Origin of the sequence: Diaphorobacter caeni (assembly GCF_015354245.1) — a bacterium.
GTDB lineage: Bacteria > Pseudomonadota > Gammaproteobacteria > Burkholderiales > Burkholderiaceae_C > Diaphorobacter_A > Diaphorobacter_A caeni.
This window is the reverse complement of sequence record NZ_JADKYZ010000004.1, coordinates 341343-455901: the sequence shown is the minus strand read 5'-3', so window position 1 is coordinate 455901 and position 114559 is coordinate 341343. Positions and strand designations below refer to the sequence as shown.

96 protein-coding genes and 1 pseudogene (2 of these 97 only partly in view) are annotated in these 114559 nt (G+C 63.7%); 50 read left to right on the top strand and 47 right to left on the bottom strand.

The window, feature by feature from the left end:
* The 3 genes from fahA to gstA form a co-directional block, all read right to left on the bottom strand.
* Positions 1 to 786, bottom strand: the 5' portion of a protein-coding gene (fahA, locus tag ISG32_RS12860; protein WP_323745931.1) for a fumarylacetoacetase. It extends 564 nt beyond the left edge of the window; the window shows 786 of its 1350 coding nt (coding positions 1-786); its start codon is at positions 784 to 786; its stop codon lies off the left edge, out of view.
* Positions 783 to 1538: an SDR family NAD(P)-dependent oxidoreductase gene (locus ISG32_RS12855; protein ID WP_194771395.1), complete on the bottom strand. Its 756-nt coding sequence runs from the start codon at positions 1536 to 1538 to the stop codon at positions 783 to 785. Before ISG32_RS12855 ends, fahA begins: the two co-directional genes overlap by 4 nt.
* A gap of 197 nt (positions 1539 to 1735) precedes the next feature.
* Positions 1736 to 2341 (bottom strand): glutathione transferase GstA, encoded by a 606-nt coding sequence (gene gstA, locus ISG32_RS12850; protein ID WP_194771394.1) that lies wholly within the window; start codon positions 2339 to 2341, stop codon positions 1736 to 1738.
* Between the two features lie 396 nt (positions 2342 to 2737).
* Between gstA and mnmG the strand changes: the two genes are divergently transcribed.
* The 7 genes from mnmG (at position 2738) to ISG32_RS12815 (ending at position 9520) form a co-directional block, all read left to right on the top strand.
* On the top strand, positions 2738 to 4711 hold the full coding sequence (gene mnmG / locus ISG32_RS12845; protein WP_194771393.1) for a tRNA uridine-5-carboxymethylaminomethyl(34) synthesis enzyme MnmG: 1974 nt from the start codon (positions 2738 to 2740) through the stop codon (positions 4709 to 4711).
* Positions 4708 to 5364: a 16S rRNA (guanine(527)-N(7))-methyltransferase RsmG gene (gene rsmG / locus ISG32_RS12840; protein WP_194771392.1), complete on the top strand. Its 657-nt coding sequence runs from the start codon at positions 4708 to 4710 to the stop codon at positions 5362 to 5364. Before mnmG ends, rsmG begins: the two co-directional genes overlap by 4 nt.
* Positions 5365 to 5402: 38 nt before the next feature.
* Positions 5403 to 6017: a LysE family transporter gene (locus ISG32_RS12835; RefSeq protein WP_194771391.1), complete on the top strand. Its 615-nt coding sequence runs from the start codon at positions 5403 to 5405 to the stop codon at positions 6015 to 6017.
* 24 nt (positions 6018 to 6041) lie between these two features.
* The gene (locus tag ISG32_RS12830; RefSeq protein WP_194771390.1) at positions 6042 to 6812 is read left to right on the top strand and encodes a ParA family protein; all 771 of its coding nucleotides are present in this window, start codon (positions 6042 to 6044) and stop codon (positions 6810 to 6812) included.
* Between the two features lie 17 nt (positions 6813 to 6829).
* Positions 6830 to 7384, top strand: coding sequence for an RBBP9/YdeN family alpha/beta hydrolase (locus ISG32_RS12825; RefSeq protein WP_194771389.1), 555 nt, complete (start codon positions 6830 to 6832; stop codon positions 7382 to 7384).
* A gap of 5 nt (positions 7385 to 7389) precedes the next feature.
* Positions 7390 to 8340, top strand: a complete 951-nt coding sequence (locus ISG32_RS12820; protein ID WP_194771388.1) for a ParB/RepB/Spo0J family partition protein — start codon at positions 7390 to 7392, stop codon at positions 8338 to 8340.
* A gap of 142 nt (positions 8341 to 8482) precedes the next feature.
* Complete coding sequence (locus tag ISG32_RS12815; RefSeq protein ID WP_194771387.1) at positions 8483 to 9520, top strand: peptidoglycan-binding domain-containing protein; 1038 nt, start codon at positions 8483 to 8485, stop codon at positions 9518 to 9520.
* 401 nt (positions 9521 to 9921) lie between these two features.
* On the opposite strand, the gene ISG32_RS12810 is transcribed toward ISG32_RS12815, so the two are convergent.
* A complete protein-coding gene (locus ISG32_RS12810; RefSeq protein ID WP_194771386.1) occupies positions 9922 to 10560 on the bottom strand; it encodes a flavin reductase family protein in 639 nt (212 codons plus the stop codon).
* A gap of 78 nt (positions 10561 to 10638) precedes the next feature.
* Complete coding sequence (locus ISG32_RS12805; RefSeq protein ID WP_194771385.1) at positions 10639 to 11295, bottom strand: TetR/AcrR family transcriptional regulator; 657 nt, start codon at positions 11293 to 11295, stop codon at positions 10639 to 10641.
* A gap of 191 nt (positions 11296 to 11486) precedes the next feature.
* Here ISG32_RS12805 and ISG32_RS12800 point away from each other — a divergent pair, with 191 nt between their 5' ends.
* The 4 genes from ISG32_RS12800 to ISG32_RS12785 all read left to right on the top strand — a co-directional run bounded on the left by ISG32_RS12800 (position 11487) and on the right by ISG32_RS12785 (position 13340).
* Positions 11487 to 11840: a DUF1428 domain-containing protein gene (locus ISG32_RS12800; RefSeq protein ID WP_194771384.1), complete on the top strand. Its 354-nt coding sequence runs from the start codon at positions 11487 to 11489 to the stop codon at positions 11838 to 11840.
* Positions 11841 to 11934: 94 nt separating this feature from the next.
* Positions 11935 to 12369, top strand: coding sequence for a VOC family protein (locus ISG32_RS12795; protein WP_194771383.1), 435 nt, complete (start codon positions 11935 to 11937; stop codon positions 12367 to 12369).
* A gap of 11 nt (positions 12370 to 12380) precedes the next feature.
* The gene (locus tag ISG32_RS12790; protein WP_194771382.1) at positions 12381 to 12773 is read left to right on the top strand and encodes a VOC family protein; all 393 of its coding nucleotides are present in this window, start codon (positions 12381 to 12383) and stop codon (positions 12771 to 12773) included.
* Between the two features lie 63 nt (positions 12774 to 12836).
* Positions 12837 to 13340 carry an SRPBCC family protein gene (locus tag ISG32_RS12785; protein WP_194771381.1) on the top strand — a complete coding sequence of 168 codons (504 nt, stop codon included), beginning with the start codon at positions 12837 to 12839 and terminating at the stop codon, positions 13338 to 13340.
* A gap of 18 nt (positions 13341 to 13358) precedes the next feature.
* Here the strand turns inward: ISG32_RS12785 and ISG32_RS12780 are convergent, their stop codons facing one another.
* The gene (locus ISG32_RS12780) at positions 13359 to 14258 is read right to left on the bottom strand and encodes an AraC family transcriptional regulator (RefSeq protein WP_194771380.1); all 900 of its coding nucleotides are present in this window, start codon (positions 14256 to 14258) and stop codon (positions 13359 to 13361) included.
* A 66-nt stretch (positions 14259 to 14324) separates the two neighbouring features.
* Between ISG32_RS12780 and ISG32_RS12775 the strand changes: the two genes are divergently transcribed.
* Positions 14325 to 15596 (top strand): MFS transporter, encoded by a 1272-nt coding sequence (locus ISG32_RS12775; RefSeq protein ID WP_194771379.1) that lies wholly within the window; start codon positions 14325 to 14327, stop codon positions 15594 to 15596.
* Between the two features lie 84 nt (positions 15597 to 15680).
* Here the strand turns inward: ISG32_RS12775 and ISG32_RS12770 are convergent, their stop codons facing one another.
* Positions 15681 to 16109, bottom strand: coding sequence for a pyrimidine dimer DNA glycosylase/endonuclease V (locus tag ISG32_RS12770; protein ID WP_194771378.1), 429 nt, complete (start codon positions 16107 to 16109; stop codon positions 15681 to 15683).
* Positions 16110 to 16281: 172 nt separating this feature from the next.
* Between ISG32_RS12770 and ISG32_RS12765 the strand changes: the two genes are divergently transcribed.
* The 10 genes from ISG32_RS12765 (at position 16282) to ISG32_RS12720 (ending at position 27643) form a co-directional block, all read left to right on the top strand.
* On the top strand, positions 16282 to 17283 hold the full coding sequence (locus ISG32_RS12765; RefSeq protein ID WP_194771377.1) for an ABC transporter substrate-binding protein: 1002 nt from the start codon (positions 16282 to 16284) through the stop codon (positions 17281 to 17283).
* Complete coding sequence (locus ISG32_RS12760; RefSeq protein ID WP_194771376.1) at positions 17280 to 18983, top strand: amidohydrolase; 1704 nt, start codon at positions 17280 to 17282, stop codon at positions 18981 to 18983. Before ISG32_RS12765 ends, ISG32_RS12760 begins: the two co-directional genes overlap by 4 nt.
* Positions 18980 to 20194 (top strand): acyl-CoA dehydrogenase family protein, encoded by a 1215-nt coding sequence (locus tag ISG32_RS12755; RefSeq protein ID WP_194771375.1) that lies wholly within the window; start codon positions 18980 to 18982, stop codon positions 20192 to 20194. Before ISG32_RS12760 ends, ISG32_RS12755 begins: the two co-directional genes overlap by 4 nt.
* A gap of 86 nt (positions 20195 to 20280) precedes the next feature.
* Positions 20281 to 21423 carry an acyl-CoA dehydrogenase family protein gene (locus tag ISG32_RS12750; RefSeq protein ID WP_194771515.1) on the top strand — a complete coding sequence of 381 codons (1143 nt, stop codon included), beginning with the start codon at positions 20281 to 20283 and terminating at the stop codon, positions 21421 to 21423.
* Between the two features lie 51 nt (positions 21424 to 21474).
* Positions 21475 to 22482 (top strand): ABC transporter substrate-binding protein, encoded by a 1008-nt coding sequence (locus tag ISG32_RS12745; RefSeq protein WP_194771374.1) that lies wholly within the window; start codon positions 21475 to 21477, stop codon positions 22480 to 22482.
* A gap of 5 nt (positions 22483 to 22487) precedes the next feature.
* On the top strand, positions 22488 to 23273 hold the full coding sequence (locus ISG32_RS12740) for an ABC transporter ATP-binding protein (protein WP_194771373.1): 786 nt from the start codon (positions 22488 to 22490) through the stop codon (positions 23271 to 23273).
* On the top strand, positions 23270 to 24187 hold the full coding sequence (locus tag ISG32_RS12735) for an ABC transporter permease (RefSeq protein ID WP_194771372.1): 918 nt from the start codon (positions 23270 to 23272) through the stop codon (positions 24185 to 24187). Before ISG32_RS12740 ends, ISG32_RS12735 begins: the two co-directional genes overlap by 4 nt.
* Before the next feature lie 81 nt (positions 24188 to 24268).
* Positions 24269 to 25540, top strand: a complete 1272-nt coding sequence (locus ISG32_RS12730) for a M20/M25/M40 family metallo-hydrolase (protein ID WP_194771371.1) — start codon at positions 24269 to 24271, stop codon at positions 25538 to 25540.
* Positions 25541 to 25663: 123 nt separating this feature from the next.
* The gene (locus ISG32_RS12725; RefSeq protein ID WP_194771370.1) at positions 25664 to 26668 is read left to right on the top strand and encodes a Bug family tripartite tricarboxylate transporter substrate binding protein; all 1005 of its coding nucleotides are present in this window, start codon (positions 25664 to 25666) and stop codon (positions 26666 to 26668) included.
* 105 nt (positions 26669 to 26773) lie between these two features.
* Positions 26774 to 27643, top strand: coding sequence for a DUF6882 domain-containing protein (locus ISG32_RS12720; RefSeq protein WP_194771369.1), 870 nt, complete (start codon positions 26774 to 26776; stop codon positions 27641 to 27643).
* Positions 27644 to 27743: 100 nt separating this feature from the next.
* On the opposite strand, the gene ISG32_RS12715 is transcribed toward ISG32_RS12720, so the two are convergent.
* Positions 27744 to 29168 carry an FAD-binding oxidoreductase gene (locus ISG32_RS12715; RefSeq protein WP_194771368.1) on the bottom strand — a complete coding sequence of 475 codons (1425 nt, stop codon included), beginning with the start codon at positions 29166 to 29168 and terminating at the stop codon, positions 27744 to 27746.
* A gap of 231 nt (positions 29169 to 29399) precedes the next feature.
* Positions 29400 to 29642, bottom strand: coding sequence for a hypothetical protein (locus tag ISG32_RS12710; RefSeq protein ID WP_194771527.1), 243 nt, complete (start codon positions 29640 to 29642; stop codon positions 29400 to 29402).
* Between the two features lie 215 nt (positions 29643 to 29857).
* On the opposite strand from ISG32_RS12710, the gene ISG32_RS12705 reads away from it, so the two are divergent.
* Together ISG32_RS12705 and ISG32_RS12700 are read left to right on the top strand one after the other, a co-directional pair.
* The gene (locus ISG32_RS12705) at positions 29858 to 30430 is read left to right on the top strand and encodes a cob(I)yrinic acid a,c-diamide adenosyltransferase (RefSeq protein ID WP_194771367.1); all 573 of its coding nucleotides are present in this window, start codon (positions 29858 to 29860) and stop codon (positions 30428 to 30430) included.
* 37 nt (positions 30431 to 30467) lie between these two features.
* The gene (locus tag ISG32_RS12700; protein ID WP_194771366.1) at positions 30468 to 31385 is read left to right on the top strand and encodes a LysR substrate-binding domain-containing protein; all 918 of its coding nucleotides are present in this window, start codon (positions 30468 to 30470) and stop codon (positions 31383 to 31385) included.
* A gap of 17 nt (positions 31386 to 31402) precedes the next feature.
* Here the strand turns inward: ISG32_RS12700 and ISG32_RS12695 are convergent, their stop codons facing one another.
* Positions 31403 to 32656, bottom strand: coding sequence for a D-amino acid dehydrogenase (locus tag ISG32_RS12695; protein ID WP_194771365.1), 1254 nt, complete (start codon positions 32654 to 32656; stop codon positions 31403 to 31405).
* Positions 32657 to 32931: 275 nt separating this feature from the next.
* Between ISG32_RS12695 and ISG32_RS12690 the strand changes: the two genes are divergently transcribed.
* From ISG32_RS12690 to ISG32_RS12675, 4 genes are all read left to right on the top strand, one after another.
* Positions 32932 to 33813: a transporter substrate-binding domain-containing protein gene (locus ISG32_RS12690; RefSeq protein ID WP_194771364.1), complete on the top strand. Its 882-nt coding sequence runs from the start codon at positions 32932 to 32934 to the stop codon at positions 33811 to 33813.
* Between the two features lie 36 nt (positions 33814 to 33849).
* Positions 33850 to 34593 carry an aspartate/glutamate racemase family protein gene (locus tag ISG32_RS12685; protein WP_194771363.1) on the top strand — a complete coding sequence of 248 codons (744 nt, stop codon included), beginning with the start codon at positions 33850 to 33852 and terminating at the stop codon, positions 34591 to 34593.
* Positions 34594 to 35113: 520 nt separating this feature from the next.
* Positions 35114 to 39196 (top strand): IPTL-CTERM sorting domain-containing protein, encoded by a 4083-nt coding sequence (locus ISG32_RS12680; RefSeq protein ID WP_194771362.1) that lies wholly within the window; start codon positions 35114 to 35116, stop codon positions 39194 to 39196.
* A 1063-nt stretch (positions 39197 to 40259) separates the two neighbouring features.
* Positions 40260 to 41651 (top strand): aminotransferase class I/II-fold pyridoxal phosphate-dependent enzyme, encoded by a 1392-nt coding sequence (locus ISG32_RS12675; protein ID WP_194771361.1) that lies wholly within the window; start codon positions 40260 to 40262, stop codon positions 41649 to 41651.
* 13 nt (positions 41652 to 41664) lie between these two features.
* Here the strand turns inward: ISG32_RS12675 and ISG32_RS12670 are convergent, their stop codons facing one another.
* A complete protein-coding gene (locus tag ISG32_RS12670; protein WP_194771360.1) occupies positions 41665 to 42294 on the bottom strand; it encodes a 3'-5' exonuclease in 630 nt (209 codons plus the stop codon).
* Positions 42295 to 42346: 52 nt separating this feature from the next.
* Positions 42347 to 44593 (bottom strand): ATP-dependent DNA helicase DinG, encoded by a 2247-nt coding sequence (gene dinG / locus ISG32_RS12665; protein ID WP_194771359.1) that lies wholly within the window; start codon positions 44591 to 44593, stop codon positions 42347 to 42349.
* 418 nt (positions 44594 to 45011) lie between these two features.
* Here dinG and ISG32_RS12660 point away from each other — a divergent pair, with 418 nt between their 5' ends.
* Both ISG32_RS12660 and ISG32_RS12655 read left to right on the top strand, forming a co-directional pair.
* Positions 45012 to 46643 carry an ABC-F family ATP-binding cassette domain-containing protein gene (locus ISG32_RS12660; RefSeq protein ID WP_194771358.1) on the top strand — a complete coding sequence of 544 codons (1632 nt, stop codon included), beginning with the start codon at positions 45012 to 45014 and terminating at the stop codon, positions 46641 to 46643.
* 287 nt (positions 46644 to 46930) lie between these two features.
* Entirely contained in the window at positions 46931 to 47443 is a 513-nt protein-coding gene (locus tag ISG32_RS12655; protein ID WP_194771357.1) for a cupin domain-containing protein, read from the top strand.
* Between the two features lie 167 nt (positions 47444 to 47610).
* Here the strand turns inward: ISG32_RS12655 and ISG32_RS12650 are convergent, their stop codons facing one another.
* The 8 genes from ISG32_RS12650 to ISG32_RS12615 form a co-directional block, all read right to left on the bottom strand.
* Positions 47611 to 49608 carry a 3'-5' exonuclease gene (locus ISG32_RS12650; protein ID WP_194771356.1) on the bottom strand — a complete coding sequence of 666 codons (1998 nt, stop codon included), beginning with the start codon at positions 49606 to 49608 and terminating at the stop codon, positions 47611 to 47613.
* Positions 49609 to 49693: 85 nt separating this feature from the next.
* Positions 49694 to 49915: a hypothetical protein gene (locus ISG32_RS12645; protein WP_194771526.1), complete on the bottom strand. Its 222-nt coding sequence runs from the start codon at positions 49913 to 49915 to the stop codon at positions 49694 to 49696.
* Between the two features lie 3 nt (positions 49916 to 49918).
* Complete coding sequence (locus ISG32_RS12640) at positions 49919 to 51070, bottom strand: PepSY-associated TM helix domain-containing protein (RefSeq protein WP_194771355.1); 1152 nt, start codon at positions 51068 to 51070, stop codon at positions 49919 to 49921.
* 21 nt (positions 51071 to 51091) lie between these two features.
* Complete coding sequence (locus tag ISG32_RS12635) at positions 51092 to 53527, bottom strand: TonB-dependent siderophore receptor (protein WP_194771354.1); 2436 nt, start codon at positions 53525 to 53527, stop codon at positions 51092 to 51094.
* A gap of 103 nt (positions 53528 to 53630) precedes the next feature.
* Positions 53631 to 54593: a FecR domain-containing protein gene (locus tag ISG32_RS12630; protein ID WP_194771353.1), complete on the bottom strand. Its 963-nt coding sequence runs from the start codon at positions 54591 to 54593 to the stop codon at positions 53631 to 53633.
* Positions 54590 to 55096, bottom strand: a complete 507-nt coding sequence (locus ISG32_RS12625) for a sigma-70 family RNA polymerase sigma factor (protein ID WP_323745929.1) — start codon at positions 55094 to 55096, stop codon at positions 54590 to 54592. Before ISG32_RS12625 ends, ISG32_RS12630 begins: the two co-directional genes overlap by 4 nt.
* A 151-nt stretch (positions 55097 to 55247) precedes the next feature.
* The gene (locus ISG32_RS12620) at positions 55248 to 56630 is read right to left on the bottom strand and encodes a homoserine dehydrogenase (protein WP_194771352.1); all 1383 of its coding nucleotides are present in this window, start codon (positions 56628 to 56630) and stop codon (positions 55248 to 55250) included.
* A 412-nt stretch (positions 56631 to 57042) separates the two neighbouring features.
* Entirely contained in the window at positions 57043 to 57483 is a 441-nt protein-coding gene (locus ISG32_RS12615) for an OsmC family peroxiredoxin (protein WP_194771351.1), read from the bottom strand.
* A gap of 215 nt (positions 57484 to 57698) precedes the next feature.
* Between ISG32_RS12615 and ISG32_RS12610 the strand changes: the two genes are divergently transcribed.
* From ISG32_RS12610 to ISG32_RS12590, 5 genes are all read left to right on the top strand, one after another.
* A complete protein-coding gene (locus tag ISG32_RS12610; RefSeq protein WP_407645052.1) occupies positions 57699 to 58898 on the top strand; it encodes an efflux RND transporter periplasmic adaptor subunit in 1200 nt (399 codons plus the stop codon).
* A gap of 192 nt (positions 58899 to 59090) precedes the next feature.
* Positions 59091 to 62204: an efflux RND transporter permease subunit gene (locus ISG32_RS12605; RefSeq protein WP_194771350.1), complete on the top strand. Its 3114-nt coding sequence runs from the start codon at positions 59091 to 59093 to the stop codon at positions 62202 to 62204.
* Positions 62197 to 63492: a TolC family protein gene (locus ISG32_RS12600; protein ID WP_228529775.1), complete on the top strand. Its 1296-nt coding sequence runs from the start codon at positions 62197 to 62199 to the stop codon at positions 63490 to 63492. Before ISG32_RS12605 ends, ISG32_RS12600 begins: the two co-directional genes overlap by 8 nt.
* Positions 63493 to 63765: 273 nt before the next feature.
* Complete coding sequence (locus tag ISG32_RS12595; protein ID WP_194771348.1) at positions 63766 to 64470, top strand: response regulator transcription factor; 705 nt, start codon at positions 63766 to 63768, stop codon at positions 64468 to 64470.
* Between the two features lie 22 nt (positions 64471 to 64492).
* Positions 64493 to 65899, top strand: a complete 1407-nt coding sequence (locus ISG32_RS12590; protein WP_194771347.1) for a HAMP domain-containing sensor histidine kinase — start codon at positions 64493 to 64495, stop codon at positions 65897 to 65899.
* 119 nt (positions 65900 to 66018) lie between these two features.
* On the opposite strand, the gene yddG is transcribed toward ISG32_RS12590, so the two are convergent.
* From yddG to rtcR, 9 genes are all read right to left on the bottom strand, one after another.
* On the bottom strand, positions 66019 to 66918 hold the full coding sequence (yddG, locus tag ISG32_RS12585; protein ID WP_194771346.1) for an aromatic amino acid DMT transporter YddG: 900 nt from the start codon (positions 66916 to 66918) through the stop codon (positions 66019 to 66021).
* A 20-nt stretch (positions 66919 to 66938) separates the two neighbouring features.
* Positions 66939 to 67343 (bottom strand): YkgJ family cysteine cluster protein, encoded by a 405-nt coding sequence (locus ISG32_RS12580; RefSeq protein ID WP_194771345.1) that lies wholly within the window; start codon positions 67341 to 67343, stop codon positions 66939 to 66941.
* Between the two features lie 116 nt (positions 67344 to 67459).
* A complete protein-coding gene (locus tag ISG32_RS12575) occupies positions 67460 to 67891 on the bottom strand; it encodes a type IV pilin protein (RefSeq protein ID WP_228529774.1) in 432 nt (143 codons plus the stop codon).
* A 99-nt stretch (positions 67892 to 67990) separates the two neighbouring features.
* Complete coding sequence (locus ISG32_RS12570) at positions 67991 to 73027, bottom strand: pilus assembly protein (RefSeq protein ID WP_228529773.1); 5037 nt, start codon at positions 73025 to 73027, stop codon at positions 67991 to 67993.
* Positions 73028 to 73051: 24 nt separating this feature from the next.
* Positions 73052 to 73696, bottom strand: a complete 645-nt coding sequence (locus ISG32_RS12560; RefSeq protein ID WP_194771344.1) for a pilus assembly PilX family protein — start codon at positions 73694 to 73696, stop codon at positions 73052 to 73054.
* A complete protein-coding gene (locus ISG32_RS12555; RefSeq protein ID WP_194771343.1) occupies positions 73693 to 74535 on the bottom strand; it encodes a prepilin-type N-terminal cleavage/methylation domain-containing protein in 843 nt (280 codons plus the stop codon). The genes ISG32_RS12560 and ISG32_RS12555 overlap by 4 nt, the downstream gene beginning before the upstream one ends.
* 7 nt (positions 74536 to 74542) lie before the next feature.
* Positions 74543 to 75082: a type IV pilus modification protein PilV gene (pilV, locus tag ISG32_RS12550; protein ID WP_194771342.1), complete on the bottom strand. Its 540-nt coding sequence runs from the start codon at positions 75080 to 75082 to the stop codon at positions 74543 to 74545.
* Positions 75083 to 75103: 21 nt separating this feature from the next.
* Positions 75104 to 75589, bottom strand: a complete 486-nt coding sequence (locus ISG32_RS12545) for a GspH/FimT family pseudopilin (protein WP_194771341.1) — start codon at positions 75587 to 75589, stop codon at positions 75104 to 75106.
* 1009 nt (positions 75590 to 76598) lie between these two features.
* A complete protein-coding gene (gene rtcR, locus ISG32_RS12540; protein WP_194771340.1) occupies positions 76599 to 78215 on the bottom strand; it encodes an RNA repair transcriptional activator RtcR in 1617 nt (538 codons plus the stop codon).
* Between the two features lie 249 nt (positions 78216 to 78464).
* Here rtcR and ISG32_RS12535 point away from each other — a divergent pair, with 249 nt between their 5' ends.
* The 6 genes from ISG32_RS12535 (at position 78465) to rtcA (ending at position 85770) form a co-directional block, all read left to right on the top strand.
* Positions 78465 to 80042, top strand: a complete 1578-nt coding sequence (locus ISG32_RS12535) for a vWA domain-containing protein (RefSeq protein ID WP_194771339.1) — start codon at positions 78465 to 78467, stop codon at positions 80040 to 80042.
* Positions 80043 to 81131: 1089 nt separating this feature from the next.
* Positions 81132 to 82364, top strand: a complete 1233-nt coding sequence (locus ISG32_RS12530; protein ID WP_194771338.1) for an RtcB family protein — start codon at positions 81132 to 81134, stop codon at positions 82362 to 82364.
* 57 nt (positions 82365 to 82421) lie between these two features.
* Positions 82422 to 83291 carry a nucleotidyltransferase domain-containing protein gene (locus ISG32_RS12525; RefSeq protein WP_194771337.1) on the top strand — a complete coding sequence of 290 codons (870 nt, stop codon included), beginning with the start codon at positions 82422 to 82424 and terminating at the stop codon, positions 83289 to 83291.
* Positions 83288 to 83767 carry a hypothetical protein gene (locus ISG32_RS12520; RefSeq protein ID WP_194771336.1) on the top strand — a complete coding sequence of 160 codons (480 nt, stop codon included), beginning with the start codon at positions 83288 to 83290 and terminating at the stop codon, positions 83765 to 83767. Before ISG32_RS12525 ends, ISG32_RS12520 begins: the two co-directional genes overlap by 4 nt.
* 8 nt (positions 83768 to 83775) lie before the next feature.
* Positions 83776 to 84666, top strand: coding sequence for a zinc-ribbon domain containing protein (locus ISG32_RS12515; protein WP_194771335.1), 891 nt, complete (start codon positions 83776 to 83778; stop codon positions 84664 to 84666).
* 39 nt (positions 84667 to 84705) lie between these two features.
* A complete protein-coding gene (gene rtcA / locus ISG32_RS12510; RefSeq protein ID WP_194771334.1) occupies positions 84706 to 85770 on the top strand; it encodes an RNA 3'-terminal phosphate cyclase in 1065 nt (354 codons plus the stop codon).
* A 38-nt stretch (positions 85771 to 85808) separates the two neighbouring features.
* Here rtcA and ISG32_RS12505 read toward each other — a convergent pair whose 3' ends face one another.
* The 6 genes from ISG32_RS12505 to ISG32_RS12480 form a co-directional block, all read right to left on the bottom strand.
* On the bottom strand, positions 85809 to 87419 hold the full coding sequence (locus ISG32_RS12505; protein WP_194771333.1) for an acetolactate synthase large subunit: 1611 nt from the start codon (positions 87417 to 87419) through the stop codon (positions 85809 to 85811).
* Between the two features lie 111 nt (positions 87420 to 87530).
* Entirely contained in the window at positions 87531 to 88493 is a 963-nt protein-coding gene (locus tag ISG32_RS12500) for a Bug family tripartite tricarboxylate transporter substrate binding protein (protein ID WP_194771332.1), read from the bottom strand.
* 127 nt (positions 88494 to 88620) lie between these two features.
* The gene (locus ISG32_RS12495) at positions 88621 to 89172 is read right to left on the bottom strand and encodes a cysteine dioxygenase family protein (protein ID WP_194771331.1); all 552 of its coding nucleotides are present in this window, start codon (positions 89170 to 89172) and stop codon (positions 88621 to 88623) included.
* A gap of 68 nt (positions 89173 to 89240) precedes the next feature.
* The gene (locus ISG32_RS12490) at positions 89241 to 89993 is read right to left on the bottom strand and encodes an enoyl-CoA hydratase/isomerase family protein (protein WP_194771330.1); all 753 of its coding nucleotides are present in this window, start codon (positions 89991 to 89993) and stop codon (positions 89241 to 89243) included.
* Between the two features lie 48 nt (positions 89994 to 90041).
* Positions 90042 to 92171, bottom strand: coding sequence for an acetate--CoA ligase family protein (locus ISG32_RS12485; RefSeq protein ID WP_194771329.1), 2130 nt, complete (start codon positions 92169 to 92171; stop codon positions 90042 to 90044).
* Positions 92172 to 92236: 65 nt separating this feature from the next.
* The gene (locus tag ISG32_RS12480; RefSeq protein WP_194771328.1) at positions 92237 to 93250 is read right to left on the bottom strand and encodes a Bug family tripartite tricarboxylate transporter substrate binding protein; all 1014 of its coding nucleotides are present in this window, start codon (positions 93248 to 93250) and stop codon (positions 92237 to 92239) included.
* Between the two features lie 494 nt (positions 93251 to 93744).
* Here ISG32_RS12480 and ISG32_RS12475 point away from each other — a divergent pair, with 494 nt between their 5' ends.
* Both ISG32_RS12475 and ISG32_RS12470 read left to right on the top strand, forming a co-directional pair.
* Complete coding sequence (locus ISG32_RS12475) at positions 93745 to 94932, top strand: CaiB/BaiF CoA transferase family protein (protein WP_228529772.1); 1188 nt, start codon at positions 93745 to 93747, stop codon at positions 94930 to 94932.
* A complete protein-coding gene (locus tag ISG32_RS12470) occupies positions 94929 to 95675 on the top strand; it encodes an enoyl-CoA hydratase/isomerase family protein (protein WP_194771327.1) in 747 nt (248 codons plus the stop codon). The genes ISG32_RS12475 and ISG32_RS12470 overlap by 4 nt, the downstream gene beginning before the upstream one ends.
* A 56-nt stretch (positions 95676 to 95731) precedes the next feature.
* Here ISG32_RS12470 and ISG32_RS12465 read toward each other — a convergent pair whose 3' ends face one another.
* The 6 genes and pseudogenes from ISG32_RS12465 to ureE form a co-directional block, all read right to left on the bottom strand.
* Entirely contained in the window at positions 95732 to 96175 is a 444-nt protein-coding gene (locus ISG32_RS12465) for a hypothetical protein (RefSeq protein WP_194771326.1), read from the bottom strand.
* A gap of 49 nt (positions 96176 to 96224) precedes the next feature.
* On the bottom strand, positions 96225 to 96977 hold the full coding sequence (locus ISG32_RS12460; protein WP_194771325.1) for an IclR family transcriptional regulator: 753 nt from the start codon (positions 96975 to 96977) through the stop codon (positions 96225 to 96227).
* A 110-nt stretch (positions 96978 to 97087) separates the two neighbouring features.
* Positions 97088 to 97762 carry an urease accessory protein UreG gene (gene ureG, locus ISG32_RS12455; protein WP_194771324.1) on the bottom strand — a complete coding sequence of 225 codons (675 nt, stop codon included), beginning with the start codon at positions 97760 to 97762 and terminating at the stop codon, positions 97088 to 97090.
* Positions 97759 to 98151 (bottom strand): antibiotic biosynthesis monooxygenase family protein, encoded by a 393-nt coding sequence (locus ISG32_RS12450; protein ID WP_194771323.1) that lies wholly within the window; start codon positions 98149 to 98151, stop codon positions 97759 to 97761. Before ISG32_RS12450 ends, ureG begins: the two co-directional genes overlap by 4 nt.
* A 37-nt stretch (positions 98152 to 98188) precedes the next feature.
* Positions 98189 to 98893: an urease accessory protein UreF gene (locus ISG32_RS12445; protein WP_194771322.1), complete on the bottom strand. Its 705-nt coding sequence runs from the start codon at positions 98891 to 98893 to the stop codon at positions 98189 to 98191.
* A 24-nt stretch (positions 98894 to 98917) separates the two neighbouring features.
* Positions 98918 to 99457 (bottom strand): annotated as a pseudogene (ureE, locus tag ISG32_RS12440) (urease accessory protein UreE); the annotation flags it as partial.
* A gap of 106 nt (positions 99458 to 99563) precedes the next feature.
* On the opposite strand from ureE, the gene ISG32_RS12435 reads away from it, so the two are divergent.
* Positions 99564 to 100085, top strand: a complete 522-nt coding sequence (locus tag ISG32_RS12435) for a gamma-glutamylcyclotransferase family protein (RefSeq protein WP_228529771.1) — start codon at positions 99564 to 99566, stop codon at positions 100083 to 100085.
* Here the strand turns inward: ISG32_RS12435 and ureC are convergent.
* The 4 genes from ureC to ISG32_RS12415 all read right to left on the bottom strand — a co-directional run bounded on the left by ureC (position 100048) and on the right by ISG32_RS12415 (position 103291).
* Positions 100048 to 101766, bottom strand: coding sequence for an urease subunit alpha (gene ureC, locus ISG32_RS12430; RefSeq protein ID WP_194771320.1), 1719 nt, complete (start codon positions 101764 to 101766; stop codon positions 100048 to 100050). The genes ISG32_RS12435 and ureC overlap by 38 nt on opposite strands.
* Before the next feature lie 223 nt (positions 101767 to 101989).
* A complete protein-coding gene (locus ISG32_RS12425; RefSeq protein ID WP_194771319.1) occupies positions 101990 to 102295 on the bottom strand; it encodes an urease subunit beta in 306 nt (101 codons plus the stop codon).
* Positions 102296 to 102328: 33 nt separating this feature from the next.
* Positions 102329 to 102955 carry a HupE/UreJ family protein gene (locus ISG32_RS12420; RefSeq protein WP_194771318.1) on the bottom strand — a complete coding sequence of 209 codons (627 nt, stop codon included), beginning with the start codon at positions 102953 to 102955 and terminating at the stop codon, positions 102329 to 102331.
* Between the two features lie 33 nt (positions 102956 to 102988).
* Positions 102989 to 103291, bottom strand: coding sequence for an urease subunit gamma (locus ISG32_RS12415; protein ID WP_194771317.1), 303 nt, complete (start codon positions 103289 to 103291; stop codon positions 102989 to 102991).
* A 366-nt stretch (positions 103292 to 103657) separates the two neighbouring features.
* Between ISG32_RS12415 and urtA the strand changes: the two genes are divergently transcribed.
* The 6 genes from urtA to ISG32_RS12385 all read left to right on the top strand — a co-directional run bounded on the left by urtA (position 103658) and on the right by ISG32_RS12385 (position 110575).
* A complete protein-coding gene (gene urtA, locus ISG32_RS12410; RefSeq protein ID WP_194771508.1) occupies positions 103658 to 104929 on the top strand; it encodes an urea ABC transporter substrate-binding protein in 1272 nt (423 codons plus the stop codon).
* A 255-nt stretch (positions 104930 to 105184) separates the two neighbouring features.
* Entirely contained in the window at positions 105185 to 106747 is a 1563-nt protein-coding gene (gene urtB, locus ISG32_RS12405; protein ID WP_194771507.1) for an urea ABC transporter permease subunit UrtB, read from the top strand.
* Between the two features lie 4 nt (positions 106748 to 106751).
* Positions 106752 to 107957, top strand: coding sequence for an urea ABC transporter permease subunit UrtC (gene urtC, locus ISG32_RS12400; RefSeq protein WP_194771316.1), 1206 nt, complete (start codon positions 106752 to 106754; stop codon positions 107955 to 107957).
* Positions 107954 to 108832 (top strand): urea ABC transporter ATP-binding protein UrtD, encoded by an 879-nt coding sequence (gene urtD, locus ISG32_RS12395; RefSeq protein ID WP_194771315.1) that lies wholly within the window; start codon positions 107954 to 107956, stop codon positions 108830 to 108832. The genes urtC and urtD overlap by 4 nt, the downstream gene beginning before the upstream one ends.
* A gap of 6 nt (positions 108833 to 108838) precedes the next feature.
* Positions 108839 to 109531, top strand: a complete 693-nt coding sequence (gene urtE, locus ISG32_RS12390) for an urea ABC transporter ATP-binding subunit UrtE (protein ID WP_194771314.1) — start codon at positions 108839 to 108841, stop codon at positions 109529 to 109531.
* Positions 109532 to 109744: 213 nt separating this feature from the next.
* Positions 109745 to 110575: an urease accessory protein UreD gene (locus ISG32_RS12385; RefSeq protein WP_194771313.1), complete on the top strand. Its 831-nt coding sequence runs from the start codon at positions 109745 to 109747 to the stop codon at positions 110573 to 110575.
* A gap of 410 nt (positions 110576 to 110985) precedes the next feature.
* On the opposite strand, the gene ISG32_RS12380 is transcribed toward ISG32_RS12385, so the two are convergent.
* Positions 110986 to 112878 (bottom strand): ATP-binding protein, encoded by a 1893-nt coding sequence (locus ISG32_RS12380; protein ID WP_194771312.1) that lies wholly within the window; start codon positions 112876 to 112878, stop codon positions 110986 to 110988.
* 201 nt (positions 112879 to 113079) lie between these two features.
* On the bottom strand, positions 113080 to 114559 hold the 3' portion of the coding sequence (gene gyrB / locus ISG32_RS12375; protein WP_194771311.1) for a DNA topoisomerase (ATP-hydrolyzing) subunit B. Its footprint extends 1133 nt past the window's final position; 1480 of the gene's 2613 nt are visible here — the last part of the coding sequence; its start codon lies beyond the right edge, outside the window — the gene reads right to left on this strand; the stop codon is at positions 113080 to 113082.

Genomic DNA, 114559 nt, shown 5'->3' with positions numbered 1-114559 from the left:
GCCGAGCGGCTGGTATTCCCAGGACTGCACGTCACGCGCGGACCAGTCGTTGAGCAGCGAGAAGCCGAAGATGTGGTTCCATGCGTTGGCCACATCGACCGGTTCTCCGTCCTTCGACGGCGTGCCGATGTACATGCCCAGTTCGACCTCGTAGTCGAGCCGCTTCGCGGGGGCGAATACCGGCGCGGCCTGGTCCGCCGCCTTGAGCTGTCCCCAGGGGCGCTGCACCCGGTCGCCGCTCACACGGATGCTGTTCGCGCGGCCGTTGTAGGCCACGGGCACGTACTTGTAGTTGGGCAGCAGCGGGGCGTCCGGGCGGAACAGCCGACCGGCGTTCGTCGCGTGGTGCACCGACGCGAAGAAGTCGGTGTAGCCGGCGATTTTCACCGGCAGCAGCAGCTCGGCGCGGCTCATCGGAATCAGCGCGGCCGTGAGCACGGCACGGTGCTCCTCGTTGCCTGCGCAAAGCAGGCGGGACAGCGCGGCGCGCAGGGCCGAGGCGGCTTGGTTGCCGAGTGCCATCAGCGCGTTCAGGTGCGGTTCGGTGCAGGCGTCGGCGGCCTTGCGCGCGTCGCCCGTGAAGAGCTGCAGGCAGGCGCCGATGTCCAGAATCTGGTCTCCGATGCCCACGCCACAGCGTGCGGCCTCTTGCGAGCCCTGCGGGCGGAAGGCGGCGAAGGGCAGGTTCTGGATCGGGAAGTCGCATCCGGCGACGTTGGCGCTGTCCACCCAGCTGCGCAGTTGCGGATCGTGGGTCGCGTTCAGGTTGATGGGGGTGTTCTTCACAGGACATGCCCTCCGTCGATCACGATGCGGGTGCCCGTGGAGGTGCGCAGCAGCGCCGCGCAGGCCACCACGGAATCCGCCACGTCTTCGGGCGTCACCACGCGGCCCAGGGGCGTCTTGGCTGCCTTTTTCTCGATTTCCTCGCGGCTGCGTCCGGCGACGAAGTCGGTGTCCACCGAGGCCGGGGAAACGCACAGAAAGCGTACCGGGCCGAATGCGCGGGCCAGCGACTGGGTCAGCGTGTCGAGCGCCGCTTTGGCCGCGCAATAGGCCATGTTGCTGCCGTTGCCGGTGAAGGCGGAGACGGACGAGACGCTGACCACGACCGCGTCGCTGCCGCTCGTCTTGAGCAGCGGCATCAGCGCATGGACGATGGCGTAGGTGCCGCCGACGTTGGACAGTAGGATCTCGTTGAACAGGGCGGGGGTGAGCGTGTCCAGATCGCCGTGGGCGATACGCTGCGTGTATCCGGCGGAGTTCACCAGAATGTCGAGACGGCCAAAGCGCTGCGTCAGCCACTCGGCCGCTGCGGCGTGCGTGGCGGTGTCGTCGAGCGAGATTTGCAGCGTGTAGTGCTCGCCTTCCAGCGAGGCACGCAGCGCCTCGGCGCGCTCCTTGCCGGAGTGGTAGCCGATCACCACGGTTGCGCCCTCGCGTGCCAGAGCGCGCACGGTGGCCGCGCCGATGCCATTGCTGCCGCCGGTGACGAAGGCGATTTTGCCGGACAGGCGTGATGTCAGAGTTGAATTCATGTTCGGTAAAAAGGCCTGTCCGATGCTCGGAGACCCTTGATTGAGAAATGAATTTGATTGTTTGGGATGCGCGGGCTGGAGTCTGGCGGGTGTTCAATAAATGAACACGAGACGATGTGGCGTCCATTCAGGCAAAGAAAAACGGCGTTCCTGCCAGGGCAGGAAACGCCGTTGTGGGGTGCCGGAGATCGGCGTATTTACTTGATCAGGCCTTCAGCCTTCATTGCTTCCACCACGGCGGGGCGGGCGCCCACGCGTGCACGGTAGGCACCGAGATGGGCGAAGCCGGAGATGTCCACGCCCGTGAGCGATGCCCAGTTGGTCACGGTGAACAGATAGGCGTCGGCCACGGTGAACTGGTCTCCCATGAGGTACTGCTTGCCGGCGAGTTCGTCTTCCACATACTTCAGGCGTTGGACGATTCGTTCGCGGGACGCGTTCTTGACTTCGTCGGAGTTGGGGCCGAACAGCGGGCTGAAGTTCTTGTGCAGCTCGGTGCCGATGAAGGTCAGCCATTCCTGGAGCTTGTAGCGCTCCCACGTGCCGTTGGCGGGAGCCAGCTTCTTCTCGGGAGCCTGATCGGCCAGATACTGGACTATGGCGGGGCCTTCGTGCAGGCGCTTGCCGTCGTCGAGTTCGAGCAGCGGCACATAGCCCAGCGGGTTGATCGTGTAGAAGTCCGTGCCGTCCTGCAGCTTGTGGGACTTGGTGCTGGCGAGCACCGGGGTGTACTTCAGGCCGAGTTCCTGCAGCACGATGTGCGGGGACAGGGAGCAGGCGCCGGGGGAGTAGTAGAGCTTCATGAAAGGGACCTTTTCTTTGTCAGTCAGGGGGAATGAAACGTCAACGGATGAACATGCTATACCGACTTGAACGGGCCTGCTTGAATGTGCGTTCTCTATCGCGCGGAGATGATTTGCTTAAAATTTAAGCAGGTCAAAAGAGGAAGATGTGGGCTGTTTCACGTGGAACATGCCGGCATTCCACGAAGTCCTCGGGGCGGATGGCTTGGTGCGTGGGACAGAAATGCCCGGTCGTGGGAAAATCACGGGTTTCCCGACCCTTGATGGGGCGGTCTTCCAGTTTCACGGATCGACAGGGCCATGAGTTGTCCCGTCTGTCCTGCCACCCGGCTGCGCGCGGTCGGGTGGGAACGAGTCGTTGTTGGCGGGCGAGCGCGTCCCCCGGAGTTGCACTCCATGTTGTATCCCCAGAATTTTGATGTCATCGTAGTTGGCGGCGGTCACGCCGGAACCGAGGCAGCCCTTGCCGCCGCGCGCATGGGCTGCAAAACCTTGCTGCTCTCGCACAACATCGAGACGCTTGGCCAGATGAGCTGCAACCCCAGCATCGGCGGAATCGGCAAGGGTCACCTCGTGAAGGAGGTTGACGCCATGGGCGGTGCGATGGCATTGGCCACCGACCGGGGCGGCATCCAGTTCCGCATCCTCAACAGTTCCAAGGGGCCGGCGGTGCGTGCGACGCGTGCGCAGGCCGACCGCATCCTGTACAAGGCGGCCATCCGCGAGATGCTGGAGAACCAGCCGAATCTCTGGCTGTTCCAGCAGGCGGTCGATGACCTGATGGTGGAGGGCGACCGCGTGGTCGGTGCCGTCACTCAGGTGGGCATCCGCTTTCGCAGCCGCACCGTGGTGCTGACAGCAGGAACATTCCTCGACGGCAAGATTCACGTGGGGCTGAACAATTACGCTGCGGGCCGTGCTGGCGATCCTCCGGCGGTGTCGCTGTCCGCGCGCCTCAAGGAGTTGAAGCTGCCGCAGGGCCGCCTCAAGACCGGGACGCCACCGCGCATCGACGGCCGCAGCATCGATTTTTCCAAATGTGGTGAGCAGCCCGGCGACGGCATGCCCGGCGGCGTGAACGAGGGCACTGTCCCGGTTTTCAGCTTCATGGGCAATGCGGCGATGCATCCCAGGCAGGTGCCTTGCTGGGTCACGCACACCAATGCGCGTACCCACGAGATCATCCGCTCGGGCTTCGACCGCAGCCCCATGTTCACCGGCAAGATCGAGGGCGTGGGCCCGCGTTACTGCCCAAGCGTGGAAGACAAGATCAACCGCTTCGCGGACAAGGAAAGCCACCAGATCTTTCTGGAGCCCGAGGGGCTGACCACGCACGAGTACTACCCGAACGGCATCTCGACGAGCCTGCCCTTTGATGTTCAGTACGACCTGGTCCGCAGCATGGTCGGTCTGGAGAATGCGCATATCCTGCGTCCCGGGTATGCCATCGAGTACGACTACTTCGATCCACGCTCGCTCAAGAGCAGCTTCGAAACCCGCCAGATCAATGGCCTGTTCTTCGCCGGCCAGATCAACGGAACCACCGGCTACGAGGAGGCGGCGGCCCAAGGGATGTTCGCGGGTATCAACGCGGCGCTGCAATGTCGCGAACAAGAAGCATGGGTGCCGCGCCGCGACGAGGCCTATCTGGGGGTGCTCGTGGACGACCTGATCACCAAGGGCGTGAACGAGCCTTATCGCATGTTCACCAGCCGGGCGGAGTTCCGCTTGCAGCTGCGCGAGGACAACGCGGACATGCGACTGACTGAGGTTGCACGCAACATGGGGTTGATCGACGATACCCGCTGGGATGCCTTCAGCCGCAAGCGCGATGCTGTTTCACGTGAAACAGAACGCCTGAAAGCCACTTGGGTGAATCCGCGCAGTCTCCCCGCATCCGAATCCGAGCGTGTACTGGGCAAGGCCATTGACCATGAGTACAACCTGTTCGATCTGCTGCGTCGCCCGAATGTGGGCTACGGCGAGCTCACGAACATGGATGGCGGCAAGTTCGTGAACCCCGATGTTTCACGTGAAACGTTGGGCGAACTCAGCGACTCCGTCATCGAGCAGGTGGAGATCGCGGCCAAATACTCGGGTTATATCGACCGCCAGAAGGATGAGGTCGAACGTGCCGCGCATTTTGAAAAGCTGCGTCTGCCCGATGAGTTGGATTACATGCAGGTGGCGGCACTGTCATTTGAAGTGCGTCAGACGCTGCAGAAGCATCGGCCTGAAACACTGGGTCAGGCGTCCCGCATGTCGGGGGTGACACCGGCGGCGATCTCGCTGCTGATGGTGCATCTGAAGAAGGGCGGGTTCAAGGACTTCATCAATCTCTCCGGGCAACCTGTGGAAACTGCGGCATGAGCGAAGCAATGTTGAATCAGCTGCGAGAGGGTGCGCAGACGCTGGGCCTGAAATTGAGTGAACAGCAGTTCTCGCAGTTGATGGAGTTTCTGTCCGTGCTGCAGAAGTGGAACAAGGTCTACAACCTGACTTCCGTCCGTGATCCGCAGGAAATGCTCACGCACCATCTGCTGGACAGTCTTGCTGCGGTTTTGCCGCTGCAGAAGCATCTCGCGAACCTGCCTCAGGGTCAGCGCGAAAAGCTGCTCGACGTCGGTTCGGGCGGCGGCTTGCCGGGCGTGGTGTTCGCCATCTGCTGCCCACAGCTGGACGTGAGTTGCGTGGATACGGTGGCCAAAAAAGCGGCCTTCATCAGTCAGGCAGCGGCCACGCTCAAGCTGTCCAATCTGCACGGCATCCATGCGCGGGTCGAAACGCTGACTGACAAATACGACGTCGTGAGCTGCCGGGCGTTCGCCTCGCTGGTCGATTTCACGACCTGGTCGCGTGCCACGCTGGCTGACCATGCCATCTGGTTTGCGATGAAGGGCAAGCATCCTCATGACGAAATCGCCGCGCTGAGTGACGATGTGACCGTGTTTCACGTGGAACAACTGCAGGTCCCCGCGCTTGATGCAGATCGTTGCATCGTCTGGATGAGGCCCGTGCCTTAAACTAGCGTCATCAACTTCTTCCCGCACCAGGTCATCCCATGTTTGGAATTGCTGACTACGGCGCGTTCGTCGCCGCGATCATCCTGTTTCTGTGCATTCCCGGTCCCGGGAATCTTGCGCTGATCACCTCGACCAGCAAGGGCGGCGTGCGCGGCGGTTTCGCGTCCACCTTCGGCGTGATCTGCGCCGACCAGGTGCTGATGTGGGCCGCAGTCGGTGGCGTTGCGGGTCTGATGGCGGCGTATCCGGCGGCATTCCATGCAGTGCAGTGGCTGGGTGCGGCATATCTGGCATGGATGGGCTGGCGCATGCTGCGTGCCAAGCCGGGCGATGCGCCGGTGATCAACATCCAGCCGCGCCACTACTTCAAGCAAGGCGCCATCATCACCTTGCTCAATCCCAAGGCCATCGTGTTCTACATGGCGTTCTTTCCGCTGTTCGTGAACCCCAAGACGCATCAGGGTCTGACCACCTTCACCGCCATGGCCGCGACGGTCGCCACCCTGACGCTGATCTATGCCACGATCATGATCGTTCTGACTCATTTTCTGGCGGAGCGCATGCGCGCCAATCCGCGCATCGTCGCCTTGCTCGAAAAGACGGCGGGGATTTTTCTCATTGGCTTCGGCGTCAAGCTGGCCATTTCCAAATAACACCGAACACCTCGAAAAGATCGCATGGCCAAGATTTTCTGCATTGCCAATCAGAAGGGTGGAGTTGGCAAAACCACCACCACCGTGAACCTTGCTGCGGGCCTGGCCAAGATCGGTCAGCGCGTACTGCTGGTGGACCTCGATCCCCAGGGCAATGCGACCATGGGGTCTGGTGTGGACAAGCGCGCGCTGGAGCTCAGCGTCTATGACGTGCTGCTCGAATCCGCATCGATCAAGGAAGCGGCCGTGAAGGCGGAGCAGTGCGGCTATCACGTGCTGGGTGCCAACCGCGAACTGGCCGGTGCCGAGGTGGAACTGGTGACGTTGGCCCAGCGTGAGAAGCGCCTGAAGGCGGCGCTCGCGGCGGTCGACAAGGATTACGACTTCGTGCTGATCGACTGCCCGCCGAGCCTCTCGATGCTCACGCTGAACGGCCTGTGCAGCGCCAACGGCGTGGTCGTGCCCATGCAGTGCGAGTACTTCGCGCTCGAAGGGCTGACCGATCTGGTGAACACCATCAAGCAGGTGCACGCCAATCTGAATCCCGACCTGCAGGTCATCGGTCTGCTGCGCGTGATGTACGACCCGCGCATCACGCTGCAAAGTCAGGTCAGCGAACAGCTCAAGGACCACTTCGGCGACAAGGTGTTCGACACCGTCATCCCACGCAACGTGCGGCTCGCCGAGGCCCCCAGCTATGGCCTGCCTGGCGTGGTGTTCGATGCGAGCGCCAAGGGCAGCATCGCCTTCGTTGAGTTCGCGAAGGAAATGGTCAAGCGCATCAAGAAGATGTGAGCCGGGCCGCAGCACTCATGAACGCAAGCAATGTGTTGATCCTGCCGGGCTGGCAGGGCTCGGGGGGGGAGCACTGGCAAAGCCGCTGGGAGCGTCTGCACGGCTACCGGCGCGTGGAGCAGCACGACTGGATGCATCCGCTGCGTGGCGATTGGAGCGCGCGGCTGGAGGAGACGGTGGTCGATGCCGACGGCCCGCTCGTGCTTGTCGCGCACAGCCTCGGCTGCATCCTGACGGCCTGGTGGGCCGCGCATTCGCGCAATGTGGCCAAGGTGCAGGCGGCTTTGCTGGTCGCGCCCGGCGATGTGGAGCGCCCCGAACTCGCCGGTCCGCTGCATGGCTGGCGGCCGATCTCGCTGCGTGCGCTGCCGTTCCCGAGCATCCTCGTGGGCAGTCGGAACGATCCGTATTGCAGCCTCGAGCGCGCAGCCGCGCTGGCCGAGGCCTGGGGCTCGCGCCTTGTGGACGCGGGCGCCTGTGGACATATCAACGCCGCATCGGGTCTGGGCGACTGGGCCGAGGGGCATGCGCTGCTGGATTCGCTGGTGCAGAACAAGACAAAGAAGGACTGAACGACATGGTCACGAAGAAACCCAAGGGCCTCGGCCGCGGACTCGAAGCATTGCTGGGCCCCAAGGTGGCGGACAAGACGCCGGTGGCGGCGGTCTCGATCAAGGACACCGGTCCGGTGCCGGAGCAGGGCGTAGGCAAGCTCGCGCTCACCGAGATGGTGGCCGGCATGTACCAGCCGCGCACGCGCATGGACGAAGGCGCGCTCTATGAGCTGGCCGAAAGCATCAAGCAGCAGGGCATCATGCAGCCCATCCTGGTGCGCAAGCTCTCCGACGGCCCGAACGTCGGCAAGTACGAAATCATCGCGGGCGAGCGGCGTTTCCGCGCCTCCAGGCTGGCCGGCCTGACCGAGGTGCCGGTGCTGGTGCGAGACGTGCCCAACGAGGCCGCCGCCGCCATGGCGCTGATCGAGAACATCCAGCGCGAAGACTTGAATCCGCTCGAAGAAGCGCAGGGTCTGCAGCGCCTGATCCGCGAATTCGGTCTCACGCATGAGCAGGCCGCGCAGGCCGTGGGCCGTTCGCGCAGCGCCGCGTCCAACCTGCTGCGTCTGCTGAATCTGGCCGACCCGGTGCAGACCATGCTGATGGCCGGCGACATCGACATGGGCCACGCCCGCGCGCTGCTGTCGCTGGACCGTGCTGCGCAGATCACCGCCGGCAACCAGATCGCGGCCAAGAAGCTGTCTGTGCGCGAGGCCGAGGCGCTGGTCAAGAAGCTCGGTGCTGAATTCAATCTGCAGCCCCAGAAGCCCAAGAAGGAGAAGACGCGCGACATGAAGCGCGTCGAGGAAGAACTCTCCGACCTGCTCACCGCGGAGGTGGAGGTGCGGGTGAAGAAGCGCGTCAAGCGCCACGGCAAGGTCGAGGAGATGGGCGAGGTGGCCATCCAGTTCGGCTCTCTCGATTCGCTCAACGGACTCATCGAACGGCTGCGCGGCAATCCGTCAAATTGAAGCTAAAAGTTTCTAACAGAAACAAACTGCAAGCTTCATCCGCCAAAAGAGTCGGAGCGCTATTATTTCCCGTCATTTTTTGAGCGGGAGCATCTCCCCGTTCAAACGCACTTCAATCAAGCGTATGGAAGGGGAGTCCGTGATGCGCAGAACTCACATGACCTTGCTCGCGGCCGCATGTGCCGCGGTGGCGCTGACGGGTTGTGAAACGACTGACATGAAAATGGGCAGCTCGGATTCCAAGACCGTGGCCACGGGCTCCGCAGGTGGCTCCAGCACGGCCAACGCGAGCAGCCAGCTCGAGCGCTGCCAGGCGCCGCTCGGCACGGTCTCGCTGGTCGAGAATCAGGACGCGGGCTGGTACACCATCCTGCGCAACGAATACCGCCTGCCGCCCACGGCCAATCTGCTGCGCCTGCTGGTGCAGCAATCCAATTGCTTCATCGTCGTCGAGCGCAGCGCGGCCGGCATGCGCGCCATGGACCGCGAGCGCCAGATCATGGGCTCGGGGGAAATGCGCGGCGGCAGCAACTTCGGCAAGGGCCAGATGGTGGCGTCCGACTACGCCATGTCGCCCGAAATCATCTTCTCCAACAGCGACGCGGGCGGAATCGGCGGCGCGCTGGGGGGGCTGATCGGCGGTGGCCGTGGCGCGGCCGTGGCGGCCATCGGCGGCAGCCTCAAGACGCGCGAGGCGAACGCCATGCTGACGCTGGTGGACAACCGCTCGGGCGTGCAGGTCTCGGCCTCCGAGGGAAGTGCCTCCAAAAGCGATTTTGCGGGCTTTGGCAGCATTTTCGGCAGCTCGGCAGGGGGTGGCCTCGGCGGATACCAGAACACCGCTCAGGGCAAGGTCATCACGGCCGCCTTCATGGATGCCTACAACCAGATGGTCGTGGCGCTGCGCAACTACCGCGCGCAGTCGGTGCAGGGCCAGGGCCTCGGCGGCGGCGGCCGCCTGAGCGTGGACGGTGCCGCGCCTCCCTCGCAGACCCGTGCCGGCGCCAGCATGTCCACGCGCGAGGCGCAGGCGCGTCTGCAGGAGATGGGCTACAACGTGACGCCCGACGGCTCGATGGGCGCCAAGACCATGAACGCGATCCGCGCCTTCCAGCGGGACCAAGGCCTGAGCCAGAACGGGCGCCTCGACAAGGCGACGCTGGACGCGCTCTCACGGTAGAGCGGAAGCCCCCCTGAGGCGCTTCGCGCCTTTCCCCTCTCTCGCTTCGCGGGAGGGGGACGCAGCAAGCGCGGCGGGGCGGCCCTTGCGCGGCTGCTCTCGCTTGGGCCGCGCCGGTTTCATGCGCTGCGGGGCGTGCGCTCTTTTCTGCGAGTGGACCTGAAGCGATCCGGGCCGTTTTCTTGTGCTGCGGGGCGGGACATGCACCTTTGCGCAAAGCGTTCAACCCACTGTCACCTTGTTGCACCTGAACCGTGCGACATAGGCTGCAAGCGCGGTGATTTGGCCCGGGACGCCCGCCGTTTCCACGGAGCATCTGCCGCTGTTCACTGATTCCCGCTACGCATCGCGTGCGGGTCTCGGTACACGGCTGCGGTGCGCGGTGCCATGGAGCAGGCGTTTCAGCGCGGGCGGAACATGCGAAAGCGCTGTGCTTCTCCGATGCTGAAATAGTCCGCCGGGCCGCCGCCGCGCAGAATCGGCTCGCCCGCCGCAGTGTCGTAGACGCCATCCTTGAGCAGGCGATGTTCGATGTGCACCGCCACCACTTCGCCGAGCACCAGCCAGCTCGGAGCGGCCACGCCGTCGATGCCCTGGAGCTGCACGATCTGCGTGCACTTGCATTCCATGGTCACGGGGCTCTCGGCGACGCGCGGCGGGGCGACGACCTGCGAGGCCAGCGGCGTGAGGCTCGAGAGCGCGAACTCGTCCACCTCGGGCGGCACGGCCGCGCAGCTCTGATTCATGGCCTCGGCCAGCGGTGCGGTGGCGAGGTTCCACACGAACTCGCCGGTCGCCTCGATGTTGGTCAGCGTGTCCTTCTTGCCAAGGCTCGAGAAGCCGATGATCGGCGGGGTGTAGTTGAAGGCGTTGAAGAAGCTGTAGGGCGCGAGATTGAGCACGCCCGCGGCGCTTCGCGTGGAGATCCAGCCGATGGGACGCGGCCCGATGATGGCGTTGAACGGGTCATGCGGCAGGCCATGGCCTTCGCGCGGAATGTAGGTGTGAAAGCGGTCGGATGCGGTGGGGATGGTGGACATGGCAGACTTGGCGGGCAGTGGAGTGTGAAACGGTTGGCTCCATCCTAGCCTCTCGTCCGGCGCTGGCACGCTTGGCGCTCAAAGCCCTTTTTCGACCATCAGCAGCAGCCGCTCGGTGAGCGCCGTGCGCTGCTCGGGCGTGCTCTGGCGCAGAGGGCCGTCGATCATCAGCGTGGCCATGCCATGCACCGCCGACCAGGCCAGATACTCGGCCTGCGCGCGATGAGAGGCCGCCAGCACATGTGCATCGACCATCGCGTCGAGCGCTTCGGCAAGCTGTTCGAACGGATCGGCGCCGGAGCTGCGCGGCTGCAGTGGGAGCGTTTGCGCGGTGAGCGCGTCGCGCTCCAGATCGCTGACCGCAAACGCCGTGCGGAACCAGCCCGTCTCCGCCTGGGCGAACTCGAGATAGCCACGCCCCACGGCCGCCAGCATGGCGCGTGCGCGCTGCGCGGCGTCGGTGATCCGGCGTGCCGACTCCAGCTGGGCTTCGATGGTCCGGGCCATCGTGCTCAGCACCTGCATGCGCACCGCCTCGAACAGCGCTTCCCGGTTCGCGAAATGCCGGTAGGCCGCATTCGGCGCGACCCCTGCACGCCGGGTGGCCTCGCGCAGCACGATGGCCTGCGGACCGCCTTCGCGCGCGAGCTTCACGCCCGCGTCCACCAGCGCCATGTACAGGTCGCCATGGTGGTAGGAGCGTCGGGAGGACGGGTCGTTGGTGGAGGCGGACATGTGGGAGGTGATCCGGGCGGCGGGCAGGTTGCTGACAAGCTTAGAGCGTGTTGACGATCTCCACACGCTCTTACCAACCTGAACAAATCAAATGTGGACAGCGTCCATTTTAGTTGACAAAATAAGTGAACGATGTCCACATTGATGGATTCTTCGTTCTTCAGTTCACTTTGGAAAAAGGAGTCGGAGTCATGAATCGTCAGAATTACGTTGACGGCTTTCTGTGTCCGGTGAAGGCGCACGACCGGGAGCGCTATCTCGCGGTCGCCACGGCGGCGGCCGGGCTGTTCAGGAAACACGGCGCGCTCTCGGTGGTCGAGTGCTGGGGCGACGATGTGCCCGAGGGCCAGCTCACCTCCATGCCGATGGCCGTGAAGCTGGAGCAGGGCGAGGTCGTCGTGTTCTCCTGGGTCGTCTGGCCGGACAAGGCGGTGCGCGACAGGGGCATGCAGGCGGTGATGGACGACCCCGCCATGCCGAAAGACATGCCGTTCGACGGCAAGCGGCTGATCTACGGCGGATTCCAGCCCATGCTTGTCGCCTGATCGGCTTTGCGGGCCCATTGGGTGACTCCATCAGGATTCATGTTCCGTTCATGAAGCCACGCAATCATCGGTGGCTCGCCACAAGGAGACATTCATGCAATTCATTCCTTACCTGAACTTCAACGGCAACTGCGAGGAAGCCATGGCGTTCTACGCCAAGGTGCTCAATGGTCGGCAGGGCCCCGTCATGCGCTTCGGCGACATGCCACCGTCGCCCGACATGCCGCCCATGCCCGAAAGCGCCAGAAACGGCGTGATGCACACGTTCGTGCAGTTCGGCGACCAGGAGCTGATGGGCTCCGACGTGATGCCCGAGGGCTGCGCGGGCGCTGCCTATCAGGCGCCTCAGGGGGTGTACATCTCGATCAGAGTGGATACAGTGGATGAGGGCCGTCGCATCTTCGACGCCTTCACCGAAGGCGGCAAGGTGACGATGCCGTTCGACAGAACCTTCTGGTCGCCCGGCTTCGGCATGGTCACGGATCGCTTCGGCACGCCGTGGATGATCAACGTGTTCGAGCAGGCATGAAGGAGCGACCCATGAGCACACCCTCCAACCCCGTCGTTTGGTTTGAAATCTACGTTCAGGACATGGCACGCGCGCGCAAGTTCTACGAGGCCGTGCTGCAGAAGACGCTGGAGCCCATGCAGGCCCCCGAGGGCGAAGTGTCCGGCTTCGAGATGTTCTCGTTTCCGGGCGGACCGAACAGCCCGGGAGCGGGCGGCATGCTCGTCAAGATGGACGGCGTGCCGTCCGGTGGCGGCGGCACGCTGGTGTACTTCGCGAGCGAGGATTGTGCGGTGGAGCAGTCGCGCGTCGAAGCGGCGGGTGGCCAGATCTTCAAGCCCAAGTTTTCGATAGGCCCCTATGGCTTTTGTGCGCTGATGATCGATACTGAGGGCAACTGCTTCGGCCTGCACTCGATGAGTTGAGATGACGTGAAACAACGTGAAATGACTTGAACGGGCGCCCGGACCAGTCAAAGGAGACACGCCATGTTTGATCCCACCGCAACGGACGGCGGCGATGCGCCGGCCCAGCCATCGCACATCAACGACCTGGTGCTCACGCGGCTGCTCGATGCGCCGGCCGAAAAGCTGTATCGCTGCTGGACCGAGCCCGCGCTGCTGGTGCAATGGTTCGTGCCCGCGCCGTGGAGCGTGGCGCGTGCCGAAGCGGACGTGCGCCCCGGTGGCCGCTGCCTCGTCGTGATGCGCAGCCCAGAAGGCCACGAGCTGCCCAACGATGGCGTCTATCTGGAGGTCATTCCCAACCGTCGGCTGGTGTTCACCGACGCGTACCGCGCGGGCTGGATTCCGTCGGACAAGCCCTTCATGACGGCCATCGTGAACTTCGAGCCCGTCGGCGACCAGACCCGCTACACCGCCATCGCGCGCCACTGGAACGAGCAGGATCGCAAGACCCACGAGGACATGGGTTTTCACACCGGCTGGGGCATCTGCGCGGACCAGCTCGAAGCGCTCGCGCGCACCTTGTAGCGCGTTGCGCGAACGGGCTCACTGCGTTCCGAAGAACTGCCCCGGTGACTGCCCCACCGACTTGCGAACCATCGCGCTGAACGCGCTGGGGCTGTAGCCGAGTTCGGTCGCGATGTGCGCGACCGGCATGCGCGACGCGGCCAGCGACAGCGCCTTGGCCAGCACCACCTGCTGACGCCACTGCGTGAAGGTGCTGCCCAGTTCGTGGCGGAACAATCGCGCCACGGTGCGCGGGCTGGCGCCGGTGTCGCGCGCCCACTCTTCCAGCGTTTCGTGGCGCGTGGGATCGGCGATCACGGCTTCGCAAAGATTGCGAAGGCGCTTGTCGTGCGGAAGATCGACGCCGATGCGCACCGGATTCGCGCGGCGCATTTCATCGCGGATCAACGCGCTCAGATGCTTCTCGCGCGCCAGTTCCTCGGGCGAGAGTCCGGGGCCGGCGTTCGACACGGTCGGCATCTCGCGCACCAGCGCGCGCAGCAGCTCCGAGACTTCCAGCACGCGGCACTGCCGCCACGCATCCTCATCGTGCCTTGCCACGCCGGGGCCACAGTGGCCGGCAGGTTGATGGAAGTACAGCGTGCGCAGATCCGCGTCTTCCACCATGGTCACCGCATGTTCCACGCCCGGCGGAATCCACAGTGCGCGCGAGGGCGGAACGAGGTAGGTGCCGGTGGGCACGTCGAGACGGATCACGCCCGAGGTCGAAATCGCCACCTGCGCCCACGCGTGGCTGTGCGGCTTGATCTGCGTATCCGCGCGCAGGCGGCGGTACTTCACGCGCACGGGCCGCTGGCGCGTGGGCATGAACAGCTCGGGCGTGGCGGACTCCACATACGACAGCTCGCGCGCGATGCGCCTGCCGGGCGTCTCGGGCCTGGTCTCGGCTGCGGTGTCCTTCGCGGTGCGTCTTGGCATGTTTGCAATAGAAGTTGGCAGACTATCGTATATCGGACGGAGAGCATTGCGCCTAACATCGGCCCCATGACCACTACAACATCCACACCTTCCGCGTCGCCGCCGGACAGCCTGCGGCAGGACGCGCGCACGATCGGACTGATCGGCCTCGCGCACGGCTCCTCGCACTTCTTCCACATGCTGCTGCCGCCGCTGTTCCCGTTCCTGATCACGGAGTTCGGCTACAGCTACTCCGAGCTCGCGCTGCTGGTGTCGATGTTCTATGTCGTCTCGGGCGTCGGTCAGGCGCTCTCGGGCTTCGTCGTGGACCGCGTGGGCGCACGCCCGATCCTGTTCTTCGCGCTGGCCTGCTTCGCCACCGCGGGCGTGCTCGCGGGCACGGCCAGCGGCTACACGGCGCTCATCGCCGCCGCCTGCGTCGCGGGGCTGGGCAATGCGCCGTTCCATCCTGTCGATTTCACCATCCTCAACAAGCGCGTTTCTCCCGCACGACTGGGGCATGGCTTCTCGGTGCACGGCATTTCGGGCAATCTGGGGTGGGCGACGGCTCCCGTCTTCATGGCCGGCATCGCCACCGCCACCGGGTCATGGCGCATCGCCTGCCTCTGCGGCTCGGGCATGGCGCTGCTGATCCTCGCGATCATGGTGTGGAACCGCGACGCGCTCGACGACCGCAAGGGCTCGTGGACGCAGGGCGCGGCCAAGGGCGCAGCGGCGGTCGCCGCCAAGCCCGAGCACCCGATGGCCTTTCTCAAGCTGTCGTCGGTGTGGTTGTGCTTCTCGTTCTTCTTCTGGAGCACCTGCTCGCTTGCCGCGATCCAGAGCTTCGCAAGCCCCGCGCTGCACCGCATGTACGGCACGCCGCTGTCCGTCACCGCGATGGTCGTCACCGGCTACATGCTCTGCGGCGCCATCGGCATGGTGATCGGCGGCTTCCTCGTCTCGCGCGTGGAGCGCCTGGAAAAGGTGATCTCGATGTGCCTGATCGCGTCCGCAGTGCTGCTGGCACTGGTGGGCTTCGGCGTGTTCCCCGGCATGCTGGCCCTCGTGGTCACGGCGCTGGCGGGCCTCGGTATCGGCGTGGCCGGTCCTTCGCGCGACATGCTGATCAAGCGCGCAGCGCCCCCCGGCGCAACCGGCCGCGTCTACGGCACGGTGTACTCGGGGCTGGACCTCGGCTTCTGCCTCGCCGCCCCCGTGTTCGGCGCGATGCTCGACGCCAACATGAACTCCGGCATCTTCTTCGGCTCGGCGGCGGCCCTGGTGCTCGGCGTGGTGTCAGCAGGCTTTGTGGGCGCGGGTGTGGCCGCACGCACGGTGCGACCAGCCACCGCCTGATTCATTTTCAACGCGTGATGCAAAGGGCCCGCTGCAAAGTCGGGCCCTTTGTCTTCTGATCGTGTGGAGATCGTCAATACGCTCTCAGGGGCGCTCCCAATCTGCAATCGGTCCTGGCTGCAGGTTGAACATCGGATGCAGCTCGGGCTCCGTCAGCAACGCGAGCTTTTCAAAATCCGCCGGGCTGCGCGTCTGCAGCTTTTTGCGCAGATGCTCCCACTCATATTCCAGTTGCCCGCTCGTCACCGTGATGACGGCGTTCGCGTCGGCCGCGTGGATCTTGCTGCCGTCAAACCGGTAGCCACGCCGCGTCGCTTCGGCATGCACGACCTGCAGATAGCGCGCGAGCGCGGCGGCGGGATCGGGCTGTTCCTTGAAGCGGTCGAGCTGCGGATGATTGCGGTAGCCCTTGGTCTCGCCACGCAGCACGGCCTGCGCGAGCAGCGCCTCGCGCCACAGCGCGACGAGGCCCTTGGCATCGAGATAACGGGGGTGCAGGGACCAGAGACGCACGGCAAGGAGGGGAAGAGTCGTGTGGACACGGGGAAAACGTATTTTCCACGCACGCGCATATACCTGCATTTCAAGCGCAATTAGGAACTATCCATATCCGGAATCCATCTTGGACTGCGCGCACCGCGGTTTCTAGACTTGGCCACTTTCCATTTTTGAATGGTGTTTCAGAATGAAGCGTCGCGATTTTCTAGCTGCTGGATCGGCTTTGGCCATGGGTTCTTCCGGATCGTGGGCCCAGCAACGCACACTGAATCCAGCGGTCTTTGCAGCCAGTGAAGGCCACAGCTGGGCAGTGCCTTTTGTGGCCGATGCGGAAAAGCTCTGGGCCAAGCAGGGGCTCAATGTCACGAGTCTGAGTTTCACCTCGGGTCGTCTTTCGGCCGAGGCTGCGCTGGCCGGCAAGGCGGATTTCGCCACAACCACAGACAGCGTGGTCGCACTGGCAGCGTTGCAGGGGCAGAAGATCAAGGTGTTTGCCGAGTTTGCCAATTCCTCCACCCAAATGCTGGTGGCCGCGCGTCGGGACAGAGGGGTGCTGCAGCCTGCAGATCTCCGCGGGAAAAAGCTGGCCACCATGTTCGGTACGGCGGGTCACTACTTCGTCAACCGCTATCTCGGTCAGCATGGACTGACGGCCAAGGATGTGACGGTGCTGAACTTGCGTCCACCTGAAATGATTTCCGCCCTGGCACAGGGGGGCATCGATGCGTTCGCGTGGGACTGGTGGGCTGCCGAGGACGCTGCAAGGGTCGAAGGCAATGGCAACGTGCACGTGCTGTCTTCGGCGGGCATCGACAAGGTCTTTCAGAGCCACTTCCTGCTGGTCACCAATGAGCAGACGGCTGACAGCAAGCCCGAGGTTCTACAGGCCGCCGTGCGCGCACTGATCGGTGCGGAGCAGGTATTGAATGCCGATGCGGAAAAGGGCGCCCAGATTCTGGCCGCGCGCACACGCGGTTCGCTCGAATCGTCACGCAACGGCTTGTCGCGCAACGCCACGCGTGTGCAGCTTTCGCCGCGCCTGCTCGATGACCTCGTGCTCGGCGGTCAATGGGCGATCTCCGAAAAGCTGGCGCAAGCCAACCCGGCCGAGCTGCGTCAGCTATACCGACAAGCCATTGATACGCGCGCCCTGAGCGCCGTGGCGGCCGATCGGGTGAAGCTGGCATGAGTGATGTGACTGCTCCCGAACTTGTGCTGGTGCGCGGCAACATCATCACCATGGACGCCGCGCAGCCGCGCGTCAGTGCTTTGGCGGTAGCGCGTGGTCGTATCGTTGCCATCGGAGACGATATGCAGATCCGTGCATTGGCCAGTGCCTCCACCAAGGTGGTCGACCTTGCCGGACGCACGGTCACGCCGGGCTTCATCGATGCGCATGCGCACATGGAGCGCGAAGGACTCAAGACCCTGCGGCCCACGCTCGCACATGCGAGGACCGTGAACGATGTGCTCGATGTCGTGCGCAGCGAAGCCGCGAACCGCCCCAAGGGCGAATGGATCATCACCATGCCGGTGGGGCAAGGGCCATACTACTTTGGCGGGCCGTCCAACCTTGCCGAAAAACGCATGCCCACGCGCTGGGAGCTGGATCAGGCCGCGCCCGATCACCCAGTCTACATTCCCGGTCTGTTTGGCAATTGGGGTGTTCCGCCCGGCTTCAGCGCTCTCAATTCGCTTGCACTGGCGCGCAACAACATCCTGCCAGGCACTTGCCCGACATGCCGTGGTATCGAGATTGAATTCGATGCGAATGGTGAACCCACGGGTGTCATCGTCGAGCACAACAAGCGCCCGATGCTGGAGTTTGATCTGCTCAGCAACGTGCCTGCGTTCTCGTTTGATGACCGCCTCGAAGGCTTGCGTCGTTCGCTCCCCATCTACCATGCCTTCGGCACCACCAGCATCTACGAAGGCCATGGCTCCGCTCCGCAGACGCTTGCCGTGTACCGGGCGCTGTGGCAGGAGCAAGCGCTGAGCATGCGTTCACGTCTGTGCGTGAGCCCCACCTGGGCCACGCCGGAAGAAGCGCGCATCACCATGCGCGACGCGCTGCCGTATGCCAGAGGGGTCGGATTGGGAGATGATTTTCTGCGCATCGGTGGCATCAACCTTGGCATGAACGGCGCTCCCGACGTGGCGGCCGCCTCGCGCAGGGCGCTGCCCAACACGGGCTGGGCCGGGTTCGTGGAATGGAACAATCCGCTGGAAGACTACGAGCGCTATGCGTTGCACGCAGCGGAGAACGACCTGCGAGTGCATTCGGTGATCAACACCCGGCTGTCCGATGTGCTTGACGTGTATGAGCGCGTCAATGCCCGCTTTCCGCTAGCTGGGCAGCGTTGGGTGATCGAGCATATCGGTAATGTGGAACGAGCGGACTATGCGCGCATCCGCAGGCTGGGCCTGCTCATCACCACGAATCCGCTCTACACCATCTGGAAGAACGGTGCGGCGCAACTCAACGAACCGGATGACGGCAACCATTACATGCCCGTGCGCTCGTTGATTGAGGACGGCTTTGCCGTCTCCGCTGGCAGCGACAACATTCCCGTGAACCCTTTCTATGCCGTGTGGACCTGCGTCACGCGCCGCGAGCGCACGAGCGGAAAAGTCATCGGTCCTGACCAACGTCTTGATCGCATGGATGCGCTGCGGATGATTACCTCGCATGGCGCCTGGCTGAGCTTCGAGGAAAACATCAAGGGCACACTCTCGCCCGGCAAGTATGCAGATATCGCCGTGCTCTCTGATGATCCGTTGACGGTGGAGGATGACGCGTTGCCCAACGTCCACGCGCTGCTCACGCTGGTGGGTGGAAAGCCGGTACATGGCGATCTGCAGGACTTTGCCCGGGGAGGTACCGCATGAGCGCCCCTTTCAATGATCTGCTTTTCAACCGTGACTTCAGCGTCCATACCGGGGTCGTCGAATCCGTCGCCACGCAACTGGCTGCCACGGCTGCCCAGCGCGACAAGTTGGGTGGCTCGGCGCTCAAGCAACGCCAGTTGTTGCGTGAAAGCGGTTTGCTCACATTGCTGGTGCCCAAGGAGTTCGGCGGACAGGGCGAAACGTGGCCTTTGATTTTGCGCATCGTGCGCCGGTTGGCTGCGGCTGATAGCTCCATGGCGCATTTGTTTGCTTTTCAGCATCTGCAAGTGGCGACTGTGCTGCTGTTCGGTACGCCAGAGCAGCAACGGAGCCTGCTCGCGAGCAGCGTTGAAAAACGCTGGTTCTGGGGCAACGCCACCAATGATCGCGACGTGCGTCTGCTGTTTGAAAAAACGGCGGAAGGGCATCAATTGGTCGGCCCGCGTTTTTTTTGTTCGGGCTCGGTGGACGCGGAAGCATTGATCGTCAATGTGCCACATCCGGCCATCAACGGTGCACGTCTTTTTCTGGCGGTGCCTGCAGATCGTCGAGGCGTGCGCGTTGGCGGCGATTGGGATGCGTTCGGCCAGCGCCAGACCGACAGCGGAAGTGTGTATTTCGAAGGCACGCCCGTGGAGCCTCTGGATCGGCTGGGCTGGCCAACGGACCAGCCACCGCTGCCGCGTCTGCCGCGGCATTCGCTGCGCTCCTGCATGGCGCAAGCCATCCTCACTGAAATCTATCTGGGCAACACAGAGGGCGCGCTGGAGGCCGCACGCGAGCATGTCACGCTGCGTGCGCGTCCGTGGCCTGGAACCGGCGCCGAGTCAGCATCCGAGGACGGCACGATTCAACTGCGCTTTGGAGAACACTGGATCGCGTATCGCGGTGCACGTCTGATTGCAGAGAGCGCGGCGCGATCACTGCAACAAGCTTGGTCGCGTGGCGATGCCTTGACGGCGCAGGAGCGTGCAACCGTGGCACTGGAAGTCGCTGAAGCGCGAGTGGCCTCGGCGCAAGCTGGATTGGCGGTCACCAGCGGACTGTTCGATCAGATGGGGGCCAACGCGACGGCTGGTGAGCTTGCTCTGGATCGCTACTGGCGCAATATCCGGGTGCACAGCCTGCACGATCCGCTGGATCTCAAGCGGCAGGTGCTTGGCAAATGGTTGCTGCGCGGCGAGGCTCCGCAGCCCTCCGGTTTCAGTTGAAGAAGGGCGGAGAATTTCCTGTGAGCCATCCAGCTTTCGTCTTTCAGACCCAACGGTCCAGGGACCTTGATGTCGCACTGGCCGCGATGGAGAGGCTCAAACGTGAATTGGCGCCCACTGCCGTTGCACGCGATGCGGCTGGCGGATCGGCACTGGCCGAGCGCCAAATGCTGCGCGACAGTGGCCTGCTGACGCTCGCCGTGCCACGCCAATGGGGTGGTCAGCAACTCGCGTGGCCCGACATCCTGCGGCTTGTGCGCAGCCTCGCCGAAGTGGACAGTTCGCTGGCCCATCTCTTCGGGTTCCAGCATCTGCAGGTGGCTTCCATACTGTTGTTCGGCTCGGGGGCGCAGCAGGAAAAGTATTTGCGGGCAACGGTGGATGAGCGCTGGTTCTGGGGGAACGCTGTCAATGCGCGCGATACGCGGCTCAGTGTGCAGAAATCAGGCGACGGATATGTGCTCGATGGCCTGAAGTCGTTCTGCTCTGGCGCTCGCGATTCGGATGTGCTCAATGTCTCTTTCACACTGGGTACCTCGCCCACGGAGCGCCGATTCGCGGTGGTTCCAACACATCGCGCGGGCATTCGCGTACGTGACGATTGGGACAACATGGGGCAGCGCCAGACCGACAGCGGCACCGTTGCATTCGATCAGGTCCTGATCGATCAGACGGATCTGCTGGGACCACCTGGCGTGGCGAGCAGCCCGCGCGCGACACTGCGCAATCTCATCGGGCAACTGGTCCTCACGGAAATCTATCTGGGCAACGCGCGCGGTGCACTGCAGTCCGCTGTGGCCTACATGTCCGAGCATGTTCAACCATGGGCGATGGCAGGCGTGGACAGCGCGGCTCAAGATCCGGTGATGCAGTTGCAGGCGGGCGATCAGTGGATTCAGCTCCAGACAGCCGAGGCACTGGCTGATCGTGCGCTGGAGCGATTTCAGCGCGCCTGGGATGCTGGCGATGCGCTCACCGCCGAGCAGCGCGGCGTACTGGCGCTTGATATTGCCGCTGCGCGCGTGCATGCAGGCCGCGTGGCCTTGCAAGTGACCTCCGAAATATTTGAGTTGACCGGGGCCCGGTCCACCGCGCGCAGACATGGCTTTGATCGCTATTGGCGCAACGTGCGCGTGCACACATTGCACGATCCATTGGACCACCGCAAGAAGGCGGTGGGACGTTGGCTGTTGACTGGTGAGATCCCGGATCCGTTCGGATACGGGTGAGTCTTCGATTCACTGCCTCAATTTTTCTAACCTGCTTCGCCGGAGACGCCGATGTCACTTCAAACACTTAACCGCCGCCAGTTCAGTCTGGGGTTGGGGCTTTCTGCGCTTTCGCTCGCCAGCGCCCATGCGACTGAACAAAAGGTAGTTATTGCCGAAAGCCAAGGCTTCAGCTGGGCGATTCCCTACCTGGTGTCCAGCAGGAATCTCTGGAAGAACCACGGAATCGAAGCCAGCACCCTGCAGTTCACTTCTGGCCGCCTGGCCTTTGATGCAGCCGTCGCAGGCAAGGCGCAGTTCGCCACTTCCACCGACAGCGTAGTGGGTCTGGCGGGGGCCAATGGCGTGCGCTCGTACATCGTGGCAGAGTTCACGAGACTGTCCAGCGGCATGGTCGTGGTGGCGCGCACTGATCGCGGCATCAGCACGCCCGCGCAGCTCAAAGGAAAGCGCATTGCGACCACGCTGGGCTCCAGCGGCCACTATTTTCTGAGCCGCTATCTCTCGTTGTATGGCCTTGCGCTCAAGGATGTGACGGTCGTGAACCTGCGTGGGCCGGATGCGGTCACCGCGATCACGCAAGGTGGCATCGATGCGTTTGCATGGGGCTGGGATGCCGGTCAGCAGGCGATTGAACAGAGTGCGGGCAAGGTAGTGCAGCTTCCGGCGCAAGGTCTGGAGCGTGTGTTCGTGAGTCACTACGTGCTCACTGCCAACGAAGAAGTAGTGCAGAAATCGCCCAAGGTGGTGGAGGGCGCAGTGAGGGCATTGCTGGATGCCGAAGCGTTCTATCGCGCGCGCACCGACGAGGCGATTGCGCTGGTGGCGCAGCGTACCAAGACGACCGCCGAGACCACACGCGAAGGACTTGCGAACGTGACGCTGGGAGTGCGCCTCGATGACCGCCTGCTCGATGACCTCGTGCTCAATGGCGAGTGGGCCGTCGAATCCGGTCTTGCGCAACGGCCCGCGCAGGATTTGCGCCAACTCTATCGCGGGCTGATTTATCCTGACGCGCTGCGTACGGCTGCGGCTGATCGCGTCACGTTGAGCAGGTGAGCGACATGTCGGACAACCAACAGATCGCTGCACGCGTTTACGATGTTTCCCAGCTCTATGCATCTGCATCGGGCGACATCCATTGGGCGCTGCGCGATGTCAGCCTGGACATTCGCGATGGCGAGTTCGTTTGTGCCATTGGCCCTAGCGGTTGCGGCAAGACCACGTTGCTGAACATGATCGCGGGCTTTCTCCAACCCACCCAGGGGACAGTTGAAGCACATGGCCAGACGGTGCGCGGCCCCGGGCCGGACCGCGGCGTGGTGTTTCAGGAATATGCGCTTTTCCCCTGGTTGTCTGCTCGAAGGAATGTTGAGTTCGGCTTGCGGCAGCATGGTGCGAGCCGCAAGGTGATGCATGAGAAAGCGCAGCAGTTGCTGGACCTCATCGGTCTCACGCATGCGGCTGATCGCTATCCGTTCGAGCTCTCGGGCGGCATGCGCCAGCGTGTGGCCGTGGCGCGTGCATTGGCGACCGAGCCACAACTGCTTTTGATGGATGAGCCCTTTGCGGCAATTGACGCACTTACCCGTGCCACCTTGCAGGACGAGCTGTTGCGCATCTGGCAGAAGCTTTCACTGTCGGTGTTCTTCATCACGCACAACATTGAGGAGGCCGTTTATCTCGCGCAGAGGGTGGTGGTGATGAGCCCGCACCCCGGGCGTATTGAAGAAATCGTCGAAATTGATATGCCATATCCCCGCAATCGCGGCGATGCCGCCTTTGGCGCGGCCTATGCGCGCATCAGCGAAGTGTTTGCCCGTGTGGGGCAGGAAGTGAATGTCGCATGAATACCTTGAGCTCGGCCGTACATCCAGCATCGTTTGCCACCGTGACTGACAGGAAGGCCCACGGGACGGAAGCTGCATCTTCGCGAAGCACTCAATATATCGAACAGGTTTTCATTGCGCGGGAGCAGTCCAGGCGCCGGGCGGCGCTCCGCGCGCACCTGCTGCTTGGAATCGCAGGGGTACTCCTGTTCCTGATGGTGTGGGAGTTGGCGCCGCGTCTGGTTCCGGGAGTCAACACCAAGATGTTTCCACCGCCGTCGCACATTGCCAAGGTATTTGCGGAGATGACCTGGGTTACTGGTGAAATCTGGCCACATGTGGGTGCGAGTCTGCTGCGTGCGCTGTGGGGCTTTCTCCTCGGGTCGAGCATGGGCATTGTCTTTGGCGTGCTGACGGGGCGCATCCGGTGGCTGCGCCAGTTGAGCGACCCGGTGGTGCATGGCCTGCGCGCGATTCCGGCGATCGCCATCGTGCCGCTGGCAATCGTGTGGTTTGGTTTGGGCGATGTCTCCAAGGTCATGCTGATCGCCTGGGGAACCTTCTTCCCCGTGTGGCTCAACACCTTCATTGGCGTGCGTGATCTTCCGCCGGTCTATCTGCGTTCTGCCGCCACATTGGGCGCCAGCCGTACGGCAACGGTGCTGCAGGTGGCTTTGCCGGCTGCTTTGCCATTCGTGTTTGCCGGACTGCGACACGCCACCTCGGTGGCCTTTGTCGTGGTGGTGGCAGCGGAACTGGTGGGTGCTGAAAAGGGGCTGGGCTACTTGATTTCGTTTGCCCACCTGGTGTTCCGTGTGGACATCATGTTTGTCGGTCTGATTTATCTGGGTGCCATTGGCTTTCTGGCGGATCAGTTGTTCGCGTGGCTACTGCATCGGCTGTTTCCTTGGTACGGCGCGGAGGCCCGCCGTTAGGGCCAACGGCTGCGTATTGCTGGTAACCTTGCAGCGCCCTTCGGGCATGACCCCCCAGCTTCAAGAAAAAAGGAACCGACAATGCGTAGCCGTCTTTCCGTTTTGTTCACCGCACTGGCCACCGCCGCATTCGCCGCGCAGGCCGCACCGCAGGCCGATGTCCACGATCTTGCGCAGAAGCAGCAGCAGCCTTATCTCGATACGCTCAAGGACCTCGTGCACATCGAATCCGGCAGCAAGGACATCGAGGGCACGAAGCAGATCGCCGACTACGTCGCGGGCAAGCTGCACGCGCTCGGCGGCAAGGTGGAGATCCTGTCCGCCACCAATGTCTATCGGCTTGACGACACGCCCGAGCAGATCGGCCCGATGGTGCATGCCGAGTTCAAGGGCAAGGGCCAAAGCCGCATCATGATGATCGCGCACATGGACACGGTGTACTTGAAGGGCATGCTCAAGGACCAGCCGTTTCGCGTTGATGGCGACAAGGCTTACGGCCTCGGCATCGCCGACGACAAGCAGGGCGTGGCGCTGATCATCCACGCGATCGATCTGATCAAGAAGCTCGGCTACGACGACTACGGCACGCTCACCGTCCTGATGAACAGCGACGAGGAAATCAGCTCTCCCGCCGCACGCAGCACCATCGTGCGTCTGGGTGCGGAGCAGGATGCCGTGTTCTCGTTCGAAGGAGGCGGCACTGACGGCAGCCTGCGCCTTGCCACCAGCGGCATTGGAGCGGCTTATCTCAAGGTCACCGGCAAGGCGTCGCACGCGGGCGCCAAGCCCGAGGATGGCGTGAACGCGCTCTACGAGCTGTCGCACCAGGTGCTGCAGATGAAGGATCTGTCGTCCAAGCCCGAAGAGGGTTTGAAGCTCAACTGGACCGTGTCCAAGTCGGGCTCCAACCGCAATGTCGTGCCCGCCGAGGCGACGGCCCAGGCCGATGCGCGTGCGCTCAAGGTGGCCGATTTCACCGCGCTTGAGCAGGCGATGAGCGAGAAGGTCAAGAACAAGCTTCTGCTCGATTCCAAGGTCGAGCTCAAGTTCGAAGTGCGCCGTCCGCCGCTTGAGGCCAATGATGCGGGCCGGGCCTTCGCCAAGCATGCCCAGAGCATCTACGACAAGGAACTGCAGCTGCCGATGAAGGTGATGGACAAGGCCAGCGGCGGCGGCACCGATGCGGCGTTCGCGGCGCTCAAGGCCAAGGGGGGCGTGATCGAGGGCTTTGGTCTGTCGGGCTATGGCGCGCATTCGAACAACGCCGAATACGTGCAGATCAACACCATCGTTCCACGCCTGTATCTGACGGCTCGGATGATCCAGGACATCTCGTCCGGCAAGGCGAAGTAAAGGTCGGTCCTGTCCCTGTCCGCAGGGGCAAACCCGCAATCGAAATCGCGCGCTCTCGCCCTATAGTGACCGTCACGCCTCGTCTTGGCAAGGCGGCTCACAACACAGGCAAGGAGACACGCAATGCATTCGAGTTATCGGGGGCCGAGTCGCCGCCGCGCCGCCGCGGCCATCGCTGCGGGCGGCCTTTTGGCCACTATGGGGCTGGGCTCCGCCGCGCAGGCGGCTGCGGACTATCCAACCAAACCGGTGCGCATCATCGTGGGGTTCTCGGCCGGTGGCACCACCGATGTGGTCGCTCGCATTCTGGCCAAGGAACTCACGCAGGCGCTCGGCCAGCCGTTCGTGGTGGAAAACAAGCCCGGCGGCGGCAGCAACATCGCCACCGAACAGGTGATGGCCTCGCCCGCCGACGGCTACACGCTGCTGTGCGTGGCGGTCACCAGCGCGATCAACCAGACGCTGTATCCCAAGGCCAAGTTCGACCTGAACCGCGACTTCGAGGCGGTGGTGCTCGGCGCCAAGGTGCCGAACATTCTGGTGGTCAACAACAACGTGCCCGCCAAGAACGTGAAGGAACTCATCGAATGGGCGCGCACCAACGGCGACAAGGCGGCCTACGCGTCGTCCGGCAGCGGCACGTCGATCCACATGGCGGGCGAGATGTTCAAGGTGCGCACGGGCCTCAAGACCCAGCACGTGCCCTACAAAGGCAGCGCGCCGGCGCTCACCGATCTCATCGGCGGGCAGGTGCATTTCATGTTCGACAACATGCCCTCCGCATGGCCGCAGGTGCAGGGTGGCAAGCTGCGCGCGCTGGCGGTGACGACCAAGACCCGGTCGCCCTCCGCGCCCGATGTGCCGACCATGGAGGAAAGCGGTGTGGCGCCGTTCGACGTGAGCTCGTGGTTCGGCCTGATTGCGCCCAAGGGCACGCCCAAGGACGTGGTCGAGAAGATCAACAGGGCGGTGAACGCGGCCTTTGACAAGCCCGAAGTGAAGGAGTCCTACCTCAAGCTCGGCGCCGTGGCGGAGCACAACACGCCGCAGCAGTACAGCCAGTTCATCAAGAACGAGGTGACCAGCTGGGCTCCGGTGGTCAAGGCGTCGGGCGCGACCGTCGATTGACGGGGGAGTTCCGAGTCGTCGCCAAGGCAGCGGGATGGCGCAGCCGTTTCCCCAAGGGGAGCGTGTGCGGCATGATGTGCGCTTTCTCGCAGCCACTGAGAACCCATGTCCAACGCACACACCCATTCCTTCGACGAAGCCGACTGGCCGTTTGACGAGCCGGTGAGCACCGCCACGTTCACCACGCGGCATGTGATGGACGGATCGCTGCCGGTGCTGGAGGTGTTCCACGACCATGATGGCGAGTGGCAGTTTCTGTGCGGCACCACGACGGAGTCGGCCGATGTGAAGCTGGTCTGCATGGGCTGCGTGCTCGAGCGCGATGCCTCGCTGTTCGGGCTGGCGGATCTGCCGCCGGGTTGGTGCGCGGACCGCGCGGCGCCGGGCGAACCCTGGATCCGCGACGTGTTTGCGCAGGAGGACGACGAGGAAGAGGACGACGAAGACGAAGGCGAAGAAGAGGGCGTTGAACGCGGCGAGGGCTTCACTCGCATGTCGGCGGCCGATTTCGAATCCTTTGTCGACATCGCCGTGGACGAGCTCAGTAGCAAGCAGGACGCGCTGATCTCGGAGCATGGCTTCGGCGGCTTTGCGCGCTGGTACTTCGATCAGGCGAGCGAGAAGCTCGAGATGTTCGATGAGGAAGACCGCAAGCTGTTCGAGGCCGACGTGATCGACATCGGCAGTTATTCAAGCAGCTCCGGCACATGGAAATGGGCGTGGAGCAACGAGTCCGTGCTGCCAGCATTGCGCGAAAAATCGGCGGTGTTGAAGGCGCTTGAACGCACCACCGGTCGCCGCATGTTCATCGTGCCCGAGGCGTTCAAGCTCGACGAGGAATGCATGGCGTGGGAGCTGGCGGCGCTCTGCGTGCAGCAGCTGCGCGCCATGGGCGTCTATCGCGCGCCCGACTCCGCCGGGCGGCTCAACAACTTTCTCGCGATCATCGCCGTGCGGCCTGCGGCCGCCGCATGATTCCTGGGTCCGTTACCCCTGCGCGGCGCATGAAACCGGCGCAGCCAGGCGAGAGCAGCCGCACAAGGGGAAGGCGCGAAGCGACGCAGGGGGCGTTTCCTCACATCGCGAAGATCTTGCCCGGATTGAGGATGTTCTTCGGGTCCAGTGCCTGTTTGATGGTGCGCATCATGTCCACCGCGCCCGCGCCGGTTTCCTCGAGCAGAAAGCCCATCTTGTGGATGCCGATGCCGTGCTCGCCGGTGCAGGTGCCGCCCAGCGCGATCGTGCGTGCGACGAGCTGGTGGTTGAGCGCTTCGGCCTTCACGCGTTCTTCGGGGATGTCGGGATCGATCAGGTAGCCGAAGTGGAAATTGCCGTCGCCCACATGGCCGACGAGGAAGTAGGGGATGCCACTGTCGTCGGCTTCCTTGACGGAGTCGAGCAGCGCGTCGGCCAGGCGGCTGATGGGCACGCAGGTGTCGGTGCTGATGGCGCGGCAGCCGGGGCGCGACTGCACGGCCGCGAAGTAGGCGTTGTGGCGGGCGGTCCACAGGCGCGTGCGCTCCTCGGGCGTGGTCGCCCATTCGAACGACTGGCCGCCCCATTCGCTCGCGAGTTCCTGCACGGTTTCGGCCTGCTCTTTCACGCCGGCGGGCGAGCCGTGGAATTCCATCAGCAGCATCGGTTCCTCGCGCAGCGTGAGCTTGCTGTGCGCGTTCACCATGCGCACCGAGTTGGCGTCGATGAGCTCCACGCGCGCGATCGGCACGCCGAGCTGGATGGTCTGGATCACGGTGCGCACGGCCGCCTCGATGCTCGGGAACGAGCAGATCGCGGCGCTCACCGCTTCGGGCAGCGGATAGAGGCGCACCGTGATCTCGGTGAAGATGCCGAGCGTGCCCTCGCTGCCCACGAGCAGGCGCGTGAGGTCGTAGCCCGCGGCGCTCTTCTTGGCGCGCGTGCCGGTGCGGATCACTTCGCCGCTGGCGGTGACCACTTCAAGCGCCAGCACGTTCTCGCGCATCGTGCCGTAGCGCACGGCGTTGGTGCCGCTCGCGCGCGTCGACGACATGCCGCCGATGCTCGCGTCCGCACCCGGATCGATGGGGAAGAACAGCCCCGTGTCCTTGATCGCGTCGTTGAGCTGCTTGCGCGTGATGCCCGGCTGCACGGTGACGGTGAGGTCATCGGCGTCGATGGAGAGAATCCTGTTCATGCGGCTCACGTCGATGCTGATGCCGCCCTGGATGGCGAGCAGGTGGCCTTCGAGCGACGAGCCTGCGCCGTAGGGAATCACCGGCACGTCGTATTGCGACGCGAGCTTGACCGCATCGGCCACGTCCTGCGTGCTTTCTGCAAACACCACGGCCGATGGGGGAGGGGCCTGCAGCGAGCCTTCATCGCGGCCATGCTGCTCGCGCACCGCCTGCGAGGCGGAAAAGCGCTCTCCAAAGCGCGCCGCCAGCGCATCCAGAAAGGCCTGCGGCACGGGGCGCAATTGCACGGTGGGCAGCAGGTGGGTGGCATCGGTGGGGGCGTTCATGGGATCTCCGGAGACTGTCAGGACTGAGCCTCGCATTTTAGTTTTGCGCAGCGCCCCCGATCTCCGTGCAAAACCCTATCCGCAGCGGCATGGTCAGAAACACAAAAAACCCGCTCGTGCCCTGGAGTACAGCACGAACGGGTTTTTATCCGGACGGCAGAAAGAACCACTCTACCTGTATTCTGCCGCCGGAGGGACGGGGTGGTCCGCGTCGTTGCGCGGGTGGCTGGATCAACGGATCGAGCCGGTGTGCTGTTTGTTGACGGTGGCAGTGGCGGCGGTGTTTGCGGCCTGGTCCGTCCTGCGCGACGGGAGCTTGCTCAGCGTCCGCGTCGACTTGGCGCTGGACGCCGCCGCCGTGCCGCCGACCACTTCCTGGGGCTGGATCCGCGACTGCGCGGAGCGGGTGGTCTGTGTGGACGGGTTCTGGGCCTGCACCGCTGCCCCCGTGACGGTGAGAGCTGCGAAAAGCATGACACTTCGGGCGTCAAACCAAGTGCTAGGCATGCGGCGTTGCTTCGACTGATTCATGGTCTGTAACTCCAAAAGGTTGTTGAACTGGGCTCTATTGCATCGCAACATCGGCGCTCGATCCAGCACTTTTGCCCGCTGTTGCTCGCCTCCTCATTTGGGTCCTTGATGTAAAGCACAATGGAGAACTTGCGCAGACAACTAGGAGAAAACATCCCATGGGTAACCGTTTGACACAGATTGCGACACGCACCGGCGACGATGGCACCACGGGGCTGGGGGACAACACCCGCGTCTCGAAGAACAGCGGCCGTCCGCACGCCATGGGGGATGTGGACGAGCTCAACTCGCACATCGGCCTGCTGCTCTGCGAAGACCTGCCCGCCGACGTGCGCGAACTGCTGGGCGATGTGCAGCACCAGCTCTTCAATCTCGGCGGCGAGCTGTCGATTCCGGGCTTCGAGCTGCTCAAGGACGATGGCCTGCTGCAGCTCGACAACGCGCTCGCGCACTACAACGCGCAGCTGCCGCGCCTGCAGGAATTCATTCTGCCGGCGGGCACGCGCGCCGCGTCGCAGGCCCATGTCTGCCGCACCGTGGCGCGCCGCGCGGAACGTGCCGTGGTGGCGCTGCAGGACAGCGAGAACATGCGCTCCGCACCGCGCCAGTATCTGAACCGGCTGTCCGATCTGCTGTTCGTGCTGGCCCGCGTGCTCAATCGCGTGGACGGCGGCGATGATGTGTATTGGAAAAGCGAACGTCTCGCGCGCGCGGCCGCGCAGGACGAGTGACATCGCCGCGAGCGACTGAAACGCGGAACTGACGGCCATGCGACTGCGGCACATCGAGGTCTTCAACGCGATCATGCAGACTGGCAGCGTGAGCGCGGCCGCGCGCCTCATCAACGTGACGCAGCCCGCCGTCAGCCGCACGCTGCAGCATGCCGAGCTGCAGCTCGGGTTTGCGCTGTTCCAGCGCGCTCGCGGGCGGCTCACGCCCACCAACGAGGCGCTGGCGCTGTTCCCGCACATCGAAAAACTGTTCGAGCAGCTCGACGAGGTCCAGCGCCTCGCCGCCAACCTGCGCCATGGCCAGGCGGCGGACCAGCTCACCGTGCTGACCGTGTTCGCCTTGAGCCGCGACGTGCTACCGCGCGCGGTGGCAGGCTTTCGCGCGAAATATCCACAGGTGCAGGTTCATGTGCAGGCGCTGCACACGCCGCAGGTGGTCTCCGGTCTGCTGCTGCAGGAAGCCGATGTGGGCTTCGTGATCAGCTCGGTGCGTCAGGCCGCGCTCGAGCATGAGACGCTGGCCGAGGTCGACATCCAATGCGTCGTGCCCAAAGGCCTGATCGCGCCGCACCGCATGCGGCCCGAGGGGCTTGCGCTGACCGATCTGGCGGACGTGCCGCTGGTCGGGCTGGACGGCAAGGACCCGCTGGGCGTGCGCATCCAGCAGGCCTGCCGCGAGCACGGCGTGGGGCTGTCTCCGGTGGTCACGGTGCAGACGTATCACGCGGCGCTGTCGATGGCGGAGTACGGCCTCGGAGCGGCGATCGTCGATGGCTGCACGGCCGCTGCAGCCGATCTGGCCAAGGTGCACGTCGTGCCGCTGCTGCCGCACATCACCGTCGGCGTGAACGCGCTGCATCTCGCGCAGCGGCCGGGTTCGGTGCTTGCCCGCGCGATGACGCAGGAAATGCGCCGCGCGCTGCGCGAAACGCTGAGCGGCGCGGGCTTGCGTTGAACTGAAGGCCGCCGGATTCAGGCCAGGCGGATCTGCTCGCGCAGCTCGGCCGCCGATCCGAAGGCCAGCGTGAGTCCAAGCGCGCCATGCCCCGTCTGCATCCACAGGTTGCTTGGCCCGCCGCGCTGGCGTCCGGTGATCGGCAGGCCCCTCGGCGTGGCGGGGCGCATGCCGGTCCAGGGCTGCAGATCGCCCTGCAGTGGCAATTGCGGAAACACCTCGCGCGTCGATGTGGCGAGGCTGCGGATGCGCTCCGGCTCGAGGCGTGTGTCGCGGCCCACGATCTCCACCATGCCGGCGACCCGCACGCGGTCGCCAAGGCGCGCGAAGACCACCTTGCGCGCGGTGTCCGTCACGCTCACGCTCGGCGCGGCGTCGGGTGACGTGGCCAGCGCATCGCTCGCATCGACGGTGATGCTGTAGCCCTTGAGCGGATAGACCGGAATCTGCACGCCCAGCGCGCGCGCCTGGATCGCGCTTTCCCAGCCGCTTGCGAGCACGAAGTGATCGGCGTGCAGCTCCTGCCCCGACGCCGTGCGCAGCGCGCGTATCGCGCCGCCCTGCACGTCGTAGCCTGCGGCCTGCGTGCCGTAGAGCAGCGTCGCGCCGCGCTCGACAAGCAGGGCGGACAGCTGCTGGCACAGCATGCGGCAGTCGGCCGCGCTTTCGCTGGGCGTGTGGACGGCGCCGGCGATGCGCGGTGCGTAGGCGTTCAGGGCGGGCTCGATGCGCGCCACCTCGCTCGCATCGACGATGCGCTGCGGTGCGCCACCCAGCTGTGCCTGCAGCGCGACCTGGCGCGCGGCGTCGTCGAGCCCCTGCTGAGACGCGAAGAGCACCAGCTTGCCGGGCGTGTGCTGATCGCAGTGCAGGGCATCGCGGTGCAGCGCGGATTCGAATTCGAGGCGGCTTCGCGCGGCCAGCGCCAGCAGCTGGCGCGTGCTGTCCCGTGAAGTCTCGCCGTTGCAGGCGCCCAGAAACTGCAGTCCCCAGGACCATTGGCGCGGATCGATCTGCGGGCGGAACTTGAGCGGCGAATCCTTCTCGAGCAGCAGCTTGGGCAGCATCTTCCAGATGCCGGGATCGGCCAGCGGCTGCACGTACGAATAGCTCAGCTGCGCGCCGTTGCCGCCGCTCGCGCCCGCCGCCGGTTGCGCCGCGCGCTCCACCAGCGTGATGCGGTGCCCCGCCTGCTGCAGAACATAGGCGCTCGCGAGGCCGACGATGCCTGCGCCGACGACGCAGATGTGCTTGGATTGCTCGGTTTTCATGACCGGACAACTGTAGTTCCACGGCCTGCCGGCGTCGCATGGCGATTTGCACATAGGGTATGCACTGATGTTATGGATCATCTGGATTACCCGTAGGTTTGTCGCCCTTTCCGGGTGCAGATTGCACCACGTTGCAGCGCAGGACGCGCAGCCTTGGTGATAACCCTTGAGGCCATAAACGCAGGGCATGGACTGGCGCGCAATTTGCATCCCACAAGCGGTGTGTCAGTCCATAAACTGGCCATCACTTCAACATCTTTACTTGGGGAGTCGGCATGAAATTTCGTTCCACTTTGCTGTGCGCGGCGCTGGGCCTGGGCTGTCTTGCAACGGCCCATGCGGACACCTTGGCCAAGGTGCGCGAGAACGGCTACATCACGCTTGCGTACCGCGAATCGTCCGTGCCCTTCAGCTACCTCGATGCCGGCAAGCGCGTGGGCATGACGGTGGAGATGTCCGAGACGATCGCCGACGCGGTCAAGAAGGCCGTGGGCAAACCGAATCTCGAAGTGAAGTGGCAGGCCGTGACCTCGCAGAACCGCATCCCGCTGCTGTCCAACGGCACCGTCGATCTGGAGTGCGGCTCGACCACCAACAACTCGGTGCGCGGCAAGGAAGTGGATTTCGCCATCAACCACTTCTACACCGGCACGCGCCTGCTGGTGAAGAAGAGCTCGGGCGTGAAGAACTATGCGGACCTCAAGGGCAAGACCGTGGCGATCACCTCCGGCACCACCAACCTGCAGGTGATGCGCAAGTACAGCGCCGACAAGGGGCTGGATCTCAACATCATCATGCCCAAGGACCATGCGGACGGCTTTCTGCAGGTGCAGGAGGACCGCGCGGTCGCGTTCGGCATGGACGACGTGCTGCTCTTCGGCCTGATGGCCAACGCCAAGAATCCCGGCGACTACGAGGTCGTTGCCGACGCGCTGCAGGTCGAGCCCTACGCCTGCATGGTGCGCAAGAACGATCCCGAGTTCAAGAAGCTCGTCGATGGCGTGATCGGCGGCATGATGAAGTCGGGCGCGTTCACCAAGCTCTACGACAAGTGGTTCATGCAGCCGATACCGCCGACCAACACGCCGCTGAACATGGGCATGAGCGACGACCTGAAGAAGAATCTGGTCGAGTTGAGCGACAAGCCAGCGAACTGATCCGGCCCTTTTTTCTCAACCCGAAGAGCGCTTCCCATGCTGGCCCCGCCGCAATCCGTTGGAATCCTGGGCGGCATGGGACCGGCGGCGGGTGCCGACTTCGTGCGCCTGTTCGTCGAGGCCTGTACCGACTATCTGCAGAGCCATGGCGAAGAGGTGCGCGACCAGTCGTTCCCCGAGCACTGGCTGGTGCAGATGCCGATCCCCGACCGCAGCATCGCCATCCAGCAGTCCGCAGCGGATGTGCAGGACCCCGCGCCGCATCTGCTGCAGGGTGTCGGCCGCCTGGCCGCGCTCGGCGTGCGCAGCGTGGCCGTGGCCTGCAACACGGCCCATGTCTGGCATGGGCAGATGCAGGCGCTGTTTCCGCAATTGAGCATCCTGCACATCGCCGAGGAAACCGCGCGCCACCTGCAGCGTCAGGGCGTGCAGCAGGCCATCCTGCTGGCGACGGCGGGAACGTACCGCACGGGCCTCTACGACCAGACGCTGCGCGCCCACGGCATCACGCCGCTGACGCCTGCGGACGACGGCGTCCAGCGGCTCATGCAGGGCATCTACGAGGGCGTCAAGCGTGGCGACCTCGACTTCGCCGCCCGTCGCTTCGGCGAGGTGCTCGCGCCGCTGCTGGATCGCCATGGGCCGCTGCCCGTCGTCATGGGCTGCACCGAGATCCCGCTCGCGCTGCCCCGGGCACGCGAGGCCGAGGGCGCGCTGCTGATCGATCCGTCACGCATCCTCGCGCAGGCGCTCGCCCGTCGTGCCTATGAAGCGCATTGAAGCGCGTCAAAGTGCGTTGAACTGCCGACGTTCGCGGACACGTTCCCGGGCTCTCAGGATCTGGAGAATGTGAATCAGGTTGTCTTGTTGGTGTTACAATCATCAACACTTAGAGACAAGTTGCATCGCTGAAATAGCGCGATCTTCCATCCCCTACCCAGAAGCGGAGCGCTTCTGCGGATCCCAAGCCAATCCCAGATTGGTATTCAAGCACAAAAGCCCCTGAAAGCTGTGTCAGTTAATGCACAGGTAAAGCGCTCTGAATTTGTTGCAAAAAACATCATTTGTATCCAATCAATACAATAAGCGATTGGGCTGGAGAGTTTTCGACTGTTTTTGCCATTGATTGAGCGAAAACACTGGGACCCACCGGCACTCTGGTTTTCAGTTTGGATGGGGTTATATGTTTTCAGTTTGGAGTCCAGTCCAGGCCTTTCAAAGGGCTGAGGCGGACAGGCAGGCCGGGCATTCCGGCCGGGGGCGGTCAGCAGTGCCGCGGTGGGTTTCGGCGACAGCCATTTTGAGTGGAGTCCTGCTGAGCGGCACAGCCGGTGCAGCGACCATTCCGGACGTTCTGGTGAACCACGACGGTCTTGCGGCAGGGGAGATGGAGGTCTCCGGACCTGCGGGCGGATCGTTCACCTACCGCGCCAAGGTGCGGCTCAATGCGGGCCCCACGGCCTCCAACATCACGCTGACCGAAGTGCTGCCCGAGGGCGCAATCTTCCAGTCAACCGACAGCAAGCCGAGCGGCATCTCGTGCACGCCCACGCTCGCCAAGGGGACGGTGCTCGACGCCAGCAACAACAAGATCAAGTGCACGATCAGTTCGCTGGCCGAAAAAGACGGCTTCAAGTGGGTGGATTTCAACGTGATCCTGCCCACTGTGGGCACGAACTGGGAGGCCATCGCAAGCGCGTCGCTGCCCAAGGTCGGCGAGATCGACGGTGATGGCGGCATCAACAACGTCGACCTGCGCCGCAACTTCACGACCAGCAATGCGTCCGATCTCGGCGTCAAGCTGCAGGCGACCGGCACGACCAACGGCGAGGTCAACAACGGCGACCCGTTCGGCTACCAGATCGATGTGACCAACCACGGCCCGACGGAAATCCCCGGGGGTGGCATGGTGCGCGTGACCTTTGAAGTGCCCGCCGGTGCACCGGTGACCGGCACGCCCACGGGCGATGGATGGAGCTGCCAGCCCGGAGGCATGCAGACCTCGGGCGTGATCACCTGCAACTACAAGGTGCCCGCAGGCGAGACGGTCACCGTGGGCAAGGCCCTGAATGCGATCACCGTGCCCGTGAAGGCGAACATGGGCGGCCCCATCGGCGCGGCCGTGAGCGTCGAAGCCTTCACCAATGACACCGCGACCACACCGGTTGCCGATGGCCAGAAGGACAACAACACCGACTCCGTCATCGTGACCTCGGCCGGTGCGGACTTTGCCGACATGTCGCTCGCCAAGGCCGTCTCGGCGTCCAAGGTCGACGCGACCACGGGCACCGTCACGCCGCTGGTCTACACGCTGACCGCCAAGCGCGAATCCGGCAGCCTCACGCCAAGTGACATCGTCGTGCTTGACGTGCTGCCCAAGGATGTGGAATTCGTCTCTTTCGACACCGCGAACAACGCGGGCTGGTCGTGCACCTACGCGGGTGCCGCCACCCGCACCGTGCGCTGCGAATGGGCCGGAGAATTCACCGGCGGCCTCGGCGCGACCATGCCGCCCATCAAGTTCAACGCCCAAGTCACCGCACCCGCTGACGCGCTGCTCGTGGGCTCGCGCGTGAACACCGCGACACTGAGCATGCCGCCCGAAGTGCCGGAGCCCAACACCACCAACAACAAGGCCTCCGCGGCCATCACCTTCAACAACACGGCCCAGCTCGCGTTGACGAAGGGTCTGGTCGGCGACGGCCGTCCGGTGGAAAAAGGCAAGGTCTTCCAGTACCAGCTCACCGTGAAGAACGACGGCCCCATGCCTGTGCTGCCCGGCCAGAGCATTGAGCTGAAAGACACGCCGTCGTCCGAGATCCGGCTGCTCGACTATTCGGACAAGAGCGCCTGGAGCTGCGCTGACGTGAACGGCGTCGCCGGCACCCCGGCGAACTGCTCGACGACGGCTGGCCTCAAGGTCGGCGAGTCGATCACGCTGATCTTCGACGCCCAGGTGGACACCCTGCCCAACGGCGCTGAATACGCCAACTGGAACAACGCCGCGTCTGCCGGCGTGAACCCCGGCGACCGTGGTGGCGAGACCATCTCGGCCAATGCCAATGTGACGATCTCCGATCGCCGCGCCGACCTGCTGATCGAGAAGACGCTGGTCTCGCCCAACCCCGGCCCGGCCGTCAGCGGCGATCTGGTGACTTATCACCTCAAGATCACCAACGACGCCAACAGCACGCAGGACGCGCAGTCCATCACGGTGACCGACGTGCTCAATGATCTGGTGGTGAGCACCGATGACGGCGCTCCGGACAAGAACGGCGTCGCGCAGAGAAGCCCGTATCCCAACGGTGGCTTCATCTCGGCGCAGACCGTGGGCACCGTGCCTGCAAACGCCGGAGCAGTCACCTGCTCGGCTTCCGGTGACAAGAATTCGCGCAGCCGCACGCTGACCTGCCCGATCGACAAGCTCGCACGGGGTGAGAGCGTGACCATCGAAGTCCAGATCCGTCCGCGCGTGGCAACGAACGGTACGTACTCCAACACCGCGACCGCGTATTCCGCCTACATCAACGACGACAAACTGACGAACAACACCAGCACGGTGGACCTGCAGATGACGGCGCTGACCGACATCGCGGTCATCAAGCAAGTGGCTCCGGTGACCAGCGTGGCGCTCGGCGAACCGGCCACCTACACGGTGAGCACGCACAACTACGGCCCCTCGGCCGCCAAGCTGGTGACGCTGGTGGACACCTTGCCCGCCAATGCCTATCTGGTCGGCGAGCCTTGGGGGCTGACGGGCAACGGCACATGCACGTTCACCGATGCGGCAGACCAGCCTGTCGCCAAGGGTGACGGCCTGCGCGGCGGCACCATGACCTGCACGTGGGCCAATGACCTGCAGGCCGGCTACGAGTATCTGGTGCAGTACAAGGCCCGTTCCGTGGGTGACGACGCAGCCGTTGGCGACACCATGGACAACAAGGTGCACGTCTCGACTGCCACGCCAGAAACCCGCGACGACAACAACAACGACGCACGTTCGATCACGCTGAAGCCGGCGCAGCTCGACGTGCAGATCGACATGCGGCATTCGGCCGACGGTCTGGCGCTTGGCGAAACGACCGAGTACACGATCATCGTGCGCAACGATTCGAACTCCTCGTCGTACGCGTCCAACGTGAACGTGGCGGACCTGTTCCCCGCTGCCGGCTCGAACGCCACCTTCACCTACGAAGGCGGTCTCAATGTCTCGGGCACGGGCATCGCAGCCACATCGGCCAACGCCTCCATGTGCGCGCAACCTGCACTGGGCACCACCAACGGAGCGCTCGACTGCACCTTCCCGCTGATGGCACCTGGTGACACCATCATCATCAAGTTCACCATGAAGGCCGATTCGCTGCCGCTCGGCGCGACCACCGGCACCATCTTCCACTCCGCGACCGTCAAGCCGCTCGAAGTGGAAAGCATGCCCGGTGGCGTCGATGTGGCGAGCAACAACGCCACGACCGACCGCACGTCGACCAGCAAGGCCGCCATCGACCTCGGCATCGACAAGAAGGGACCTAGCGCATCGGTGAACGAGGGTGACACCATCACCTGGACCCTCACCGTGACCAACCATGGCAAGGCCGGAACCATGTCGCCCACCGGCGGCAAGGTGACCGACGTGCTGCCCGCGGGCCTCGCGTTCATCAGCGCATCGAATGGCTGTACCTTCGACAGCGGCACGCGAGCAGTGACCTGCGACGTGCCCTCGATCCTGAGCGGCGCCACGGCGGTCTTCACCGTGCAGGCCAAGCTCGAGCAGCCCTACACGGGCTCCCGTCCGCTGGTCAACAGCGCGAGCGTGAGCGTGCCGGGCGACAGCAATCCCGACAACGACAACGACGAGGAAACCACCCCGGTGGAGCCCCCACCCACCGTCGATCTCGGCATCAACAAGGCAGGCCCCGAAGGCCCGCTGGACGCTGGCGACAGCGCGACCTGGACCCTCACCGTGACCAACGAAGGCAAGGGCGGTAAGCCCTACACCAAGGGCGGCAAGGTGACCGACGTGCTGCCCGAAGGCCTGGACTACGTGGGCGCCTCGGGCGGCGATGGCTGCACTTATGAGCAGGCATCGCGCACCGTGAGCTGCGACGTGCCCGCACTCGACAGCGGCGCGACCGCCGTGTTCACCATCGACACCACGCTCGCCACACCGTACAAGGGTGCGCGTCCGCTGGTGAACAAGGCTTCCGTGACCCTCACGGGCGACGAAAACCCCAAGAACGACGAAAGCGAAACCACCACCACGATCGTGCCCCCGGCCGATCCGAAGTCGGTTCCCACGCTCTCGCAATGGGGCCTGATCATGCTGTCGTCGCTCCTGGGCTTCGCGGCCATGGGCTTTGGCAACGCAGCACGCCGCCGCAAGTGATCGGGGCACACCACGGATAGTTCCCGCGCGCTGAGGCGCGCAGGAATGGCTTCTTGAAGGCCGGTGACTCTCTCGGGAGTCACCGGCCTTTTTTTGTGCTTCGCGCAATGTCGATATCTGTGGGATTCAACGCCTGAAGGCGGGAGTTGTGCCGTCCGCAGCGGTGCGTTTCTTCACGGGTTGTGCACGCCCCGAGCATGACTCCCCAAAGCCTTCACGCGCTTCACAAAAGCATCGACAAGCGGCGAGGGATGCATGGGCAATGCGTCGTGTGTGCTGCGTTGTGGCTTCCATTACACGCTCCGGATGCGGAGTCTGCACGCGCTTGATTCTGACGGACAGAAAGCGCTGACTGGCGGACGGATGGACGGACGATACGTGGCTTTCGCTGCATGCCGTTTCCGTAGCTGCAGACATGCGTGGCCTGCGCGCATCTCTCTGTGCGCTGCGGGCTCTGCGACAGCCTTCGCAGAGGAGCACAGAGCACAGAGCACAGAGCACAGAGCACAGAGCACAGAGCACAGAGCACAGAGCACAGAGCACAGAGCACAGAGCACAGAGCACAGAGCACAGAGCACAGAGCACAGAGCACAGAGCACAGAGCGCGGGATCGAAGCATGCAGCTTCAGGCCTGCTTCCACGGGATTTCGCGCAATGCGCGCGTCGATCATCTGTGCATTTCGTGGATCGAGCCCCTGGTGGGAGTGCCCTCACAAGAAATGAACCAGTATTCATTTATGCATTGCCTGTTTTTTGAGCAAAACACGGCATGGACGCTGTCCGCAGTTTTTGAAAAATCCCGAAATTTCGGCTTCAGACCATTTTTCTGCGCGATTTTTTGGCTGTTTTGTCGCTCGCGTGGAAGTGCACTCCACTTTTCTCCAAGTCACCAAGGTCCTCGGCCCGATTTCGCTCCTTCCTCATACTTTTGAAGGGCCAAAACCGCGTTTTTTGGGCCGTTTTGCCCGTTTTTTAAGCATTCTCGAACTTTTCTTCACGCTACTTTCAAAGTGCGGTTCTGCATACAAAAAATTGTACTAATACAAACAATACAATGTATGGGATGAATTGGTCAGTACAGAATATCCAGGGAAGCAATGCCCAAGACATTGCCAGCAGCATTGAAACGTCTCTTCGCAGCGGCGAACTCCAGGCAGGCGACGCACTGCCCGCCGTGCGGCATCTCGCGACGCAGTTGGGTGTCAATCCGAACACGGTGGCCGCCGCCTATGCGCGGCTGCGCGATGCAGGGCGGCTCGTCACCTCGGGCCGGCGCGGCACGCGGGTGGCGGGCGAGGCGGTGCAGATGCCCGCCGCCTACGTTGTCCCGCAGGGGCTGCGCGATCTCGCGAGCGGGCAGGTGGATCCGGCCTTGCTGGCGCAGCCGCGTGCGGCTGCATGGGGCAAGCTGCGCGCGTTTCTCGCGCCGCAAACAGTTGAGGCGAGTGGCGCAAGCAACGCGAGCAAGGCGGGCGCCGCGGCCACGGGCGAGCTCGGTGACGATGAGGAGCTGCTCGCCATCACGGGCGAATGGTTGCAGGCACAGGGCATTGCGCCGCAATCCTCCGTCGGCGTTTTCTCGAGCACGCTCGACACCATCGAACGCGCCCTGCGCCAGCACGCACGTCCGGGAGACCGCGTTGCCATTGAAGACCCGTGCTGGCCTCCGTTGCTAGCGCTGCTGCGCAGTCTGCGCCTGCGTCCGGTGCCGCTGTCGGTGGATGCGCAGGGCGTTCAGGTGCCCGCCGCGGGCGTGCTCGCGGGCTGCGCCGCCGTGGTGCTCACGCCGCGCGCGCACAACCCCACAGGTGCGAATCTGCGCGGCGACCGCTGGCGTGCATTGCGCAAGCAGTTGCGCGGCTGTCCAAACACGCTGGTGGTTTTCAATGACTACTGGGGCCTGCTCGGCGACACCGCTTTTGTCGCGGGTAGCAACGCGCTGCCGCCCCACTGGCTGTATGTGATGTCGCTGGGCAAGGCGCTCGGTCCCGAGATGCGGGTGTGCATCGCGGCCGGACCTGCCGATCTCGTGGAGGGCATGCGCGCCCATCAGGCGCTTGGCCCGCGCAAGGTGAGCCTGTGGTTGCAGCGCCTTGCCGCGCTGCTGTGGCGCCAGGCCGCCAAGGGGCGCGGGCGCGGCTCCTTCGCGCACATGCGCAGCGCCTACGCCGCGAGGCGAAGCGCGCTGCTGGCCGAGCTGCACAAGCACGGCGTCGCGCAGGAGGTCGATGCGAGCGGAGAGGGGCTGCACCTGTGGATCGCCGTACCCGATGAGCTGACCGTGGTGCAGGCCATGGCGTCTCGGGGCTGGGCGGTGCAGGCGGGAGGGCCGATGTCGCTGATGAATGCGCCCGCCATCCGCATCAGCGTGGGTCAGGTCGACAAGCGGGATGCAAAACGCCTTGCCGCGGACCTCGCCGCCGCGCTCAGTCTGCAGGTGCGGGCGGTGTACTGACGCGCAAAATCATTCAACCCGCATCACCCAGCGAATGCTGCGCCAGCCATTTGGCGACACCTGGCTTCGCGCAACGCTGCAGCCCGCTGAGCAGCTCATGCCCTGGCCGCGCGATGCCCCAGCGCGATTGCAGGTCCTGCTGAATGCGCGCCAGCAGCGAGGCTGCCATCTCCGCATCCGCCAGCGCCCGGTGGGCACGCCCCGCGCGCGGCAGGCCGAGGTGGTCGATGATGTTGCCGAGGCTGTGGCTGCGCGCTTCCGGATACAACCGGCGCGAGAGCAGCACGGTGCAGGCGAACGGATGGCGTGCGGCGATGCCCGCCATCTGCATCTCGGCGCACCAGAACTTGCTGTCGAACGAGGCGTTGTGCGCCACCATCGGCGCGCTGCCCACAAAGCGCGCGGCATCGCGCATGACGTCTTCGGCAGCGGGCGCATCGGCCACCATCGCATTGGTGATGCCGGTGAGCTGCGTGATGAACGAGGGGATGTAGACGCCCGTCCGCATCAGGCTCTGGAAGCGGTCCACGACCTGGCCATCCTGCAGCAGCACGATGGCGACTTCGGTCGCGCGTGCGCCTTGGGCGGGTGTCATGCCGGTGGTTTCAAAGTCGATGACGGCGATGGGTGTGTTGATGGGCATGGGGGAGATTGTCCGCGTTCTGCGTGCGCCGCAGCCATCATCATCCCCGCGCTCACACCTGCCTTCGCTCCAGAGTAAATGGTGGCAGTCCTTTGAGCAGCATCTGTCCGTAGTTCGTGCGCACCAGCCGCTTGTCGTAGCAGTAGACATGCGCGCGGTCTTCTTCGGTGCGGATGGCGCGGCCGGCCCACTGCGCGAGGCGGATGGCGGTGGCGGGCACGACAAGTTCGATGAACGGATCGCGGCCCGAACCGCGCAGCCATTCGGCGCGGGCTTCGCCCACCGGATCATCCGGCGGCGCAAAAGGCAGCTTGGTGATGAACAGCGATTCGCACAACGGCCCCGGCAGATCCAGACCCTCACCGAAAGACTGCATGCCGAAGATGATCGACGGCATGCCTTCGGCCACGCGCTCGCGGTGGCGCTTGAGCAGTTGCTGGCGGGGCAGGGTGTTCTGCACCAGCACGACGCTGCGCATCGCGGTGGGCAGGGCGTCGACGGCCTGGCGCATCTGGTCGCGCGAGGTGAAGAGCACGAGCGCTCCGGCCTCGACCATCGCCAGATCAGAGAGCAGCGCGTCCACCATCTCGGCGGTGAAGGCCTGCGCGTTCTTGGGATCGGCGTTGGTTTCCGTGGCGACGAAGGTGCCTTGCAGCGCGTAGTCGAACGGGCTCGGCACTTCGAGCGTGGTCACCGCATCGTCGCCGTGCAGACCCGCTTCGCGCAGAAAGAAATCGAACTGTCCGCAACTCGTGAGCGTGGCCGACGTGAGCACCGCGCCGCGCACGGCCGACCACAGGTGGTTGCGCAGCGTATTGCCGGGCAGCAGTGGGCTCGCGTGCGCCTTGACGACGATGTAGTCACCGTCGATCTCCAGCGTGAACCACTTGGCGGCAGGCGCCGCGCCCTCGGGCGTGTCCTGCAGCAGCAGCGAGGTGGTGGCGTGCACGCTCTCCAGACGCGGCGCGAGCGCGCCGATCTGCGCGTAGAGCGTGGACAGGCGACGCGCTTCGTCGGGCTTGTCCTTGATCTCGCTGCGCAGCGCCTTGGAGATGGCGCGCAGCGCGGTCAGAAAGCCATCGGCATGGTGGGCGATCTGCGACAGCGGCTCGATCAGCTCGGGCGGCAGCACGCCGCCGGGTACGCGCGCGCGGGTGATGTTGTTGTAGGGCGTGGAATAGCGCGGCGCGGCGTTGCCAAAGCGGCTCGCGGCGGCTTGGCTCGCGCCCCCGCCGAAGCCTTGTCTCGGCGACTTGAGCTGCTCGCCATAGATGTCCATCACCAGTCGAGCAGTATCTTGCAGCGCGGTGCGCAGGCGTGCGGAATCGGTAGGAATGTCGGCGATTTCCTCGACCTCCATGAGCTGACCGATGCGCAGCGCGCGGCTCGCGAGCTTGTCGATCCAGGTCAGGCGCGAGAGATCGGCCTCGCAGCTGAACTGGTCGAGCGCGGTGCCGGGCAGATGGTGCGCCTCGTCCACCACCAGCAGGCAGTTGTCGAGCTCGGGCAGCAGGCGCGCGCCGAGTGAGGAGAGCAGCAGATCGTGATTGGCGACGATGACCTGCGCGGCCACCAGCTCCTTGCGGCGCTCGAAATACGTGCAGTTGCTGAAGGCAGGGCAATGCTTGCTGGTGCACGAACTGGCCTCTGCCGCGACGGGGCTCCACACCTCGGCCTCGGGCGGCGTGTCAAGCGAGTCGCGGTCACCGTCCCACGCGCCGCGCGCCAGCGCATCGGCCATGCTGGTGTAGAACTTCATGCGCGCCTCGGACTCGGCGCGCGGGCGCTTCGCGCGCTCGGCCGCTTCCTCTTCGGCGAACAGATCGTCGTCGGCCATGCCGTCGGCATCGCCCGACGCATCCGAGCCGGTCGCCAGCCGCTCCAGCTTGAGCTTGCAGATGTAGCGGCCACGCCCCTTGGCCAACGCAAACTTGAACGGCTTGGGCAAATGCGCCGCCAGCGCGGGCAGGTCCTTGGTGACGAGCTGCTCCTGCAGCGCCACCGTAGCCGTCGATATCAGCACGCGCGTGCCACGCTCCAGCGCCATGGCAATCGCGGGCACGCTGTACGCCAGCGACTTGCCCACGCCCGTGCCCGCCTGCACCACGGCAATGGCGCGCTTGGGTGGCGGGGCGTTTTCGTCCTCAGCATCCACCTTGCCCAGCTCCGCCAGACTGAACGCATGCGCCACCTGCTCAGCCATGCGCCGCTGCCCGGCACGGCTGCGAAAGCCGCCCGTGGCCTGAACGACGGTGTCAAACGATTGCAGGGCCTGAGCGGCCCAATCCTGTGCGGACATGGGGCGGATTCGTATTGGGAGATTTGCTGACTTTCCCGCTTGGCGGGAGAGGGCTGGGTAGGACTCTGTTTTTTCTCAATACCTGCGAGGCAGGTACTGTGCTTTCATCCAGCAATCTTAGCTGATGCGGCTTTTGAGCGCTGACGTGGGGTGTCTTGGTTTGGATGGTGGCCGGGGAATTCAGCTTTCGCTATCAGTCTGTCCTCGGGATGCTGGAATTCCGCTATCTCGGCGCGCGAATAGGTACTGTCGACCCCAAGCTGCCTATCGTTGCAATATGTAGAGCGTTTAACTAGAATTCTCAGTTCAATACATTTTTTAGGAATCAGACCCATGCGCCATTGATGCAGCCGTTGAAACAACGGCAAATCTCCACTGCCCCCATTCGCAGGGGGAGCTTTGCATCTTTGGAAACTGTATGGCGACTTCCTATATCTCGTTGGAGGACGTTTCTTTCGTCCTCCCCAATGGCGAGATTCTTTTCTCCCATCTGAACGATCACTTTGACCCATGCCCCACAGGCCTGGTCGGCCGCAATGGCAGCGGGAAATCGGTTCTGGCGCGCATCCTGGCCGGTCAATTGCAACCTACACAAGGGCGTTGCGTGCGATCAGGCGCAGTGCATTACCTTGCGCAACAGGTGAGCCCCCAAGACGGAGCCACGGTGACCGACTTGGCAGGCCTGCGTGGCGTATTCGACGCGCTACAACGCATTGAAAACGGCAGCTGTGCGCAGGCTGACTTTGACTTGGTGGGTGAGCGCTGGGATGCGTCTGCGCAGTTGGCGAACGCATTGGCGCAGGAAGGCTTGGGACATCTGGATGCCCACACCCCGGCAACCGCACTCAGTGGCGGCGAGTCCATGCGCGTGGCCTTGGTCGGTGCCATGTTGTCTGACGCGGACTTCCTGATCCTCGATGAGCCCAGCAACCACTTGGACCAGCCAAGCCGCTTGCGCCTCATCGAATGGTTGCAGCAATGGCGCAAGGGACTTTTGGTCATCAGCCATGACCGGCAGTTGCTGGCCCATATGACACGCATTGTTGATCTGTCCTCGTTGGGTTTGCAAAGCTATGGCGGTAATTACGCGTTCTATGCCAATGCAAAAGCTCAGGAACAGCAGAATGCACTGGTCGATCTGGAGCGCACCCGTTTGGAGCGAAGGCTTGAGGAGCAAGCTTTGCGCGATCAGCGAGAGCAACAGGAAAAACGTCAGGCTCGCGGAGCGCGCAGTGGCAAGGATGCGAATCAAGCCAAGATTCTGCTCGACCGTCAGAAGGAACGCAGCGATCAGTCCATGGGCAAGTTGCACCGCCAACAGACTCAGACACGGATCGAGTTGGCGCAACGCGTGAAACACGCCGCCGCGCAGGTAGCGGAGGACGTGCACATCCACCTGCATGTGCCTCTGAGCAACGGGGTCGCTCAACGACAGGTGCTCATTCTGGACGACTTGGTGCTCCCGCCGTTCGTGCCGATGCCGCTTCGGCACATCAGCCTGCAGGTCACTGGTCAACAACGCATCGGCTTGAGCGGCTCCAATGGCACCGGAAAATCGACCTTACTCAAGGTGATCGCAGGGCGAATCGATGCCCTTTCTGGGCTGTGTAAGGTCACTGGCCGCGTGGCCTACCTCGATCAACGGCTGGATTGCCTGGATGCCAAGCGATCCACCATCGCGCAGCTTCAGGATGTCAACCGCACGCTCAACGAGAGCGAGCTCCGCATGCGATTGGCCCAGTTGGGACTGGATGCACAAAAGGTTGCGGTACCAACAGACGCGCTCAGTGGCGGAGAGCGCCTGAAGGCCGCTTTGGCCTGCGTGATCTATGCAGATGAGCCTCCGCAATTGCTGTTGCTCGATGAGCCGAGCAATCACCTGGATCTGCCATCGCTGGCAGCATTGGAAGCACTGTTGACGGCTTACGGCGGCGCGCTGATCGTTGCATCACACGACCAAGAGTTTTTGAAACGGCTTCGATTGACCGAATTACTATGTGCGGGATCGAATGGCTGGGAAATGAAGCCGTTTGAAGATCACTCGCAATGACAGGTTCTCGCGGGATTCAGCCGCACTCCCCAGCTACACAGCGGTTGCGGCCCATTGAGCCCCCTGTATTGATGGCTGATTTTGGTTAAGCTGCAGTCATTCACTAATGCACTGACATTGACAGTAGACGCGTGTGACCGATGCAACGACTGCTTGGCGAAATTTTGAATGATCAAATACCTTGTCAGCAGAACCAAGATTAAGCAAGACAGTCGCAACACGTGCAGACAGCCACCGTAGGATTCTGTTCGATTGCTTTCTAAACAACAAATAGGGTTTCGGCACTTATGGACACAGACAACATCACAGCACAGGCGCTCATTGAACAATTAGGGCTTGTACGTCATCCCGAAGGGGGCTGGTATCGAGAAACCTATCGCGCCAGCGAAATGCTGGCTTCGCCGGCGCTGCCTGCGCGCTTTAGCGGCGACCGCTCATTGTCCACCGCCATTTACTTCTTGCTATCAGACAGTGACATCTCGTCACTGCACCGTATCAAAGCCGATGAAGTGTGGCACTTTTACGCTGGCTCAGCGTTAAACGTGCATTGCATCTTTCCTGATGGCGTCCACCGAGTGTTCAAGCTCGGTCCAAATATTGCCGCGGGAGAACAATTTCAGGCGGTGGTACCCGCGGGTTGCTGGTTTGGCGCGGAACTGGCAGAGAGTGGCTTTGCTCTGGTGGGGTGTACCGTAGCGCCAGGATTTGACTTTGCTGATTTTGAACTTGGACAAGCAAAGCAACTTTGCAACCGCTATCCACAACACAAAGCGATGATTAGCCGACTGACCAGAGCATAGAAAGGCCGCTCGATTCACAGTTGACCTGATCTATCTCTCCGGTCCATACATCCATACAAAGAAAATTCAATGCGATGACTGCTTTTGGCTGCAACAGTCATTGCATTCGTTGAGTTGGCTGACTGCAACCAGCCTAAATCTGACGGCCAGCGATCGTTTCGCCGCATCTACAAAACCGTCGTAACCCGCTCTTTCTTCCCACTCCCCACGCTCCCAAAAAACCCACTCCCCCTCACCCCATGCCCCAGCAGCGTCAACTGCTGCTTGGCCCGCGTGATCGCGACGTAGAACAGATTCCGCTCTTCAGTCGAAGTCCCGTTCGCAGCAGGAAATTCGCCCTGTGTGAGGTGTGGCACAAGCACGTGTTCGAACTCCAGTCCTTTTACGCTCACGATGCTGGCGAGTTGTAGGCGTTTGCTGTCTTTGAAGTCGCGCTGTTTTTGCTCCAGCGCGTTCAGAAAGCTGAAGTAGTCGAATGCTGAGTTGAACTTGCTGGCGGCGAGTTGCAGGCCTTCGATGTTGGACAGGGCCTCGGCGCGGCGGTCTTTGGCGATGTAGGCGGTGTTGATGATGGAGTGGATGTCGAGCGCTTTGAGAAAGTCTTGCAAAAACGTCGGGCCGCTTTGTGTGGCGGCGATGTGTTGCGCGGCCTCCAGGCGCTTTTGCAGCTGGGGTTCTGCGGTGCGCAGCACCTGGTTGGTGAAGAACGAGGTGAGGAACATCGGGTTGTCGCGCACGGCGCTGATGGCGTCGGCGAGCAGGGTGGCCTGGCTGTCGTCGGGGCGGTTGGCGACTTCGATGCGGGTGCCGCTGAAGAAGTGCAGCGCGGTCAGCACCTGCTCGCGCGTGTCCTCGTGCGTGAGGCTTTGCATGTTGTCGGTGGCGACGGCCATGAGGCCGCGGATGAACAGGATTTCCGGGCGCTTCAGGTAGCTTTCGAATCCGCTCATGGTGTAGGGCAGCTCGTTCTCGATGAGCAGGTTCTCGATCAGCACGGATTGCACGGGGTGGCGCAGCAGGATGGCGAATTCGCTCATGTTGCGGCGGGTGCGCTTCCATTCTCTGGCGGCGTCGACGACGAGGCTCGCGCATTCCTCGTTCGACGTGAATGTCTGCTGCGTGATGCGCGTGTCGTGCGCGGCGTTGGAGCTGTACGGCTTGTTGGCCACGCGGCCGGCTCTGGTGGCAAGACTTTTGCCGAAGCGGTAGCTGTGCGTGAGCGGGTAGCGCTTGATGGTGCGCGAGGTGTGCTCTTCGATCGCGTTTTTCATGAAGACGGCATCCGCGCCGGTGGCCTCGTGCACCACCTGGTCCACGTCGCCCATGCCGCAGAAAAAGCTCTTCGATGTGTTGAGGATCTCGGCCAGCACGCGGAACATGGCGTAGTTCAGATCGTGCATTTCATCGACCAGCACGATCTGCGCGTTGGAGGGCCAGTGGCGCAGGCCTTCGCTGGTTTCACCATCGACGAAATGGCGGGCCAGATCGTAGGTGGCATCGGCCTCGCCACGGAAGCGGGGCGTGTCCGCGTTTTCCTGGCGGCGGATGCGTTCGTAGGCCAGGTAGACCTTGAGCTGCGTGTAGTCGATGCCGATGCTTGCCGCATATTCGGGGCTCACGCGCGTGCCGTCGCGCTCGAGCACATCACGCATCGTGCCCTTGAGGCGCGTGTTGATCTTGAGGAATTCCGCAGCGAACCAGCTGTCGCCGATCGCAGGCATCTGCAGTTCGTCGCGAAAGCGCTCGGACTCGTCCTCCTCCACGCGCTGCACGGCGTCCCAGAAATAGGAGCGCAGCTGCTCGTTTTCGTCCACATAGTCCACGCGGTGATCGTCGATGCCCTTGAGGATTTCCTTGCTGAAGTCTTCAAAGGTCTGGATGCGCAACTGGCCCACTTCATTGCGCGCAACGCCGATCTGCACCAGCGTGCGCTGCAGCGCCACGCAGGCCGGCTGCGTGTGCGTGAGCGCGATGATCCGGTGCGTGGGCACGCCGCGCGCAAGGCTCTCGGCCACGCGCAGCGCGAGCGTGGTGGTCTTGGCCGCGCCCGCGTTGGCCTCGACGATGATGGTGCGCTCGGACGCGATCTGGATCGCGCGCTGCTCATCGGACGGCGTGATGACTTTGGGCGTGAAACGCGCGGGTGTGCTGGCGGGCTGGGACATACAGGTCAAGCTGGGGCGATTCCCGGAGGATATGTGAACAGGCCCTAGTCTTGCACAGAGTGGGGCTCGCCCCGACCGGCGAAGTTCAGGATGCCCTGGCGCGCAGCCAGTGCCACAGGCCGGCCCACAACGGAACACTCAGCAGCGCGCAGGCCAGGTGGCGCCAGTAGCCGTCGCTGAACAACGCGATCAGCAATCCGGCCAAGGTCAGCGTGGCCAGCAGTGCGGGCATGCGCCACACGAACCAGAAGCCGCCTGGCGGGCTCGTGCCGTGGGTTTTGGTGCGGGTAGCGGATGGTGCGGGCATGACTCAGTTCCGGGTCGGGGCTGGTGACGCCTTGCTGCGTCGGCGGTTGATCCACAGGTAGATGCCGCTGCCGAGCACCACGATGGCGAGCAGATCGAAGGCCGCCCACAGCAGCTTCATGGGCATGCCGCCGTAGTCGCCGAAGTGCAAGGGGCGGGACACCTCGAGCGCCTGCAGGAACCACGGCGGGTTGCCCACGTCCACCAGTTCGCCGCTGACGGCATCGATCAGCACCGGATGCAGCAGGCGTGAGGTGATGGTGGTGTCGCCCTGCAGATAGACCGCATAGTGCCGGGGCGTCGCGAACATCGAACCGGGGAAGGCCACGAAGCTGACGCGCCGCTCGGGCAGGAACGCCAGCGCCTTGTCCACCGCGCGCTGCAACCCCTCGGGGCGAGGCGTGGGCTTCGCATCGGCGTATTCGATCTTCAACTGGGCCGTCACGCTTTTCTGCCACGCACCGAAGACGATGGAGTCGAGCGTGTTGATGGCGCCGGTCAGCCCGACGATGAACATCCACATCAGCGCGGCAATGCCGAGCAGGTTGTGCAGGTCCAGCCAGACCGCGCGCCTGGATTTCTCATGCCGCACGGTGCCGAACGGGAGCTTGCGCATGAACGGCCCGTAGATCACCGCTCCCGAGACGAGCGACACGACGAACAGCAGCCCCATGGCGCCAAGAAAAAGCTGCGACTTCTGGCCCATGAGCATGTTGGTGTGCAGCATGAGCAGCGCCGACATGATGCCGCCGTTGCGCCAGTCCTTCTCGCTGTAGGCCTCGCCCGTGATGCGGCGCTGCACACCATCCACCAGCGCGAACGGCTTTTGTCCCTGCTGCGTTGCGTCGCGGCGCAGGCCCACGCGGAACTGCCCCGGCTCGTCGAGCCAGGCGATAAATTGCACCGGTCGCTCGGGGTAGGCATCGCGCACCAGCGCGAGCACCTCGTCCATGTGGGGTGCGGCGCCTGCGTTCGGGTGCGCGGAATGTGCCGGGGCGGATGCCTCGGGCGCATGTGGCTCGAGCCAATCTTCCAGCTCGTGGTGGAAGATCAGCGGCAGCCCGGTCACGCACAGCATCAAGAGGAATACCGTGCAGACCAGGCTGGACCATTCATGCACCCAGCGCCAGCGGCCCAGGGTCTTGGATGACATCATGGCGGGCAGCTGGCGTCGCCATCACCACTTGTAGGTCATTGTGGCGCGTACCGTGCGACCCGCTCCGTAGAAGCACTTGGTCGCTGTCGCGCACGCCGAGACGAAGGTCTTGTCGGTGAGGTTGGTGACGTTGAGCGCGAGCGTCGTGCCCTTGAGCGCCGGATTGGCGACGCCGAGGTCGTAGCGCACGGCGGCATCGAGCAGCGTGTAGTCCGGCACGCGCATCGTGTTGCCGGCATCGGCCCAGCTGCGACCGGTGTAGCGCACACCGGCTGACACCCCGAGCCCTGCGAGCGCGCCGTCCCGCACCGTGTAGCTGCCCCACAGGCCCGCTGATTGGTCCGGCACATAGGTGGGGTGTTTGTCCTGGGCGGTGTTGCTGCGCGTGTTGACGTTGTCGGCGTGGGTGTACGAGGCGATGATGTCCAGACTGCGCGTGACGCTGGCGCGTGCTTCCAGTTCCACGCCGCGCGTGCGTACCTGGCCGGTCTGGATGCTGTAGGCCGTGTTGTTCGGATCGGTGGTCAGCACATTGTTCTGCGTGAGCTGGTACGCCGCCGCGGTCAGCAGCGTGTTGGAGCCCGGTGGCTGGTATTTCACGCCCACCTCCACTTGCTCGCCCGTGGTGGGTTTGAACAGTCGGCCCGCAGCATCGGCATCGGCCACGGGCTGGAACGAGCGCGAGTAGCTCACGTACGGGGCCACGCCACTGTCCATCTGATAGACCAGTCCGATGCGCCCCGTGAAGGCGTGATCGCTCTGCTTCACGTCGGTGCCGCTGATGCGCTCGGCGCGGTCATTGCCCGCCCAGTCCTGGCGCACGCCCACCAGCCAGGTCCAGCGATCCCACTGGATCTGGTCCTGTACATAGAGCCCGATCTGATCGAGTTCCTGACGCGAGCGCGACGACATGGCAGGACGCGTGATGGCGGCTGCATAGTCGGGGTTGGGAATGGACAGCGACGGCGCGTTGCCCATGCCCTGTGCCTCGTTGTAATGCAGCCGCTGGTAGTCGATGCCGAACAGCAGCTTGTGCGACAGGTCGCCCGTCTTGAAGCTGTACTGCGCGCGGTTGTCTGCGGTGATGGCGTTGTAGCTGGCGTTGTTGAAGATGGCGCGGCGCACCAGTTGCGGATTGGATGGGTTGGACACGTTCACGCCCGAGGTGAAGACGCTGTCGTAATCCGTGCCCACATGCAAAAAGCGCAGGCTGGAGTGCAGGCTCCATTGGTCATCGATGCGCTTTTCGAACTGGTAGCCGATGGAGCTCTGCGTGCGGCGGAATTGGTCGAACGCGGGTGAGCCATCGAAGAAATTGCGCGGAATGAAGGAGCCGTCGGGCAGCGGTTTGACGGTACCCACGGCGGGCAGAAAGCCGTAGTAGCCGCCTTCGGGATCGTGCTGGTAGCGCATCAGCAGCGTGAGGCTGGTGTCGGCGTCGGGTTGCCATGTGATGCCGCCGGCCAATGCGGCGCGCCGATCCGTCTGGTGCTTCACCTGCGAGTCGCCATCATGCCCCACGCCCGTGAGGCGATAGGACAGCGTGCCGTCCGCGTTGAGCGCGCCGCCGAGATCGAAGCCCAGCTGCTTCCAGCCCTTGGTGCCGAGCTGCACCTGCACCTCGTGCAAGGGATCGGGCGTGGGCATTTTGCTGACCAGGTTGATCATGCCGCCCGGCGTGCCCTGTCCATACAGCACCGAGGCCGGGCCGCGCAGCACGTCCACACGCTCCAGATGGTATGGGTCGACTTGCGGGATGGCGTAGTTCGCGCCCAAAAGACGCATGCCGTCCAGATAGGAGTAATCGTAGTTGATGCCGCCGCCGAAGCCACGGTAGAGAATGGTGTCGTAGCGCGTGCCGCCCGCACCCCGGTATTCGGAGACGAGGCCAGGCGTGTAGCGCAGGGCTTCACGCACGCTGGTCACGGCTTGCTCGTCGATCTGGTCGCGCGTTATCACGCTGATGGATTGCGGCACGGCGATGAGCGGGGTGTCCGTCTTGGTTCCACTGCTGGCGCGCTTTGCCACATAGCGGCTGGTGCCGTTCGTTTCAGCGCCAACGGCGGGCGTGGCCGTCACGGTGACGGTGGGCAGTGCCCCGTCCGCACTGCCAGCGGGCGCGGGGGCCGAAGCTTGTGCTTGTTTTTCAGACGCAGCATTCTTGCGCAGCGTGAAGCTGCCTTCCGGTGTGGACACAGCGATCAGCCCACTCCCCACGAGCAACGCATCAAAACCGGCATGGATCGAAAAGTCGCCCTTGATGCCTGCGGTGCGCAATCCCTCCGTCAGGCCTGAAGGAAATGACAACACCACGCCCGCACGCGCCGCATAGAGCGACAACGCCTGCCCCAAGGGGCCCGCAGGAATGTCGACCGGCACGGCATGAGCAGCCGGTGCCATTGCCATCAGGACGGCTGCCGCAATGGGTGCGAAGGGGAGGGCGGAGTGAAGGTTCATGAGTGCTTCTCGACGGTGTTGGCTTCTGCTCAGTAGCCAATCGAAAAGCGCAAAGTGACAGTCGACAATGAAAAAAAGGAGAAATACTTGGTCCACCGCTCTTTCAGAGTGGTTCGACCCGAGCCCATAACCCCGTCATCGTCACTATCCGCACAGGCAACGCGCGGGCCACGGCGCTCAGCGCCGCGTCGGTGTTCCGCAGCGGAAACGCGCCGGACAACTTCAGCTCCGCAACTGCCGGGTCGCAGACCAGGCGGCCCACACGATGGCGGTTCAACTCGTTCACGACGTCTCCCAGCGCCATTCCATCGGCCAGCAGCATGCCCTGCGTCCATGCTTCCGCATTCGCTGGACTTGCCTTCGGTTCAGCAAGTCCCTCGCGTGTGATCTGCACCGACGAGCCCGCGGCGATGCGCCGCATCGGTGGCCCATAGCCGTTGAGGGGTTCAACGTCCACAGCGCCCTCATGCACGGTAAGGCGCACCCACTCCTGCTCCTGGCGCACTGAAAAACGCGTTCCCACGGGCAGCAGATTGGCAAATGGCGTGCGCACGACGAGGGGGCGAGAGTGCGGATCGGATGCCGTCGCAATGTGCAATTCGCCGCGCACCAATTCCACACGGCGCATCTTTGTGTCGAAGACGACGTTCACTGCGGTGGCCGTATTCAGGATCAGCTGCGTGCCATCGGCCAGTGTGACCTCGCGCAACTCACCGGTCGCGCTCTGGTAGTTGGCGCTCCAGACGTCCCATGGCAGTTGCCGGTAAGCCAACCAGCCGGAGCCGATCATCACTCCAATCGCTGCCAGCGAGCGCAGAGCCTGCCGTCGTGCTGGGATGGCTGGTCGGCTCAACGCGCCCTTGGCGGCCGAGCGGTCCAGCTGATGGAACCTGCGCACCACGTTCTCCACCTGTTGCCAGGCATGCTCGTGGGCGGGGCTCGCGTTGCGCCATTGAAGCCAGTCGCGGTGATCGTCTTCAGTCGCCGATGGATCGCTGAGTCGCGCAAACCACTCGCTCGCCATTCGGGCCAGCACGGGGTCCATGGACTCGGCCGAGATCTTCATGGCTGCATCAACAGACAGTTCTGCATGGCGCGCCCAATGTATTGTCGAACCGAGCTGACGGACACGTCCATCCGTGCGGCGATCTCGGCATGCGCAAGTCCCTCCAATTGCGAGAGCAGGAAGGCCTCGCGCACCTTGGGCGGGAGGCCGGTGAGCATGGTGTCGATTTCCACCAGCGCCTCCAGCGCGAGCGCCCGTGCCTCGGGCGAAGGGGCATGTGCTTCGTTTCGGCAGGCCAGCGCTTCGAGATAGGCAGCCTCCAGATCACGGCGTCGCAGCAAGTTCACCATCAACCCGTGGGCGACCGTACCCAGAAAGGCGCGCGGATTGCGCAGCTCCGGCAAGCTGTCTCGCGTGAGCACGCGCAAGAAGGTGTCCTGCATCAGATCCGCTGCGTCACAGGCGTTGCCGAGCTTCATCCGCAACCAGTTCTGCAGCCATCGGCTGTGGTTGCGATACAGCGAATTCACCTCGGCATGTGTGTCGAATGAAGTAGCGGGCACGGCGCGATGTCCAGACGTTGGAGGATGGATTTGATGAGAATGGTTGTTATTTCCATTCTATCCCATCCATGAATGGAGTGAGCGCGCGCTCGCCCGAAGCGCAGGATTCGTCAGTTGTCCGCCGTGAATCGGTACGGTATGGAGAGGGTGCTCACGATGCCACACGCAGACACCGCAGCCGCACATTCATGCGCTGCTGTAGCTGCTGTGCGGCGTCGAATGCCAACGCATCGGCTGTGGGCGCGGTGAGCACGGCCAATGCAGGCGCACCGCTTGGCGCATCGGAATGTACCCATTTGCGACGCAACACGCGTAGCCCGGCCTTCTCCAGTTGCCGCACCACACCAGCTTCACAGAGGCTGGTGTCGGACTCCACGCACAGCAGATGGGCGGTGACCACCTCGCCCATGGGCAGTACAGCGGGTGCAGCGCCGTCGTGCACGCGCGTTCCCAGCGTGGGCACGCTGCGATCCTGGTGTGACGCCGGCAGGCGCGCCAGATCGATCAGATCCGCCACCACGGCCGATGCCGTGGGCTCCGCGCCCGCACCCGCGCCGCTGTAGAAGGCGGGGCCGCTCGCGTCACCATGCACCAGCACGCCGTTGGTCGCGCCATCCACGTTCGCCAGCGCATGGCGCACGGGAACGAGGGCCGGGTGCACGCGCAGCTCCACCGCGGAGCCCTGGCGACGTGCGGTGGCGAGCAGCTTTACGGCATAGCCGAGCTCGGAAGCGGCGGCAACGTCGGCACGTTGCAGATCGCGTATGCCCTCGACATGCACGGTGTCGAAATCCACCGCCATGCCGAACGCGTTCGCCGCCAGCAACGAGAGCTTGTGTGCGGCATCGACGCCATCCACATCGAACGCCGGATCGGCCTCGGCATAGCCGAGCTGCTGCGCCTCGGCGAGCGCCTCTGCAAATCCCAGGCCGGCATCGCGCATGCGCGTGAGGATGTAGTTGCTGGTGCCGTTCAGGATGCCCGTGACCGAGTCGATGCGATTGGCCGCAAGCGCCTCGCGCAGCGTCTTGATGATCGGGATGCTGCCTGCCACGGCGGCCTCGTAGGCGAGCTGGCGACCGTGCGCCGCAGCGGTTTCCGCGAGGTCTTCGCCATGCACCGCGAGCAGCGCCTTGTTGGCCGTGACCACATGCTTGCCCGCCGCCAGCGCGGCCTGCACCCAGTCGCGTGCAGGGCCGGTGCCTCCGGCCACCTCCACGAGCACGTCCACGTCGGGATGCGTGGCGACGTAGTGCGGATCAGCGCTGAGCTCGACGTGCTGCAGCGCCGCATCTCCGAGCTTCTGTGCAGCGCGCACCCGGTCGCGCACGGCGATGGCGACGATCTCCACGCCCCGGCCCGCGCGTGCGGCGATCAGGGGCTGGTTGCGCTGGAGAACGGTCCACGTGCCCATGCCCACGGTGCCGAGGCCGATCATGCCGATGCGCAGGGCGGGCAGTGTGGAGGCTCCCGTCGTGTGTGCCTGCGCGATGGCATTCAAGGGGGCGGGGCGAAGGCGTGGTTCGCTGTACATGGTGATGGACCTCTCCAAAAATGGCCTGCATTTCTTGCAGCGCCGAAAAACAAAAAACCCAGCTTGCCAGCTGGGTCGTCCGTATTTGGGGAGGGGATGATTCCAGGTGGCTGCCGGTACAGCCACCTAACACGCGCTAGGTAGCTGTGTTGGTAATAATCATCGTGGTCATTCGGGCACAGGCCGGAGACGCGCACTGGCTTGCGCTCACGCCGGTGGGGCGGAGTGCTGCTGGTGCTGCGTGGTTTGGGGCTGTGCTGAACATGTGGCCTTCAGTGTACTGGATTTTCGTTGGCGTGGTTTGCGTGCGTGCCAAACGACGCCGCGTCGCCCGCGTGCGGGCTGGACGTGCAAGGGCCAGCCGCGAAGTTCGGCGACGGCGGCTGTTTCCGCGCCGCCGAACGTCGGGCGTTCACTTCACCAGCGTGGCGACAAGAGTGATCTCGGGCACGCTCGCCAGCGCCTTGGACAGCGGGCAGCCCGCCTTGGCCTCGGCGGCGATCTTCTGAAACTGCTCGTCGCTGATGCCGGGAACCTTGGCGTTCAGCGTAAGCGCGATGCGGCTGATCTTGAAGCCGCCGGATTCGGCCATGAGGCGCACCTTGGCGGTGGTGTCCACCGTCTCGGTCTTGATGCCCGCGCCGTCGCAGGCGAACGAGAACGCCATCGCGAAGCAGGCCGCGTGCGCGGCGGCGAGGATTTCCTCGGGGTTGGTGGCCTTGCGGTCGTCGCCGAAGCGGCTGGCGAATCCGTAAGGCGCCTTGTTCAGTGCACCGGTTTCGGTGGAGATTTCTCCCGTGCCTTCCTTGCCGGCACCTTGCCAGTGGACGGATGCGGATTTTTCTGCGGACATGGCGTACTCCTCGCTGTGGGCGAACCCGTAAAAAGTGGATCAGAACACAGGCGGCGGCACGAAGGAGTGGACGAATGGACATGCTCTGTCAGTCGATTCCTACGACCGTGCGCCGACACTGCGGCCCCCACCTTACCAAACGTTAATGAAAGCTTTATCCACGGCCGGAAGTGCCCTGCCTAGCATCGCGTCCATTGATGAGCACGAGGTGTGAAGTGAACAAGCAAATGGCGAGACAAGGCAAATGGGCGGGGCGCGTTCCCGCAGTCGCGTTGGGGCTGACGGCGAGCCTGTTGCTCGGCGTGACGCTGTCGGGGTGTGATGCGTCGTCGGCGGCCGCCGCCGCAGCGACCGAGGCGCGGCAACCCGGGAAAGCGAACAACGACGCCAACCGCGATGCCAATCGTGATGCCAACCGCGACGTGGTGCGGCTGGAATCCGCATCGGTGAAGATGCTGGGAATCGAACCTGTGGCGGCCGCGAGTGGCACGCAGATGGCCTGGGCTCCCGCGCAGGTCGCTTTTGTGGAAGACCGCACTGCGGCGGTGTCGGTGCCGGTGGCCGCGCGCGTGGTGTCCGTTCAGGCGCATGTGGGCGATGTGGTGAAGGCGGGCGACGTGCTCGCCACGCTGGTCAGTCCCGATGCCTTGCGCACGCGCCATGAGCTGGCGGCGGCAAGGACCGCGCGCGACGTGGCCGCCGTGGAGGCGCAGCGCTACCAGACCATGGTGGACAAGGGCGTGGGGATCGACGTGGACCTGCGCGCCGCGCAGGCCAAGCTGCGCGAATCGGGCCAGGAGCTGGCGCGCGCGTCCGGTACCGTGGCGCTGCTCGGCTCGGGCGATGGAGACAGACTGGTACTGCGCGCGCCACGTGCGGGCGTGATTGCCGAGCGCAAGGCGCAAGTCGGTGCCGCCATGGATGCCGGAGCCGCGCTGTTCACCATCGGCGATCCGGGCGTGATGAACGTGGTCGCGCAGGTGTTCGAGAGCGATCTGCAGGGCGTTGCCGTGGGCAGCCCGGTGCAGGTCGAAGCGCCGCAGATCACCAAACCGATGGCAGGCAAGGTGCGCTATCTGGGTGCCACGCTCGACAAGGACTCGCGACGCGCGTCGGTGGTCGTCGATCTCGATCAGCAGAATCCCGCGCTGCGCGCCGGCATGCAGGTGAAGGTGGGCGTGCAGACATCGAGCGCGCACGAGATGATGATTCCCGTGACCGCCGTGCTCATCAAGGACGAAAGCCGCAGCGTGGTTTTCGTGCAGCGCTCGGAAAACGAGTTCGAGGCGCGCACTGTGCAGCTGGGCCGTCCCACACGCGGCATGGTGCCGGTGATCAGTGGCTTGCAGCCGGGCGAGAAGATCGTCGTCAAGGGCGGTCTGCTCTTGGATGGCGCAGCCAACCAGCTCCTGTGACATGAAGTACCCCCTGAGTCGCTTCGCGCCTTCCCCCTCAAGGGGGACGCCGCCAGTGGCCCGGCAAAGCCGGTTCCACGGCGTCCGCTGGCATGGCCTGCTCCGCGGCCTTCGGATCGAAAACACCGGGATGGTGTTGACAAGTGCGCTCTCGTTGAGCCGAAAACAAGAACAAGGCAGGAAGAAGTCCGCATGCTGAATTCCTTCATTTCCTTCGTGGTGCACCGTCGCCTGCTGGCGTTGTGCGCCACGGCGCTGATCGCGATCTATGGTGTCTGGTCGTATCTGCATACCGCCATCGAGGCCTACCCGGACGTGACCAACGTGCAGGTCGGCGTGATCGCGCAGGCCCCGGGCCTCGCGCCCGAAGAGGTCGAGCGCCAGATCACCCAGCCGCTGGAGCGCGAGCTCAACGGCACGCCGGGGCTGGTGTCGCTGCGCTCCGAGAGCTACTTCGGGCTCGCGATGATCAACCTCGTCTTCAACGATGACGCGGTGAGCTTCAACGCGCGCGCCGAGGTCTCGCAGCGCCTGCCGCAGGCCGATCTGCCGCCGGGCGTGACGCCCGAGATGGCGCCGGACTACACGCCGCTCGGCAAGATTTTCTACTACCGTCTGGAGAGTGACCGCCACACGCTCGCGCAGCTGCGCACCGAGCAGGAATGGCATGTGGTGCGTGTCCTGAAACAGGTGCAGGGCGTGGCCGACGTGGTGAGCGTGGGCGGCTTCGTGAAGGAGTTCCACGTCGAGGTCGATCCCGAAAAGCTGTATTCGCTGGGCCTGTCGATCGACGACGTGAGCGATGCGCTCGCCAAGTCCAACCGCAACGTCGGTGGCGGCCTGATGCGCCGTGGCGAACAGTCGCTGATCGTGCGCGGCATCGGTCTGCTCAAGTCGCCCCAGGAGATCAACGAGGTCGTGGTCGCCATGCGCGGCGGCGCGCCGGTGACGATCGGCGATGTGGCGCGCGTGGTGCAGTCGCACACGCCGCGTCAGGGCTCCGTCGGTCAGAACGAACACGACGACGTGGTGCAGGGCATCGTGCTGCTCAAGCGCGGCGAGAACCCGTCCGTGGTGCTCGACGACATCCATGCCAAGGTGGCCGAACTCAACAGCGGTGGCCTGCCCGAGGGCATGCACATGACCACCAATTACGACCGCTCCGATCTGGTCGGCCACACGCTGGCCACGGTGCAGCACAACCTGCTGTTCGGCGCGACGCTGATCGTGGCCGTGCTGTGGCTGTTCCTGCGCAGCGTGCGCGGCTCGCTGATCGTGGCGACGGTGATTCCGCTGTCGCTGCTGGTGGCCTTCATCGGCCTGCATCTGCTGGGCATGCCGGCCAACCTGATCTCGATGGGCGCCATCGACTTCGGCATCATGGTGGACGGGGCGGTGGTGCTGGCCGAGAACATCATCCGCAATGCGCGTTTGCGAAAACCGCAGACCGCCAACGACATGCGCCACATCATCATCGATTCGGCCGTGGCCGTGGCCAAGCCCACGCTGTTCGCGATGGCCATCGTGATCGCGGCGCTGATTCCGGTGTTCTCGCTGCAGAGCATCGAGGGGCGCATCTTCCGTCCGCTCGCGATGACCTACAGCTTCGCGCTGCTCGGCGCGCTGGTGTTCGCGATGGGGCTGGTGCCCGCGCTGTGCGCGCTGTTCCTCAAGCCCAAGCATGTAATGGTGGAAGAGCCCAAGATTTTTGACAAGGCCCATCATGGTTATCAGCATTGGATCGGCAAGGTGCTGGGCGCCGCGCGCAGTCGGGGCACGGTGCTGATCGTCTCGCTCGCGGTGCTGGTGGTGGCGGGCATTTCGGCCAAGTTTCTCGGCACCGAATTCCTGCCCGAGCTCGATGAGGGCGATGCCTATGTGCTGGTGCAGATGCCCGCGTCGATCTCGCTCGAGAAGGGGCAGGAAGTGCTGCGCGATGTGCGCGTGAGACTCAAGGCCTTTCCCGAGGTGATCTCGGTGACCACTGAGCAGGGCCGCCCCGAATCGGGCACGGACAACGAGACCATCAACCTGGCCAAGTCGCTGGTGCGCCTGAAGCCGCACGGCGAGTGGCGCAAGGGCCTGACCAAGCCCGAGCTGATCGAGCAGATGCGCGCGAGCCTCGGCGAAATTCCGGGTGTGGCCTTCAACTTCGCGCAGCCGATTCGCGACAGCGTGGAAGAGTCCACCTCGGGCGCGCGCGGCCAGGTGGTGCTCAAGGTGTTCGGGCCCGACATTCCGACGCTGCGCTCCATCCTGCAGCAGACCATCGCGTCGACCAAGGACATTGAAGGCGTGGTCGATCTCGACCTGTATCGCGACGCGCCCGCGCCGCAGCTGCACGTCGAATTCGACCGCGCCGCGCTCGCTCGTCAGGGCATTGCGATGGAGACCGCGCAGAAGACGCTGGAGGTGGCGCTGGCCGGCAACATTTCCACCACGCTGTGGGAGGGCGAGTACCCCGTGCCGGTGCGCGTGCGCCTGCCGTATGTGGATCGCATGGACGAGGAGCGCATCCGCAACATCGCGATTCCGCTGCCCGATGGTGGTTCGGTGCCGCTGCACTCGGTGGGCAGCGTGGGCATCAAGATCGGCAATTCGTCGATCTTCCGCGAAGGCAATGCGCGCTACATGGCGCTGAAATTCAACGTCGAGGGTCGCGACATCGGCTCGGTGGTGCGCGACACGCTCGCCGCGTTCAACCAGAACGTGAAGATCCCCGATGGCTACCAGGCCGTCTGGGGCGGGGAGTGGGAGAACCAGCAGCGCGCCGCCGCGCGCCTCAAGGTGGTGGTGCCGCTGTCGCTGCTGATCGTGTTCGCGCTGCTGTTCAGTGCGCTGGGTCACGCGCGCAGCGCAGGCGTCATCTTGCTGTGCGCTCCGTTCACCATGGTGGGCGGCATCGCCGCGCTGCATCTCGCGCACATCGAGCTGTCGATCAGCGCGGCGATCGGTTTCATCGCGCTGCTGGGACAGGTCGCGCTGGCGGGATTGCTGGTGGTGTCCGCCGTGGAAGAGCTGCGCCGTCAGGGCATGCCGATGATGCAGGCGCTGATCGAAGGCACGGCCGAGCGCATGCGCTCCATCGTGCTGGTCGCCCTGCTCGCGCTGCTCGGCCTGTTGCCGATGGCCGTGTCCACCGGCGTGGGCAGCGAGACGCAGCGCCCGTTTGCATCGGTGATCGTCGGCGGCATGGTGATCCTGCCGATCGTCGCGCTCGTGCTGCTGCCGGTGCTGTATCTGCTGCTCGGCCCCAAGAACATGTTGACCCAGGAAGAAATCGATGAAGGCGCTCAAGATGACTAAGACTTACCGCTGGGTGGCCGCAGCGTCGCTGTGGGTCTGCGGTGCATGGCCCCTTGTGGCCGTGCATGCGGCGGATGCGGTCCATGCGCCGGTGGCGGGCACGGCCGGCCCATCCTCATCCTCATCCCCATCGTCCATGCCGCAGCAGCCCGTGACGATGGAGGAGTACCTGCGCCTGGTGGTGCGCAACCAGCCGGCGTTGGCCGCCAGCCGCCTCGAGACCGGACTCGCGCGCGCCGATACGGTGACGGCGTCGGCGTTTCCCAATCCCGTCGCGTCGGCCTATGGAAAGCCCGGCGAGCATGGTGTGGGCATCGAGCAGCCGATTCCCATCTTCGGTCAGCGCGGTCTGCGCATCGAGAACGCGAAGAAGGGCGAAATCACCGCCGCCGCGCATGTGGAGCTGGCGGTGAACGCGGCGCTGAACGATGCGGCTCAGGCCTTCAACGAGCTGCTGGTCGCGCAGCAGCGCGTGCAGGTCTGGCAGGACGCGCAGCAGTCGCTCGCCAAGGCCGCGTACATCGTGCGCGGGCAGATCGAAGCGGGCGCGCGCAGCCGCTATGACGGCGCTCGTCTCACGCTGCAGGAAGCGCAGATGAAGATGCAGGTGGCCAAGGCGAATGCCGCGCTCATGGCGGCCATCACCAACGCCGCCAAGGTGGCTGCCATGCCCACCTGGCAGGTGCGTGCCGAGGGCTCGCTCCAGACCTTGGAGCAGGTGCCGGTGCCCGATTTCGATACCCTCTGGAACCAGTCCAGCACGCGTCTGCCCGCGCTGCGAGCGGCGCAGGCAGAACTCGATCAGGCACGGCACAAGATCGAGGTCGCCAAGCGCGATGCCTATCCCACGCCGAGCGTCGGGGCGACCCGCGTGAAGAGCCGCAGCGACGGCAGCTATACGCAGTGGGGGGTGTCGGTGGAGATTCCGCTGTTCGACCGGAACAAGGGGAATATCGATCACGCGCGGATGGAGGCCGAACAGGCCGAGCTGCGCTGGCAGGCCGCGCAGCAGGAGGCTCAGGCGGCGCTGTTCAGCGCATTGCAGCAGCTGCAGCTCAAGCGTGAAAGCGTGCGGGCGTATGAGCAGGAGGGGCTCGCGCAGATCGAGCCGCTCAAGCGGATGTCCGGGGATGCCTACAAGCTGGGCCAAGGAGGGGTTCTTGAGCTGATCGATGCGCTCAGTTCCATCAGCGAGCATCGGCTGGAGTATCTGGATCTGGTGAAGGATTATCTGGATGCGGAGTGGCAGGTGCGGTTGTCTAGTGGGAATGTGCCTTCGCTGGATTGATCTTTTGGGCCTTTGCTGATTAGCTGATTTTTTGAGTTCTGAGGCCGGGACTGCCCCCGGCGGGGCAGTAACTTTTTGGTCTTGCCCAAAAAGTCACCAAAAATGCGCTTGTGGATACGGGGTCACGCGGCAGAACTCACTGCGCGACTGCGTCGCTCCGTTCGGACAACCGCCGCGAGTCAGAGGTTTCCCAAGAGGGGCGGCACTTCGCTTCGCTCGTGCTGCATCTCTGCGCACGTATAGTGGGGGATCGGTTCTCTTTGCTGTTTTTTCATGTACCGCTATCTCATCATCGAAGACGACGCGCTCAACGCCAGCTACATTGCGGACGGGTTGCGCGAGCAGGGGGCGCAGGTGGCGGTCTGCGGGGATGGGGTGCAGGGCATTGCGCTGGCGGTGGGGGAGCAGTGGGATGTGATCATTCTGGATCGCATGCTGCACGATGAGTTCGACGGACTGCAGATCCTGCAGACGCTGCGGGCGATTGGAAAGACGACTCCCGTGCTGGTGCTTTCGGCGCTGTCGGCCACCGATGAGCGGGTGCGGGGGTTGAAGGCAGGGTGTGATGACTACCTCACCAAGCCGTTTGCGTTTTCCGAGCTGTCGGCGCGGTTGGAGGCGTTGATGCGGCGGGCGCAGGTGCCTGCGCCCGTGCGCGAGATGAAGCTGGCGGATCTGCGGATCAACCTGATGACGCGCAGCGCGGATCGCGCTGGCGTGCCGCTGGCGCTGCAGCCGCGCGAGTTCCGGTTGCTGGCGTTTCTCATGCAGCACGCGCACCAGATCGTCACGCGCACCATGCTGCTGGAGTCGGTGTGGGACTACCGCTTCGATCCGCAGACCAACGTGATCGACGTGCACATCAGCCGCCTGCGCGGCAAGGTGGACAAGGGGTTTGAGCCGGCGCTGATCCACACCGTGCGCGGCGTGGGCTACAGCCTGACGGATGCGCCGCAGCGGCTGCCACAGGGCGCCTGATGGCGGGAGGCGACTGATCAACATGTCCACGCGCGCCAAGCCCTGGAGTTCCACCGCGTTTCGCCTTGCGCTGCAGTTTGCGGGGCTGATGGTGCTGACCATGGCCATCGTGCTCGCGGTGTTCTACGTGCAGACCGTGGGCGTGCTGCGCGTGCGGGTGGATCGGCAGGCCGAGACGCATCTCAAGCGCCTTGTGGAGCATGCACAGAAGAATGGGCAGCAGTCGCTGGAGGCCGAGATCCGTCAGACGCTCGAGGATGGAGTGAACACGGATACCGAGATCATCATCCTGATGGATGGACATGGCGCGCCAGTCATCGGCAACGCGAGCGTGGTGCCGCAGCGGCGGCTCACCACCATGGGCATGCGCGAGCTCAAGGTGCGTCGCGGGGGGCACATCGTGACGGGACGGGTGTCGGTGGCCGAGCTGCCGAGCGGGCAGTTTCTCGCGGTGGGGACGGACATGCAGCAGCAGCGCGACATGGAGGATCTGGTCGGCCGCGCGAGTCTGATGGCTGCAGTGATCGCGTTTTTCATGGCGATCGGCGGTGCACTCACGTTCCGACGTGTGGTGGACGAACGCGCCGCAGCGATCCGCAGCACCATGGCGCGGGTGGCTGCGGGCGATCTGAGCCAGCGCATTCCGGTGGCTGGACGCGATGATGAATTCACGCTGCTCAATCGCGACATCAACAGCATGCTCGACCGGCTCGAGCAGCTCATGGAGGGCATACGCCACGTCTCCAACACCATCGCGCACAACCTGCGCACGCCGCTCACCCGTATCACGCTGCAGCTGCGCAATGCGCGCCAGCTCGGACCCGAGGAGCAGGCGGCGACGCTTGCGCGCGTGTCGGGCGAGGTCGAGGAATTGGGCGTCGTGTTCGACAAGCTGCTGCAGATCGCCGAAGTGGAAAGCGGCACCAGCCGCGCGAGCTTCGCGCCGGTGGACATCAACGCGCTGCTGCTGGACGTGGCGGAGTTCTACGAGCCGCTGCTCGACGATGGCGATGGCACGCTGCAGGTGGAGGCGCAGCCCGGTCTCTCGGTGCTTGGCGACGGCGATCTGATTGCGAGCGCGGTGGCCAATCTGCTGGACAACGCGATCAAGTACGGCGGTTCGAGCGACGCGGAAAGCCATGTGCGGCCAGTGCATATCGTGGTGACCGCAAGGCGCGCGGCCTCGGGTGTGGAGATGCTGGTGCAGGACAACGGCCCCGGCGTGGACCCGCAGGCCATCGAGAAGATGACCCGCCGTTTTTTCCGCGCGCGCAAGGACCGCAGCGGCTACGGCCTTGGCCTTGCGAGCGTGAATGCCATCGTGCAGTTGCATGGCGGACGGCTCGACTTCACGAATCTGCCGCAGGGTCTGCAGGCGCGCATCTGGCTGCCGGAGCTGCCCGCGCCCATGGCGGTGGCTTCGGCCTAGGGAGCCTCTGCACGAATGAGATCGACGCGTGCCAGCGCAGCCTCGGGCGGTCGTCTGCGTTGAACATCCCATCCCGATCTGCATCCAGTCGCTTGACGGTCAATTGGTGCAGAGGCTCCCTAGCGGCGCTCCCGCGTGCTGTACCAGCAGATCAGCGAGCCGAGCGTGACCAGCGCCACGCCCTGCCAAAAGCTCCATGAGGGCGTGACGTTCAGCCACACCGTTCCCACCAGAGCCGAAAGCACGGGCGTGAAATACGAGCCCACGGCCATCACGGTGAGGTCGCCATGGCGGATGCCGTAGTCCCAGCAGCTGTAGCCCAGCGCGGTGAGCCCGCCGAGCGCAGCGAGCTGCAGCAGTGCGGGCACGGTGAAGTGCATCGCCGGTTCGTCACTGAACGCATGGTGCAGCCACAGGCACAGCGAAACGCCCCAGAGAAACAGTGACAGCGCATTCGCACCTCGTCCGTACAGGCGCGCCAACACCGAATAGCAGGGCCAGAGCAACGCGGCGGCGAACGCCAGACCGTAGGCCAGCGGATTGCTTCGCACATTGGCCCACAGGCCCGCGATGGAGAACTGACCGTCGCCCTGCAGCACCATCACGATGCCCAGCATGGCGAGCAGCACGCCCGGAACCAGTCCCCAGCGAAAGCGCTGCAGCCCGAGCGCGGTCGCCAGCACCACGGTGAGGCTGGGCCAGAGGTAGTTGATCATGCCGAGCTCGAGCGTCTGCGTGCGGTCGCTCGCAAAGCCGATGGACAGCGCCAGCCCGATCTCATATGCCACGAAGATCAGCCCGCATCCCCAAACATAGACCGGGTTCCAGGCCCGCAATTGCGACCATTTCGGCAGGCCGAAGCGCAGACTGACCAGCAGCGCGCTCAGTGAAAAAACGCTTGCCGCACCGCCCACCGGGCCCAGATGCTCGGCCACGCTGCGGAACAGACCGACCGATGTTGACCAGCACAGGATCGCCGCAAGGCCGATCAGCGTGGCGCGGGAGGAGGGCGCGGACATGGATGTGTATCCAGCGCGAATCAGCGCGGGCGCCGCGCGCCATACGCGCAGAATCCGGGCTTGGGGCTCTTCTTTTGCGGATGCAGCCGGCAGGTCTCCGGCCGCGTTTCATACACCGTGCAGAGGCGCGTCTTTTCGTCCAGAAAATTGCAGTCCCCGCTCGCGCGGCGGCCCATGGTGAAAATGGTGTTCTTGTGGTTGAAGTGGTCGATGACCTTCATCTTCAACAGGCGCTTGGCGATCAGCTTGACATCGACATGCTCGACCTCGAACGCATCGACGATGCCAAGACGCACCAGATCGGAGAGCTGCACTTCCAGCGGCATGGTGCAGCAGTTGGCGGCGCAGGTGTCGCACATGCCTGCGCGGTAGCGTTGCCAGGTCTCGACGCGGTCCACGTCTACGATGGCGATGGGGGATCTCATGATGGTGTTGCTCTGTCAGCGCTGGCTCGAAGGGCGAAATTGTAGAGAACTTGTCTACGGAGCGCCTGGAGCGGGGTGCTGTGCGGCCATCATGAGGACCGGTGAAATCGAGTGGGTCAGCGCCAGCAGTCCTTCACCGTGCCGGGTTTCCCAGCTTCCATGCCCTTGGCGCCGAGTGCATTGAGCGTGAAGTTGCCGCATTTTTTGTCGGCAACTTGCGCACCATTGCGCGTCGCCGTCAGTGTGTAGCCATTGTCGGCCGTGATGGTCAGCTTGTAGTATTCACGCTCCGAAAGATCGCCATGTCCCAGTCTCAGATCAGAGACGGTGGTCGTGTAGCTGCCATTCTGCGCACGCCAACGCTCCTGCTTGGCCGCCGCGTCGCTCAATAACGCCATGCCTTCGGTGCGCCGTGAGCGGATCACATACTCCTGGTACGACGGGTAGGCGATGGCGGCCAGAATGCCGACCACCGCCACCGTGATCATCAACTCGATCAGCGTGAAGCCGCCTTCCCGGTGTATTTTTCTTCTGATTGCTGCTTTCATTTTTTGCACTTCTCTCTCCTCAAATTCTGCGGCGTCCGACCGGGCTCCGGCGGCATGCACCGGAGCCTTTGTGGGGCGGATTCCTGATGGGCCGATCGATCAGGTCGGCTGACGACGCCAGCTCTGGCGACCTCGCTCGACACCCGAGTTGACACCCAGTCCATCAGTTTTTCCGCCCGGCGGGATAGCCTTGCCGCCTGCGATGGTGGTCTTGCCCGGATCGAACTCCGTGCCATTCACGTCGGCGTTGTTGATCTGGTCGGAAGTATCGTATTTGCCGTCGTTGTTCATATCGAATGCCGTGAAGTCGGTCTTGCCGCCGTCGTTGGGGTCGATGGCATAGATGGTTCCAGTAATGCTTGCCTGGCAAGGGTCTTCCGAGGTGCGAATCGAGTTGAAGACAAGGCTCTTTCCATAGAGCTTCATGTCATACACCATTTGTTCACCGGTGCGCGGCAGGTCCACATACCAGCCCCAGCTGTTCACGTCGTCGTCGGTTGTGCCGCCACCGGTCTTGTACCAGGTGACCGCGTCGCCGGTCAGCTTGTAGTTGGTGGAGGCGGCGATGGCGGTGAACGTTTGCTGGTGCAGATCGTCACGCGTCTTGCTGGCGCTCGGTAGCGTCGCGGGGGCTGTCGTGCCCTTGGCGCTGTATCGATCCCAGATGCCGTACATGGTCTGTTGCTGTGTGCTTTCCTTGTCGGCATTGGAGAGGAAGCGGCCCGTCCCCACGATGACCAAATCGCCAGGGCCTGTGGGATGCTTGAGCACGTAGGGGGCGGCCGTGATCGGCTGGCGGGCTCCAGCCGTGGCTTTGTCGCGGGCAACAAACATCGTCTGTGCAGTCCAAGCGGTTGGAGCGCCACTGTTGAGATCGAAGCGCCAGAGGTTGCCGGCCAGATCGCCCGCATAGGCCATGTCGACCATACCGTCGGCGTTGTTGTCGATTGCGGACAGGCTCGAGAGGCCATTGCCAATCGGCAGGGACGCCGTGAGTTCGGTGGCCGTCATGCCTCCAGGGAGATCGAACTTGCGCAGGACGTTGCCATTGGCGATGTCGAGCACGAACAGATTGGCGTTGCCGGCGGTGCTGCTCAGGCCTTGATACCCGTTAGGCAGCAGAACCACCCACTTGCCGGATCCGCCATCGGCTGAATTGTTGAGTCGCGCGACGGTGGGCTGTGGAACGGCGTAGCCCATGTCGGTGCTTTGAGCCTCGCCGAATTCCCACAACAATTTGGGCGTCGTGGGATTGGTGACATCAAGCGCAAAGATCTGGCGGCCACCCGCTCCCATGTTGCCGATGAGTACCTTGTGCCAATCATTGCCGAAATAGACATCGGTGACGATGGGCGTGCCGTCCACGAAGTAACGGTGTGCCAGGCCTTTGGCCGTGCCGTAATTCGGAGACGTCAAGATGGACAAGGTCGTCTTCGCCGATGAAGGGACAAACGCGAACTCTTCCTTGCCGGTACCAGCATTGAACGCATGCAACATGCCGTCGTTGGAGCCGACATAGATCATCTCCGTGTTTGCGGCCTGTGACGTGAGGTAGGCTTCATATTTGGTCGTGCCTTCCAACTTGTCGGCCGCACCCGGGCGGTATCTTCCGCCGTTGACGCGCACCAGCGAGGAGTTCACGATGTCGCCGAGCACGTTGTATTTGTCCGAGGGGAGCTTGTGGCGCACGCGCACGGTGTTGTCGATATTTCCGCGGAGGAAATCGATGCGCTGTTCGGCCTTGCCATCTGCCGTCAACGTGGTGGGGTTGAGGTTGAGTGCAGTGATCCAAGCGGCGTCATTGGGGCGCCCGCTCATGACGGAGTACTTGAAGTCGACCAGTTCCGCAGAGCCGTCCGCCTTCTTGCTTCCATAGTAGATCTTGCGGTCACTGTAGCTCACTTTGGCCAGTTCTTCCGCTGCGCTCCAGGTTGTGGACTTGACTCCTTCCGTGATGTCCTTGCGGATCACGTCACCGCTCCAGAAATCGGCCTCGAACGAGGTATTGAAGACCGCCACACCATCGGAGAGGTCTGCGGAGGTTTGGCTCACATTGGCGGCAGTGACCGATGTGGTGTTTTGCAGGATGCTGTTGAACGCCTTGGTCATCTGGTCCTTCAGCGTGGTGGCGTTGGTGACAAGGAAGTAGTTGTCCGGATCGCCAGTCTTTTGATTGATCGACGGAGTATCCAGGCCGTACTTCGCTGCATACCAGAGGGGACCTTTGAGGAAGCTGCCCGACTCAGCAGTGCCGGGTGTGAACGAACGGATCGACTGGAGACCCAGGTTGGTGCATTCGGCAATATCTGCATCCGACAGACCGGCACGGGCACAGAATCCGGGTTGGCGGCCTTGAGGCGTGTTGTACTTGTAGAAGACAGAGCCCGTGTCCTTGTCACGCACGTCGAGGTACATGCCGTCTGCTGTGGTGCCGGAGATCACGTAACCCATATGCTGGCCGATGCCACCGGCTGCAAACTCGGAGATCAGATTGATCTTCACAGTCTTCCCGTCTTCCTGCAGAGCGATCACATAACGTGTGATTGCATCCATGTCATGGTCTGCGCCTTGCTCCACGTCTTCATAGTTGATGCGGAATTCGGCATATGCCCGACCGCCGTTGACATTCGCGTCCACATCGGCGGTGCCCGTGTTGGCGATCTTGTCGACGTAGAAGTCCACGATCTGATTGGTGGGCGTGAATTTCGTGTTGTCGATGTTGTAGCCGGTGACCGATTTCGCGAACGGTGCCACAGTGATGAATTTCCCGTCACCCACTGGGAAGCGAATTTCGGGTAGGGGTGATGCGATGGCCACCGAGTAGGTCATCATTTTGTTGTTCTTGTTTGTGCCTTTGCCGAAGACTGCGTTTTTGGCGGCAAAGCGAGCAACTGCGGCCGAATAATAGGTGCCTTCCTTGCTGGGCTCCAATGGAGACAGACCGCGAGCCCACGACAGGGCATTGATCGTTTTCACAGAAGGCGCCTGATCGGCGTTGTTCGTCTCGGATTGACCGATGAAGAACTTCTTGCCGTTGATGCCTTCATCCGAGCCAATTGAGTCCGCCTCCGTCGATGCGTTGAACCCACTCAGCGCGGCGATGTCGTTGGAGACATCGCTGTAGCGGCTGCCGGGCACTTTGCCATCGTAGGATGGGTTGATGTCGCTGATGACCGTCATCACTGGTTTGGCGCAATGCTCGTATCCGCCGCCACCACTGGATTTGGCCTTGTAGGGCGAGACCCAAGCAGGTTTGGAGAGGCCCAGCTTGGCGTCCTTGGTGCTGGACGCATTGCCATAGGCATAGGTGGGGTAGGCTTGGCTGGCCCCGCCGAAGTAGCGCAGGGTCTCGTACATCATTTCGCCGATGGGGTTGCCCCACATCGCGCAATCAGATGGATTGCCCAGCTTGCTGATCGCTTTGTCGGTGATCCAGCCACAGGTACCCCAAGTGGAGCCGTTGTAGCCTACCGAGCGTTGATGGTCGATGTTGTAGACGATGCCTTGCACTGAGGATTTGAACTGGCCGGTCACGGCGTCCACTTCATCGGCAAAATTGCCGATATTGCGGCGCAGTGTGCCGCCCGCGATGTTCTTTTCGTAGGAGCCGGTCAGCAAGCCGAAGTACATCTTTTCGCTTTCACCGAATTCATGCAGCAGCCCCGTTGGCTTGTACACGGTCTGACCACCCGCATTGGGGTAAGGCTTGCAGCTGGCTTCACGCAGTCCGTCGTTGTTCGCTCCTGCGGGGCAGACTTCGACACGCAGGTTGTAATCCACGATGGAATTGGCAGGCTGCTCTCGTTGCATGGCAAGGCCCCAACCGTCGCCTCCGCCCGTATCCAAGTGCCTGAAAGTGACGTTGAATGTGCCGGGGGAGTTGAACGTGATGGTCTTTGAATGGGCGTCAAAGGTCGCATCGGAACGGCCCTGCCCGTGTCCGCCATACCAGCCCCAGTTGGACGTTCCAATGGTGACATCCACCGAATCGTCACCATCGATGCCGAACTTGTAGGTGCCTGCAAGGGGGATGACGAGCTGTCCCGTTATCCGGGTCATGTAGTTGTTCTGCCCACATCCATTGGAACCGGTGAATGGGTTGTTGTCACCTCCGGTGACGTTGATGTCCGAGATCGACCCTGTACCGCAAAAATTGGCAGCAACGGCCAATGTGTCGAACTGCGAGTCCATTTGGCTCAGGTTGCCTGGAGCGCCAGGCGCGCCGGGACGGTTCCAGGTCGTGATGGTCAGGTTCTTGAATGAAGACGCAGGAATCGGGTCATAGACCTTGACCGTTGTGCTCTGGGTGCAGGACCCGGTGCCATCGCAATTGTTTTGTCCCGCATTGCCTTGTTGTGAAATCCAGTTCCAGATCTGAAAGCGTGAGTTGTCGAGAACACGCAGGTGCGTGATCACATCGGCTGTTTCCGTCGGTTCGCCGAGCGTGGTGACTGCGAACAGGTGGCGCGTGCCAAATGCAGGCTGCGTCAGCGGTGCGTAGTTCTCGATCTTGTAGACGTTGAAGTCACGCACGGGATCATAGGACTTGCCGGATGCATGCGCATCGCGCGTGATGTAGGCAGCCTGCAGCACAGTGCGGCCGGGCGTGGTGGTGTCGCCCTTGGTGTCGAGCGCGCGCGTGCCGCCGTAGAGCACGCGGCGGATGGCGTCCATGCGCGAGGTGCCCAGATAGTTCAGGAAGTCACCGCTCCATGCGTTCACGCACTGCTTCTTGTTGTCGCCGGTCGCAGCCGATACGGGCCTGAATACGCCCGCCACGCCGTTCACCGTGTCGGCTGTGTCATAGTTGTAGCAGACATTGCTGTTGAAGTACCCGTAATACGTGATCTTGTCCGGCTTGTACCCCACGTCGATCACGCCGTCTCCATCGAGATCGGAGGCGTCGTTGTAGGCTTCGTAGTACAGCTTGTGATCGCGTCCCATCACCAGCATGTTCAGCGGCGCGAGGGCCTGGCTCACGAACAGGGGCGTCTGCGACAGGGCCGAAGTCGTGCCTTGGGCCTGCACGAGCTGGCTGCCCACCAGCAGCAGGGCACCGGCGGCGATCGCCGTGGCCTGCAGCGTGTGGATCATCCTCGCGGACGGAGGACGCTTGGGGGTAGTTGCATGTGTCATGGTTGCTTCCCTCTTCTTGCCGGCTTATTTGATGAACATGTTGATGCTCGAGCGCAGGCACAGGCCGTCGGGTCCGCAGGTTTGTGCGGTGTCCTTTTCGGTGGCTTGGGCGTTCACTTCGTGGTACTCGGTGCAGCCCACGGTGGAGACGTCGAGTGCCGATGTGGCGCTGCCGCCCTTGGGGCATTGCGTGTCGATGAAGCGCGGGTACCAGTAAGCGGAGTTCTGGCGCGTATCGGTGGGTTTGCTGGACAGGTCGGCGTATTTCGCGCTGATCGTGGTGAAGTCGGTGCCCAGCAGCAGCGTGTCCGCTTTCGCATCCGACACGAAGCATGGAATCTGGGTGATCACGGCGGTTGAGCCGTTCGTTCTGGTCACGGTACTCACTGGCGACGTGACGCCATCGCACTTCTTGAGCGGATAGGCGTGGGTCAGGATCACGCGCTCGCCTTCGCGCAGCGTGCCATCGGCGACTTCATAGAGGCGCTGGTTTTCAAGCATGTTGGCGGTGATGCGCGACTCCATCGTGACGCCGCGCATGGCCACCACGCCCAGCAGCAGCACCAGCAGGATCATGATCATGGAGACGATCAGCGCGGCGCCATGCTGACGCTGGCGCTGAAGCGCGCGGCCATGCCGAAGCGGGGTGGAAAATGGAGCGGCTTTCATGGCATCAGATTTCTCAGAGTGAGGCTTCCAGAGGCCAACTGATAGAGCTGGCTTCCGTCGGCATTGCACGATGTGGCGGTGCCACCGGCTTCGGCCCAGCGCGAGCAGACAGTCGACGCCATGCCCTGCGTGACCTTGCCGGTGCTGTTCATGAGGATGGCGTAGCGCAGCGAGCGGATGACCTCGTGCGATGCGGGAACCGCCGTCTTGTACGCGGAGACATGCCGCCCCTTGGAGGGATCACTCATGTCGTCGATGCCGAATTCGAAGTGCACGTCGCGGACGCCATCGGCCACCTGCACGGCGCTGGTGGTGGCCTGGCCGGACTGGCAGACCAGAGAGCCGTCGGAGAGCGTGTAGCGCTCCACGAACAGGCCGGTGCCGGCTGCGGGCGGCACATAGGGGCCGGCGAACGCGCCCAGGCCCGCGGCCGCTCCACCGCAATCGGTCTCGGCGTCGTCGCGCGCCTGATAGCGCAGGCACAGCGACTTGTCGTCGGGCGCGTAGATGGCCTGGCCTACGTCGAACTGGCAGGCGTTCGTGGCGTTGGCTGCGCCATCGGCGGGGAAGGCTTCCGCAATGTCCTGAGTGGGATCGCGGCGGTACCCGGCCTTGGTGAGCTCGTTGTCGAGCACGTTCAGCGCGTAGCGCGAGTTGTTCAGGTTCTCGCTCTGTCCGACGCGGAAGTTGACCGTGGAGAGACCACGCACATAGATGGTCGTCGCGACCAGCACGATGAAGAGGCCGATGGCGATCGACACCATCAGCTCCACCAGCGTGACGCCGCGCTGCCACGCGCGGGCCGCGCGGCTGGTGGGCTGTGAAGGTCTTGCGCGCATGATCGCCTCAGAGCCGCGAGCGCAGCGTAAAGGTGCAGAACTCATCGTTCTCTCCATCTTTGTCCAGACATTGACCCTTCTTCATGGGCCAGGCCACCGTGACGGTGATGATTCCCGCGCTGGTGGCAGTCACCGAAAATTTCTCCAGAACGTCGGTGTTGGCTGCAAGCTCCGGCATCAGCGTCTTGGCGCGCTCGCCCCAGCAGCCCACGCGCTTGGCGGCCTCGGTGCTGAGCGGCTTGCAATCGTTCGGCGTCACCGAGGGCATGTCGTCACCGGCCTGCTTTTCGTAGCCACCCAGCTTGTCCTTGGGCAGGCCGTTGGCTTCGAGAATGTTGGCGGTGTCGCTGCGCATGGTCTCGAGCAGCTCAGTGGCCACCATCGACGCCATCTGGCGGCGCTCGGTGTCCATCGTGAAATCGACTGAACGCACATGCATGCCCGCCGCGCCCAGCAGACCGAGCGTCACGACGAGCACGGCGACCAGCACTTCGATGAGACCGGCGCCGCGCTGGCGGGAGGGAAGGGGAGAATGAGGAACTGGCATGGATCGGTCGCTCCGGATGGATCAGCAGGTGCTGCCTGCGGGCTTGCGCTCCTGGCGCACCAGACCCGCACGGGTCACGGAAATGCACTGCACGCGCGAGGCATGCGGAGCCGTCAGCGCGAGTCCGTAAGGCGGGTCAGCCAGCGAAATCAGCTTGGCCGTGCCGGTGGAGTCGAACTTGACGCCCGCTGCGGAATTGGCCGTCGGGGTCACCACCACGCTGTCGGGCAGGACGACCTCGCGCAGCACGTCGCTGCCGAGCTTGGCCGACCAGGTCTGGGAGGCGGCGGTCAGGCTGGCCTCCGAGCGCTTGTAGATCGCCTCGGCGCGCACGTACTGCAGCAGCGTCTGCAGTTCGGACGCCGAAGAGCTCACCCGGCTGTTGGCGATGGCCGTGGTGAAGGAAGGTGCCGCCAGCGTCGCGAGAATGGCGACGATGGAGATCACGACCATCAGTTCGATGAGCGTGAAACCTGCAGTCCGGCGCTGTGCTGCGAATCCATTCATGGTGTGCGGAGCCAGCCCTTGAGCCAGCCTGTGATGTTGCGGTTTAATTGATTACTATTGATACATAGTCTTCAATACTTTACGCATCCGCTTATCTATCGCACATACCGGTTATCGGTTGCCGGTGACCGATTGTCACTGCGCATTGAAAAAATGACGTCAATTAATAATATTTATAAATTGACTTGCATCAGATCCGGTTTGTCCGATCTGGACACGTCATCGCATGGAAGGCCCGCGTGAGCGGCGGCGTGAGAATTCCCGCAATGGAGACATGTGGACAGGGCGGAATGGCGTGGGATGGCTTGGATATCCCAGTGCAATGCACAGGGTGCGAATGGGTTATGAACAGTGTTGTCCACACTGCTGGCGGAGCCCAAGGGGGCTGAGGTCCCGCCGACGGACGCTCGATCAGCTCTCGCTCAGGAGGCGGAGAGCCAGAAAGGATCAAGCATGCGCCACGTGGTCATGGCACTCCGGGAGGCCTCGACCCTGTCCTGCAGTCAGGGCGTCACGAACTGCGGCGCCGCGTTCAGCGCATCGATTTCCGTTTCATGCTGCTCGCTTTACGCCACGCGCTGCTGAAGATGCTCGCCGCAGTCGCCACTCGCACACCCACGGATTTTCACCAGTTGGTGCATTTTTGCGGGTGCATTCGCCAGCACCTGTTGTTCAATGGATAAACACTGCTTATGCACATGCTTATCTACATGGTTATCCCGGGGTATCCCACTCTGTGGCCATCCCAAGCAGGCCCCAGGTCCAATTCCACCCCTATGTGGACAGATTCGCAGAAGTCACTTCCCACATAGTTATGCACAGATCGGTTGGGTTGATATTCTTCTGTTCATTTCAAGCATCCGGCTCGCGGAATGCGATTGCAATTCATTGATATGAAAGGAAAATAGGAGATTGACGATTTGTGAATTCGCTGTGGGAAAAATGGACAAAGCTGTGGAAAAGGCTGTTGATTTTTCAGGCGCGTACTGGGTTTGCACACAGCTGTGCGCTACCCGGTGACGGCATCCCAGTTCAATCCGAATTTGTGCAGGTACTTGCGCAGGCGATCCGCGTCGTTCGCCACCGCCTTGTGCTCGCGAGACTTGTCGAACAAACGGCGCCCCGCCTCTGACAGCGTGCGCGATTGGCGGCAGACCTCGATGACGGACTGCAGCTGCAGTCGGTCAAAGCAGTCGAGCGCGGCGAGCCGGGCTTCGGGCAGCAAGTCGGCCAGATCGACTCCGTCGGTCTGTGCGCTTGAGGCGGGCGGTTCGCCATCCGCGTGCTGCCACAGCCATTGCAGGCGGCTGATCTCGGCCTGCACCTGCTCGACCGAGATGCGGCCACCCTCGGCCAGCGTGGCAAGGCGGGTGACGCTGGCGGCCAGGTCGCGGAAATTGCCGGACCAGGGCGCATCCGTGGAGTTGGCGAAGCGCAGATAGGCGGCGCGCGCCTCGGCGTTGAAGCGCACGTTGCGGCCGATCTCGGTGGACGAGCGCGCGAGCATGTGGTCGACGTTGGGCTCGATGTCTTCGGGCCGGTGCGCGAGCCCCGGCAGCGTGTAGGCCCAGAGGTTGATGCGCGCGAACAGGTCTTCGCGAAAGCGGCCCTCGGCCACGTCCACGCGCAGATCGCGATTGGTGCCGACGATGAGCTGGAAGTCGCTCGAGACCTCCTTGTCGCTGCCCATCGGGAAGAAGCGCTTTTCCTCCACCGCTTTCAAAAGCATGGCCTGCTCGTCGAGACCCAGCTCGCCGATTTCGTCAAGAAACAGCACGCCCTGGTGGGCTGCGCGCAGCAGTCCCGCGCGGTCCGCCGCCGCGCCGGTGAACGCGCCCTTCCGGTGGCCGAACAGCGTTGAAGCCGCGCCGTCGCCGCGCAGCGTCGCGCAGTTCACTTCGACGAAATCGCCGTCGATCTGATGGCGTGCCTTCTTGAGCTCGTACATGCGCCGCGCCAGATGCGACTTGCCCGCGCCGGTGGGGCCGGTGAAGAGAATCGGCGCCTTCGAGCGCACCGCCACGCGCTCGATCTCTTCGATCAGCTTGTTGAAGCGGGCGTTGCGCGTGGCGATGCCGCTCTTCAAGAAATCGATGGCCTCTTCCTTGGCCTGCGTGAAACGCTGCGCGAGCCCGTCGTAGCGCGAGAGGTCGAGATCGATGAGCGCCAGCTCGCCGGGCGCGCCGGCCTTCTGTTTGCGCGGCGGCGAGGTCTGCAGCAGCACGCCGGGAATCTGGCGTGACTCCACCATCAGGAACATGCAGATCTGCGCGACGTGCGTGCCGGTGGTGATGTGCACCCAGTACTGCTCGTTCTCGGGATCGAATCGGTAGTTGCGCGCCCAGTCGTAGAGGGCCGCGTACATCTCGCCGAAATCCCAGGGGTCGCTCACCTCCAGCGGCACGAGGTTGACCTCGGTGTCGGGCGACACATTGGCGATGTCGGCCACCAACTGGTTCGCGAGCGTCATGTATTTGCGCGAATAGATCAGCTCGAGGCGGTCGATCAGCCGGTCCTCATGCTGGACCAGCGACACCGTGGGCCGCCACTTCTCCCAGCGCCCCGCGCCCAGCCCGGAGTCGAGCTGGGTGCCCATGAAGCCGATGGCGACGGTCTTTTTGGTCATATTCAAATTTCTAGAAGACTAGACAAAATTCTAGCCTTGTCAGAAAGCCGCGCTGATGAAAATTTGCGCAAAAAATACATTTTTGAAAATAACTGAATCAAATCAATAGCTTGTGGTGATTTTGTTGTCGCGATTGAAAAGTTGGCACACCCGTTGCAATGAAGAAGGCACAGACGAACTGAATGAATCAACAACAACCCAACCAACGGTGAAATGAACCACTAAAGCAAGAAGGAAAGGAAAGTCATCATGGTCTTCAAGCAACTCTTCCCCACCCGCAAGGGCGCCGCGCTGCCTGCGGTCGATGCGCTGAACCGCGAAGGTTCGGCGGCATATGCCTACAGCCCGCGCCACCAGCTCGCGCAGATCGCGGTGACCGGTTGCCTTGGCCAGACTTTCTACGCCAGCGCCGAGAACCAGCTCGATCAGCTTCTGGATCTGACCCGCACGGTCGACGAGGCCTTCATCGCCAGGACGGCGGTCTATGCCCGCGAACGCGGCTACATGAAGGACGTGCCCGCCACGCTGGCCGCGATGCTCGCCGCGAAGGATGTGGAGAAGCTCTCCCAGATCTTTCCGCGTGTGATCGACAACGGCAAGATGCTGCGCAACTTCGTGCAGGTGCTGCGAAGCGGCGCCATGGGTCGCAAGTCCATGGGTTCGCGTCCCAAGAAGCTGGTGCAGAACTGGCTGCTGACCGCGACGGAAAAGCAATTGCTGAACGCCTCCGTGGGCAACACGCCATCGCTCGCCGATGTGGTGAAGATGGTTCACCCCAAGCCTGCAGAAAGCTGGCGCGCCGCATGGTTCGCATGGCTGATCGGCAAGCCGTTCAACGAGGCCGATCTGCCGCCCATCACCCAGGCGTTCGAGCGCTTCAAGCGCGACAACGCGAACGGTGTGATCTCGACCGATGTGCCCGATGTGCCGTTTCAGATGCTGACCGCACTGACGCTGTACAGCAAGCAGTGGGCCGAGATCGCGAAGAACGGATCGTGGCAGATGGTGCGTCAGAACCTGAACACCTTTGCACGCAACGAGGTGTTCAAGCTGCCGGGAATGACCGAGCTGATCGCCGCGAAGCTGCAGAACGCCAATGCCGTGGCCAAGTCCCGCGTGATGCCTTATCAGCTGCTTGCGGCTTTCAAGGCGAGTGACGAGAAGGTGCCTGCCGCCGTGCGCAACGCGCTGCAGGATGCGATGGAGCATGCGATCGCCAACGTGCCCGGCTTTGCCGGCCATGTGGTGGTGTGCCCCGACGTGTCCGGTTCGATGAGCAGCCCGGTGACGGGTTACCGCGCCGGAGCGACGACGGCGGTGCGCTGCATCGACGTGGCGGGGTTGATGGCGGCGGCCGTCCTGCGCAAGAACGGCAACGCACGTGTGCTGCCGTTCGAGAACAAGGTGGTGAAGCTGGAATTGAACGGTCGCGATTCGGTGATGACCAACGCGCAGAAGCTGGCGAAGATCGGCGGCGGTGGAACCGACTGCAGCGCGCCATTGGAGATGCTCGCCAAGGAAAAGGCGGAGGTGGATCTGGTGATCATGGTCTCGGACAACCAGTCCTGGATGGACGGTGTGAACCGCGGCGCGACGCAGACCATGCTGGCGTGGGAGCGCATCAAGCAACGCAACCCCAAGGCGAAGCTGGTGTGCATCGACATCCAGCCGTACGGAACGACGCAGGCGATGGAGCGTGACGACATTCTGAATGTCGGCGGATTCAGCGACGCGGTGTTCGATGTGGTGGCCGCGTTTGCCGCTGGCAAGCTGGGCACCGCACACTGGGTGGGCGAGATCGAAAAGATCGTGCTCACCCCGCAGTAAGAAGTGACTGATCGACTGATCATCCGTCGCTGACGAATGCGGATGGGACTACAAACCCACTGTCAGGTCTCATCAAGTCCTGGTCGTCAGCGGCGGATGTTCACAACAGGAAGGAATTTGAGGTTTGACGCGAATGCATGCAGGACTACAAAGGATCGCCAGGGGTTCGAATCCCCAGCCGGGCAACCGGCCTCGGCTATGTCTTGCAAATCCTTGTCGCGTCTCTTTGTTGGAAAGAACCGTTTTGATGGTCTGACCATGAATGCAGGTGGAACTACATTTAATTTCGTTGTCGCGGGTTCGAGTCCCGTCAGCGCCTCGCTAGAGGTCTGTAGCTCAGTGGGTAGAGCCCGAACACGTTTCACCGATTCCTTGTCATGGTCAGGCAATCACTTCGAACTGACAACACAGAAGTAAGGAGACAGAAAAAGTTTGAAGGTCCTGCGGCGAATGCAGGTGGAATTACAGCTTTGGGTGCTCGTGATGCAGGTTCGAGTCCTGCCAACGCAAGTTGTAGCTCAATCGGATAGAGCACGAAAAATTTCACCATCACTTGTCGTTGCGGGGCTTTCCATCCTCTGGAAAACGAATACGGGCATGCAGGCACAGAAGGGAGCGCCACTGCCAAAAATGATTGTTATACATGCCGGCAGTCCGGGTAACACCGGGCGGGGCGGGCAAGTCGGTTGACGAGCAAGGTTGAGGATGCAGGTGCTGGCTCCGATGACGGGTCTGTCACTGGCGCGCGTTTCCAATCGTCGACTGGGCCAGCGGAGTAAAGCACCCTGGTCGCCCTGTTGATGCGGGTTCGAATCCCGTCGTGTCCACCAATGGTGGCATCGACCGAAGTGACGATGCCAAGTGAAAGCAGAAGAGAGTTTTTGAAGAAGCAGTTTTGGATGCCCTGCCGCGAATGCAGGTGGAATTACAGCCTATTACGCTCGTGGTCGCGGGTTCGAATCCCGCCGGTCGAAGGACCGTAGCTCAGCCTGGTCAGAGCACGAAAAGATTTCACCATCCCTTGTCGCGGTGGGGCAGCCATTCAAATGCCTTGATTGAGTACGATTGAACAAAGAAGGAAAAGAAGAAATGTCCGACAACGAACTGAACTACAACGTGGCACAGGTGACCAATGGCGTGCCGATCAAGATGTGGACCAAGGGCGTGCCCGTGGAAGACGAGGCGCGCAACCAGCTCGCGAACACGTCGCGTCTGCCCGTGGTGTTCAAGCACATCGCCGCGATGCCCGACGTGCACCTGGGAATCGGCGCCACCATCGGCTCGGTGATTCCCACGATCAAAGCGATCATTCCTGCGGCCGTGGGTGTGGATATCGGTTGCGGAATGATGGCCGCCAAGACCACGCTGCGCGCGCATGACCTGCCCGATAACCTGGGGCCACTGCGCTCTGCCATCGAACGCGCGATTCCGCACGGCTTCGCACCCAAGAACCGTGGACGCGATCCGGGTGCGTGGGATACGCCGCCCGACGCGGTGGACGCGGCATGGGCGGGGCTGGTGGATGAGTTCAATCAGCTGACCGAGCTGCATCCGCGCCTTGCGAACACCAACAACCGCAAGCATCTGGGAACGCTGGGTTCGGGAAATCACTTCGTGGAAGTGTGCATCGATCAGAACGATTTCGTGTGGTTCATGCTGCACTCGGGTTCGCGTGGAGTGGGCAACGCCATCGGCAACCATTTCATCGAACTGGCGAAGAAGGATGCCGAGCGCAACATGCGCAATCTGCCCGACAAGGATCTGGCGTACTTCGAGGAAGGCGCGCAGTACTTCGGTGATTACGTGCGCGGGGTGTCCTGGGCGCAGAAGTTCGCGATGAAGAACCGCGAGGTGATGATGACCAACCTGATCGCCGCCGTGCGCAAGGTGATCTCCAAACCGTTCGAATCGCATGTGGAGGCGGTGAACTGCCACCACAACTATGTGCAGAAGGAACACCACTTCGGTGAGGACGTGTTCGTGACGCGCAAGGGCGCGGTGAGCGCCAAGCGAGGCGAGATGGGGATCATCCCCGGAAGCATGGGCGCACGAAGCTACATCGTTCGCGGCCTCGGAAATCCCGAGAGCTTCGAGAGCTGCAGCCACGGCGCGGGCCGCGTGATGAGCCGTACCAAGGCCAAGAAGATGTTCACCGTGGCCGATCAGATCAAGGCGACCGAGGGCGTGGAATGCCGCAAGGATGCCGATGTGATCGACGAGATCCCGATGGCCTACAAGGACATCGATGCGGTGATGGAGGCGCAGAAGGACCTGGTGGAGATCGTGCATACGCTCAAGCAGGTGGTTTGCGTGAAGGGTTGAACGGAGAGAGCTGTTAGTCGGCTCTCTCCATTTCAGAAATGAAAAGGAGAAAGCCAGATGCTTTCCGAAAAGTTTGAAACTGGTGTCAAGGAATCCGTTCTCAGCGCGCATCCCGTAAACGCCGAGATGCGCAGGGTCGTGGACGCGCAGCTCTCCGCGCTGGAGCGCGAGCACGATGTGACCGTGCTGTTCGCCTGCGAATCCGGCAGCCGTGGATGGGGATTCGCATCGCCCGACAGCGACTACGACGTGCGCTTTGTCTACGTGCATAAGCTCGACTGGTATCTGCGCACGGACGCGCGGCGCGATGTGATCGAGCTGCCGATAAGCGATGAGCTCGACGTGAGCGGCTGGGAACTGCGCAAGGCGCTGCAATTGATGCGCGCCTCCAATCCGGTGCTGCTCGAATGGCTGCGTTCGCCCGTGGTGTATCGCGAAGAGCGCGCATGGGCCGAGCGGCTGCATGCGCTCTCCACGCGCCACTACTCTCCCGTGCGGGCGCATCACCACTATCTCTCGATGGCCAGGAAGACCATGCGCGCGCACCTGCGTGACGAGGACGAGGTGGTGAAGTACAAAAAGTACTTCTACGCGCTGCGGCCGCTGTTGGCCGCGCGTTGGGTGCGCGAATGCGCGGGCGTGCCGCCCATGCGGTTCGCGGAGCTGGCTTCGCGGCTGTTGACCGATGCCGAGTTGCTGTGCGAACTCAACGCGCTGCTCGATAGAAAGATGCGCGCGGGTGAAGCGATGACCAGTGCGCCGTGGAAAGGCATACATGCCTTTCTGAAAGCGGAGCTTGCCGAGGCGATGCGCTACGCTCCTGTACAGACGGGCGACAAGGTGTCGGCCGACGCGGCCAATGCGTACTTGAGGGACGCTGTGCTGCATTTCGATGACTCCATGCAAGGCAAGGGAAACATGCGATGACCAGTCCGATGGAAACATGCGCCGAGATCAACGGGTATCTGCGTGCCTACGCCGAGTGGAATCAGCCCGAGTCGAATCTGGTGTACACCTTCACGCTGTCTCATGAGGGCGTGGGTTCGCTCGATCTGGCGTTTGCGCGGGACTTCTATGCCAGCGTGGCGAGCGTCACGGCGTTCGAGCTGCAACCGCAATGGCAGGCCATGGTGTCCACGCTGGCTCGCAAGTGGCTGCTGGACGGTTGGACCCCAGCGCGTCTCAAGCGAATGTCTCTGGGTTGCGAGGATGGCATTGCCGATGTGGTCGCGGCCCTGGTGGCGAGCGTGGAAAAGGCCATCGATCCTGTCCATGCGGCCGTGCCTGCGTACGGTTTCGAGCGAGGCAAGCGATACCAATGGTATGAGTCCAGCTGGGATGACTTGTGGCTAGTGAACGAACGTGCTGAACGCTATCTTCTGCACTTCGGTGTGAGCGACTAGGAGCGGACATGAAGAGCAACAAGCAACGTCGCGCCGAAATCAAGTTGGCGCGAATGGAACGTGCTGTACAGCAAGCGTCGAATCGGGTGAAAGACGGGCGGTGGACGTCGGGTCATGTGCTTGCCGATACGACGCTGCTGGCGCGCATCAACAACACATGTGGGCAGCTGCCGGCGCACTATGTGGATACGGCCTTTCGCTGCTGCGACTGTGACTCGCAGGAGGTGTGGACGGCAAAGCAGCAGAAGTGGTGGTATGAAGTGATTCAGGCCCCCATTGAGAGCCGCGCGGTACGCTGCCTCGCCTGCCGTCGCAAGCGGCGTGAGGCGTTGACTAAAGCACGGTCTGGCGCAGGCGCAAACCTGCTTCGCGAAGAAACGGCATGGCTGCGTTCGGTAGATCGCCAGATGCGCGATGCGGAGACCGTGCAGCGCGTCGAGGCTGCGCTGCAGAGCAAATGGACGGGCATCCGCAAGGTCGCCATCGAAGTGCTGGGACGTTGGCGTCGACCACGCGATGCGGCGGTGCTGCGAGCCATCCTGCAGGACGAAACCATCGACGCTTACGATCCCATGCGGCGCGCGGCGGCCGAGTCGCTGGTTCACCTGCTGGTGCATCCGGACGACGATGAATGGGTCATGCAGGTCTTTGTGAGGTTGTCGTATGCAGTCTATGCACTGGCTCCGTTTGTCGGAGCCATTGAGGCCCGTACTGTTGATGCCTTCGTGAAGGCCGAGCTGCAGCGTGATGATGCCCAGCGTCTCTACCATCTGTGTCTGATGCTGATGTATTCACACCGCCAGCCGAATGCCGGCCTGTGGGCGGCGTTGAAGGCCCATCCATCAAGCGCGGTGGCAGGGATCATTCCCTATGTCGAGAGAAGGTTTCAGACCGGGTAGATGCCTGCGCGATACCCGCAACCAAGAATAACGAGATGAATGATGAACAATGCAAAGTCGATTGAAATTGACGGCTCCTCCGGCGAGGGCGGCGGCCAGATCCTGCGGACATCGCTCGCGCTCTCGGTCATCACGGGAACGCCCTTTGTCCTGGAAAATATCCGCGCCAAACGTGCCAAGCCCGGACTCATGCGCCAGCATTTGACTTGCGTGAACGCTGCTGCGGCGATCTCCGGCGCGCAGGTCGAAGGCGCAGCGCTCAATTCGCAGCGCCTCGTGTTCACGCCGGGCAAGCTGCAGTCGGGCGACTATGAATTCGTCATCGGCTCTGCAGGCAGCTGCACGCTGGTGCTGCAGACCGTCTGGCCTGCGTTGCTGTTTGGTGAAGGTACAAGCCGCATCACGATCAAGGGCGGAACGCACAACCCGATGGCGCCGCCGTTTCAATTCCTCGACTTGAGCTACGCGCCGCTGATGCGTCGCCTCGGCGCGCCTGTGCAACTGGAACTCAAGCGCCACGGCTTCTACCCTGCAGGTGGTGGCGTGATCGAGGCGGAGATCAGCCCCGCTGCCGCGACACTCGCGCCGTTCGATCTGCTGGAGCGCGGCGCGCTGCGCGAAAGCTATGCGGAATGCCTGTGCGCTGCGATTCCGCGCTCTGTGGCGCGGCGCGAGCTGGAAGAGCTGCGCCTGCAACTGGGCTGGCAAGAAGACCAGATGCGTCAGGGCGAAGCGCGCCAGAACGAAGGCCCTGGCAATGCACTGATGGCCATGCTCGCGTACGAGAACGTCTTGGAGGTGTTCACGCGCCTTGGCGAAAAGGGCGTGAGCTCGGAGCAGGTGGCGCGCTCACTGGCTGGCGAAGTGCGCAAGTTTCTGGCGGCCGATTCGGCGGTCGGGCCTTATCTCGGCGATCAGTGGGCATTGCCGCTCGCGTTGGCCGTGTGGCGGACAGGGCGCGGCGCGAGCTACACGTGCAGCCCTCTGACGCAGCATGCGCGGACGAATTTCGAGGTGATTCAGCGGTTTCTGCCGGTGCGCATCACGGAGCAACAGGTTTCGACGGAATCGCGCACGCACCGCGTTCAGGTGGGGTGTGCGTGAATGGTGCCAGTCGTCCGCGACGGCTGGCATTCCACGGTTCAGAAAACGGCCTCAATCAAGAACGGCCCCTTGCGCTTGAGCGCCGCGCGCACCGCGTCGCCGAGTTCGGCGATGTTGGTGGCGCGCACGGATTCGATGCCGCAACCCTTGGCGATGCCCAGCCAGTCGAGCGCTGGGTTGTCGAGGTCGAGCATCTGGCGCGCGTTCTTGCCGGGGGTGCCTGCGCCCACGCTCTTGAACTCGCCCTTGAGGATGGCATACGTGCGGTTGGAGAGGATGATGTTGAGCACGTCGAGCTGCTCGCGCGCCTGTGTCCACAGGCCCTGCAGCGTGTACATCGCGCTGCCGTCGGCCTGCATCAGCACGACCTTGCGGTCGGGGCATGCAACGGCCGCGCCGGTGGCCAAGGGGATGCCGTTGCCGATGGCTCCGCCGGTGATCTGCAGGTAGTCGTGCGGCGCAGCCTGCATGGTGTGGCGGAAGAAGTCGCGGCCCGAGCTGACCGATTCGTCGCAGACGATGGCGTTCTCGGGGATCAGCTCGGCCATGGCCTGGGCGAAGGTGAGTGCGTTGATCGGCGTGGCCGTGCTCCAGCTCAGTTGCTCGCCGGCTTCAAGATGAGGCTGGGCGATGAGCGATTGGGGCTTGCCGTTCGCGCCCACGGCTTCGGCCAGACGCTTAAGTGCCTGCAGCGCATCGCCGCCGAGGGGGCAGAGCGTGATGACCTCGCAGTTCGCGGGCAGCATGGAGCCCGGCTTGCCGGGATAGGCGAAGAAGGCCACGGGGGCCTTCGCGCCGATGAGGATGACGCGTTGATACGGCGCGAGCAGCTTGAGCGCGGCGTCCACGTTGTAGGGCACGCGCTCGATGGAAACGCGGCCACGGCCGCGCTGGGTGCGGGCGTTTGATTGCTGGGCGAGCAGGTGCGCGCCGGTGCGCTCGGCGATGCGCTGCGCGAGGGCAAGCGCGTCTTCGCGCAGCGCGCGGCCCGAGAGCATGATGAGCGTCTTGCCGTCCTCCTTGGAGGCCAGCGCGCGCACGCTCTGGCGCAGGGCCGCGTCGTCGAGCTGCAGGGATTCGGCTGGTTTGGCCTTGACGGTGGCGACCGAGGTCTCGGACCAGGCCGCATCGGCCGGGAGAATCAGCGTGGTCACGCCGCCGCCGAGGGTGGTGGACTGGTGGATGGCCTCGGCCGCCTGCTGTGCGACATCGCCCGCATGGCGCACGCGGCCCACCCATTTGGACATGGGGCGCGCAAGCGATTCGATGTCGCTGGTGAGCGCGGCGTCGTAGTGAAGATGGTAGCTTGCGTGGTCGCCGACGATGTTCACCATCGGGGTGTTCGCGCGGCGCGCGTTGTGCATGTTGGCAAGCGCGTTCGCCATGCCGGGGCCGGTGTGCAGCAACGTGCATGCGGGCTTTTCGGCCATGCGCGCGTAGCCGTCGGCCGCGCCGGTGACCACGCCTTCGAACAGGCCGAGGATGCAGCGCATCTGCGGTTTGCGGTCAAGCGCGGCGACGAAGTGCATCTCCGACGTGCCGGGGTTGGCGAAGCAGACGTCGATCTGGTTGGCGAGCAGCGTGTCCACCAGAACATCGGCGCCGTTCTGCGTGGGTTGGTCGGGGGTGGAGGAAGGGGCGTTGTCCATGGTTCGAATCCGGCCTCGCATGAAGCGTTGTAAGTGGGTTGCGTGTCGCGCTGTCGTTGCCGATGATGCCGCAGGCCGGGCCACATGGAGGACATGTGGCCCGGCCTGTGGTCACTTGTCGACCACGATCTTGTTGTCGTCGATGACCTTCTTCCAGATCTGGCTGTTGGTCTGTATGAGCTTGACCATGTCGGCGCGCATCACCTCGCTGGGCTCGGCGCCGAGCGCGGCGACCTTGGCGCGGTAGTCCGGGTTGTGGATGATCTTGCGGCTCGCGTTGGTGAGTTTGTCGATGATGGGAGCGGGCACGCCCTTGGGCACCATCAGGCCGAACCAGCTGTAGAACACCAGATCGGGATAGCCGCTTTCCTTGAACGTGGGCACGTTGGGCGATGAGGGAATGCGCTCGGCCGTGCTGACCGCGATGCCGCGGATCTTGCCGCCTTCGAGCTGCTTCATCATCGAGGGGTACTGGTCGACGAGCGCGGTGACCTGCCCGCCGAGCACGGCCGGCAGAAATTCGGCCACGCCCTTGAACGGCACGTGCATCCAGTCGATGCCCGCAGTGGAGGCGAGCAGCGCGCCCGAGAGGTGGTTGGACGAGCCCACGCCTGGCGTCGCGAACGAGAGCTTGCCGGGGTGCTTTTTCGCTTCCCGGATCAGATCGTCAAGCGACTTGATCGATGATTCCGCACTCACGCCGTAGACGACGCCCATGCGGCCCATCACCGCGATCTGCTCGAAGTCGGTCTGCAGGTTGTAGGGCAGCGATTTGTAGAGATGCGGCGAGACCTCGAAGGTGCCCGCGTTGGACTCACCGAGCGTGTAGCCATCGGGCACGGCCTTGGCCGTGAGCGAGGTGCCGAGCTGCCCCGCCGCGCCGGGCTTGTTCTCCACCACCACGGACTGGCCGAGTTCACGGCCGAGAAACTCGCAGAAGTTGCGCGCCATGAGATCGGCCGTGCCGCCCGCAGGGTAGGGCACGATCATCTTGAGCGGACGATTCGGGTAGTCGTCGGCCGCATGGGCGGGCGCGGTCGCGGTCGCCACAGCGAGCCATGGCAGCGCGAGCATCAGGGCGCTGGAAAGAACACTACGTCTTGCACATCTCCACATGGACAGTCTCCTTGGTTGTTGTGTGACTTGCGAAATCTCCTCACGTCATGTTCGGCTTGGCCCGCGCCCCGCGCTTCATGCGGGGTCAGTTGGCATAGCCGGAGACGAATTCCTTGGCGGCACCGGTGGCGGGATCGAACACATGGCGGCGTACCTTGCCGATGTCGGCGCCGTACACGTGGATGCTGATCGACACGCGGTCGTCGAACGCGTTGATCACCTGATGCACGTCGCCGATGGTGGGCGACACCGCCTCCACCGAGCCGGGCTCCAGACGCACCTGTTCGGTGGCGGTGAGCGTGCCGGTGTTCTCGTCGCGTTCGAAGGACTGCGATATCTCGGCGTTGCGCAGCATGCCGATCAGGCCCCAGACGGTGTGGTCGTGAATCGGCGTCTTCTGGCCGGGGCTCCAGACAAAACTCACGACGCTGAAGCTGTCATCGGGCGCGCGGTGCAGCAGATACTGCTGATAGAACTGCGGATGCGGCGCCGCGTGGCGCGCGTCCAGCCAGTCGTCGTGCCTGACCAGCTCGCCCAGCAGCTTCGCGCCTTCGTCGAGAATGCGGGGCTCGTTGCGGCCGGCCTCGCTGGTGAGCTGCGTCATGGCGGCGATGAAATCTTCGAAACGCTTGTGCATGGGGGCGAAAGGTCCTGACGGTTGATGTGGTTGATGCCGTTGATTCGGCGAATGTGTGAATTCGGGGCTCAGTTCCCCGTGTATACCGGCTGGCGCTTTTCCTTGAAAGCGGTCATACCCTCACGGTAGTCGGCGCTCTCCTCGATCATCTTCAGCTGGCGCATGGTGCGCGCCATCTGTTCGGAGGGGCCCTTGCTCAGCACTTCCTCGTTGACGAAGCGCTTGAGCGTGGCCAGCACCATGGGCGACATCTTCGCGAGCTCGTGCGCCATCTTGAGCGCGGCATCCACCTGCTCGCCCACGGGCGTGATCTCGTTGACGAAGCCGATGTCGAACGCGCGGCGCGCCTCCAGCGTGCGGCACAGCAGGATCACCTCCATCGCCACATGGTGCGGAATGCGCGCGGCGAGGCCCGAGATGATGCCGCCGGTGAAGCCCACCTTGGCCTCGGGGTAGTAGAACTTGGAGGACTCCGACGCGACGAGCAGGTCGGTCATCATCGCCAGCACCAGCGCGCCGCCCACGCACCAGCCGCTGACCGCGCCGATGATGGGCTTGTCGGTCTGAAAGCCCACGGTGGGAATGCAGCGCCAGAGCTCAGGGAACTCATGCAGATCGGCACCGGCCGAAAAAGCTTCGTTGCCCGCGCTGGTGAGCACCGCCACACGCGTGCTCCTGTCTTCGTCGAAGCGGATGAACGCATCCTGCAGCTCGCGCACCACGGTCGCGTTGAGCGCGTTGCGCTTGTGCGGGCGGTTGATGGTGAACAGCACGACGCCATCGCCCTTGTCCTCGACCAGCAGGGATTCGTATTGCGACATGGTGGGTAGTCTCCTTCGTTGTGTCGTTGTTGGCAAAGAGTCGTGTCGTCAGCGGATCTGCAGCCGCGCGTCGACCGCGATGCAGCGCTCGCGCGCGACCATCAGCGGGTTGATGTCGAGCTCGAAATCCGCAACGCGCAGATCGTTCGCCAGCCAGCTCACGCGCACGATGGCGTCGATCACGCCGTCGCGGTCGAGCGTGCGGCCCCGGTAGCCGTTCAGCAGATGGCCAATGGGCAGCGCATCGAGCGCCGCGCCCACGTCCTGCGCAGCCAGCGGGGCCGAGGCCACCACGCGGTCGGCCAGCAGCTCGACCAGCACGCCACCCGCGCCGAACACCACCATCGGGCCGAACTGCGGATCGGAGCGCGCGCCGATCAGCAGCTCCACCTCGCCCTGCGCCATGGCCTGCACCAGCACGCCTTCCAGATGCGCGTCGGCCTTGTAGGCGCGCGCGTTGGCGATCAGGCGTGCGTAGGCGCTGGCGGCTTCGTCGGCGCTGCGGAGGTTGAGCGCGACGCCACCCGCCTCGGTCTTGTGCACGATGTCGGGCGAGACGATCTTCATCACGACCGGAAAGCCCATCGCGGCGGCGGCGTCCGCTGCATCCTCCGCCGATGTGGCGAGCCGCCCGGCATTCACCGGCAGTCCATATTGCGCGAGCAGCGCCTTGCTGCGTGCCTCGTCCAGCGTGCCCCGAGGCATGTCGGCGAGTGGCCCGCATTGCGAGGGACGCTCCGGCGTGCGGCGCGGCTGCCAGTCGCTGCGGCGCTTCCAGCCCGCAATGGCGCGTGCCGCTTCCAGGCTGGATGAAGAGAACGCATACCCGCGCGCGGCGAGCTTGTCGCGCATGCCCTGCGAGGTCACTCCGGCCTCGAACACGTAGATCACGGGTTTGGATGTGGCCGCCGCATCGGCGCGCGTGCTCACCTCCACGAGCCCATCGACCCACTCCTGCGGGCACATGGACGAGGTGACCAGCACCACGTCGGTGTCGTCGTCGGCGTCCATCGCGGCAAGCGTGGCCTCTGCCACCACTTTTGGGTCCTGCGTGCTGCGCGCGCCCAGATCGACCGGGTTGTCGGCCTGTCCTTTGGGGTAGTGCGGCGCGAGCGCGGCGCGTGTGGCGTCCGCGAAGCTCGAAAGCGCCACGCCTTGGTCGGCGAGCGCATCCGCGCCGAGCGCGCCGCCGCCGCCCGATGGTGAGACGATGGCCACCTTGCGCACGGCGCGCGTGGTGTCGCGCCACATGGAGTTGGCCAGTAGCAGCATCGCGCCCATGTCGTCGAGCAGCGTCACGCCTTCCTCGCGGCACACGGCCTCGAACACCGCGTGGTCACCCGCCACGCTGGCCGTGTGCGAGAACGCCGCAGCGCTGCCAGCACTCGAGCGTCCCGCCTTCACCGCAAGCCAGGGCTTGCCTGCGGCGGCGGCACGGCGTGCGGTGTTGCGAAAGCGTGTCGCATGCTTCACGCCTTCGATATAGGTGCAGATCACGCGCGTGGCGTGGTCGTCGATCAGGAAGTCGACGAAGTCGCAGAGCTCCAGATCCGCCTGATTGCCCACCGAGAAACCATGCGTGAAGCCGCCGCCCATGGCCCATGCACGGTCAAAGTAAGTGGTCATGAGCGCGCCGCTCTGACTCACGAAGCCGATGGGTTGCGAAGGAATGCGGTCGATCTCGAGGATCGGCGATGAGCACAGCACGAGCTGGTGGGGCGCGCTGACCACGCCGAGGCAATTGGGGCCCATCACGCGCATGCCGTGGCGCGCGCTGATTTCAAGCAGTTGCCGCTCGCGTGCAAGCCCTTGTTCACCCGCGTCCGAGAACCCTGCCGAGATCACCAGCGCAGCGCGCGTGCCCAGCCGTCCGGCCTGCTCGATCTGCTCAAGCACCTTGTCGGCAGGCACGGTGAACACGACCAGATCGGGAGCGCCCTCGAGCTGATCGAGCGAGGCGCAGGCCTTCAGCCCGAACAGCTCGCCGCGCGCCGGATTGATGGGCAGCACCCGGCCCGCGTAGCGGTGCTTGAGCAGCATGCGAAGCAGTCGCCCGCCGAACTTGGACTGGTCCTCCGACGCGCCGAGGAGCGCGATGGACGCGGGATTCAGAAAGCGGCTCACCGCTGCCGACGCGCCATCGCCCTGCGGCCGATTCCGTTGTGCTTGTTCTTTCATCACTGCCGACACGCTGCTGTCTCCTTGCCGTTGAGGTGGGGGCGGGAATGGACGGGTCCACTGCGTCACTGGCTCAGGTTCACCTTCTTGAGCAGATCGCCGTAGTAGGTGCGGCTGGTCTTGATGTCGCGGGTGTATTCGGGTCCAGGCTTCCAACCGGCGGACAGGCTGATGTTGCCGAAGCGCTTGCGCGTCTCGGGCTCCTCCAGGATCTCGCGCTGCGCCTTGGCCAGCTTGTCGACGATGGGTTGCGGCGTGCCTGCGGGAACGGCGATGCCCCAGAATCCCTCGAACGGCAGCGTCACGTCGAAGCCCGCCTCCTTGGGCGTGGGCAGGTTGGGCAGCTCGGGATTGCGCTCGCTCGCGAAGGTGACGATGCCTTTGGCGCGGCCGCTCTTGACCGCCTCCAGACCCACGCCGTCGATCAGAAAATCCGTGTGCCCGCCGAGCATCGCGGTGAGGGAATCGGCGGAGCCCTTGAAGGGCACGTGCAGCATCTCGAGCTTGGCGTCCTTCTTCAGAATCTCGCCGGCCAGATGTCCGCCCGATGCCACGCCCGCCGAGCCCCAGCTGAGCTTGCCGGGGTTCTTGCGCGCGTAGTCCACGAACTCCTGCAGCGTGTTGACAGGCACTTCGTTGCGCACCGCGAGCACCGGCAGATAACCGGCGAGGGAGCCCACGAAGGTGAAGCTCTTGACCGGGTCATACGGCAGATCGTTGCGCAGGTGCGGCAGCACGGTGAATGCGGTGCTCGTGGCCAGCAGCAGCGTGTAGCCATCGGGCTTGGCGCGCGCCACCACGCCGGTGCCCAGCGACGTCGTGCCACCGGGCTTGTTCTCGATGACGATGGTCGCGCCGAGCTTCTGGCGCAGACGGTCCGCGTAGATGCGCGCCAGGTTGTCGCTGTTGCCACCAGGCGGATAGGGCACGATGAACACGATTTCTTTGGCCGGATAGCTGCCGGCCTCCGTCGCGTTCGCCGCACTCGGCACTCCGGACCACATGGTCAGCGTGGCCAGCGCCGCAGCGCCCAGACTGCCGAAAACCCCTCGTCTTGTCGTCCTGTCAAACCCCGTCATGCCTGGTTCCCTTTCACAGTGGATCTGGTGATATTCCAATATTTGGAATGCCGTTCTTCAACTGAATCGAAAATTGGCCGAAGTCTCCTTCGGCCTCTGGCTGCAGCGCAAAACGATCGAAATCAATCCGGGTGTCGATCGATGGCGCAACTATACGGGCAATGAAAAAAGAGTGTCAATGCGGATTCCGAGCATGCTCATGCGCAAATCGGATAAGCACAGCCGTGCACCGCCTCCGCGACGATCCACGTCGTCATGGCCTGCCAAACCGCTGCGTTCAAGCAGTTTTCGGATGAAATTCTGCGAAGATGGGCCTTGCAAAGTCGGCCCGCGTCGCGAATGTTCTTGACCGTCGCGCGGGCTTGCATAGAATTTGTTGGATTCGATTTTTTAGAAACGACGTTCCATATATTGGAAATATGAGTGTGAGGCAGCCGCCTCGCACCGACCTGACCTGACCTGACCTGACCACCGAGCCCGAGGAGATCCATTCCATGAACATGAGCAGCAGCACCTCCGTTCTTCCACTGCAGGGCGTTCGCGTTCTCGAACTCTGCAACGTCGCCGCCGGCCCGTTCTGCGGCATGCTGCTGGCCGACATGGGGGCCGACCTCATCAAGATCGAGAATCCCACGGGGGGCGACACGCTGCGTACCTGGCCGCCCATCACCGACGGCTTCAGCGAGAACTTCGCCTCGCTCAACCGCAACAAGCGCTCGATCACCCTCGACCTCAAGTCGCCCGACGACATCGCCAGTCTGAAGGAGCTGGTGCGCACCGCGGATGTACTCATCGAGAACAACCGCCCCGGCGTGATGAAGCGCCTCGGCCTCGACTTCGACACGCTGAAGGCCGTGAATCCGCGCCTCCTGTACTGCTCGATCTCGGCCTACGGACAGACCGGCCCGCGCGCCAACGAGGGCGGCTTCGACCTCACCATCCAGGCGATGAGCGGCATCATGAGCGTGACCGGCGAGGCCGGTGGCGCGCCCGTCAAATGCGGCGTGCCGCTCAGCGACTTTGCTGCGGGCCTCTACGGCGCCTACGCCGTCGCCGCCTCGCTGCGCCACGTGCAGCAGACCGGCGAGGGCGCGCACCTCGACGTGCCCATGCTCGGCACCTCGCTGGCCATCGCCGCGCTGCAGACGTCGGAATACTTCGGCAGCGGCCGTGACCCCGGCAAGCTCGGATCGGCCCACCCACGCAACGCGCCGTACCAGGCGTTTCGCTGCAGCGATGGTTACTTCGCGATGGCGGCAGGCAACAACGCGCTGTGGCGCTCGGTGACGGAAGTCGTCGGCATGCCCGAGCTGCTGGACGACGAGCGCTTCACCTCCCCCACGCTGCGCGCCAAGCACCAGGTCGCGCTGCGCGATCTGCTTGAAGTGAAATTCCTGCAGCACAACGTCGGCCACTGGCTCACCGCATTCGCGGGCGTCGGCGTGCCGAGCGCGCCGATCAACAGCTACTCGCAGGTGCTGCAGGATCCGCAGGTCGAGCACATGGACTGGGTGCAGAACATCACGCTGCCGGGCGACAACGTCACCAGAACCTTTGTCTCGCCCATCAAGATCAACGGCCAGGGGCAGCCCGTGCGCATGAACCCGCCCGCGCTCGGCGAGCACAACGGTGAAGTGCTCACGGCGACCGCATCCGCCGACAGCAAGGTCGCCGCATCATGAGCGAGACCGGCACTTCGAGCGCGACCTCCGTGCTGCTGATCGACAGGACGCCCACGCACTGGGCCCTGACACTTAACCGCCCCGAGAAGCGCAATGCGTTGTCCGCCGACTTGATCGAGGCGCTGCTTGCGGCCGTGCATGAGGCCAAGCAGGCGCAGGTGCCATTGCTCGTGCTGCAAGGCGCGGGCGCCAACTTCTCGGCGGGCTTCGACTTCACGGACTTTGAAGAACAAAGCGAGGGCGATCTGCTGCTGCGCTTCGTGCGCATCGAAGCCCTGCTCCAGGAAATCGCCTACGGCCCCTTCGCCACGCTGGCCCTCGCGCACGGCAACAACTTCGGCGCAGGCGTGGACCTGTTCGCCGCGTGCCGCCATCGCTGGTGCGCGCCGCAAACCAGATTCCGCATGCCCGGCCTGAAGTTCGGCCTGGCCCTCGGCACCCGCCGCCTCGCAGGACTGGTGGGGGAAGGCAACGCGTATTCGCTGCTGGAAACGACGGCGACGTTTGACGACGCACATGCGCGCGGGATCGGCTTCATCCAAGGCACGGCAACGCAGGAAGAATGGCCCGCGCTGATCGACAAGACCTCCGAGAGCACCCTGTCGCTGCCCCCCGCAAGCCGCCAGTTCCTGCGCGATCTGACCCGGGATGCGGCGCACCGCGAGGGAGACATGGCAGCGCTGGTGGCATCCGCCTCGGCGCCGGGGCTGAAGGAGAGGATCAGGGTGTATCGGGCGGGATGAGAGTGAATCACGTGCATGGCATTTGAGTCCTCGCCCTGCTGTCACGTGGCATCATCTTATGCTAGTGGGTGCTTGCCATTTATCGCGGGCTTCAGTAATTCCTCTGCGTTTGTCTTGTACATCTCAAGGAATTCAGCCAAGGACCGTGCCACCAGAACGGCTGATGAACTGTCCGGAGAATCAATCAGCACAGCGCTTGTGCCATCTCCGTTGTCCTTCAAACGGTAGCACCAACTGTTGATCATGTAGTCGGCGAACGGCACTCCGTGGTGCGAATTCACCCCATTCTCTTGTTCGATGCGGTCCAGTGGCCAAAGGCACCAAAGCTCCTTGTCCATTTCGTGCATACCGCCGATGCTGGAATACAGCGCCAATACGTCGGGCGTGGCGATGGCACCAAAACTTGAAAACACCTTCTGGACCGCGATTGCGGGGACCGGCTCTGCGAGGCGCAATCCCTCTGCTTTCCACTGAGTCACCAGTGCAATCAGCGCTTCCATGGGTACTCCTGTCCTGTAGAGGGAATTTGCTCCCTGCCTTGCGTGAGATTCAATACCCCCGGCTGAACCCCAACCTCCGCGACACCATTTCCGTCACCTCGATCAGCCGCGCTCCGCTCTTCTTGAGGCCTTCCACTTCAAGCCGTTCCGCAGGGCCTGAAATGCCCAGCGCGGCCACCACGTGGCCCGACGCGTCGCGGATCGGAGCGGCTGCGCCGACGACCTGGGCGCGCCATTCGCCGGTGTTGATCGCGTAGCCGAATTGGCGGATGTCTTCGAGCTGCTTGCGCAGGTCGCCGAAGCGGACGATGGACTTGTCTGTGTGGGGCTTGAGCTTGGCTTTCACGACGCCTAGCACTTCCTCGTCGGCCCAGGCGAGCATGGCTTTGCCGGTGGCCACGCATTGCGCCGGGGCGCGGCCGCCGACGGTGGTGTAGGCGCGCACGGGCTGGGGGCTGTCGATCTTTTCGATGTAGAGGACTTCGGCGCCGTCGAGGATGGACAGGTGGACGGTTTCCTGCGTCTCTTCGGCGAGCTGCTTCATGAAGGGCAGGGATTCGAGCCGCACGTCGAGCTTGGCGGAGATGCGCGAGCCGAGCTCCCACATCTTCATCGTGAGTTCGTAGCGGTTGGTCTCGGCGTTCTTGCGTGCGAAGCCCTGATGGACCAGCGCCTGCAGCAGGCGGTGCACATTGCTTTTGTTGAGCAGCAGCTGCGATGCAAGCTCGCTCACGCCAGAGCCCTTGTCATTGCGGGCCATGGCTTCGAGGAGCACCAGCCCTTTGATGAATGTCTTGTCCAATGTAGCCGCGCTTGTTGGTGGAACTTGGCGCGATTCTACTGAACGGCCGGCGCAGAAAAACTGCGTCGCTGCAGGGCTCAAGAAACGGGCCCTGCAGCAGTTCCGTGGATTCAGGCGGTCAGCAGGCCTTGCTTCTCGATGAAGGCCACGACTTCATCGAGGCCCGCGAGCGTCTTCAGATTGGTCATGACGAAGGGCTTGAGCTGGCCCTTGGGGCCGGTGCGCATGCGTTCGGTGTCGCTTTTCATCACGTCGAGATTCGCGCCGACGTACGGAGCGAGGTCGGTTTTGTTGATCACGAAAAGGTCGCTCTTGGTGATGCCGGGGCCGCCCTTGCGCGGGATTTTTTCACCGGCGGCCACGTCGATCACGTAGATGGTGAGGTCGCTGAGTTCGGGGCTGAAGGTGGCTGCCAGGTTGTCGCCTCCGGACTCGATGAAGATGATGTCGGCATCGGGGAACTCGCCCAGCATGCGATCGATGGCTTCGAGGTTGATCGACGCGTCCTCGCGAATCGCCGTGTGTGGACATCCTCCGGTTTCCACGCCCATGATGCGCTCGGCGGGCAGCGCGCCGCTGATGGTGAGCAGGCGCTGGTCTTCCTTGGTGTAGATGTCGTTGGTGATGGCGACGAGGTCCCATTTGTCGCGCATGGCCTTGCAGAGCATTTCGAGGATGGTGGTCTTGCCCGAGCCCACCGGGCCGCCGATGCCTACGCGCAGCGGGGGCAGCTTCTTGGTGCGGTGGGGGATGTGGTGCAGAGCGGAGGCGGTGGTGGTGTTCATGGTCTGTGATTCGATGGGGTGTTGGCCGGTTCGGAGATTACCGAGGTGCCGTAGGCGCGTTCGACGCGGGCGATGCGGATTTCGAAATGTTCGTACCAGGTTTTGTGTCCCTCGCGCTGAGCGATCATGTGCTCGGCGTTCTGCTTCCAGCGGCGGATGTCGGCTTCGCTCTGCCAGTACGACACGGTGATGCCGAAGCCCTCGGCGTCGCGCGTGCTCTCCGCGCCGAGGTAGCCGGGCTGTTCGGATGCCAGCTCGGCCATGCGGTCCGCCATGGCGGCGTAGCCCTGCTCGCCGGGCGTGCGTGACGAGCTGAAGATCACCGCGTAGTAGGGCGGCTCGGGCAAGGTGGTGGCGAAACGGGATGTCGTGGTGGTGTTCGTTCTCATGATGATGCGGGCTCCTGCCATGTGCATGGGTGGCGATTCAACTGCGGAAGATGCGCGAGTACTGGTGCTCGTGTCGCGCGGAAAGAATCGCCAGCATGGGGGAAAACGCGGTGCGCTCATTGTTCTCAAGCAATGAGGCGGCCTGCACGGCGGCAGGGATCTCGCTGGCCAGGCGCGCAAGAATGCGCTGGCCCGCGCTCTGGCCGAGCGGCACGGCCTTGATCGCGGCCTGCACCATGTTCTCGGCCCAGCCGAAGGCGTACGACAGCAGACAGTCCGCCAGAGGCGCCCCTGTGAGCGATGCGGCGAGCGCAAAAGCCACCGGGTAGCTTGGCGTGCGGCCCGAGAGCTGCGCGAGCGTGTCCACCGCCACGTTGCCCGGATGCTGGTTGCGCAGCCACGCGACCAGCGACTGGCCCATCTGCTCGCTCTGCAGGCGCAGCTCGCTGGTTTCGCGCGTGACCAGTACCCAGTCGTTGAGCGCCTGCACGCGCGCGTCATCGCCCGCGCGCCATGCGGGGATGGCCTGTGCGATCACCGCGATGTCGCTGCGCGTCTGCGTGAGATGCAACTGGTGCACGAGCCAGTCGGCGGCGCTTGCCTCGTCGTGCACGAGTCCCGCTTCAATCGCCGCCTCCAGCCCTTCGGAATACGAAAAGCCACCGATGGGCAGCGCGGGCGAGGCGAGCCACATGAGCTGCAGCAGGCTGTGTGCGGTGCGGGAGTTGGCAAGGTCGGGCATGGCGTGCGATGGCTCCATTCATCAGTGCCCGTGAGGATGATGGTGATGGTGATGGTGATCGTGATCTCCGTGATGGTGGCCATGGTGGCTGTGCCCGTCGTTCGTCACATGGCCGCCATACGCACCGCCCTCGGGCTCGAACGGCATTTCTGCCTCGGTGACGATCATGTGCATGATGCGCAGCATGTCGGCCAGCACATGATCGGGCTCGATCTTGAGGTGATCGGGCTGCAGCTCGATGGGCACGTGGCGGTTGCCGAGGTGGTACGCCGCGCGCATCAGATCGAAGGGCGTGCCGTGCGCCTTGCACCAGGTGATGTGCAGCACCTTCTGCGGTGCGGCGATCACGCGCACCAGCGAGCCGTCTTCGCCCACCAGCACGTCACCACCGCGCACGGCCTGGCCGCGCGGCAGAAAAATGGCGAGCGCGCGGCCCGTGCTGTCGATGGCGGCGAAGCGGCTCTTCTGGCGCACGTCCCAATCGAGCTCGACGGTGGCGGCGCGCTGGATGAGCACGTGGGAGAGGCCCGCGCCTTGCACGAGCAGCTTGTTCATTGGCAGCATGGTTGTGGCATCACTTCTCTATCAATCGGTCATCGCAGAACCCCAGCTGCACGTGGCACGCAACATGCATGCGGTGAGGTTTTTGTCCGGAAATTACATTAGCTCCATGGGTCAGATCGCATCCTCTTCTTCTTCCAACTCCGTTCCATGGCGGCGCTGCGGCGCCACGCATGTCGCTGTCTACGGCACATTGCGCGCGGGCGGCGTCAACGACATCGCGCGGCTGCACGCGGGAATCCGGCGCATCGGCGTGACCGCGCTCACTGGCACGCTGCACGATCTGGGCTGGTATCCCGGCCTCAGTCTGGCGGGGACGCAGAGCGTGCTGGCCGAGGTCTATCCGCTGGACGACGCGCTGGAGCAGGCGATGGATGGCGTCGAGGGCATCTGGCCGAAGGATGTGGGCGAGTACGCCAAGCGCATCGTGACGGCGCAGGTGCAATTGCCAGACGGCGGATCGCAGCGGCTCGAGGTGCTGGTCTACGAGGCCCAACCTTCGTTGGTGCGAGGCGCGCCCGTCATCGACGCCAGCGACTGGCTGGCGTGGTACGAGGCGCAGGGCAAGCCGCATTCGAATCAACCTTTCTCGCTCAGAACAGAAAGTAGCGCTGCGCCATCGGCAGACTGACGGCCGGCTCGCAGGTGAGCAACTGGCCATCGGCGCGCACGGCGTAGGTCTGCGCGTCCACTTCCATGCGCGGCGCGTAGTCGTTGAGAACCATGTGGCGCTTGCCCACGCCGCGAATGCCCTTCACCGCCGCCAATTGTTTGGCGAGGCCGAAGCGTTCGCCGATGCCCGCATTCAAACCGGCCTGCGAAACAAACGTGAGCGAGGTCTTCGCGATCGCGCCGCCGAAGCTGCCGAACATGGGGCGGTAGTGCACCGGCTGCGGCGTGGGGATGGAGGCGTTGGGGTCGCCCATCGCGGCCATGGCGATGAAGCCGCCCTTCATGATGACGGACGGTTTGACGCCGAAGAATGCGGGCTTCCAGATCACGATGTCGGCCCATTTGCCGGGCTCGATGCTGCCCACCTCATGACTCACGCCGTGCGCAATGGCGGGGTTGATGGTGTATTTGGCGATGTAGCGGCGTGCGCGGAAGTTGTCGTTGCGCGCGCCGTCGCCGGGCAGTGCGCCGCGCTGCTGCTTCATCTTGTGCGCGGTCTGCCAGGTGCGCAGGATGACTTCGCCCACGCGGCCCATGGCCTGGCTGTCGGAGCTGAACATGCTGATCGCGCCGAGGTCGTGCAGGATGTCTTCGGCCGCGATGGTCTCCTTGCGGATGCGGCTTTCGGCGAAGGCGAGGTCTTCGGCGATGGACGGATCGAGGTGATGGCAGACCATCAGCATGTCCACATGTTCGTCGAGCGTGTTGATGGTGTAGGGACGCGTGGGGTTGGTCGAGCTGGGCAGCACGTTGGCCTCGCCCACCACCTTGAGGATGTCGGGCGCATGGCCGCCGCCCGCGCCCTCGGTGTGGAAGGTGTGGATGGTGCGGCCCTTGAACGCGGCCACGGTGTCTTCGACAAAGCCGCTTTCGTTGAGCGTGTCGGTGTGGATCGCCACCTGCGTGTCGGTCAATTCAGCAACGTTCAAGCAGTTGTCGATGGCGGCGGGCGTGCTGCCCCAGTCCTCATGGAGTTTGAGGCCGATGGCGCCCGCGCTGATCTGCTCGTGCAGCGCGCCTGGCAGGCTGGCGTTGCCCTTGCCGAGAAAGCCGAGGTTCATCGGGAACGCATCGGCGGCCTGCAGCATGCGCTCCATGTTCCATGGGCCGGGCGTGCAGGTGGTGGCGAAGGTGCCGGTGGCGGGGCCGGTGCCGCCACCGATCATGGTGGTCACGCCGCTGGCGAGGGCTTCTTCGATCTGCTGGGGTGCGATGAAGTGGATGTGCGAGTCGATGCCGCCTGCGGTGACGATGCAGCCTTCGCAGCTGATGATTTCGGTGCCGGGGCCGATGATGATGTCGACGCCCGGCTGGGTGTCGGGGTTGCCTGCCTTGCCGATGGCGGCGATGCGGCCGCTCTTCAATCCGATGTCGGCTTTGACGATGCCCCAGTGGTCGAGGATCAGGGCGTTGGTCAGCACCGTGTCCATCGCGCCTTCTGATCTGGTTCTTTGGCTTTGGGCCATGCCGTCGCGGATGGTCTTGCCGCCGCCGAATTTGACTTCTTCACCGTAGGAGCCCGCTTTGAAGGTGTAGTCCTTTTCGACCTCGATGATGAGGTCGGTGTCGGCCAGTCTTACGCGGTCGCCTGTCGTCGGGCCGAAGGTTTCTGCGTAGGCTTGTTTATCTATCTTTGCCATATTTTTGGTGACGGGTTTAACGTCTGCTGTTCGGTTGACTGCGGAGGCCGGGACTGCCCCCGGCGGGGCAGTAACTTTTTGGTCTTGCCCAAAAAGTCACCAAAAATGCGCTTTGAAGTCGTCCGGCAGAACTCACTGCGCGACTGCGTCGCTCCGTTCGGACAACTGCCGGAAGCCAGATGGGGGGAGGTATTTGCGGCACGTCGCTGCGCTCGTGCCTGCATCAGATGCCTCCCATGATCAGGCCGCGGAAGCCGTAGATTTGGCGGTCGCCTGCGAAGGGGACCAGTTCCACGGTGCGTTGCTGGCCGGGCTCGAAGCGGACGGCCATGCCGCTGGCTATGTTCAGGCGCATGCCGTGGGCGGCGTCGCGGTCGAAGGAGAGGCCGGCGTTGGTTTCGGCGAAGTGGTAGTGCGATCCGACCTGGATGGGGCGGTCGCTGGCGTTTTTCACCACGAGCGTGATGACCTCGCGGCCCGTGTTGAGTTCGTGGTGGCCGGGGTCGATGAGCAGTTCGCCGGGGATCATGAATGGCCTCTCGGTGTGTTCTTTGTTTGAGGGTCAGGCGAGGCGGGTGAGCATGAACGCGCCAAGCGTTGCGGTCGCGATGCCGCCGGCGCGGGCGATCCAGGGGTGGCGTTGCAGCACGGCGTTGCCGAGGCCCATTCCCGTGAGGTGCAGGGTGGCGGAGCCGAGTGCCATGCCTGCGAGCGCGGCGGCTGCCATCAGGCCCGTGTCGGCGGAGAGTTCGGCGCCGTGGGCTGCGCCATGAAAGAACGCGAAGACGCCTGCGAGCAGCGCCGCCACGCCCCAGGGCATGCGTTTTTGCACGGCCACGAGCAGGCCGAGCACGAGCACCGAGGCGGCGATCATGGGCTCCACGCCGGGGACGACGAGGCCCGCGAAACCTGCCACGCAGCCTGCGACCAAAAGCGTGATGAAGGCGAGCGGTGCGCGCCACATGGGGCGCACGGCGAGGGCGCTCCACACGCCGACCGCGACCATCGCGGCGAGGTGGTCCGCGCCGGTGAAGGGGTGGGCGAAGGCCTGCAGGAAGCTGTCGATGGCGCCGTGGCCGTGTGCGTGAGCGTGTTCACCGACGTGGGCCATGGCGGTGAAGGGGGTGGCGGCGATTGTGGCAGCGATTGTGGCGGCGGTCAGCAGGTGGCGGGTGATGTTGCTTTTCATGGCGGTGTCCGTGGTATGTCGATGTGCTGAGTTTCAGACGATGGGCTGGTGCACGGTGACGAGCTTGGTGCCGTCGGGGAAGGTGGCTTCGACCTGGATGTCGGGGATCATCTCGGCGATGCCGTCCATCACGTCGTCCCGCGTGAGGTAGGTGCGGCCCTCGCTCATGAGCTGGGCAACGGTCTTGCCGTCGCGCGCGCCTTCCATCACGGCGGCGCTGATGAAGGCGACCGATTCCGGATAGTTGAGCTTGAGCCCGCGCGCCTTGCGGCGTTCGGCCAGCAGGGCGGCGGTGAAGATGAGCAGCTTGTCTTTTTCGCGAGGTGTGAGTTCCATCGGCGTGTTCCTGATATTGCCGGGAGATGTGCAAAAAGCGGGCCACATCTCATTGTGGTGAACGGGCAGGCACTGCAAGCGTGCATGGCGCACCGGAAGGGGTGGGGAGGGCCATGCGCCGTCTGCATGCTGGTGCAGCCATGCTGTGCGCGCCCCGGTGTGGTGCGTCGGCGATGGGCGGTGTTGGTGCGCTTTGCACGTTTTGTACGCGGCATGCACGCTGCGGTGTGAGCCCGCGCGAATGATTCTCCTGCATGCGCCTTCTTGATCGGGAAGGATTCAATCCGGTTGGCACAGCATTTGCACTGCACGCTGCACGGTCGCTTTGGACCGGTCGATTCTTCCTTCTTCTGGAGTGGTGCAATGATGAACCGTCGCGGAACACTTACTACGCTGGCTGCCTCGCTGGCCCTGGGTCTTGGTCTCGCTGCCAATGTGCATGCGCAGGACACCATCAAGGTGGGCGTGCTGCACAGCCTCTCGGGCACGATGGCGATCTCGGAAACTGTGCTCAAGGACACGGTGCTGATGGCCATCGACGACATCAATGCCAAGGGCGGCGTGCTCGGCAAGAAGCTCGAGCCGGTGGTCGTTGACCCGGCCTCCAACTGGCCGCTGTTCGCTGAGAAGGCCAAGCAGCTGATCACCCAGGACAAGGTGGCCGTGGTGTTTGGCTGCTGGACCAGCGTGTCGCGCAAGTCGGTGCTGCCGGTGTTCGAGCAGAACAACGGCCTGCTGTTCTACCCCGTGCAGTACGAGGGTGAAGAGCTTTCCAAGAACGTGTTCTACACCGGCGCGGCGCCCAATCAGCAGGCGATTCCTGCGGTCGAATATCTGATGAGCAAGGAGGGCGGCGGTGCCAAGCGCTTCGTGCTGCTGGGCACCGACTATGTGTACCCGCGCACCACCAACAAGATCCTGCGAGCGTTCCTCAAATCCAAGGGCGTGAAGGAATCCGACATCATGGAGACCTACACGCCGTTCGGTCACAGCGACTACCAGACCATCGTCTCGGACATCAAGAAGTTCTCGAGCGGCGGCAAGACGGCGGTCATCTCCACGATCAACGGCGACTCCAATGTGCCCTTCTACAAGGAACTCGGCAACGCGGGCCTCAAGGCCAAGGACGTGCCGGTCGTCGCCTTCAGCGTGGGTGAGGAAGAACTGCGCGGGGTGGACACCAAGCCGCTCGTGGGTCATCTGGCCGCATGGAATTACTTCCAGAGCGTGAAGAACTCCACCAATGCCGCCTTCATCAAGCAGTGGAGCGAATACGCCAAGGCCAAGGCCATCCCCGGCCACAAGGACAAGCCGCTCACCAACGACCCGATGGAAGCCACCTGGGTGGGCATCCACATGTGGAAGCAGGCGGTGGAAAAGGCCAAGTCCACCGACGTGGACAAGGTCATCGCCGCAATGGCCGGACAGACCTTCACCGCGCCCGATGGCTTCACCGTGAAGATGGACGAGAAGAACCACCACCTGCACAAGCCGGTGATGGTCGGCGAGATCAAGGCCGATGGCCAGTTCAACGTGGTGTGGAAGACCAAGGGCCCCGTGAAGGCCCAGCCATGGAGCCCGTTCATCGAAGGCAATGACAAGAAGAAGGACGAGCCGGACGGGAAGTCCGCATTGTGATTGGGTACACCCCCCTGAGTCGCTGCGCGCCTTCCCCTCGCTCTCGAAACGCGTAGCGTTTCGGGCAGGGGGACGCAGCCAGCGCGGCGGGGCGGCCCTTGCGCGGCTGCTCTCGCTTGGGCCGCGCCGGTTTCGTAGGCCGGGGCGGTACAGACGTCATCGACCAGCGAGGCCATTTCCATGGCAGTTGACGCCCTTCGCACACGCGAGAAAAAGACCATGAGATTCGTGATCCGTATTCCTTCCGTTGTTTCCATGCTGGCACTATCGCTGGGCCTGTGCGGCATGGCCCACGCGCTGACTGCCGAGCAGGCCTTCCGGATGGCCGCTGCCGACGATACGGAGCAGCGCGTGGCCGCCATCAACGAGGCCGTGCAGACGCCTGATGCGCGGCTCGCCGCGTTTCTGGCGGCGCTCTCCAATGACGAGGTGAAGACCGCCAACGGCAAGGCCTTCATCGTGCAGAACGACAAGGCCATCGACCCTGCCACCGGCGATGTGGCGACGCTGCCCGCCGATGCGGAGGATGTGGTCAACAACAACTACCTGCGCGGCGTGATCGACGTGGCGCAGGCGGCGCTGGCACTCGGCAGTGGTGAGGTCGCCGAGCGCCGCAGCGCAGCCGCCAAGCTCGCGGCGGAGCCCGATGCGTCGCGCGTCGAGCTGATCGACAGCGTGCTCGCCAAGGAGACGGATGCGCAGGTCAAGACCCTGCTCGAACGTGCCAAGGCCGCGAGCCAGCTGGCGAGCGATGATCCGCAGCAGCGCCTGCATGCCATCGGCGCGCTCGCCCATGAAAAAACGCCGGAGACGCAGTTGCTGCTCAACCAGCGCATGGCCGACGAGCAGGACCCGGCCGTCAGGAAGGCGCTGCAGCGCGCCGTGGCCGAGATCGCCGACAGCCTGACCTGGGGCGAGCGACTTGGTGAAATCTTCAGCGGCATCAGTCTCGGCTCGGTGCTGCTGCTGGCGGCGCTCGGCCTCGCCATCACCTACGGACTGATGGGCGTGATCAACATGGCGCACGGCGAGCTGATCATGATCGGCGCGTACGCGACCTACATGGTCCAGGTGCTGTTCCAACGCTATTTGCCCGAGTCGGCATTCGGTTGGTATCTGGTGCTCGCGATTCCGGTGTCCTTCCTCGTGTCGGCGCTGGTCGGCGCGATTCTCGAACGCGGCGTGATCCGCTTTCTCTACGGCCGTCCGCTCGAGACGCTGCTCGCCACCTTCGGCATCAGCCTCGTGCTGCAGCAGACCGTGCGCAGCCTGTTCGGCGCGCAGAACGTGGGCGTGGAAAATCCGTCGTGGATGAGCGGCGGTCTCGCGCTGCTGCCGAATCTCACGCTGCCCTGGAACCGCATCTGCATCGTGATTTTTGCGTTTCTCGTGCTTGGTGGCGTGGCCTTCATGATTGCGCGCACGCGGCTCGGCCTGTTCGTTCGCGGCGTCACGCAGAACCGCGCGATGGCGTCCTGCGTGGGTGTGAACACCGCGCGCACCGACACTTACGCCTTCGCACTCGGCTCGGGCATCGCGGGGCTTGCGGGATGCGCGCTCAGCCAGATCGGCAACGTTGGCCCGGACCTCGGGCAGAACTACATCGTCGATTCGTTCCTCGTGGTGGTGCTCGGCGGCGTCGGCCAGTTGGCGGGAACGGTGTATGCCGCGCTGGGCCTCGGCGTGTTGTCCAAGCTGCTCGAAGGCTGGACGGGCGCGGTGCTCGCCAAGATCGCCGTGCTGCTCTTCATCGTGATCTTCATTCAAAAGCGTCCCCAAGGCATCTTCGCCTTGAAGGGCCGCAGCGCGGAGGCCTGATCCCATGGCGACGACTACCCTCATCGAATTGCCCCGTCGCGCTCCGCTGCTCAGCGGGCGCGGCTGGAGCGTGTTTCTCATCGCCTTCATCATCGTCACGGCCGTCGCGCCCGCGCTCAATCTGATGGTGCCCGAGGGCCATGCGCTGCATCTCTCGGACTACATGATCGGCCTGCTTGGAAAGTTCATGTGCTATGCGATCTGCGCGCTCGCCATCGATCTGATCTGGGGCTACACCGGCATTCTGAGTCTGGGCCACGGGCTGTTCTTCGCGCTGGGCGGCTACGTGATGGGCATGTACCTGATGCGTGAGGCCTCGGGTCCCGACACGCTGCCGCCGTTCATGGTGTTCCTCGACTGGAAGGAGCTGCCGTGGGCCTGGTCGCTGTCGGGCAGCTTCATCGCGACCGTGCTGCTGGTGCTGCTGGTGCCGGGTCTGCTTGCGGGGCTGTTCGGCTACTTCGCGTTCCGCTCGCGGATCAAGGGCGTGTACTTTTCGATCATCACGCAGGCGCTCACCTATGCGGCCATGCTGCTGTTCTTTCGCAACGAGACGGGCTTCGGCGGCAACAACGGCTTCACCGGATTCAAGACGATTCTGGGCTTCTCGCTGAACACGCCGCAGATGCATGTGCTGCTGTTCTCGCTGTCGGGCATGGCGCTGCTGGGCTGCTATCTGCTGGCGCGCTGGCTGGTGCAGTCCAAGTTCGGCCGCGTGCTGCAGGCCGTGCGCGACGCGGAGACGCGCACCATGTTCTGCGGCTACAACCCCTTGCAGTACAAGCTCACGATCTGGGTGATCTCGGCCATGATGTGCGGCCTTGCCGGAGCGCTCTACGTGCCGCAGGTGGGCATCATCAACCCGAGCGAGATGAGCGTCGGCAACTCCATCGAAATGGCGGTGTGGACGGCCGTCGGCGGCCGCGCGACGCTCGTCGGCCCGATCATCGGCGCGTTCGCCGTCAACGGCGGCAAGAGCTGGCTGACCATGGCCGCGCCCGAGTACTGGCTCTACGTGCTGGGCCTGCTGTTCATCGCGGTCACTCTGTTCATGCCGGGCGGCATCGTGGGCCTGGCGCGCCAATGGCGCGAGCATCGCGCGGCGCGCTCGGCAACCCGCGCAGCGCCTTCAGCGAAGGCCCTTGCCACGGCATCCACGGCACCCACCGCACCCAAGACACCTGACATCACGAAGGGAGCACGCGCATGACACCCGACCTCATGGAAGCCGGCACGAAGCGCATGGTGCACCTGCACCATCTGCAGGCCACGATGGGCGCGACCGAATCCGGCGGGCGCACGGCCAGCCTCGCGCGGCCGGTGATCGCGGGCGAAGTCGATGTGACGCACGGGCGCATTCTCTATCTTGAGGACGTGCATGTGAGCTTTGACGGCTTCAAGGCCATCAACGGCTTGAACCTCGACATTGCGCCCGGCGAGCTGCGCTGCATCATCGGCCCCAACGGCGCGGGCAAGACCACGATGATGGACATCATCACCGGCAAGACCCGGACCGACAAAGGCTCGGTGTACTTCGGCTCCACCATCGATCTGCTGCGCTACAACGAACCGCAGATCGCGGCGCTCGGCATAGGCCGCAAATTCCAGAAGCCCACCGTGTTCGAGCAGCTTTCCGTTTTTGAAAATCTCGAACTCGCGCTCAAGACGCACAAGGGCGTCGCGCAGTCGATGCACTTTCGCCTCGCCGGCGCGCAGAAGGACCGCATCGCAGAGGTGCTGCACACCATCCATCTGGCGGGCAGCGTCACGCGCCAGGCGGGGCTGCTCAGTCATGGGCAGAAGCAGTGGCTCGAGATCGGCATGCTGCTGGTGCAGGAGCCCAAGCTGCTGCTGCTCGACGAGCCCGTGGCCGGCATGACCGACGAGGAAACCGTGCGCACCGCCGAGCTGTTTCTGAGCCTCAAGGGCAAGCACTCGCTGATGGTGGTGGAGCACGACATGTCGTTCATCGACACCATCTCCGAGAAGGTCACGGTGCTGTGCGATGGCGCGGTGCTGGCCGAGGGAACGCTCGCCGAAGTGCAGGCCGACGAGCGCGTGATTGAAGTCTATCTGGGACGCTGACACACCATGCTCCACATCGAAAACCTGCACCAGTACTACGGCGGCTCGCACATCCTGCGCGACGTGAACCTCAAGGCGGAAAAAGGCAAGGTCACCGTGCTGCTCGGCCGCAACGGCGTGGGCAAGACCACGCTGCTCAAGAGCCTCATGGGCCTGGTGCCCATCAAGAGCGGCAGGATTGAATGGCAGGGTGCGGACATCTCGCGCCGTGCGCCGTATGACCGCGCGCGCAGCGGCATGGGCTATGTGCCGCAGGGCCGAGAGATTTTTTCGCGCCTGTCGGTGGAGGACAACCTGCGCATGGGGCTCGCCTACAAGAGCGGCGGGGCGCAGGTTCCTGCCGAGCTGTTCGAGCTGTTCCCCGTGCTCAAGACCATGCTGCACCGGCGCGGCGGCGATCTCTCGGGCGGACAGCAGCAGCAGCTCGCCATCGCGCGCGCACTCGCGCCGGGGCCGCAGATATTGATCCTCGACGAGCCCACGGAAGGCATACAGCCGAGCATCATCAAGGACATCGGCCGCGTGATCCGCATGCTCGCCAATCGTGGCGACATGGCGATCCTGCTGTGCGAGCAGTATTACGACTTTGCGGAAGAGCTGGCCGATCATTACGTCGTCATGGAACGCGGTGAAGTCATTGCCAGTGGCCCCGGTCACGAGATGCAGTCCAAGGGCGTGCGTCAGCTTGTGGCGATATGAGGAACACTCCCCTGAGGCGCTTTGCGTCTTCCCCCGCTCTCGAAACGCGTTGCGTTTCGGGCAGGGGAGCGCAGCCAGCGCGGCGGGGCGGCCCTTGCGCGGCTGCCCTCGCCTGGAGCGCGCCAGTTTCATGGTTCATTTATCGTTGCGTAGTCCTCTGAGACGCCGCGCCGCTTTTCCGACATCTCCATTTCAATGTTTTAATCAGCGCCCATGGTCTGGCACGCCCGTCTCGATCTCGACTACTCGCAGCGCAACGACGCCACGCGGTTGCACTTCAGCCACGACGGCCCGCTGCGCGTGCTGCGCAGCCTGCATCCGGAAGGCCCGCGCATCTGCCACAACGTGCTCGTCCATCCACCGGGCGGCATCGTTGGCGGTGACCTGCTCGACGTGACGGTGCGTGTGCAGGAGGGCGCGCATGGCCTCATCACCACGCCCGGCGCCACGCGCTTTTATCGCAACAACGGACAGCAGGGCACGCAGCGCACCCGGATCACGCTTGCGCCCGGCGCGCGCCTTGAATGGCTTCCGCTCGAAGCCATCGCCTACAACGACTGCGACGCGGTGAACGAGCTGCACCTGGACCTCGCACCCGACTCGCAGCTCATCGCCTGGGACATCACCGCGTTTGGCCTGCCGCATGCCGACGCGCCGTATGAACGGGGCCGCTTCGTGCAGCACATCGACTGGCCGGGCCGGTTTCTTGAACGCGGCGTGATCGACGCGCAGGACGACCGCCTGATGAACGGCACCCTTGGTTTGGCCGGCGCACGCTGCATGGGCAGCCTCATCCTCGCCAGCGGCACAGCACTGCCGCGCACGCTGCGCGAGCAGCTGCTCGAAGCCACGCACGCGATGCTGCTCGACCTGCCGCAAGGCGTGATTGCCGGAGTGACGGCGCCCAATGCGCACATGATCGTGCTGCGCGGCCTCGCGCCGGTGGTGGAGCCGCTGATGCTGCTGTGGCAACGCGTGTGGGCCGAATGGCGCATGCGGTGCTGGCACCAGCCGGGCACCCGGCCGCGCATCTGGGCGACGTAAGGGAGCCTTTGGGGGAGGGCGACGTCGTGCAAAGGGCGGCGCGATATCCAGACGAGCAACGCACGCGATTGCGTGACTGCACAGCGTCGAAAGATCATCAGGGCGCGGAGACACTTCACGCAACTGTAGGTGACTGCAAAACGTGAGAAATCCGTCACTTGCGAATCAACGACTTGCGTGCGGCGCGCATCATGGCAGTGGGGAAAAGGACCGCATAAGCTGAGAAATCACGACCAAGCAACCTCCGCCAAACCCGGGGCGATTCAGTGTGATGAATTGGCGAGGGGATTGCGCAAGCACCGAGCTGTTCTGGCTTTGCGAGGAACGGTGCAGATTGGTAGATTCAATTGACGTTGGTGCCATTTGGTCAAAGTATCAGATCTCGCAGTTGGGCCTCGAGGTCTTGTCGGTCATGATTTCACTGGCGTGTCCGCCGGGGCCACATAGGCCTGATGAGGGTGTTTGGCGGTTTCAGGGTAGCGGAAACGCAATTGGCCGCTGCCGACCATGGGGATCAGGTGCTTGTTGCGCAGGTAGTTGCGGCTTTTGCCCAGCAAGGTTGCAAGCTGGTCCACAGTGAGCGGTGCCCAGGTGCACAGGCGGACGATAGCTTGGCGGAGGGCATCCTCCTGAGTGCGGCCCCTCAGGGTTGCAAGCATGGTTGCAAGCTCAGTCGGCAAGGTTGCAACCTCAGGGTTGCATGCTGGTATATCGGATCCGGCGGCGGCGGGGAGGGGCTCCACTCCAGATGCTACCCGTGTGGACGCCGTTTCGATGTCCAGCGAGAGCTGGGCAGGGAGCTCGGGGGGCTCGGCGTCGGCACGGGCCAGCACATAGTAGGTGCTGCTGCCAGAGCCCTCTTTGTCCAGCAGCCCCCGATCGCGCAGACGGCGTAGTAGGTGGCTGGCCGCCAGGGTGTCTAGGCCGCAGAAGTCTCGGCAGGCACTGTTGTCCACGGCGCCAGTCTCTCGGGCGTAGATCAGCGCCTTGGCTTCGTCACCGCTCACGGTCCCGCCGGCAAAGCTGCGCAACCAGGCATGGTCATCCTCAGTCAGCAGGTTGTGCAGAAAGAGCGTGAGCTTGAACTCGTTGGCTTGCCGGTCGGAATGGAACTCAGGCGCGGCGAGGCCGGCATCAGTTGCCAGGCGGCGCATGGCGCGGATGCCGGTGCCTTTGGCCTCTGCCAGGTGCAGGTCGTGCAGCACGGCAGCAATCACCGGGTTGCGCAGGCGGGAGCCCGGCGAGCCTAACTGTTCGGGCGCCTTGAGTGAGTAGCCCACATTGCGCACCTCGATGCGATTGCTGAAGCGGATGATCTGCGTGGGGCTGTGTACGGTGTAGCTGCGATGCATGGCCGCGTTAGCCAGGGCTTCGCGGATGACCTTGCGCGGCAAGATCGGCTCTTGCACGCTTTGCAGCTGGCCTTCTGGCAGGCGGAAGCCTTTGGGCAGTTCGTCGATGATGCTGGCCTCGGCCTGGGGCAGGGCCAGCAGCAGTGGTTTGCGGATATCGATGGACTGGAAGCGGTTTTCCGGGTCTTCTACCCATTCATTGCCGGGTACGCGGATGTAGTCGATGCGCACCATGGGCAAGATTCGCCGCAGGGCCAGTGGCTTGCCAAACAGCACGATGCCGGCCAATGTGGGCTGCAGCGCGCCATCCACACGGCGCAAGGAGCCCAAGGCTTCGAGCATGTCCTCGTCACCATAGGCTAGTTCTTCGGCCTGCGGGTTGATGCGTGCCCGGTCCCGGCGGTAAGCGGCAATCGCAGTAGGGTCAAAGTCGTCCAGCCGCGCATCAGGCAGCACACTGGTGTCGGGACCATGGCTGGGTTGGCTTTCGCCGCGCAGCACCCAGAGGTCTTCGTCCACACAATGTTGGTCCGTACTGCCGATACGCCGGAAGGCGCCCCGGGGCAGGCCGGTGGCCTTGAGGTAGACCGGCTTGTGGGTGACGTCAGCCTCGGGTACATAGACTACAAGCACGGTGTGACCGTCTACGGTCTCCAGTTGCATCTCAGGCCGCAGCGTAACGTTGAGCATGCTGGCGCATTGCGACGCTAGGTCTCTTTGCACCTTGTCCGGGTCTGGCAGGCCGGCGGGCCGGTAGACGGTGTCGCCCTTGTCGTTGATAGACCAGTCTGCACCCAGCAACAGATGGCCGCCATTTAACCCCGGCTCGTTTGCGAAAGCGATCACGGTCTCCATGACCGACTTGCCCAGCTGGCTGGTCCGCTTGGCTTCAATGCGGGTGGATTCGTCCACTGCATTGAGTTCCTCGAACAGCTCCACGGCACTACGCATGAGACGCCTCCTGACTAACACATATGCGGTTTGGGAGAAGACCGGCTCCGCGTTGATTTGAAACAACGCCGCAGCGGTGAGAGGGGAAACCTAAAGCCGCATGAAACGGCTTTAGGTAAGTGGCGCAAATTTGAGATTTAGGTAGTTGCTACCTCTGATTGGCGATAGAAATCTCACTTATTGCATCTACCTACAAAAAAATCAAACGTCAATATTCCCAGCCCTGAGCGCATTGGTCTCAATGAAATCCCGGCGTGGCTCGACTTCGTCGCCCATCAGCATCGTGAACACGCGATCGGCTTCGATGGCGTCGTCGATCTGTACGCGCAGCAGGCGGCGAACGGCCGGGTCCATGGTGGTTTCCCAGAGCTGTTCGGGGTTCATTTCGCCGAGGCCCTTGTAGCGCTGGCGGGCGGTGGTGCGTTCGGCTTCGGAGATGAGCCATTGCATGGCGCCGCGGAAGTCGGTGATCTTTTCTTCCTTGGCTTTTTCGCCTTCGCCGCGGGTGGCCTTGGCGCCTTCGCCGATGAGGCTGCGGAAGAGGTGGGCCTCTTCGCTCAGGGCGGCGTAGTCGGCGCCGTGCACGAAGTCCTGCGTGATGATGCTGCTCTTGATGTTGCCGTGGTGGTGGCGGCTGATGCGCAGGATGGGTTTGTCGGTGCGGGCGTCGAATTCACCGGTCACGTCGGCGGGGACGCCGTTGGTGTTGAGTTCGCGCAGCTTGGCCTGCAGTTGCACGGCGCTGGCTTCGGCGTCCTGCAGGGTGTCGAGCTTGATCTCGACGCCGTCGGCAATCGCGCGCAGGGCTTCCGCGTCCATGAAGGCGGAGAGGCGGTCGATCACGTGTTCGGCGTGCTGGTGCTTGTTGGCCAGCTCGGCCAGTTCCTCGCCTTGCAGCACGCGGCTGTTGGCGCCGCCGGTGGTGATGCTGGCGTGGTTCAGGGCCACGCGCAGCAGGTAGGCGTCGAGCGCTGCGGCGTCTTTCAGGTACAGCTCTTCCTTGCCGCTCTTGACCTTGTAGAGCGGTGGCTGGGCGATGTAGATGTGGCCGCGTTCGCACAGCTCGGGCATCTGACGGTAGAAGAAGGTCAGCAGCAGGGTGCGGATGTGGGCGCCGTCCACGTCGGCGTCGGTCATGATGATGATGCGGTGGTAGCGCAGCTTGTTCGGATCGAAGTCGTCCGAGGTGCTCTTGCCGCTTTCCACGCTGGCCTTGCCGATGCCGGTGCCGAGCGCCGTGATCAGGGTGATGATTTCCTGGCTGGAGAGCAGCTTTTCGTAGCGGGCTTTTTCGACGTTCAGGATCTTGCCGCGCAGGGGCAGGATGGCCTGGAACTTGCGGTCGCGGCCCTGCTTGGCGGAGCCGCCGGCGGAGTCGCCCTCGACGATGTAGATTTCGCAGAGCGCGGGGTCTTTTTCCTGGCAATCAGCCAGCTTGCCGGGCAGGCCCATGCCGTCGAGCACGCCCTTGCGGCGGGTCATTTCACGGGCCTTGCGCGCGGCTTCGCGGGCGCGTGCGGCTTCGACGATCTTGCCGCAGAGGATCTTGGCGTCGTTCGGCTTTTCCTCGAGGTAGTCGGTCAGCGCCTTGGCGACGATGTCTTCCACGGGGGCGCGCACTTCCGAGCTGACCAGCTTGTCCTTGGTCTGGCTCGAGAACTTGGGCTCGGGCACCTTCACG

Excerpts from the sequence above, each read along its gene's own strand:
- ISG32_RS12515 (WP_194771335.1), top strand. The coding sequence starts at position 83,776 with ATGAAGAGCAACAAGCAACGTCGCGCCGAAATCAAGTTGGCGCGAATG.
- ISG32_RS12855 (WP_194771395.1), bottom strand. The coding sequence starts at position 1,538 with ATGAATTCAACTCTGACATCACGCCTGTCCGGCAAAATCGCCTTCGTC.
- ISG32_RS12735 (WP_194771372.1), top strand. The coding sequence starts at position 23,270 with ATGAATACCTTGAGCTCGGCCGTACATCCAGCATCGTTTGCCACCGTG.
- ISG32_RS12800 (WP_194771384.1), top strand. The coding sequence starts at position 11,487 with ATGAATCGTCAGAATTACGTTGACGGCTTTCTGTGTCCGGTGAAGGCG.
- ISG32_RS12830 (WP_194771390.1), top strand. The coding sequence starts at position 6,042 with ATGGCCAAGATTTTCTGCATTGCCAATCAGAAGGGTGGAGTTGGCAAA.
- ISG32_RS12560 (WP_194771344.1), bottom strand. The coding sequence starts at position 73,696 with ATGAAAGCCGCTCCATTTTCCACCCCGCTTCGGCATGGCCGCGCGCTT.
- ISG32_RS12690 (WP_194771364.1), top strand. The coding sequence starts at position 32,932 with ATGAAATTTCGTTCCACTTTGCTGTGCGCGGCGCTGGGCCTGGGCTGT.
- ISG32_RS12570 (WP_228529773.1), bottom strand. The coding sequence starts at position 73,027 with ATGACACATGCAACTACCCCCAAGCGTCCTCCGTCCGCGAGGATGATC.
- ISG32_RS12415 (WP_194771317.1), bottom strand. The coding sequence starts at position 103,291 with ATGGAACTCACACCTCGCGAAAAAGACAAGCTGCTCATCTTCACCGCC.
- ISG32_RS12745 (WP_194771374.1), top strand. The coding sequence starts at position 21,475 with ATGTCACTTCAAACACTTAACCGCCGCCAGTTCAGTCTGGGGTTGGGG.
- ISG32_RS12795 (WP_194771383.1), top strand. The coding sequence starts at position 11,935 with ATGCAATTCATTCCTTACCTGAACTTCAACGGCAACTGCGAGGAAGCC.
- ISG32_RS12740 (WP_194771373.1), top strand. The coding sequence starts at position 22,488 with ATGTCGGACAACCAACAGATCGCTGCACGCGTTTACGATGTTTCCCAG.
- ISG32_RS12445 (WP_194771322.1), bottom strand. The coding sequence starts at position 98,893 with ATGCCCGACCTTGCCAACTCCCGCACCGCACACAGCCTGCTGCAGCTC.
- ISG32_RS12780 (WP_194771380.1), bottom strand. The coding sequence starts at position 14,258 with ATGCCAAGACGCACCGCGAAGGACACCGCAGCCGAGACCAGGCCCGAG.
- ISG32_RS12670 (WP_194771360.1), bottom strand. The coding sequence starts at position 42,294 with ATGCCCATCAACACACCCATCGCCGTCATCGACTTTGAAACCACCGGC.
- ISG32_RS12685 (WP_194771363.1), top strand. The coding sequence starts at position 33,850 with ATGCTGGCCCCGCCGCAATCCGTTGGAATCCTGGGCGGCATGGGACCG.
- ISG32_RS12790 (WP_194771382.1), top strand. The coding sequence starts at position 12,381 with ATGAGCACACCCTCCAACCCCGTCGTTTGGTTTGAAATCTACGTTCAG.
- ISG32_RS12615 (WP_194771351.1), bottom strand. The coding sequence starts at position 57,483 with ATGTCCGCAGAAAAATCCGCATCCGTCCACTGGCAAGGTGCCGGCAAG.
- ISG32_RS12805 (WP_194771385.1), bottom strand. The coding sequence starts at position 11,295 with ATGTCCGCCTCCACCAACGACCCGTCCTCCCGACGCTCCTACCACCAT.
- ISG32_RS12420 (WP_194771318.1), bottom strand. The coding sequence starts at position 102,955 with ATGAAAAGCAACATCACCCGCCACCTGCTGACCGCCGCCACAATCGCT.
- ISG32_RS12695 (WP_194771365.1), bottom strand. The coding sequence starts at position 32,656 with ATGAAAACCGAGCAATCCAAGCACATCTGCGTCGTCGGCGCAGGCATC.
- urtE (WP_194771314.1), top strand. The coding sequence starts at position 108,839 with ATGCTCCACATCGAAAACCTGCACCAGTACTACGGCGGCTCGCACATC.
- ISG32_RS12645 (WP_194771526.1), bottom strand. The coding sequence starts at position 49,915 with ATGCCCGCACCATCCGCTACCCGCACCAAAACCCACGGCACGAGCCCG.
- rtcR (WP_194771340.1), bottom strand. The coding sequence starts at position 78,215 with ATGACCAAAAAGACCGTCGCCATCGGCTTCATGGGCACCCAGCTCGAC.
- ISG32_RS12525 (WP_194771337.1), top strand. The coding sequence starts at position 82,422 with ATGCTTTCCGAAAAGTTTGAAACTGGTGTCAAGGAATCCGTTCTCAGC.
- urtD (WP_194771315.1), top strand. The coding sequence starts at position 107,954 with ATGACACCCGACCTCATGGAAGCCGGCACGAAGCGCATGGTGCACCTG.
- yddG (WP_194771346.1), bottom strand. The coding sequence starts at position 66,918 with ATGTCCGCGCCCTCCTCCCGCGCCACGCTGATCGGCCTTGCGGCGATC.
- ISG32_RS12500 (WP_194771332.1), bottom strand. The coding sequence starts at position 88,493 with ATGCTCGCGCTGCCATGGCTCGCTGTGGCGACCGCGACCGCGCCCGCC.
- ureG (WP_194771324.1), bottom strand. The coding sequence starts at position 97,762 with ATGAACACCACCACCGCCTCCGCTCTGCACCACATCCCCCACCGCACC.
- ISG32_RS12825 (WP_194771389.1), top strand. The coding sequence starts at position 6,830 with ATGAACGCAAGCAATGTGTTGATCCTGCCGGGCTGGCAGGGCTCGGGG.
- ISG32_RS12760 (WP_194771376.1), top strand. The coding sequence starts at position 17,280 with ATGAGTGATGTGACTGCTCCCGAACTTGTGCTGGTGCGCGGCAACATC.
- rtcA (WP_194771334.1), top strand. The coding sequence starts at position 84,706 with ATGATGAACAATGCAAAGTCGATTGAAATTGACGGCTCCTCCGGCGAG.
- urtB (WP_194771507.1), top strand. The coding sequence starts at position 105,185 with ATGCTGGCACTATCGCTGGGCCTGTGCGGCATGGCCCACGCGCTGACT.
- ISG32_RS12755 (WP_194771375.1), top strand. The coding sequence starts at position 18,980 with ATGAGCGCCCCTTTCAATGATCTGCTTTTCAACCGTGACTTCAGCGTC.
- ISG32_RS12715 (WP_194771368.1), bottom strand. The coding sequence starts at position 29,168 with ATGAACGCCCCCACCGATGCCACCCACCTGCTGCCCACCGTGCAATTG.
- ISG32_RS12475 (WP_228529772.1), top strand. The coding sequence starts at position 93,745 with ATGAACATGAGCAGCAGCACCTCCGTTCTTCCACTGCAGGGCGTTCGC.
- ISG32_RS12425 (WP_194771319.1), bottom strand. The coding sequence starts at position 102,295 with ATGATCCCCGGCGAACTGCTCATCGACCCCGGCCACCACGAACTCAAC.
- ISG32_RS12630 (WP_194771353.1), bottom strand. The coding sequence starts at position 54,593 with ATGAAGATCTCGGCCGAGTCCATGGACCCCGTGCTGGCCCGAATGGCG.
- ureC (WP_194771320.1), bottom strand. The coding sequence starts at position 101,766 with ATGGCAAAGATAGATAAACAAGCCTACGCAGAAACCTTCGGCCCGACG.
- ISG32_RS12730 (WP_194771371.1), top strand. The coding sequence starts at position 24,269 with ATGCGTAGCCGTCTTTCCGTTTTGTTCACCGCACTGGCCACCGCCGCA.
- ISG32_RS12575 (WP_228529774.1), bottom strand. The coding sequence starts at position 67,891 with ATGAAAGCAGCAATCAGAAGAAAAATACACCGGGAAGGCGGCTTCACG.
- pilV (WP_194771342.1), bottom strand. The coding sequence starts at position 75,082 with ATGCCAGTTCCTCATTCTCCCCTTCCCTCCCGCCAGCGCGGCGCCGGT.
- dinG (WP_194771359.1), bottom strand. The coding sequence starts at position 44,593 with ATGTCCGCACAGGATTGGGCCGCTCAGGCCCTGCAATCGTTTGACACC.
- ISG32_RS12450 (WP_194771323.1), bottom strand. The coding sequence starts at position 98,151 with ATGAGAACGAACACCACCACGACATCCCGTTTCGCCACCACCTTGCCC.
- ISG32_RS12465 (WP_194771326.1), bottom strand. The coding sequence starts at position 96,175 with ATGGAAGCGCTGATTGCACTGGTGACTCAGTGGAAAGCAGAGGGATTG.
- ISG32_RS12655 (WP_194771357.1), top strand. The coding sequence starts at position 46,931 with ATGGACACAGACAACATCACAGCACAGGCGCTCATTGAACAATTAGGG.
- ISG32_RS12820 (WP_194771388.1), top strand. The coding sequence starts at position 7,390 with ATGGTCACGAAGAAACCCAAGGGCCTCGGCCGCGGACTCGAAGCATTG.
- ISG32_RS12495 (WP_194771331.1), bottom strand. The coding sequence starts at position 89,172 with ATGCACAAGCGTTTCGAAGATTTCATCGCCGCCATGACGCAGCTCACC.
- ISG32_RS12700 (WP_194771366.1), top strand. The coding sequence starts at position 30,468 with ATGCGACTGCGGCACATCGAGGTCTTCAACGCGATCATGCAGACTGGC.
- ISG32_RS12640 (WP_194771355.1), bottom strand. The coding sequence starts at position 51,070 with ATGATGTCATCCAAGACCCTGGGCCGCTGGCGCTGGGTGCATGAATGG.
- ISG32_RS12590 (WP_194771347.1), top strand. The coding sequence starts at position 64,493 with ATGTCCACGCGCGCCAAGCCCTGGAGTTCCACCGCGTTTCGCCTTGCG.
- ISG32_RS12675 (WP_194771361.1), top strand. The coding sequence starts at position 40,260 with ATGAATTGGTCAGTACAGAATATCCAGGGAAGCAATGCCCAAGACATT.
- ISG32_RS12720 (WP_194771369.1), top strand. The coding sequence starts at position 26,774 with ATGTCCAACGCACACACCCATTCCTTCGACGAAGCCGACTGGCCGTTT.
- ISG32_RS12775 (WP_194771379.1), top strand. The coding sequence starts at position 14,325 with ATGACCACTACAACATCCACACCTTCCGCGTCGCCGCCGGACAGCCTG.
- ISG32_RS12650 (WP_194771356.1), bottom strand. The coding sequence starts at position 49,608 with ATGTCCCAGCCCGCCAGCACACCCGCGCGTTTCACGCCCAAAGTCATC.
- ISG32_RS12785 (WP_194771381.1), top strand. The coding sequence starts at position 12,837 with ATGTTTGATCCCACCGCAACGGACGGCGGCGATGCGCCGGCCCAGCCA.
- ISG32_RS12595 (WP_194771348.1), top strand. The coding sequence starts at position 63,766 with ATGTACCGCTATCTCATCATCGAAGACGACGCGCTCAACGCCAGCTAC.
- ISG32_RS12600 (WP_228529775.1), top strand. The coding sequence starts at position 62,197 with ATGACTAAGACTTACCGCTGGGTGGCCGCAGCGTCGCTGTGGGTCTGC.
- ISG32_RS12660 (WP_194771358.1), top strand. The coding sequence starts at position 45,012 with ATGGCGACTTCCTATATCTCGTTGGAGGACGTTTCTTTCGTCCTCCCC.
- ISG32_RS12810 (WP_194771386.1), bottom strand. The coding sequence starts at position 10,560 with ATGTCCACCATCCCCACCGCATCCGACCGCTTTCACACCTACATTCCG.
- ISG32_RS12710 (WP_194771527.1), bottom strand. The coding sequence starts at position 29,642 with ATGCTTTTCGCAGCTCTCACCGTCACGGGGGCAGCGGTGCAGGCCCAG.
- ISG32_RS12765 (WP_194771377.1), top strand. The coding sequence starts at position 16,282 with ATGAAGCGTCGCGATTTTCTAGCTGCTGGATCGGCTTTGGCCATGGGT.
- rsmG (WP_194771392.1), top strand. The coding sequence starts at position 4,708 with ATGAGCGAAGCAATGTTGAATCAGCTGCGAGAGGGTGCGCAGACGCTG.
- ISG32_RS12705 (WP_194771367.1), top strand. The coding sequence starts at position 29,858 with ATGGGTAACCGTTTGACACAGATTGCGACACGCACCGGCGACGATGGC.
- ISG32_RS12605 (WP_194771350.1), top strand. The coding sequence starts at position 59,091 with ATGCTGAATTCCTTCATTTCCTTCGTGGTGCACCGTCGCCTGCTGGCG.
- ISG32_RS12380 (WP_194771312.1), bottom strand. The coding sequence starts at position 112,878 with ATGCGTAGTGCCGTGGAGCTGTTCGAGGAACTCAATGCAGTGGACGAA.
- ISG32_RS12505 (WP_194771333.1), bottom strand. The coding sequence starts at position 87,419 with ATGGACAACGCCCCTTCCTCCACCCCCGACCAACCCACGCAGAACGGC.
- urtA (WP_194771508.1), top strand. The coding sequence starts at position 103,658 with ATGAACCGTCGCGGAACACTTACTACGCTGGCTGCCTCGCTGGCCCTG.
- gstA (WP_194771394.1), bottom strand. The coding sequence starts at position 2,341 with ATGAAGCTCTACTACTCCCCCGGCGCCTGCTCCCTGTCCCCGCACATC.
- ISG32_RS12835 (WP_194771391.1), top strand. The coding sequence starts at position 5,403 with ATGTTTGGAATTGCTGACTACGGCGCGTTCGTCGCCGCGATCATCCTG.
- ISG32_RS12620 (WP_194771352.1), bottom strand. The coding sequence starts at position 56,630 with ATGTACAGCGAACCACGCCTTCGCCCCGCCCCCTTGAATGCCATCGCG.
- ISG32_RS12520 (WP_194771336.1), top strand. The coding sequence starts at position 83,288 with ATGACCAGTCCGATGGAAACATGCGCCGAGATCAACGGGTATCTGCGT.
- ISG32_RS12535 (WP_194771339.1), top strand. The coding sequence starts at position 78,465 with ATGGTCTTCAAGCAACTCTTCCCCACCCGCAAGGGCGCCGCGCTGCCT.
- ISG32_RS12490 (WP_194771330.1), bottom strand. The coding sequence starts at position 89,993 with ATGTCGCAATACGAATCCCTGCTGGTCGAGGACAAGGGCGATGGCGTC.
- ISG32_RS12480 (WP_194771328.1), bottom strand. The coding sequence starts at position 93,250 with ATGACGGGGTTTGACAGGACGACAAGACGAGGGGTTTTCGGCAGTCTG.
- mnmG (WP_194771393.1), top strand. The coding sequence starts at position 2,738 with ATGTTGTATCCCCAGAATTTTGATGTCATCGTAGTTGGCGGCGGTCAC.
- ISG32_RS12385 (WP_194771313.1), top strand. The coding sequence starts at position 109,745 with ATGGTCTGGCACGCCCGTCTCGATCTCGACTACTCGCAGCGCAACGAC.
- ISG32_RS12435 (WP_228529771.1), top strand. The coding sequence starts at position 99,564 with ATGGGTCAGATCGCATCCTCTTCTTCTTCCAACTCCGTTCCATGGCGG.
- ISG32_RS12815 (WP_194771387.1), top strand. The coding sequence starts at position 8,483 with ATGCGCAGAACTCACATGACCTTGCTCGCGGCCGCATGTGCCGCGGTG.
- ISG32_RS12725 (WP_194771370.1), top strand. The coding sequence starts at position 25,664 with ATGCATTCGAGTTATCGGGGGCCGAGTCGCCGCCGCGCCGCCGCGGCC.
- ISG32_RS12530 (WP_194771338.1), top strand. The coding sequence starts at position 81,132 with ATGTCCGACAACGAACTGAACTACAACGTGGCACAGGTGACCAATGGC.
- ISG32_RS12580 (WP_194771345.1), bottom strand. The coding sequence starts at position 67,343 with ATGAGATCCCCCATCGCCATCGTAGACGTGGACCGCGTCGAGACCTGG.
- urtC (WP_194771316.1), top strand. The coding sequence starts at position 106,752 with ATGGCGACGACTACCCTCATCGAATTGCCCCGTCGCGCTCCGCTGCTC.
- ISG32_RS12545 (WP_194771341.1), bottom strand. The coding sequence starts at position 75,589 with ATGAATGGATTCGCAGCACAGCGCCGGACTGCAGGTTTCACGCTCATC.
- ISG32_RS12470 (WP_194771327.1), top strand. The coding sequence starts at position 94,929 with ATGAGCGAGACCGGCACTTCGAGCGCGACCTCCGTGCTGCTGATCGAC.
- ISG32_RS12635 (WP_194771354.1), bottom strand. The coding sequence starts at position 53,527 with ATGAACCTTCACTCCGCCCTCCCCTTCGCACCCATTGCGGCAGCCGTC.
- ISG32_RS12485 (WP_194771329.1), bottom strand. The coding sequence starts at position 92,171 with ATGAAAGAACAAGCACAACGGAATCGGCCGCAGGGCGATGGCGCGTCG.
- ISG32_RS12555 (WP_194771343.1), bottom strand. The coding sequence starts at position 74,535 with ATGCGCGCAAGACCTTCACAGCCCACCAGCCGCGCGGCCCGCGCGTGG.
- ISG32_RS12750 (WP_194771515.1), top strand. The coding sequence starts at position 20,281 with ATGGAGAGGCTCAAACGTGAATTGGCGCCCACTGCCGTTGCACGCGAT.